Source organism: Halomonas sp. SpR8 (assembly GCF_031010195.1).
GTDB lineage: Bacteria > Pseudomonadota > Gammaproteobacteria > Pseudomonadales > Halomonadaceae > Vreelandella.
The window spans coordinates 223,306-336,423 of record NZ_JAUAMC010000005.1 but is presented as its reverse complement, the minus strand read 5'-3'; the positions used below and the strand labels follow the sequence as shown (position 1 = coordinate 336,423).

At 54.6% G+C, this 113,118-nt stretch carries 115 protein-coding genes (2 of these 115 cut by a window edge); 67 read left to right on the top strand and 48 right to left on the bottom strand.

Going from position 1 to position 113,118, the window contains the following annotated elements; all coding sequences use genetic code 11:
* The 4 genes from QT230_RS12730 to QT230_RS12715 form a co-directional block, all read left to right on the top strand.
* Positions 1-172 carry the final stretch of a type I secretion system permease/ATPase gene (locus QT230_RS12730; protein ID WP_308322208.1) on the top strand. The gene continues 1,583 nt to the left of window position 1, outside the view, so 172 of the gene's 1,755 nt are visible here — the last part of the coding sequence; its start codon lies off the left edge, out of view; its stop codon occupies positions 170-172.
* A 199-nt stretch (positions 173-371) separates the two neighbouring features.
* A complete protein-coding gene (locus tag QT230_RS12725; protein ID WP_308322207.1) occupies positions 372-1,628 on the top strand; it encodes an HlyD family type I secretion periplasmic adaptor subunit in 1,257 nt (418 codons plus the stop codon).
* A gap of 9 nt (positions 1,629-1,637) precedes the next feature.
* Positions 1,638-3,167: a TolC family protein gene (locus QT230_RS12720; protein ID WP_308322206.1), complete on the top strand. Its 1,530-nt coding sequence runs from the start codon at positions 1,638-1,640 to the stop codon at positions 3,165-3,167.
* A 226-nt stretch (positions 3,168-3,393) separates the two neighbouring features.
* Positions 3,394-3,609 (top strand): PA3496 family putative envelope integrity protein, encoded by a 216-nt coding sequence (locus QT230_RS12715; RefSeq protein WP_308322205.1) that lies wholly within the window; start codon positions 3,394-3,396, stop codon positions 3,607-3,609.
* 101 nt (positions 3,610-3,710) lie between these two features.
* On the opposite strand, the gene QT230_RS12710 is transcribed toward QT230_RS12715, so the two are convergent.
* Positions 3,711-5,054: a sodium-dependent transporter gene (locus QT230_RS12710; RefSeq protein WP_308322204.1), complete on the bottom strand. Its 1,344-nt coding sequence runs from the start codon at positions 5,052-5,054 to the stop codon at positions 3,711-3,713.
* A 154-nt stretch (positions 5,055-5,208) separates the two neighbouring features.
* Positions 5,209-6,063, bottom strand: coding sequence for a DUF72 domain-containing protein (locus tag QT230_RS12705; RefSeq protein WP_308322202.1), 855 nt, complete (start codon positions 6,061-6,063; stop codon positions 5,209-5,211).
* A 214-nt stretch (positions 6,064-6,277) separates the two neighbouring features.
* Between QT230_RS12705 and QT230_RS12700 the strand changes: the two genes are divergently transcribed.
* Both QT230_RS12700 and aroQ read left to right on the top strand, forming a co-directional pair.
* Positions 6,278-7,639 (top strand): VOC family protein, encoded by a 1,362-nt coding sequence (locus QT230_RS12700; protein WP_308322201.1) that lies wholly within the window; start codon positions 6,278-6,280, stop codon positions 7,637-7,639.
* Positions 7,640-7,696: 57 nt separating this feature from the next.
* Entirely contained in the window at positions 7,697-8,140 is a 444-nt protein-coding gene (gene aroQ, locus QT230_RS12695) for a type II 3-dehydroquinate dehydratase (RefSeq protein ID WP_308322199.1), read from the top strand.
* Here the strand turns inward: aroQ and QT230_RS12690 are convergent.
* Positions 8,133-8,912 (bottom strand): IclR family transcriptional regulator C-terminal domain-containing protein, encoded by a 780-nt coding sequence (locus QT230_RS12690; RefSeq protein WP_308322198.1) that lies wholly within the window; start codon positions 8,910-8,912, stop codon positions 8,133-8,135. The two genes, aroQ and QT230_RS12690, sit on opposite strands and share 8 nt — an antisense overlap.
* 259 nt (positions 8,913-9,171) lie before the next feature.
* Between QT230_RS12690 and QT230_RS12685 the strand changes: the two genes are divergently transcribed.
* The 4 genes from QT230_RS12685 (at position 9,172) to QT230_RS12670 (ending at position 13,521) form a co-directional block, all read left to right on the top strand.
* Positions 9,172-10,158, top strand: coding sequence for a tripartite tricarboxylate transporter substrate binding protein (locus QT230_RS12685; protein WP_308322197.1), 987 nt, complete (start codon positions 9,172-9,174; stop codon positions 10,156-10,158).
* Between the two features lie 76 nt (positions 10,159-10,234).
* Positions 10,235-10,741, top strand: a complete 507-nt coding sequence (locus tag QT230_RS12680) for a tripartite tricarboxylate transporter TctB family protein (RefSeq protein ID WP_308322195.1) — start codon at positions 10,235-10,237, stop codon at positions 10,739-10,741.
* 28 nt (positions 10,742-10,769) lie between these two features.
* The gene (locus QT230_RS12675) at positions 10,770-12,275 is read left to right on the top strand and encodes a tripartite tricarboxylate transporter permease (RefSeq protein ID WP_308322194.1); all 1,506 of its coding nucleotides are present in this window, start codon (positions 10,770-10,772) and stop codon (positions 12,273-12,275) included.
* 19 nt (positions 12,276-12,294) lie between these two features.
* Positions 12,295-13,521, top strand: coding sequence for a CaiB/BaiF CoA-transferase family protein (locus QT230_RS12670; protein WP_308322193.1), 1,227 nt, complete (start codon positions 12,295-12,297; stop codon positions 13,519-13,521).
* A 17-nt stretch (positions 13,522-13,538) separates the two neighbouring features.
* Here the strand turns inward: QT230_RS12670 and QT230_RS12665 are convergent, their stop codons facing one another.
* The 4 genes from QT230_RS12665 to QT230_RS12650 form a co-directional block, all read right to left on the bottom strand.
* A complete protein-coding gene (locus tag QT230_RS12665) occupies positions 13,539-14,282 on the bottom strand; it encodes an SDR family oxidoreductase (RefSeq protein WP_308322191.1) in 744 nt (247 codons plus the stop codon).
* Positions 14,283-14,379: 97 nt separating this feature from the next.
* A complete protein-coding gene (gene catC / locus QT230_RS12660; RefSeq protein ID WP_308322190.1) occupies positions 14,380-14,670 on the bottom strand; it encodes a muconolactone Delta-isomerase in 291 nt (96 codons plus the stop codon).
* 23 nt (positions 14,671-14,693) lie between these two features.
* Positions 14,694-14,990: a YciI family protein gene (locus QT230_RS12655; RefSeq protein ID WP_308322189.1), complete on the bottom strand. Its 297-nt coding sequence runs from the start codon at positions 14,988-14,990 to the stop codon at positions 14,694-14,696.
* Positions 14,991-15,017: 27 nt separating this feature from the next.
* Positions 15,018-16,352, bottom strand: a complete 1,335-nt coding sequence (locus QT230_RS12650) for a TIGR00366 family protein (protein WP_308322188.1) — start codon at positions 16,350-16,352, stop codon at positions 15,018-15,020.
* Positions 16,353-16,526: 174 nt separating this feature from the next.
* Between QT230_RS12650 and QT230_RS12645 the strand changes: the two genes are divergently transcribed.
* Together QT230_RS12645 and QT230_RS12640 are read left to right on the top strand one after the other, a co-directional pair.
* Positions 16,527-17,432, top strand: coding sequence for a 3-hydroxyacyl-CoA dehydrogenase NAD-binding domain-containing protein (locus QT230_RS12645; protein ID WP_308322187.1), 906 nt, complete (start codon positions 16,527-16,529; stop codon positions 17,430-17,432).
* Entirely contained in the window at positions 17,429-18,457 is a 1,029-nt protein-coding gene (locus QT230_RS12640; protein WP_308322186.1) for a cyclase family protein, read from the top strand. Before QT230_RS12645 ends, QT230_RS12640 begins: the two co-directional genes overlap by 4 nt.
* Before the next feature lie 105 nt (positions 18,458-18,562).
* Here QT230_RS12640 and QT230_RS12635 read toward each other — a convergent pair whose 3' ends face one another.
* Positions 18,563-18,895 carry an AEC family transporter gene (locus tag QT230_RS12635; RefSeq protein WP_308322185.1) on the bottom strand — a complete coding sequence of 111 codons (333 nt, stop codon included), beginning with the start codon at positions 18,893-18,895 and terminating at the stop codon, positions 18,563-18,565.
* A gap of 138 nt (positions 18,896-19,033) precedes the next feature.
* On the opposite strand from QT230_RS12635, the gene QT230_RS12630 reads away from it, so the two are divergent.
* The 7 genes from QT230_RS12630 to pcaG all read left to right on the top strand — a co-directional run bounded on the left by QT230_RS12630 (position 19,034) and on the right by pcaG (position 25,926).
* Positions 19,034-20,362, top strand: a complete 1,329-nt coding sequence (locus QT230_RS12630) for an adenylosuccinate lyase family protein (protein WP_308322184.1) — start codon at positions 19,034-19,036, stop codon at positions 20,360-20,362.
* Between the two features lie 174 nt (positions 20,363-20,536).
* Positions 20,537-21,355 carry a CoA transferase subunit A gene (locus QT230_RS12625; RefSeq protein ID WP_308322183.1) on the top strand — a complete coding sequence of 273 codons (819 nt, stop codon included), beginning with the start codon at positions 20,537-20,539 and terminating at the stop codon, positions 21,353-21,355.
* A gap of 5 nt (positions 21,356-21,360) precedes the next feature.
* Complete coding sequence (locus tag QT230_RS12620) at positions 21,361-22,128, top strand: CoA-transferase subunit beta (protein ID WP_308322217.1); 768 nt, start codon at positions 21,361-21,363, stop codon at positions 22,126-22,128.
* Between the two features lie 11 nt (positions 22,129-22,139).
* Complete coding sequence (gene pcaF, locus QT230_RS12615) at positions 22,140-23,342, top strand: 3-oxoadipyl-CoA thiolase (protein ID WP_308322182.1); 1,203 nt, start codon at positions 22,140-22,142, stop codon at positions 23,340-23,342.
* Between the two features lie 11 nt (positions 23,343-23,353).
* Entirely contained in the window at positions 23,354-24,523 is a 1,170-nt protein-coding gene (locus tag QT230_RS12610) for an alpha/beta fold hydrolase (protein WP_308322181.1), read from the top strand.
* 32 nt (positions 24,524-24,555) lie between these two features.
* Positions 24,556-25,278 carry a protocatechuate 3,4-dioxygenase subunit beta gene (gene pcaH / locus QT230_RS12605; protein WP_374694463.1) on the top strand — a complete coding sequence of 241 codons (723 nt, stop codon included), beginning with the start codon at positions 24,556-24,558 and terminating at the stop codon, positions 25,276-25,278.
* Positions 25,279-25,293: 15 nt separating this feature from the next.
* On the top strand, positions 25,294-25,926 hold the full coding sequence (gene pcaG, locus QT230_RS12600; RefSeq protein WP_374694462.1) for a protocatechuate 3,4-dioxygenase subunit alpha: 633 nt from the start codon (positions 25,294-25,296) through the stop codon (positions 25,924-25,926).
* 70 nt (positions 25,927-25,996) lie between these two features.
* Here the strand turns inward: pcaG and QT230_RS12595 are convergent, their stop codons facing one another.
* Together QT230_RS12595 and QT230_RS12590 are read right to left on the bottom strand one after the other, a co-directional pair.
* Positions 25,997-26,938: a 2-dehydropantoate 2-reductase gene (locus QT230_RS12595; RefSeq protein ID WP_308322179.1), complete on the bottom strand. Its 942-nt coding sequence runs from the start codon at positions 26,936-26,938 to the stop codon at positions 25,997-25,999.
* Between the two features lie 419 nt (positions 26,939-27,357).
* Positions 27,358-28,257 (bottom strand): LysR family transcriptional regulator, encoded by a 900-nt coding sequence (locus tag QT230_RS12590; RefSeq protein WP_308322178.1) that lies wholly within the window; start codon positions 28,255-28,257, stop codon positions 27,358-27,360.
* Between the two features lie 99 nt (positions 28,258-28,356).
* Between QT230_RS12590 and mdlC the strand changes: the two genes are divergently transcribed.
* The 6 genes from mdlC (at position 28,357) to QT230_RS12560 (ending at position 35,829) form a co-directional block, all read left to right on the top strand.
* A complete protein-coding gene (gene mdlC / locus QT230_RS12585) occupies positions 28,357-29,943 on the top strand; it encodes a benzoylformate decarboxylase (RefSeq protein WP_308322177.1) in 1,587 nt (528 codons plus the stop codon).
* A 74-nt stretch (positions 29,944-30,017) separates the two neighbouring features.
* Positions 30,018-31,037: a TRAP transporter substrate-binding protein gene (locus QT230_RS12580; RefSeq protein ID WP_308322176.1), complete on the top strand. Its 1,020-nt coding sequence runs from the start codon at positions 30,018-30,020 to the stop codon at positions 31,035-31,037.
* Between the two features lie 51 nt (positions 31,038-31,088).
* Complete coding sequence (locus QT230_RS12575; protein ID WP_308322175.1) at positions 31,089-32,540, top strand: aldehyde dehydrogenase; 1,452 nt, start codon at positions 31,089-31,091, stop codon at positions 32,538-32,540.
* Positions 32,541-32,984: 444 nt separating this feature from the next.
* Positions 32,985-34,010 carry a TRAP transporter substrate-binding protein gene (locus QT230_RS12570; RefSeq protein ID WP_308322174.1) on the top strand — a complete coding sequence of 342 codons (1,026 nt, stop codon included), beginning with the start codon at positions 32,985-32,987 and terminating at the stop codon, positions 34,008-34,010.
* 12 nt (positions 34,011-34,022) lie between these two features.
* Positions 34,023-34,550 (top strand): TRAP transporter small permease subunit, encoded by a 528-nt coding sequence (locus QT230_RS12565; protein ID WP_308322172.1) that lies wholly within the window; start codon positions 34,023-34,025, stop codon positions 34,548-34,550.
* The gene (locus QT230_RS12560; protein WP_308322171.1) at positions 34,540-35,829 is read left to right on the top strand and encodes a TRAP transporter large permease; all 1,290 of its coding nucleotides are present in this window, start codon (positions 34,540-34,542) and stop codon (positions 35,827-35,829) included. Before QT230_RS12565 ends, QT230_RS12560 begins: the two co-directional genes overlap by 11 nt.
* A gap of 6 nt (positions 35,830-35,835) precedes the next feature.
* Here QT230_RS12560 and QT230_RS12555 read toward each other — a convergent pair whose 3' ends face one another.
* Entirely contained in the window at positions 35,836-36,738 is a 903-nt protein-coding gene (locus tag QT230_RS12555; RefSeq protein ID WP_308322170.1) for a helix-turn-helix domain-containing protein, read from the bottom strand.
* Between the two features lie 146 nt (positions 36,739-36,884).
* Here QT230_RS12555 and pobA point away from each other — a divergent pair, with 146 nt between their 5' ends.
* Positions 36,885-38,084 carry a 4-hydroxybenzoate 3-monooxygenase gene (gene pobA, locus QT230_RS12550; RefSeq protein ID WP_308322169.1) on the top strand — a complete coding sequence of 400 codons (1,200 nt, stop codon included), beginning with the start codon at positions 36,885-36,887 and terminating at the stop codon, positions 38,082-38,084.
* Between the two features lie 317 nt (positions 38,085-38,401).
* Here pobA and QT230_RS12545 read toward each other — a convergent pair whose 3' ends face one another.
* On the bottom strand, positions 38,402-38,896 hold the full coding sequence (locus QT230_RS12545) for an Lrp/AsnC family transcriptional regulator (protein ID WP_308322168.1): 495 nt from the start codon (positions 38,894-38,896) through the stop codon (positions 38,402-38,404).
* A 132-nt stretch (positions 38,897-39,028) separates the two neighbouring features.
* Here QT230_RS12545 and kynU point away from each other — a divergent pair, with 132 nt between their 5' ends.
* The 5 genes from kynU to mscL all read left to right on the top strand — a co-directional run bounded on the left by kynU (position 39,029) and on the right by mscL (position 44,079).
* Positions 39,029-40,261: a kynureninase gene (kynU, locus tag QT230_RS12540; RefSeq protein WP_308322167.1), complete on the top strand. Its 1,233-nt coding sequence runs from the start codon at positions 39,029-39,031 to the stop codon at positions 40,259-40,261.
* Between the two features lies 1 nt (position 40,262).
* The gene (locus QT230_RS12535; protein WP_308322166.1) at positions 40,263-41,069 is read left to right on the top strand and encodes an alpha/beta hydrolase; all 807 of its coding nucleotides are present in this window, start codon (positions 40,263-40,265) and stop codon (positions 41,067-41,069) included.
* Between the two features lie 69 nt (positions 41,070-41,138).
* A complete protein-coding gene (gene kynA, locus QT230_RS12530) occupies positions 41,139-41,999 on the top strand; it encodes a tryptophan 2,3-dioxygenase (RefSeq protein WP_308322165.1) in 861 nt (286 codons plus the stop codon).
* A gap of 167 nt (positions 42,000-42,166) precedes the next feature.
* On the top strand, positions 42,167-43,381 hold the full coding sequence (locus QT230_RS12525) for an aromatic amino acid transporter (protein ID WP_308322164.1): 1,215 nt from the start codon (positions 42,167-42,169) through the stop codon (positions 43,379-43,381).
* Positions 43,382-43,551: 170 nt separating this feature from the next.
* A complete protein-coding gene (gene mscL, locus QT230_RS12520) occupies positions 43,552-44,079 on the top strand; it encodes a large-conductance mechanosensitive channel protein MscL (RefSeq protein ID WP_308322163.1) in 528 nt (175 codons plus the stop codon).
* Positions 44,080-44,137: 58 nt separating this feature from the next.
* Here the strand turns inward: mscL and QT230_RS12515 are convergent, their stop codons facing one another.
* Together QT230_RS12515 and QT230_RS12510 are read right to left on the bottom strand one after the other, a co-directional pair.
* Positions 44,138-45,400 carry a heme biosynthesis HemY N-terminal domain-containing protein gene (locus tag QT230_RS12515; protein WP_308322162.1) on the bottom strand — a complete coding sequence of 421 codons (1,263 nt, stop codon included), beginning with the start codon at positions 45,398-45,400 and terminating at the stop codon, positions 44,138-44,140.
* On the bottom strand, positions 45,397-46,503 hold the full coding sequence (locus QT230_RS12510; protein ID WP_308322161.1) for a uroporphyrinogen-III C-methyltransferase: 1,107 nt from the start codon (positions 46,501-46,503) through the stop codon (positions 45,397-45,399). Before QT230_RS12510 ends, QT230_RS12515 begins: the two co-directional genes overlap by 4 nt.
* A 19-nt stretch (positions 46,504-46,522) precedes the next feature.
* Between QT230_RS12510 and QT230_RS12505 the strand changes: the two genes are divergently transcribed.
* Complete coding sequence (locus tag QT230_RS12505; RefSeq protein ID WP_308322160.1) at positions 46,523-46,765, top strand: hypothetical protein; 243 nt, start codon at positions 46,523-46,525, stop codon at positions 46,763-46,765.
* A gap of 249 nt (positions 46,766-47,014) precedes the next feature.
* Here QT230_RS12505 and QT230_RS12500 read toward each other — a convergent pair whose 3' ends face one another.
* The gene (locus QT230_RS12500) at positions 47,015-47,794 is read right to left on the bottom strand and encodes a uroporphyrinogen-III synthase (protein ID WP_308322158.1); all 780 of its coding nucleotides are present in this window, start codon (positions 47,792-47,794) and stop codon (positions 47,015-47,017) included.
* A complete protein-coding gene (gene hemC / locus QT230_RS12495) occupies positions 47,791-48,735 on the bottom strand; it encodes a hydroxymethylbilane synthase (protein WP_308322157.1) in 945 nt (314 codons plus the stop codon). The genes QT230_RS12500 and hemC overlap by 4 nt, the downstream gene beginning before the upstream one ends.
* A gap of 135 nt (positions 48,736-48,870) precedes the next feature.
* Here hemC and QT230_RS12490 point away from each other — a divergent pair, with 135 nt between their 5' ends.
* From QT230_RS12490 to QT230_RS12455, 8 genes are all read left to right on the top strand, one after another.
* Positions 48,871-50,943, top strand: coding sequence for an EAL domain-containing protein (locus QT230_RS12490; protein WP_308322156.1), 2,073 nt, complete (start codon positions 48,871-48,873; stop codon positions 50,941-50,943).
* A gap of 100 nt (positions 50,944-51,043) precedes the next feature.
* Positions 51,044-52,447: an argininosuccinate lyase gene (argH, locus tag QT230_RS12485; RefSeq protein ID WP_308322155.1), complete on the top strand. Its 1,404-nt coding sequence runs from the start codon at positions 51,044-51,046 to the stop codon at positions 52,445-52,447.
* Positions 52,444-52,587 (top strand): lipoprotein, encoded by a 144-nt coding sequence (locus QT230_RS12480; RefSeq protein ID WP_308322154.1) that lies wholly within the window; start codon positions 52,444-52,446, stop codon positions 52,585-52,587. Before argH ends, QT230_RS12480 begins: the two co-directional genes overlap by 4 nt.
* A 27-nt stretch (positions 52,588-52,614) precedes the next feature.
* Complete coding sequence (gene lysA, locus QT230_RS12475; protein WP_308322153.1) at positions 52,615-53,886, top strand: diaminopimelate decarboxylase; 1,272 nt, start codon at positions 52,615-52,617, stop codon at positions 53,884-53,886.
* Positions 53,886-54,719, top strand: a complete 834-nt coding sequence (gene dapF, locus QT230_RS12470; RefSeq protein WP_308322152.1) for a diaminopimelate epimerase — start codon at positions 53,886-53,888, stop codon at positions 54,717-54,719. Before lysA ends, dapF begins: the two co-directional genes overlap by 1 nt.
* Positions 54,720-54,830: 111 nt before the next feature.
* Positions 54,831-55,541 carry a DUF484 family protein gene (locus QT230_RS12465; protein ID WP_308322151.1) on the top strand — a complete coding sequence of 237 codons (711 nt, stop codon included), beginning with the start codon at positions 54,831-54,833 and terminating at the stop codon, positions 55,539-55,541.
* A complete protein-coding gene (locus QT230_RS12460; protein ID WP_308322150.1) occupies positions 55,534-56,460 on the top strand; it encodes a tyrosine recombinase XerC in 927 nt (308 codons plus the stop codon). The genes QT230_RS12465 and QT230_RS12460 overlap by 8 nt, the downstream gene beginning before the upstream one ends.
* Before the next feature lie 16 nt (positions 56,461-56,476).
* Positions 56,477-57,214 carry an HAD family hydrolase gene (locus tag QT230_RS12455; RefSeq protein ID WP_308322149.1) on the top strand — a complete coding sequence of 246 codons (738 nt, stop codon included), beginning with the start codon at positions 56,477-56,479 and terminating at the stop codon, positions 57,212-57,214.
* Here the strand turns inward: QT230_RS12455 and yihA are convergent.
* Entirely contained in the window at positions 57,211-57,858 is a 648-nt protein-coding gene (gene yihA / locus QT230_RS12450) for a ribosome biogenesis GTP-binding protein YihA/YsxC (RefSeq protein ID WP_308322148.1), read from the bottom strand. The two genes, QT230_RS12455 and yihA, sit on opposite strands and share 4 nt — an antisense overlap.
* Before the next feature lie 359 nt (positions 57,859-58,217).
* Between yihA and QT230_RS12445 the strand changes: the two genes are divergently transcribed.
* From QT230_RS12445 to dtd, 9 genes are all read left to right on the top strand, one after another.
* A complete protein-coding gene (locus tag QT230_RS12445; RefSeq protein WP_308322147.1) occupies positions 58,218-58,847 on the top strand; it encodes a c-type cytochrome in 630 nt (209 codons plus the stop codon).
* Between the two features lie 167 nt (positions 58,848-59,014).
* Positions 59,015-59,647 (top strand): thiol:disulfide interchange protein DsbA/DsbL, encoded by a 633-nt coding sequence (locus tag QT230_RS12440; RefSeq protein WP_308322146.1) that lies wholly within the window; start codon positions 59,015-59,017, stop codon positions 59,645-59,647.
* A gap of 38 nt (positions 59,648-59,685) precedes the next feature.
* A complete protein-coding gene (locus QT230_RS12435) occupies positions 59,686-60,486 on the top strand; it encodes an endonuclease/exonuclease/phosphatase family protein (protein WP_308322145.1) in 801 nt (266 codons plus the stop codon).
* A 102-nt stretch (positions 60,487-60,588) separates the two neighbouring features.
* The gene (locus QT230_RS12430; RefSeq protein ID WP_133732177.1) at positions 60,589-61,149 is read left to right on the top strand and encodes a TRAP transporter small permease subunit; all 561 of its coding nucleotides are present in this window, start codon (positions 60,589-60,591) and stop codon (positions 61,147-61,149) included.
* The gene (locus QT230_RS12425) at positions 61,149-62,552 is read left to right on the top strand and encodes a TRAP transporter large permease subunit (RefSeq protein ID WP_308322144.1); all 1,404 of its coding nucleotides are present in this window, start codon (positions 61,149-61,151) and stop codon (positions 62,550-62,552) included. Before QT230_RS12430 ends, QT230_RS12425 begins: the two co-directional genes overlap by 1 nt.
* A gap of 187 nt (positions 62,553-62,739) precedes the next feature.
* A complete protein-coding gene (locus QT230_RS12420) occupies positions 62,740-63,852 on the top strand; it encodes a TRAP transporter substrate-binding protein (RefSeq protein ID WP_308322143.1) in 1,113 nt (370 codons plus the stop codon).
* 162 nt (positions 63,853-64,014) lie between these two features.
* The gene (thiD, locus tag QT230_RS12415) at positions 64,015-64,845 is read left to right on the top strand and encodes a bifunctional hydroxymethylpyrimidine kinase/phosphomethylpyrimidine kinase (protein WP_308322142.1); all 831 of its coding nucleotides are present in this window, start codon (positions 64,015-64,017) and stop codon (positions 64,843-64,845) included.
* Between the two features lie 151 nt (positions 64,846-64,996).
* The gene (locus QT230_RS12410) at positions 64,997-65,842 is read left to right on the top strand and encodes a universal stress protein (RefSeq protein ID WP_308322215.1); all 846 of its coding nucleotides are present in this window, start codon (positions 64,997-64,999) and stop codon (positions 65,840-65,842) included.
* Between the two features lie 91 nt (positions 65,843-65,933).
* Positions 65,934-66,371, top strand: a complete 438-nt coding sequence (dtd, locus tag QT230_RS12405) for a D-aminoacyl-tRNA deacylase (protein ID WP_308322141.1) — start codon at positions 65,934-65,936, stop codon at positions 66,369-66,371.
* A gap of 15 nt (positions 66,372-66,386) precedes the next feature.
* Here dtd and QT230_RS12400 read toward each other — a convergent pair whose 3' ends face one another.
* Positions 66,387-68,357 carry an ATP-binding cassette domain-containing protein gene (locus QT230_RS12400; RefSeq protein WP_308322140.1) on the bottom strand — a complete coding sequence of 657 codons (1,971 nt, stop codon included), beginning with the start codon at positions 68,355-68,357 and terminating at the stop codon, positions 66,387-66,389.
* 29 nt (positions 68,358-68,386) lie between these two features.
* On the opposite strand from QT230_RS12400, the gene QT230_RS12395 reads away from it, so the two are divergent.
* From QT230_RS12395 to QT230_RS12365, 7 genes are all read left to right on the top strand, one after another.
* On the top strand, positions 68,387-68,974 hold the full coding sequence (locus QT230_RS12395; RefSeq protein ID WP_308322139.1) for a TIGR02444 family protein: 588 nt from the start codon (positions 68,387-68,389) through the stop codon (positions 68,972-68,974).
* Positions 68,975-69,155: 181 nt separating this feature from the next.
* Complete coding sequence (gene dctP / locus QT230_RS12390; protein WP_308322138.1) at positions 69,156-70,202, top strand: TRAP transporter substrate-binding protein DctP; 1,047 nt, start codon at positions 69,156-69,158, stop codon at positions 70,200-70,202.
* 231 nt (positions 70,203-70,433) lie between these two features.
* Positions 70,434-71,012, top strand: coding sequence for a TRAP transporter small permease (locus QT230_RS12385; RefSeq protein WP_308322137.1), 579 nt, complete (start codon positions 70,434-70,436; stop codon positions 71,010-71,012).
* Between the two features lie 30 nt (positions 71,013-71,042).
* Positions 71,043-72,326: a TRAP transporter large permease gene (locus QT230_RS12380; RefSeq protein WP_308322135.1), complete on the top strand. Its 1,284-nt coding sequence runs from the start codon at positions 71,043-71,045 to the stop codon at positions 72,324-72,326.
* A 21-nt stretch (positions 72,327-72,347) separates the two neighbouring features.
* Positions 72,348-72,791: a universal stress protein gene (locus tag QT230_RS12375; RefSeq protein WP_308322134.1), complete on the top strand. Its 444-nt coding sequence runs from the start codon at positions 72,348-72,350 to the stop codon at positions 72,789-72,791.
* 139 nt (positions 72,792-72,930) lie between these two features.
* Entirely contained in the window at positions 72,931-73,611 is a 681-nt protein-coding gene (locus QT230_RS12370) for an FKBP-type peptidyl-prolyl cis-trans isomerase (RefSeq protein WP_308322133.1), read from the top strand.
* A 3-nt stretch (positions 73,612-73,614) separates the two neighbouring features.
* The gene (locus QT230_RS12365) at positions 73,615-74,706 is read left to right on the top strand and encodes a PHB depolymerase family esterase (RefSeq protein ID WP_308322132.1); all 1,092 of its coding nucleotides are present in this window, start codon (positions 73,615-73,617) and stop codon (positions 74,704-74,706) included.
* Here QT230_RS12365 and QT230_RS12360 read toward each other — a convergent pair.
* Entirely contained in the window at positions 74,703-75,296 is a 594-nt protein-coding gene (locus tag QT230_RS12360) for an SCO family protein (RefSeq protein WP_308322131.1), read from the bottom strand. The two genes, QT230_RS12365 and QT230_RS12360, sit on opposite strands and share 4 nt — an antisense overlap.
* A 3-nt stretch (positions 75,297-75,299) precedes the next feature.
* A complete protein-coding gene (locus QT230_RS12355; RefSeq protein WP_308322130.1) occupies positions 75,300-75,554 on the bottom strand; it encodes a hypothetical protein in 255 nt (84 codons plus the stop codon).
* Positions 75,555-75,909: 355 nt separating this feature from the next.
* On the opposite strand from QT230_RS12355, the gene QT230_RS12350 reads away from it, so the two are divergent.
* On the top strand, positions 75,910-76,824 hold the full coding sequence (locus QT230_RS12350; protein WP_308322128.1) for an AEC family transporter: 915 nt from the start codon (positions 75,910-75,912) through the stop codon (positions 76,822-76,824).
* Positions 76,825-77,301: 477 nt separating this feature from the next.
* Here the strand turns inward: QT230_RS12350 and argE are convergent, their stop codons facing one another.
* From argE to QT230_RS12330, 4 genes are read right to left on the bottom strand one after another with little or no spacing between them, the layout of a single operon-like run.
* Positions 77,302-78,498 (bottom strand): acetylornithine deacetylase, encoded by a 1,197-nt coding sequence (gene argE / locus QT230_RS12345; protein ID WP_308322127.1) that lies wholly within the window; start codon positions 78,496-78,498, stop codon positions 77,302-77,304.
* Between the two features lie 35 nt (positions 78,499-78,533).
* Positions 78,534-80,006: a tripartite tricarboxylate transporter permease gene (locus tag QT230_RS12340; protein WP_308322126.1), complete on the bottom strand. Its 1,473-nt coding sequence runs from the start codon at positions 80,004-80,006 to the stop codon at positions 78,534-78,536.
* A gap of 25 nt (positions 80,007-80,031) precedes the next feature.
* Positions 80,032-80,535, bottom strand: a complete 504-nt coding sequence (locus QT230_RS12335; protein ID WP_308322124.1) for a tripartite tricarboxylate transporter TctB family protein — start codon at positions 80,533-80,535, stop codon at positions 80,032-80,034.
* Between the two features lie 56 nt (positions 80,536-80,591).
* A complete protein-coding gene (locus QT230_RS12330; protein WP_308322123.1) occupies positions 80,592-81,557 on the bottom strand; it encodes a tripartite tricarboxylate transporter substrate binding protein in 966 nt (321 codons plus the stop codon).
* Between the two features lie 231 nt (positions 81,558-81,788).
* On the opposite strand from QT230_RS12330, the gene QT230_RS12325 reads away from it, so the two are divergent.
* Complete coding sequence (locus QT230_RS12325; protein WP_308322122.1) at positions 81,789-82,709, top strand: LysR family transcriptional regulator; 921 nt, start codon at positions 81,789-81,791, stop codon at positions 82,707-82,709.
* An 82-nt stretch (positions 82,710-82,791) separates the two neighbouring features.
* On the opposite strand, the gene trmB is transcribed toward QT230_RS12325, so the two are convergent.
* From trmB to thiS, 3 genes are read right to left on the bottom strand one after another with little or no spacing between them, the layout of a single operon-like run.
* Entirely contained in the window at positions 82,792-83,562 is a 771-nt protein-coding gene (gene trmB / locus QT230_RS12320) for a tRNA (guanosine(46)-N7)-methyltransferase TrmB (protein WP_308322121.1), read from the bottom strand.
* Positions 83,563-83,577: 15 nt separating this feature from the next.
* Positions 83,578-84,387 (bottom strand): thiazole synthase, encoded by an 810-nt coding sequence (locus QT230_RS12315; protein ID WP_308322120.1) that lies wholly within the window; start codon positions 84,385-84,387, stop codon positions 83,578-83,580.
* A 10-nt stretch (positions 84,388-84,397) separates the two neighbouring features.
* Complete coding sequence (thiS, locus tag QT230_RS12310) at positions 84,398-84,604, bottom strand: sulfur carrier protein ThiS (protein ID WP_022521266.1); 207 nt, start codon at positions 84,602-84,604, stop codon at positions 84,398-84,400.
* A 137-nt stretch (positions 84,605-84,741) separates the two neighbouring features.
* Here thiS and QT230_RS12305 point away from each other — a divergent pair, with 137 nt between their 5' ends.
* Positions 84,742-85,119 carry a DUF423 domain-containing protein gene (locus QT230_RS12305; protein WP_308322119.1) on the top strand — a complete coding sequence of 126 codons (378 nt, stop codon included), beginning with the start codon at positions 84,742-84,744 and terminating at the stop codon, positions 85,117-85,119.
* A gap of 48 nt (positions 85,120-85,167) precedes the next feature.
* On the opposite strand, the gene QT230_RS12300 is transcribed toward QT230_RS12305, so the two are convergent.
* Together QT230_RS12300 and QT230_RS12295 are read right to left on the bottom strand one after the other, a co-directional pair.
* Positions 85,168-85,779 (bottom strand): nucleotidyltransferase family protein, encoded by a 612-nt coding sequence (locus QT230_RS12300; protein WP_308322118.1) that lies wholly within the window; start codon positions 85,777-85,779, stop codon positions 85,168-85,170.
* Positions 85,769-85,876, bottom strand: coding sequence for a hypothetical protein (locus QT230_RS12295; protein ID WP_308322117.1), 108 nt, complete (start codon positions 85,874-85,876; stop codon positions 85,769-85,771). The genes QT230_RS12300 and QT230_RS12295 overlap by 11 nt, the downstream gene beginning before the upstream one ends.
* A 447-nt stretch (positions 85,877-86,323) precedes the next feature.
* On the opposite strand from QT230_RS12295, the gene QT230_RS12290 reads away from it, so the two are divergent.
* Positions 86,324-86,767: a DUF411 domain-containing protein gene (locus QT230_RS12290; protein WP_308322116.1), complete on the top strand. Its 444-nt coding sequence runs from the start codon at positions 86,324-86,326 to the stop codon at positions 86,765-86,767.
* Positions 86,768-86,779: 12 nt separating this feature from the next.
* Here the strand turns inward: QT230_RS12290 and QT230_RS12285 are convergent, their stop codons facing one another.
* Positions 86,780-87,196 carry a PaaI family thioesterase gene (locus tag QT230_RS12285; RefSeq protein WP_308322115.1) on the bottom strand — a complete coding sequence of 139 codons (417 nt, stop codon included), beginning with the start codon at positions 87,194-87,196 and terminating at the stop codon, positions 86,780-86,782.
* A 72-nt stretch (positions 87,197-87,268) separates the two neighbouring features.
* Complete coding sequence (locus QT230_RS12280; RefSeq protein ID WP_308322113.1) at positions 87,269-89,455, bottom strand: malate synthase G; 2,187 nt, start codon at positions 89,453-89,455, stop codon at positions 87,269-87,271.
* Positions 89,456-89,686: 231 nt separating this feature from the next.
* Here QT230_RS12280 and QT230_RS12275 point away from each other — a divergent pair, with 231 nt between their 5' ends.
* Positions 89,687-90,679, top strand: a complete 993-nt coding sequence (locus tag QT230_RS12275) for an alpha/beta hydrolase (protein WP_308322112.1) — start codon at positions 89,687-89,689, stop codon at positions 90,677-90,679.
* A 78-nt stretch (positions 90,680-90,757) separates the two neighbouring features.
* Here the strand turns inward: QT230_RS12275 and QT230_RS12270 are convergent, their stop codons facing one another.
* Positions 90,758-92,068 carry an esterase-like activity of phytase family protein gene (locus tag QT230_RS12270; RefSeq protein WP_308322110.1) on the bottom strand — a complete coding sequence of 437 codons (1,311 nt, stop codon included), beginning with the start codon at positions 92,066-92,068 and terminating at the stop codon, positions 90,758-90,760.
* A 216-nt stretch (positions 92,069-92,284) separates the two neighbouring features.
* Between QT230_RS12270 and QT230_RS12265 the strand changes: the two genes are divergently transcribed.
* The gene (locus QT230_RS12265) at positions 92,285-92,866 is read left to right on the top strand and encodes an NADPH-dependent FMN reductase (RefSeq protein ID WP_308322108.1); all 582 of its coding nucleotides are present in this window, start codon (positions 92,285-92,287) and stop codon (positions 92,864-92,866) included.
* Between the two features lie 85 nt (positions 92,867-92,951).
* On the opposite strand, the gene QT230_RS12260 is transcribed toward QT230_RS12265, so the two are convergent.
* The 8 genes from QT230_RS12260 to QT230_RS12225 all read right to left on the bottom strand — a co-directional run bounded on the left by QT230_RS12260 (position 92,952) and on the right by QT230_RS12225 (position 102,261).
* Entirely contained in the window at positions 92,952-93,212 is a 261-nt protein-coding gene (locus QT230_RS12260) for a HigA family addiction module antitoxin (protein WP_041157294.1), read from the bottom strand.
* A 14-nt stretch (positions 93,213-93,226) separates the two neighbouring features.
* Positions 93,227-93,511, bottom strand: a complete 285-nt coding sequence (locus QT230_RS12255; protein ID WP_308322107.1) for a type II toxin-antitoxin system RelE/ParE family toxin — start codon at positions 93,509-93,511, stop codon at positions 93,227-93,229.
* A gap of 59 nt (positions 93,512-93,570) precedes the next feature.
* Positions 93,571-95,079: a YifB family Mg chelatase-like AAA ATPase gene (locus tag QT230_RS12250; protein WP_308322105.1), complete on the bottom strand. Its 1,509-nt coding sequence runs from the start codon at positions 95,077-95,079 to the stop codon at positions 93,571-93,573.
* A gap of 122 nt (positions 95,080-95,201) precedes the next feature.
* A complete protein-coding gene (locus QT230_RS12245) occupies positions 95,202-96,089 on the bottom strand; it encodes an ABC transporter substrate-binding protein (protein ID WP_308322103.1) in 888 nt (295 codons plus the stop codon).
* 186 nt (positions 96,090-96,275) lie between these two features.
* Entirely contained in the window at positions 96,276-98,396 is a 2,121-nt protein-coding gene (locus QT230_RS12240) for a TonB-dependent siderophore receptor (RefSeq protein ID WP_308322101.1), read from the bottom strand.
* A gap of 158 nt (positions 98,397-98,554) precedes the next feature.
* The gene (locus QT230_RS12235; RefSeq protein ID WP_308322099.1) at positions 98,555-99,538 is read right to left on the bottom strand and encodes an AraC family transcriptional regulator; all 984 of its coding nucleotides are present in this window, start codon (positions 99,536-99,538) and stop codon (positions 98,555-98,557) included.
* A 61-nt stretch (positions 99,539-99,599) separates the two neighbouring features.
* A complete protein-coding gene (locus tag QT230_RS12230; protein WP_308322097.1) occupies positions 99,600-101,750 on the bottom strand; it encodes a TonB-dependent receptor in 2,151 nt (716 codons plus the stop codon).
* A gap of 157 nt (positions 101,751-101,907) precedes the next feature.
* Positions 101,908-102,261, bottom strand: a complete 354-nt coding sequence (locus QT230_RS12225; protein ID WP_308322096.1) for an accessory factor UbiK family protein — start codon at positions 102,259-102,261, stop codon at positions 101,908-101,910.
* A 347-nt stretch (positions 102,262-102,608) separates the two neighbouring features.
* Here QT230_RS12225 and QT230_RS12220 point away from each other — a divergent pair, with 347 nt between their 5' ends.
* The 3 genes from QT230_RS12220 (at position 102,609) to glnK (ending at position 104,761) form a co-directional block, all read left to right on the top strand.
* On the top strand, positions 102,609-102,947 hold the full coding sequence (locus QT230_RS12220; RefSeq protein WP_007112359.1) for a P-II family nitrogen regulator: 339 nt from the start codon (positions 102,609-102,611) through the stop codon (positions 102,945-102,947).
* 45 nt (positions 102,948-102,992) lie between these two features.
* Positions 102,993-104,240, top strand: a complete 1,248-nt coding sequence (locus QT230_RS12215) for an ammonium transporter (RefSeq protein WP_308322092.1) — start codon at positions 102,993-102,995, stop codon at positions 104,238-104,240.
* 182 nt (positions 104,241-104,422) lie between these two features.
* Positions 104,423-104,761 (top strand): P-II family nitrogen regulator, encoded by a 339-nt coding sequence (glnK, locus tag QT230_RS12210; RefSeq protein WP_308322091.1) that lies wholly within the window; start codon positions 104,423-104,425, stop codon positions 104,759-104,761.
* Positions 104,762-104,938: 177 nt separating this feature from the next.
* Here the strand turns inward: glnK and QT230_RS12205 are convergent, their stop codons facing one another.
* Entirely contained in the window at positions 104,939-105,715 is a 777-nt protein-coding gene (locus QT230_RS12205) for a ferredoxin--NADP reductase (RefSeq protein ID WP_308322090.1), read from the bottom strand.
* Between the two features lie 180 nt (positions 105,716-105,895).
* Here QT230_RS12205 and QT230_RS12200 point away from each other — a divergent pair, with 180 nt between their 5' ends.
* Complete coding sequence (locus QT230_RS12200; protein WP_308322089.1) at positions 105,896-106,822, top strand: LysR family transcriptional regulator; 927 nt, start codon at positions 105,896-105,898, stop codon at positions 106,820-106,822.
* A gap of 144 nt (positions 106,823-106,966) precedes the next feature.
* Here the strand turns inward: QT230_RS12200 and QT230_RS12195 are convergent, their stop codons facing one another.
* From QT230_RS12195 to phnD, 5 genes are all read right to left on the bottom strand, one after another.
* Positions 106,967-107,395 carry a host attachment protein gene (locus QT230_RS12195; RefSeq protein WP_308322088.1) on the bottom strand — a complete coding sequence of 143 codons (429 nt, stop codon included), beginning with the start codon at positions 107,393-107,395 and terminating at the stop codon, positions 106,967-106,969.
* Positions 107,396-107,500: 105 nt separating this feature from the next.
* Positions 107,501-108,310 carry a phosphonate ABC transporter, permease protein PhnE gene (phnE, locus tag QT230_RS12190; RefSeq protein WP_308322087.1) on the bottom strand — a complete coding sequence of 270 codons (810 nt, stop codon included), beginning with the start codon at positions 108,308-108,310 and terminating at the stop codon, positions 107,501-107,503.
* A complete protein-coding gene (gene phnE, locus QT230_RS12185) occupies positions 108,304-109,116 on the bottom strand; it encodes a phosphonate ABC transporter, permease protein PhnE (protein WP_308322086.1) in 813 nt (270 codons plus the stop codon). Before phnE (QT230_RS12185) ends, phnE (QT230_RS12190) begins: the two co-directional genes overlap by 7 nt.
* Entirely contained in the window at positions 109,103-109,900 is a 798-nt protein-coding gene (gene phnC / locus QT230_RS12180) for a phosphonate ABC transporter ATP-binding protein (RefSeq protein WP_308322085.1), read from the bottom strand. Before phnC ends, phnE (QT230_RS12185) begins: the two co-directional genes overlap by 14 nt.
* Positions 109,901-109,974: 74 nt before the next feature.
* A complete protein-coding gene (phnD, locus tag QT230_RS12175; protein WP_308322084.1) occupies positions 109,975-110,967 on the bottom strand; it encodes a phosphate/phosphite/phosphonate ABC transporter substrate-binding protein in 993 nt (330 codons plus the stop codon).
* Positions 110,968-111,139: 172 nt separating this feature from the next.
* Between phnD and QT230_RS12170 the strand changes: the two genes are divergently transcribed.
* Positions 111,140-111,733, top strand: coding sequence for a histidine phosphatase family protein (locus QT230_RS12170; protein WP_308322083.1), 594 nt, complete (start codon positions 111,140-111,142; stop codon positions 111,731-111,733).
* Here QT230_RS12170 and QT230_RS12165 read toward each other — a convergent pair.
* On the bottom strand, positions 111,730-112,122 hold the full coding sequence (locus QT230_RS12165) for a Rid family detoxifying hydrolase (protein ID WP_308322082.1): 393 nt from the start codon (positions 112,120-112,122) through the stop codon (positions 111,730-111,732). The genes QT230_RS12170 and QT230_RS12165 overlap by 4 nt on opposite strands.
* 194 nt (positions 112,123-112,316) lie before the next feature.
* Positions 112,317-113,118: the 3' portion of a branched-chain amino acid ABC transporter permease gene (locus QT230_RS12160; RefSeq protein ID WP_308322081.1), read on the bottom strand. Its footprint extends 524 nt past the window's final position; only the last 802 of its 1,326 coding nucleotides appear in the window; its start codon lies beyond the right edge, outside the window; it ends in the stop codon at positions 112,317-112,319.

Here is a 113,118-nt window from a genome sequence, read left to right as displayed (position 1 = left end):
CAGCGTACTGCGCGGTATGGACAAGCTGCTTGTTCTCAAGGATGGCCAAGTAGGCATGTTTGGCCCACGTGAGGAGGTACTCCATCGCTTCGTACAACGGAGTACGACCGGTGCAAAGGTCGAGAAGGCACCCGCTGCGCATAGTCGCAATACGGCGCTTGGCAACGGTTAAACACTCCTCTCCCCATATTTACGCGCCCCGAGGCTTGGTTGGCTTCCGGGGCCTGGAGTTTCAGCTTATGTCGAGCAGTAAAAGAGCCTCGAGTAATAAGACATTACTGCAAGAGAACTCAATTCAGAAAAGTCAGATAACATACAGTAGCGCTAGCTCTGAACTGCCCATCGGTGACCGCGGTGTCACATGGGTGGGCATGATTATTCTACTGGTGGCTTTTGGCGGCTTCGGTACTTGGGCTGCCTTGGCCCAGTTGTCGGTGTCGGTTATTGCCAGCGGTACCGTTTCGGTGGAAAGCTTCAAACGTACCGTGCAACATCTTGAAGGTGGTATCGTGTCACAGATCAACGTCGAAGACGGTGATCATGTTCAGGTTGGAGATGTCTTGCTAGTGCTCGACGGCACCCAGTCTCAGTCGCAGCTCGATATTGCTCGTTCAAATTGGTTCATTGCCAGCGCTCAGGAAGCGCGGCTGCTGGCCGAACAACAGGGTGCCGATAGCATTAGTTTCTATGACGAACTGCAGAACATGGCACAGGGTAATCAGCGCCTGAGCGAGATCCTTGACGTTCAGAGTAGTCTCTTTCTCTCTCGACGCAGCTCACTGCAGAGTGAAATCAGTGCCCTTGACGCACAAATTCAGCAGTTTCGTGAACAGATCGATGGTTTACAGCAGGCCATCGATATTAACCAGCAGCGGATTCAATCACTTAACGGCGAGATCGACGACTACCAATCCCTATTTCGTGAAGGATTGGGCAATAACCAACGCATTCGGGAATTGGAGCGCCAGGTGCTATCTTTCGCATCCGAGCTCGCTAATGCCCGTGCTCAGATCGCCCAGCTTTACTCGCGTATCAGCGAAAATCGTTCGCGCATCGAAGCACAGCGCCAGAATTACCAGCAGGAAATCGGAGAACAATTGCGTCAGGTGCAGTCGCAGATTTCCGAATCTCGCGAGCGTATCGTCGCGCTACATGACTTGGTAGGACGTACCGAACTCATCGCGCCGGTTAGTGGTACGGTGGTTGGGCTCGATATTCATACTGTCGGAGCCGTGATTCGTGGCGGCGAACCCATCATGAGCGTCGTGCCTGACAACGAAGGTTTTATCGTCGAGGCGCGTATTCCTGCTCAAGATATCGATAACATCTACCCTGGGCAGACCTCTGAAATTCGTTTCAGTGCCTTCAACCAGCGTACAGTCCCTGTTTTCGAGGGGGTCATCAACCATGTGAGTGCTGATAGCTTCCAGGATGAGAATACGGGGGTGCGCTACTATCGTGCGCTGCTTCAAGTCTCGGAGAGGAGCCGCGAGAGGATGACCGATAGTATACAGCTACTCTCTGGTATGCCTGCCGAAGTGATGATCCACACTGGCGAAAAAACCCTGTTTGCCTATCTCACCCAGCCGGTGACTGACATGCTCAAGCGTGCTATTCGTCAGGATTAAGGAGGTATCGTGGCCGAATCAATTTCCCCTTCGCGAGCGGCTGGACGGTTGCTGTTGGGCGGCCTTTTTATGGCGGCGTTACCAGCCTGTGCTTGGAGTGCCGATTTTAGCGTGGCATTGCGGCCTGATGTCTTGCCATCCATGCCGCTAGATCAGCCGGATAACGCCACCAACAGCCTGCCTTCGCTGCCGAGAATGTTTGACCGCGCGCTGGAGTACAACGCTGCGCTCGCCAGCCAGCGTTTGCAGGCCGAGGCGCGTGGCCTGGAAGTGCCGCTGGCCTGGTCTCGGTTACAGCCGCAGGTTGACCTCAGTTTTCAGCGTGGCTATAGCGGGAGCGATAACATTTACACTGGTGGTGATATAAGCAGTTGTGTCAACAACCCAGAGACAGGTGAGTTGATCGGCGGCGAAGAGTTTGAGCGTCGCTGTCAGGGTGAGTCTACTGATACGATCGGTCAGATATCGCTCTCGCAGCCGCTCTTTTCCATTGAGCGCTTTCGTCAGGTAGAGAAAGCTAACCGACAGAGTGATACTGCTCAACTGCAGTTAGCGGTAAGTGAGCGCAACTTGGCGCTGCAGACTGCTGAGGCTTGGCTCAATGCTTTCTACCTATCACGCCAGGTAGACTTATTGGATAGTAAACGCCACTCTCTCGATTTGCAGGTCGTCCAGGCGCAGCGGGCATATGATCTCGGTATAGGTGACCGCATCGACCTGCTGGCGGCGCACTCCGAGTTTGATCGGACTTTGGCTGATATTGCCGCCGCTCGCAACGACTACGACAACGCGCTCTCGACATTGGAGCGGTTGACTGGAACTTTTCCCGACTTCAACAGCTTTACTCTGCTGGAGCTGCCCGAAGACGACTTCGACTCCCCGCCCCCACTGTCAACTCTTGAAGATGCTATTGTCAACAACGCCGAAGTACTATTAGCTGTGGCACAGAGGGATGTCGCACGAGCCGATATCGAGGTGCGCCGTGCTGGTTACTATCCAGAAGTAAGTCTTAACCTGTCGTACTCTGACCGTCATAGCAACGATCCTTACCGAGACAGTGAGGATAAACGTGTGGTCCTTCAGGCCAGTATGAACCTTTATGCCGGAGGCCGTACTCGTAATAGCGTTGCTCAAGGTATTCTAGTTCAGAATGCTGCCATGGCCGATATCAATAATGCACGTCGCTTGGCACTGGAGCAACTGCGCCAGTACCACCGGAGTATTCGCGGCGATATTACTCGGTTGCAGGCGTTGGCACAGTCCATCCGCTCAGGTGAGCTTTATCTTGAAGCCGCTGACAAAGGCGCAGCGCTTGGTCTACGTGATTTAGTCGATGTACTCAATGCCCGCGCCGATCTTTACTCCCAACGTATTCAGTACGTTGACGCTTTTCGTCGGTTACTGATGAACCGTCTAAACATGCGGGCAGCTATCGGTGAGCTTGGCACCGATGATTTGGTCGGCATTATGCATCAGGTCAACGCCATCATTGCCCCATCGCACTTAACAAAATATGACTTATCATCAAGCTCAAGCTGACCCTACACGCTGGATAGTGTGACTTAAAACATGAAACTCGCTTTGGTTGGCGAGCGTGGACGTTTGAACCAGTAGCGAGCGTTTGCAGACCGTTGGGATATTTATTCTAGGGTCGTCATCATTTTGTCAAGTAGGGTATAGTAATAATTGAAGTGCCGCACTGCATCATAACAGTCGTCACCGATGCAGGTGGACGCAGGCATATTCATCTGGAGGAACGTCGATTATGAGAAATGTCGAACGAATCACCTCGGTTAAAAGCGAACTGCTCGACATCTTTATGAGTTTGCAAGTAGATGAGCACACTCAGCGTCAGCGTAGCGCTGCTCAGCGCAGCCTAAGAGCGCGTCGGGGTATTGAACTGCATCGGGAGTTTAAGAAGTTATCACGAGATATCGCTCCCTTGCCCGATGAAGATCGGCAAGAGAGCGAGTTGCACTGAAAAAGTTGCCAAACGGCAGTGCCTGATGGCAGGCCTAGCCGTTTTTAAAGCTTGCTGATAGGCGCTTGGCTCTGCGAATCACAGAGCCGAGCAGACCTGTGTTAAAGAATGCCAGCCAGGAACACCACGATAACGCCGATCGGCGCGATAAAGCGTGCAACAACGTTCCACACGCTGAGCCCTGTTGCAGACAGCGCGAGCTCCTCCTCTACGCTCTTGCGATCCAGACACCACGCGACAAATACGACGGCCCCCAGTCCGGTAAGCGGCAGTAGAATTTTCGCCGTGAAGGTATCCAGCAAGTCAAAGATATTCAGCCCGAAGAATAAGACGTCAGACCACAGGTTGAACGACAGCAGCGCTGCAACACCCAACAGCCACACGAAAATACCGCTAACCAGGGTTGCTGGAATGCGCGACAGCGGAGTGCGCTCTTCAAGCATCGCAACGGTGGGTTCCAGCAATGAAATCGCGGAGGTTAGTGCGGCAAAGGTCAGTAGCAGAAAGAACATCAGTCCCAGAATGGCGCCGCCAGTTATATTGCCAAACGCGATAGGCAGGGTGACGAAGATCAGCCCCGGGCCTTCGCCTGCGCTCAAGCCATTGGCAAAGACGATGGGGAAAATAGCCAAACCGGCAAGCAGCGCAATGGCGGTATCAATGATGATAACTGTACGCGCTGTGCTCAGCAGGTTGACGTCTTCGCCCAGGTACGAGCCGTAGGCCATCATGATGCCCATACCAAGAGACAGCGTAAAAAACGCTTGGCCCATGGCCGCAAGCACCACGCCGCCATTCAGCGCGCCCCAGTCAGGGCTGAACATAAACGATAAGGTTTCACCGAAGTGGCCGGTGGTCATTCCGTAACCCACCAAAATCAGCATCAAAATGACCAGCGCAGGCATCAACGAGCGCGCGGCGCTCTCAAGACCCTTGGTCACGCCGCGGGCCACGATGCCGATAACCAATAGCATAAAGGCGCTGTGCCAGAGAAGCAGTGTGCCGGGGCTGGCCAGCATTCCGCTAAAGATCTCGCCAATACTGTCGGCATTTTGGCCGCTGAAGGTGCCAATGACCGAGCTCAGCGTATAGTTGAGTGACCAGCCGCCAATCACACTGTAGAAAGACAGGATCAGAAAGCCAGCGAGTACGCCGCTGATACCGATCAGCGCCCATCCCTTGGACTTACCGCTTTGATGAGCGAGATATTTCATGCTGTCGATGGGGTTTTTCTGCCCACGACGACCGATCATCCACTCTGAAAGCAAAATGGGCACGCCGACCAATGCCACGCAGGCAAGATAGACCAGCACGAATGCAGCGCCTCCGCTTTCCCCGACTAAATAAGAGAAGCGCCAAATATTGCCTAAACCTACCGCAGAGCCTGCAGCAGCTAACACAAAAGCCATTTTTGATGACCACTGCGCATGCGCCAGTTTCGCCATATATCACCCATTAAGTTGATTGTTGTGTAAGTCAAAGCGTGTCTTGAACGCTAGTTCTCGAAAAATAGCCTTATTGTCAGCTTCTTTTCCGAAAGTAAGCGCAATTTATCTGATCAATCGCAAGCATGCCAGTGAGGTCAGCTAAAAAGGCGGGCTAAAACAGCTGGCTTTGCTTTTCACTGGCAAAGGGGCCAAGTAGGGGGAGCGGCGTTATTTCGCTTAATGCGTTATAGAGCAAACGAGCCATGTGCGGAGACTCACGGTTATCCGCTGTATGCACAAATAAGAAAGGGGTTTTCCCCTGACTTATCCACAGCTTTAGGCGTGCCTTCCAAGCGTTGAAGTAGTCGCTGTTAATCGTTTTGTCAATATGACCAATAAAGCGAATCACCGGATAATTTGCCGTGGAAAGCACGTGTAGTGGGAGTTTCGGCTTTTCCTGCTGTGCATGAGCAAGGCCTAAATGATCATTTGCGGGGGTTGAGAAGAGCGGGCGGACATCGAGCATCACCCGATTGGCCGAATAAGTTATCAACAGACGGTTAAGAGCCGTTTCAGCAGCTCCTTTGTGGAAAAACTCAGGGTGGCGTACCTCTACTGCGCAGGGCAAATGGGCAGGCCAAGCAGCGAGTAGCGCTCCAAGCTGGGGAAGCTCTTGGGGACCAAAATCTCGCGGCAGCTGCACCATCGTCGGCCCTAGGCGATCGTGTAATGGTTCAAGCGCGGCTAAAAATGCCCACGCGTCTTCCAAGCGGGTTAGCCGTTGATCATGGGTTACGCTGGCCGGTAATTTAAAACAGAAACGGAAATGAGGCGGCGCCTGACGCGACCAGGCGGCTACTGTTTCCGGCTTGGGGATGCCGCTATAAAAGGTAGTATTGCCCTCAACGCTCGAAAAAACCGCCGCATAATCGCTTAATAGCTCTGTTTTGGCATGACGCGGATAAAGGCTGCCGAGCCAATCTTGATTGGCCCACATGGGCAAGCCGAGGTAAAGAGGAAGCGTCATGGATGCAATGCCTACGTCAACAGAATCAGGCGCTAATGTAACAGGTCCATAGCGCCGCTCGCTAAAGGCACCCGGCTGCATTGATAGGGCCTTATGATGGCTTTTATTTATAGCAAGGCGCGGAAAAAGTGAAATTGTTAAGGCGTCGTTAGCGCTACCATGTAGGTATAACCTTTTACGGACAGGTAGCGCCGTTTACATATAGGACAGTTCAATGAGTTCAGCTTACGTTAGCAGTGATGACATTCGTGACCAGTTTTCCAGCGCAATGTCGGCGATGTATCAGCAGGAAGTGCCGCAATACGGTACTTTGCTGTCGTTGGTAGAGACGGTTAATCAAGAGGTATTAACCGCTAATCCGGCGCTAAACAGCGAGCTGCAGCATAGCGATGAGCTGGCGCGTATCAACGTTGAACGCCATGGCGCGATTCGTGTTGGCAGCGCAGAGGAGCTTGCCATATTGCGGCGTATGTTTGCGGTCATGGGGATGGCGCCAGTAGGCTATTACGACTTGTCGGCAGCCGGCGTACCGGTTCACTCTACGGCTTTTCGCCCGATAGCGGATGAGGCGCTTAAGCGTAATCCCTTTCGTGTGTTTACCTCGCTGCTGCGCCTTGAGCTGATTGAGAAGGCCGAATTTAGAGAGCAGGCGAGCGCTATTTTACGCGCGAGGAACATTTTTACGCCTAACGTCAAAGCACTCATAGAGCGCTTTGAGCAACAGGGTGGGCTCAGCGCCGCTGATGCAGAGCAATTTGTCAATGAAGCGTTGGAAACGTTCCGCTGGCACGATAACGCCACCGTCGACTTGGCGACCTATGAGCGTTTGCATAACGAGCACCGGTTAATCGCCGACGTGGTCTGCTTCCGCGGGCCGCACATTAACCACCTGACCCCGCGTACGCTCGATATCGATGAGGTTCAACGGCGTATGCCCAGCGTGGGCATTGACCCCAAGGCGACTATTGAAGGCCCGCCGCGCCGCGATTGCCCGATACTGTTGCGCCAAACCAGTTTTAAAGCACTGGAAGAGACCATTGCATTTGCGGACGCGGCCGAGGGCAAGCACACCGCCCGCTTTGGCGAAATCGAGCAGCGCGGTATTGCGTTAACCGCTAAAGGACGCGAGCTTTATGACCGCCTGCTAGCCTCCGCCAAGCAAAATGCACCCATGGCGGCGGATAATGACGCCCATCAAGCGCATTTAGCGAAAGTATTTAAGGCTTTCCCCGATGATTACTCAACGCTACGGCGTGAAGCGCTAGCGTTTTTCCACTACCAGGCGGTATCGGGTGCCCGTACCGAGGGGCCAGTGACACCCGAACAAGTGGATAACCTGATCGAACAAGGCGCCATCGCAGTGACGCCGATGATTTATGAAGATTTCTTGCCCGTAAGCGCGGCCGGTATCTTTCAGTCTAATTTAGGTGGAAACAGCCACGATCATTATGCCAGCAACGCCAGCCAAGACCAGTTTGAGCAAGCATTAGGCGTAGCCGTTATCGATGAAATCGAGCTATATACCCAGCGCCAGCAAGCATCACTTGAACGGGCGCTGGTGAAGTTGGCGGGTTAAGTGATAGAAAAGGGTGTGTCTACGATTGACCACTAACGCATAAGGTTGAAGAGAATTATGAGTCAGGGAAAGGTATTGGTCTTACATGGCCCCAATTTAAACTTACTGGGCAGTCGTCAGCCAGATATATACGGTTATGAAACGTTAGACGACGTAAATAACATGTTGCGAGAGAAAGCGATAATGACCGACTGGGACATTAATTGTCTGCAGAGTAACCACGAAGGCGAGCTAATTGATGCCATCCACGCTGCGCGTCTTGATGGCACCCAAGCAATTATTATCAATCCCGCAGCCTATACGCATACCTCCGTGGCCATTCTTGATGCGCTCAATGCTTTTGACGGTAAGGTGATCGAGGTGCATTTATCTAACGTCCACAAGAGGGAGTCATTTCGCCATCACTCCTATGTCTCATTACGCGCCGACGGCGTGATTGCTGGATTAGGTGTTCAAGGGTATAAAGCTGCGCTAGAGGCGGTGATGGTTGCAACTAATTAATATGAGGCTTTATTTGCTCGATTTTGTTTTTTAAAACAGGCAAGTACACATTAATTAACGTATCAAGATCGACCCGAGCAGCATTAGTGCTGATATTGATAGCGCCCATTAAATGCTGCTTGGCGTCATGCACAGGTACAGCGATGGAACGTAAACCAGAGTCCAGTTCTTGGTCAGAGATAGCATAGCCCTGCTGCCGCGCTTTCATTATCTCATTGCGTAGTTTATCGATATCGGTCACTGTTTTTTCGGTGTAAGGCTCTAGTGTCACTGACGAGAGGAAGTTATCAAGATCCGACTCACAGAGCTGAGCGAGTAGTATACGCCCCATAGAAGTATGAGCCGCTGGCAGACGGGTGCCCACAGAAAGCGTGATCGCCATTAAGCGATGTTTTGCTGCCGAGCGAGCTACATAGATAACATCATTGCCATCTAGCACGCCAAGCGATGATGACTCCCCTGTTTCAGCGGTAATGTCTTCTAAATGTTGCTGAATAACGTCCCGATAGTTATTAGCCGATAAAAAGGCATAGCCAAGCTGCAGCACCCGGGGCGCCAGCTCAAAGTAGCGTTGTTGTTTTCGGACGTATCCCAAGGCATGTAGAGTGAGTAAAAAGCGCCTAGCCTTTGCTCTGTTCATTCCCGTCCGCGTAGCAACTTCGCTTAGCGTCATACGCGGGTGCTCATGATCGAATGCTTGTATAACCTCTAAGCCACTAGCAAGTGCGGTTACAAAATCACGGCTATCTTCACTCAGTATCTCATCTTGCATTTTTACCACCCTTATACCTAAAAGCCAGACAGAAAAGAGTAACACAGAAGTTCGCAATGCGAACTTCTGTGTTTGGGAAAAACTAGTCACCGATAGACGGAGGGCTCCGTTATCGATGCATCAGCTTTTACTGCTACTAAAGTCGTGTTTTTTAATCGGTTAACAACAAAGTAATCTCAATGATTAAATTACGAATATGTGTACGCATTGCGAACAATAATTAACATAATAATGACTAAATAACGTATAGGAAGAAAAAATGAACAAAATTCTTAGCTCTGCATACCTAGCTGCCTGTGGCAGCGCCCTGGCTCTTGGTCTCACCGTTTCCTCAGCTAATGCCAACGATTGGCCGACTGACGATGTTCGCTTGGTCGTTCCCTACGCACCGGGCGGTACTACTGATGTTTTGTCCCGCCGTGTTGCTGACCTTCTACAGCAAGAACTCGATGCTAATGTGGTTGTGGAGAACCGTCCAGGCGCTGGTTCCACTGTGGGCACCGGTCGTCTCGCTCGAGGTGGCCGCGGTGTCGATCACACTATTTTGATGGCGTCTCCAGGGCACACCATTGGCGCTGCCATCTATCCTGACCTGGGCTATGATCCGGTTGAGGATTTTGTCTTCCTGCAAAATATGATCGATATCCCCAATGTCATGGTGGTCCCCGCCGATAGCCCTTATGAAAGTGTGATTGAGTTTGTTGAAGCGGCAAAAGAAGAGAACATGACGTTCAGCCACAGTGGCGTGGGCAGCTCCATCCATATGTCCGGTGAGTTATTCAAGACGCTGACTGAAACCAACATGACGGCAGTGCCTTTTGCCGGCAGCGGTGCGGCTCTTCCTGCGCTATTAGGCGGCGATGTCGATGTCTCTTTCGAGAACATGCCGACCGTCCTTTCGCATATTCGCTCGGGTGATTTGCGCGCTCTGGCGGTTACCTCCGCTGAGCGGTCAGAGTACCTGCCGGATGTGCCCACACTGTCGGAAGTGGGCGAGTATAACCTTGACCAGTTCGTCACGACGGCATGGTTTGGCCTGGTGGCACACAGCTCTTTCCCTGAAGAAGCGCAAAGCGTTATGCAGGACGCCCTTTCCAAGGTGATGGAACGTGAGGAGTTTTTGGACTTTGCTGATCAGCTGGGCGCGGAACCGGGTCAGGTGTCTGGCGAAGAGTTCAAGCAGTTCATTGCCGATGAAGTCGAGCGTTGGGAAGGCGTTGCACAGCAGGCTGGCATTAGCCAGTAACTAAGTAGTCTTCCGTCCTAACACTGAGGCGAGGGCTGCTACCCTCGCCTCTCTTGTTTCCCAGGAGAAGGCCGCGATGACACCTTCGGGTTCCAAGCGCAGAGTAAAAGTAAAAGATACTAACGACCTCATCACCGGCATCGTCTTGCTGGGGTTTGCCATTGTGTTGGTCTTTTATCTGGTGCCCAACTATATAAACGAACCGCCGATCCTACAAAACCCAATGATGTCGCCGCGCTGGCTGCCAGCGATCATCGGCTGGTTGATCCTGCTGTTTTCGATTCTGCTCATTCTTCAGGCCTTCATTTTGGAAGGGAAAACCGAGGAGGATGAGAGAGCGATTGAGAAAGGCTCCACGCGGCGTTTCGTGCTAATGGTGCTGTCGCTGGTGATATATGTTGCCTTGTTTGAGGCGATGGGCGCCGTGTTCTGTGGCATTTTGGCAACATTAGTTCTTTTCATAGCGCACCCGGTACGCACCTGGTGGGTATATAGCCTGGCATTTCTGTTTCCTATTATCGTGGCGCTCTTATTCGTAGAAGTAATGAACGTGCCGCTACCGATAATGCCGTTCGGTTTCTGATTCGCTACTTATTTTTTCTGGGTGCCCTATGGAAAACTTTTCGGAAGTCGTTGGTATATTCTTTAGTCTGGACAACTTTCTGGCCATAGCCGTAGGCGTGGTTATCGGCGTGGTGGTTGGTTCCATCCCCGGTTTAACCGCCACCATGGCGGTGGCATTGGCACTCCCCTTCACCTTCTCTATGCAGCCGGTTGCCGCTATCCTGCTGCTAGTAGGTATCTATAAAGGGGGGATGTACGGCGGCTCGATTACCGCGATTCTAATCAGAACCCCGGGCTCACCCGCTTCGGCCTGTACTTTGCTAGACGGCTATCCAATGGCCCAGCAGGGGCATGCCAAAAAAGCACTAAAGGCTGCGCTTTACTCGTCAGTCATTGCCGATTTTATCTCCAATATTGCGTTGATCTTTTTTGCCGCCTACTTGGCCAAAATTGCGCTGAACTTCGGTGCACCAGAATTTTTCTGGCTGATCTGTTTTTCTCTCACCATTATCATCTCTCTGGCCAGCGGCTCCATGATCAAGGGCTTGATGGCAGCGCTGCTAGGTATTTTGTTATCCATGGTAGGGCTGGATGAGGTCTTTGGTTCACAGCGGCTGACCTTCGGCAACTACAACTTGATGGACAGCATCTCCTTTATTCCCCTGTTGATTGGGCTTTTTGCTATTCCAGAGATTATCGAGTTTTATCGTAAGAAAGCCATTCCTCATATTAAGGCTAAGGCGAGTGGTGCTGGTTTGGCCTTCTCTGAGCTCAAGCGTTGTATGAAAAGCATTGTGCGGGGCAGCTTAATTGGCGTCATTATTGGCGCTATTCCCGGCACTGGGGCAACGGCGGCAGCGTTCATTTCCTACAGCGATGCACGCAGGCGCTCTCCCAACAAAGCCAATTTCGGCAAGGGCGAGGTAGAAGGGGTGGCCGCGGCTGAGGCCGGTAACAATGGCGTTGCCGGGGCGACATTAATCCCGCTGTTATCGCTAGGGATTCCTGGGGATGTCATCACCGCCATTATCCTGGGTGCTTTTATGGTGCATGGATTAACCCCTGGCCCGCTTATGTTCCAGGAAAATCTGTCGCTGATCTATGCACTGTTCCTGGGTATTATGTGCAGTTCGGTCATCCTGTTGGTGGTGGGTAACGTTGCCATCAAGTACTTCTCGTTAATTGCTGATATCCCCAAGTCAATCCTCTTTCCCATCGTCTTGATGTTCTGTGTCTACGGCGCTTATGCAGTCAATAACGCCACTTTCGACGTGGGGCTGATGTTGGCTTTTGGGGTTTTGGGATACATCTTCAATCGTACCGCCATACCCGCAGCGCCGTTTCTGATCGGTTTCATTCTGGGGCCGATGTTCGAAGACAACCTGCGTCGTTCTCTGCTCATCGGCTCCAACGACTTGTCGATCTTCGTGCGTGGGCCTATCACCTGGGTCTTCATCGTGCTGACGGTGGGCTCTATTGCCTTGGCACTTTACCGTTTTATTTCATCGCGTCGTGACGTACGCCACGCCACCACTACCCCCCCAGAGCTATGATGATGAATGGAGTGTTGCTATGGCGGGGCCACTAACAGGCTTAAGGGTGCTGGATTTAAGCCGTGTAATGGCGGGCCCCTGGTGTACGCAGATCTTGGCCGATATGGGGGCTGAAGTCATCAAGGTCGAGCATCCGATACTCGGGGATGATACGCGCCACTGGGGGCCTCCATGGCTAAAGGATAGCAAAGGTAAAGATACGACTGAGTCTGCTTACTATCTTTCCGCCAATCGCGGCAAACATTCGCTGACGGTCGATATAGGCCAACCCGAAGGGCAGGCGCTTATTCGCGAGCTGGCGGCTGAAAGCGATATCTTGGTTGAGAACTTTAAGAGCGGCGGCCTAGCACGCAAAGGGCTCGACTACGTCACACTAGAGGCGCTTAATCCTGGGTTGATCTACTGCTCAATCACTGGTTTCGGCCAGACAGGGCCAATGGCCTCTATGGCGGGTTACGACTATCTGATCCAAGCGCAGGCGGGATTAATGAGTATTACTGGCGCGGCAGACGGCGAGCCTGGTGCTGGTCCGCAGCGGGTGGGGATGGCGGTCTCCGACCTGACGACCGGCATGAACGCCACCATTGCCATCCTCGGCGCGCTGCACCACCGGCATCGTACTGGCGAAGGGCAGTATATTGATATGGCGCTACTGGATGTACAGGTCAGTTGGCTTGCCAATCAGGCGCTGAACTACTTTTGTAGCGGCACCCCTCCTAAACGTACCGGTGAATACCATCCCAATCTTGTGCCTTATCAGCCGTTCCCAACAGCGGACGGCGAAAAAGTGATTATCGCCATTGGCAACGATGGGCAGTTCAAGCGTTTCTGTGAGGCGGTGGGGCGTCCAGAGCTGGCAGTTGATCCTCGATTCAGTACTAATCCTGAACGCGTTAAACATCGCCTAGAGCTGATTCCACTGATGGTGGAGATTACACGCAACCGCGCCAGTGATGAATGGATCGAGATGCTGGGGGCCATTAGTGTTCCCTGTGGACCGATTCAGAATATTGCCCAGGTTTTCGACGACCCGCAGGTTCGGGCGCGTGGCATGCAGGTAGAACTGACTTCTGAAACAGGTTCAGTTCCTGGTGTGGCGAGCCCTATCAAGTACTCCAAAACGCCTCTGGAGTACCGTAAGCCACCCCCTCGGTTGGGCGAGGATACGGATAGCGTATTAGAGCGCCTGTTACACAAGCGCCCTTCGGAAATTAGCGCACTACGCCAAAAAGGCGTGGTGAAATAAACCTGCGATCAGTTTGCCTAGCCCACTGTAACGCCGCCGCAAACGAATAGCGTTTGGCCAGTGACGAAACCGCTACGCTCATCACAGAAGAAGCTAACCGCATGGGCCACGTCTTCGGGCTGGCCCATGCGCTGTAGTGGAATGTTGTCGATGATGCGGCGAGCACGCTCAGAGTCAGGCGGGTTATTCTGCCAAAAAGCGCTCGTAGCGATAGGGCCTGGGGCGACGCAGTTGACCGTAATGCCGTGCTCAGCAAGCTCCAGCGCCCAGGTTCTGGCCATGGATTGCAGCGCGCCTTTCGTGGCGCTGTAAATGGTGCGCGCCTCTTTACCGAGTACCACGCGGCTGGCATTCATTACGATGCGCCCCTTGCCCTGTGCCTTCATTGCGGGCAACAGTGCCTGCGTGCAGATCAGCGCCGAGCGCACATTCAGATGCATTAATTTGTCGAAGTCTTCAAGCCGTGCCTCTTCAAGCAGCGCTGGAGCGACAATGCCCACGTTATTGATCAGCCGGGTCACCAAATAACGTGTTCCAATGTCAGTCATCACTAATCGAGTAACATCGGCATCGGCAAGATCGACCTGTCGCGCGTCTGCTTGCAAAGATTTCGCTTCGGGCTTGACGATATCCACCACAATGACTTGATAGCCATCTTGCTGAAGACGTAAGGCGATCGCTTGGCCGATGTTCCTAGCTCCGCCGGTAACAACAGCAACTTGTTTTTGAGTATTGGGGCATTGAGCAGCATCTTGACTCATTCAGTTATCCTTAGCGCGTTTAGGCCGAGTGGGCATTCACTTCGGTAGGGCAGCACTTAGCCAAACAAGTACCGTGAAGCGCTAGCAAGGCCTTCTATTAAGCGTCATTCTTGCGTATTGAAGAGGGGTGATAGCAGAGAGGTTTTACCTGGATATCCATGTAAGGAAATAGAGGTAAGGCGCTAATAAGGTCTTGAAGCTCGGCGTTATCACTGACGTCGAATATGCTGACATTGGCGTAACTGCCAGCGACTCGCCATAGGTGGCGCCATTTGCCCTGCCGCTGTAGTTCCTGAGCGTAGACTTTCTCCTTCGCCTTGATGTCAGTTGCTTGCTCGGTCGGCATATCTGGTGGCAGTTTCACTACCATTTCCACTTGGAACAGCATTGCATTGCTCCTATCTGATGACGTTATAAAGTGTTTTGCCGATTTAGGTAGGCCTGTCGCCAGCGCACAACGTGGACCTCGGCGAATAGCTTTGCCTGATGAAATGGGTCGGCTTGAATAAAGCGTTCGGCCTCTTCGCGGCTCTCAAGGTCGACCAAGTAAATGCCGCCTGACGCCGTGGCGCCGTCGTCGGACAGCTTGGCGCCACAAGCCAATAAGAGATTTGCGTTAGCGTCCAGGTAATCCAGATGAGCGGGGCGTACCTCCTGGCGCAGAGCTTGGTGGTCGGGCTTGTCGAACGTTTCGATCAGAAAAGGCATGCAAAAATCCTGTGTTGATATGCGTGTTTAGGCACCGAGGTAGCCCCAGATCAGCATGGCACTGCCGTAGATAATTCCCAGATATATCAGGATGAGGACCATATAGCCCATCACATCGCGCAACTTCAGGCCGGAGATGGCGAGTACCGGGAGGATCCAGAACGGCTGAACCATGTTGGTCCACTGGTCACCAATCTGCACTGCTAGCGCTGTGGCTGCCTGGGAGGCGCCCAGCTCTGCGGCAGCTTGCACCATGACAGGGCCTTGAACTGCCCACTGGCCGCCACCGGAGGGGGCTAACAGGTTGATGATGCCACCGCTAATGAACGACCAGATTGGTAGCGTTTGCGCGCTGGATATATCAACAAAGATATTGGCGAATGACACCACCAAACCCGAACTCACCAGAATCCCCATGATTCCTGCGTAGAAGGGGTATTGCACGACGATACCGGAAACAATACGAATCCCATCTGCCAAGGCGGCCAAGTAATGGGAGGGCGAGGCAAATAGCAAGATACCCAGGAACAGGAAGGCGAAATTAACGGTATTAAGGTTCAGTGAGCCACCGTCCAACGCGTATAGCACGATGTACAGCATGCCGAGCAAGCCAATAGCGATGCCCACCAACCGGCTACGATTCAAACGCTCGGCAATGGTAATTTTTTCGCCGCTGGAAAGAGGAGCTTCGGTAGGCACCGCTACCAAGGCCGGATCGATTTCGACGATATCCTCGGCTTTCTTAGGGTGAAGCCAAGCATTGAAAAGTGGCAAGGTGAGAAGAATGAGGGCACTGGTGATTAAGAGAATAGGGGAAAAAATGGTGTCACTTAGCGGTATCAGTCCGATCGCATCTTGCAGGAAGTGCCCTTCGGTAGCGATCAATAGCGGCACACTGCCCGACAGGCCAATGCCGTAAAGAGCAAAGCCCGAATATGCAGCGGCGATTACTAGAGGGTAATGCAATCCTTTCACGTTGAGTGCCAGCTTCTGGGCGACGATCCCACCTATGACGAGGCCAAAACCCCAATTTAACCAGCTGCCAATCCCCCCCACTAGGGTAGCAACCACAATAGCGACGAAGGGAGTTTTTACACGTGCAGCGATACGGTTGAGAGCACCATCTACCAAGGGGGTCTTCGCCAGGATGTAGCCCGCCAGAAGGATGACCGTCATCTGCATGCTGAACGCCAACAAGTTCCAGAATCCGTCGCCCCAATAACGTACCGTATTCAGCGGGCTGGTACCCTGCATGAGCACCGCTAAAATCATGGTGAGAATGGTCAGGAAGATGGCAATGACCAATGGGTCGGGCATATAACGATTGACGAGCCGAGTGAAGAAATTTGCCAGCGCATTCATTAGAAGCAGCCTCATATTGTCGGCGGGGTTGCCATTGTCTATTATGTACGCATGGCGCACATAAGTTCGTTTGTTGTAGTGATAGTTAACCCACGAATGATTTTATTCAATGCGACATTTGTCTAGGGCTGACGTAGATACGGCTTGAGGCAGGTGAAATAGGAAGGAAAGCTGATGCAGGACGATGCATTACACGCCGTAGTGGTGGGCGCTGGTACCATGGGCACCACCTTGGCTAAGTTGATGGCGACGCAGGGTGTAAACGTCATCGTGGTCGATACCAACCCGCGCGTGTTGGAAACCAGTCGCCTGAGCATGAGAGAGAGCGCTGCCGCTGTTGGCTTTGTCTCAGAATTAACGGCCGGTAAGAGCCCCGATTTTGTGATCGAGAGCGTGACCGAAGACGTCGCGGTCAAGCAGAAGGTCATAGCTCAAATTGAGACCAGCGTGGCCGATAGCACCATCATCATGACGAATACTTCGGGTATCCCGATCGATGAGCTTGCCGCCAACATGCGCCTACCTCAACGGTTTTTAGGCACTCATTTCTTCAACCCAGCAGACATCGTTCCCACAGTCGAGGTGGTTCCCGGCAGCCATACCAAGGCGTCGGTAGTAGACATGGCATGCCGTTGGCTGAAGCAGTTGGGAAAACGTCCTGCAATTCTAAATACCTGTGTGCCCGGTTTCGTCGCCAACCGAATTCAGCATGCGGTGATGCGTGAGTGTCTCGCCCTGCTAGAGAGAGGTGTTGTAGAGCCCGAGGCACTGGATGACATCGTGCAGTACTCCATCGGTGTACGCATGGCGTTAAACGGCCCACTGTGTCAGCGCGATCTTAACGGGCTAGATACCCACCTCAATATCGCTCGTTACCTCTACCCGGATCTCGATGCGCGCGACAAGCCTGCGGCACTTCTTGAAGACTACGTTGTTCAAGGACGTCTAGGTGCCAAGGCAGGGCGAGGTTTCTACCGCTGGAGCGACGAGTCGCGCGCGCAACAACAAGCCCAGGAACGGGAAAGTCTGCAACGCATCATTGATATTGCCACCCAGCATGCTAAGGGAAACGCGTCATGAATCAGCCACGTTGGAAGAAGCGACCTGAAGGGAGCAACTGGGGAGATTTCGGACCCGACGATCAACTTGGGCGGGTCAATCTTATAGGGCCAGAGCAGGTACTCAAAGGCGTCAAGGAAGTCCACGAAGGCATTACGTTCTGCTTATCACTGCCATTGGATATCCCCGGTGGCAAGGTGTTGAATCCTCGCCGTTCACCACCGAAGCTGTCCCCAACGGCTCTTGGTGATGACCAATACATCAACTTTCCTCTCGCCATCCATAACCCCGCCCTGCAGGATGTTATAAGCGACGATCAGGTTCAGCTCTCGCTGCAGTATTCTACTCAGTGGGACTCCCTTGCCCATGTGGGCGCTCTATTTGATGGTGATGCTGACGGCAAGCCGGAACGCCGCTATTACAATGGCTATTTGGCAGACAAGGATGTGCTTAATTTGAGCCAGGAGCCCACACATCAACACAGCTCTTATGCGCAGCGGTTGGGCATTGAAAATATGGCGGTGCATGGCATGCAGGGGCGGGCCGTATTGGTTGATTTGGTAAGGGCTTTCGGCATAGGAAGAACGCTGGTAGGGCATGCAGAATTAATGGTGGCACTGAAGCAACTGAATGTTGTGGTTGAGCGCGGCGATATGCTGGTGTTGCGTACAGGCTTCGCGGAGACGTTGCTAGAAATGCAGGGATCCCCGCAGCCTGATGTGCTGAAAAACACTGGAGCGGTGCTTGACGGCAGGGATCAAGCTCTTCTGGACTGGATCACTGAGAGTGGAATATCAGCAATCTGTGCTGATAATTACGCGGTAGAGAACCTGGATCAGGAAATAGAACCAGACTGTTGCTCTAAGCTTCCATTACATCATCATTGCTTATTCAAGCTTGGGTTACCGCTGGCCGAGCTTTGGTACCTGAAAGACTTGGCGGAGTGGTTGCATAGTCGCGAGCGCAATCGATTCCTACTTACCGCACCACCTTTGCGCTTGCCGGGCGCAATTGGCTCGCCGGTGACTCCGGTGGCAAGCGTATAGTTAAAGAATAATGTGGTTGGCTTAATATCAAACTTAAATGGCTTTAAAACCCTTTCTTTTAAAGTGGGGGGATCTATTATTCTACTTGCCTATAACTATTAGCGCTTAAAAGGCCAGCAAATCCATCAGCGTCATCAACCCAATAATCAGGCTAAGCGTAAGAGCCTGGCGCTGTCGTTTTAAACAGAGCAGTAACCCCCCCCCACAGAACACGACGATAGATCCCAGGCCGTATGCTACCAGGTAGTTGAGCTTGAGAATTTCTTCCAGAGGCTGCTGGGTTAACGCACGAATCACTAGCGCGGGCAGCGCGCAGTAGAGCACGAATACCCCCACCCCTTGCACCTGCTCGCGCTGGATAATGCCGCTCCATCTAGCCACATACCCAGCACTGATTAGCAGAAAAATTGGGGTCGTAATGGCGAGAATCGCGAGCATAAAGACTCTGTTTGATCGATGATGGGTAGCAGGAATTGCCTCTTATATCAGACCAATTTAGCATGGCGTTCGAATCACGAACAATTGTACGTTTTTTTAGTGCGGTACAGCCACTGCACCAATTATTGAGGTTTATTTATGCCCGCCGCATTTTTAAAACACCCCTTTATGAGCCAGCGCGCCATCGCCGAGTGTGACGATGACGCCATGGTGCGTGCCATGCTGGCCTTTGAGTTGGCCTTGGCTGAAGTTCAGGAAGCCAGCGGCGCGGTGCCTGATGGCATTAGCCAGCAAATGCGCGAACAGTTGGAGAATGCGGAATTCAATAGCGAAGAGATCGCGGCGGGTATTGCCAGCGGTGGCAATGTGGCGATTCCGTTTGTAAAGCAGAGCCGCGCGCTGCTCGCCGATGAGGTCAAGCGCTACTGGCATCAGGGGGCGACGAGCCAGGACGTGGTCGACTCCGCGCTGATGCTGCTGCTGAAACCACGCTTAGCGGCGTTAGATGAATTGCTGATGCGCTGCCGAACGGCGGCGTTAGTGCTTATGGATGCCCATATCGACACGCCGATGGTGGGGCGTACGCTGATGCAGCAGGCGCTGCCGATCACCTTTGGAGTAAAGGTGGCCCACTGGGCAATCGGCTTGGAGCAGAGCCGCCGCCGCTTGGGTGAGGTGGCACTGCCCGTGCAGTTTGGTGGTGCGGTGGGCGTGCACTCGGGCTGGGACGCGCTGGGGCTTGAGTGGATGGATGCTTTGGCCGAGCGACTAGGTTTGGCTACGCCGACCCTGCCCTGGCATACCGACCGCTACCCGATTCATGTTCTTGGCACGGCATTAGATGCGGTAGCCGGAGCCGCTGAAAAAGTCGCCCTGGATGTATCGCTTCTGACCCAGACTGAAGTCGGCGAAGTGGCGGAACCTTCGGCGCCGGGGATGGGCGAGTCCTCCTCCATGCCCCATAAGCGTAACCCGGTACGCAGCGCGCTGATCCGTGGCGCGGCGCGTCAAGTGCATGGCCATACCAGTGTGTTGATCAACGCTGCTGCCCAGCCTCTTGAACGCGGGTTGGGTGAATGGCACGCGGAGTGGGCGCCGTTAATGGAGAGCGCTCTGCTGGTAGAGGGGGCGCTGGAGCAAGTGGCCGTGCTTTTGGAAGGGCTAGAGGTCTACCCCGATAACATGTGGCGAAATCTGGCGGCCACTGGCGGCGGCATTATGGCAGAGCCCGTCGCACGTTTGCTGGCACCTACGCTAGGCGTGGAGAAAGCCAAAACGGTTAGCGCGGAAGCGGCAGAAGTTGCGCGTCACCAATCACGCGCCTATTCAGCCGTGCTTGCCGACCATCCTGATGTGAAAGGGGACGTTGATGACGAGGCGTTGCGCAATGCCTGCGACCCTGCTTTATACCTTGGTAGCAGCGCGGCCCAGGTCATACGCGCCAAAAAATGGTTAGAAGCGCAATAAGCACATTTAAAAACAAAGCGTTATGTTTATCTATGGAGTAACTGGTGGGTTTGGCAGGGCCATTAGGCGGGCGCCGTTGGGTTTGACCCCATTAGCGTTCAGCAGTAGATTGTTCGTATAGAGGATCTATGTTCGCTTAGCGAACACTCTGCTAACCGTTAAGAGGCACCCATCATGGCCGAGTTTCTCAGCTTGCATGACGCGGTAGCGCGCTACGTCCAAGACGGCGCTACCGTGGCCATGGAAGGCTTCACCCACCTGATTCCATTTGCCGCCGGTCACGAAGTGATCCGCCAGAAAAAGCGTGATCTGACGCTGATCCGCATGACCCCGGATATCATCTACGACCAGATGATTGGCGCGGGCTGCGCTAAAAAGGTGATCTTCTCCTGGGGTGGCAACCCCGGCGTGGGCTCCCTGCATCGCCTGCGCGATGCGGTGGAGAAAGGCTGGCCGTGCAAGATCGAGATTCTGGAGCATAGCCACGCGGCCATGGCCTGCGCTTTTGAAGCGGGTGCTGCCGGTCTGCCGCTGGCGGTTTTCCGCGGTTACATCGGTAGCGAACTGCCCAGCGTTAACGATCAAATTAAATTCATCGAGTGCCCGTTTACCGGCGAACGCTTAGCCGCCGTGCCGTCGGTACGCCCGGATGTCTCGATCATCCACGCCCAGCGGGCGGATCGCCAGGGCAACGTGCTGGTAGAAGGCATTGTTGGTGTACAGAAGGAAGCGGTACTCGCCGCCAAACACAGCATCGTCACGGTGGAAGAGATCGTCGATGACCTCAACGCACACCCCAATGCCTGCGTGATTCCCAGTTGGGCCGTCAGCGCTATTGCGGTGGCCGAGAAAGGCGCGCTGCCTTCCTACACCCACGGCTACTACGGCCGCAGCAACCGCTTCTATAAAGAGTGGGATGCCATCGCCCGTGATCGCGACGCCTTCACCCAGTGGCTCGACGACAACGTTTTTAATGCAGGAGGCCAAGCCTGATGAGTCTGGAATATACCTCTTCTGAAATGATGTCGGTCACCGCTGCGCGGGCGCTGGAAAACGGCATGACCTGCTTTGTGGGCATTGGTTTGCCCTCGGAAGCCGCCAACCTGGCGCGGTTGACTCACGCACCAGACGTCGTGCTGATTTACGAGTCCGGCACCCTGCAAACCAAGCCCGATATTCTGCCGCTCTCCATCGGCGATGGCGAACTGTGCGAGTCGGCGTTGACCACTGTGGCGGTGCCAGAGATGTTCCGCTATTGGCTACAGGGCGGCAAAGTTGACGTAGGCTTTTTAGGCACCGCGCAAATCGACCGCTTTGCTAACTTGAATACCACCTTAATCGGCGATTACAAAGCACCCAAGGTGCGCCTGCCGGGCGGCGGCGGGGCGCCGGAAATTGCCACCAACGCGGGTGAGGTGTTTATCACCCTTAAACACTCCAAGCGTGCCTTTGTAAAAGATGTCGACTTCGTCACCACGTTAGGTTTTGGCCGCGACGGCAAAGGCCGCGATAACGTGCCCAATATCGGCAAAGGCCCCACTCGGGTGATTACCGACCTATGCGTGATGAAGCCAGACCCGGAGACCAAAGAGCTGGTGGTGGTTTCGCTACACCCCGGCGTTAGCCGCGAGGACGTGATTGAAGCCACCGGCTGGGAAATCCGCTTTGCCGAACAGCTTGAGAGTACTCCCGAGCCCAGCGAAAACGAGTTAACGATTTTGCGTGAGCTAAAAGCCCGCACCGAGCGAGCCCACGCGGACGCATAAAGGAGTTTGCTATGAGTGACGTTTATCTATGTCATCCCCGCCGCACAGCGGTAGGTCGTTTTGGCGGCACCCTGGCCAGCGTGCGCCCGGACGATTTCGCCGCGACCATCTTCAAAGCCGTGCTGGCGGAAGCACCGGATCTTGACCCTGCCGCCATCGAAGAAGTGTTTATGGGCTGTGCCAACCAGGCCGGTGAAGACAATCGCAACGTGGCGCGCATGTCGTCGCTGCTGGCGGGAATCCCGACCTCGGTACCCGGCACCACCATGAACCGACTGTGTGGCTCGGGTATGGACGCCGTTGGCACGGCGTTTCGCGCCATCAAAGCCGGTGAGATGGAGCTGGCGCTGGCGGGTGGCGTGGAGTCCATGTCCCGGGCGCCCTACGTGATGGGCAAGGCCGATAGCGCCTTCGCTCGTACTCAAAAAATCGAAGACACTACCATCGGTTGGCGCTTGGTCAACCCGCTGATGAAGAAAGCTTATGGCATAGACTCCATGCCGGAAACGGCAGAAAACGTCGCCGAGCAGTTCAACATCTCCCGTGAAGATCAGGACGCCTTTGCGCTACGCTCCCAGCAGAAAGCCGCTGCTGCTCAAAAGGCCGGGCGTTTTGCCCAAGAAATTACCGCCATTGAGATTCCCCGTCGCAAGCAGGAACCGCTGATCTTTGATCAGGATGAACACCTGCGGGAGACCACTCTCGATAAGCTGGCAGGTTTACCTACTCCCTTCCGTGAAGACGGCAGCGTGACCGCTGGCAACGCCTCTGGCGTTAACGATGGTGCGGCGGCGATGCTGGTGGCCAGCGAAGCAGCGGTTAAACAGCATGGCCTGACGCCTATGGCGAAGATTATCGGCATGGCCACGGCGGGTGTAGAGCCGCGCATTATGGGTTATGGCCCGGTACCTGCCGTACAGAAACTGCTCAAGCGCACCGGTATCTCGATGGACGATATCGATGTGTTTGAGTTTAACGAGGCGTTCGCCGCTCAGGCGTTGGCCTGCATGCGCGATCTTGGTCTTAAAGACGACGACCCCCGGGTCAACCCCAACGGCGGCGCGATTGCCCTGGGTCACCCGTTAGGCATGTCCGGTGCGCGCCTGTTAATGACCGCCGCCCATGAGTTGCAAAACAGCGGCAAACGTTATGCGCTGTGCACCATGTGTGTGGGCGTTGGCCAAGGCATCGCCACGTTGATTGAACGGGTTTAACGGAGGTAATCATGGCATTTCATACCATCAACGGTCGCAGCGTGGCGTATCGGCTGCTCGGTGCACAAGTAAACCCACTGGTCGTACTGGCGCACCCTTTGGGCATGAGCCAAGCGGTATGGGATGACGTGATTCCTGCGCTGCTGCCCCGCTACCGGGTGCTGACCTGGGATCTGCCCGGCCACGGTGCCAGTCAGGCAGTCAGCGGCGAGCAAATCACCCCCGCAGACTTAGCTGCAGAGGCTCTCGTGCTTGTAGAGCTGGCGGGCGCGTCGCGCTTTCATTTCGCGGGCACATCGATTGGTGGCGTTGTTGGCCAGCAGCTGATTGCCGCGCATAGCGAGCGCCTGCTCTCCGTCACGTTGACCAATACTGGCGCGGTGATTGGCAATCCGGATCTCTGGAATACTCGCGCGGGTCGCGTACGCCAGGAAGGCTTGGTGGCGATGTCCCAAGAGATCGTACCGCGCTGGTTTGCACCACAGGCCTTTGAGGCAAGCCCGGCGCTGAAAGCGGGCTGGTGCACCCAAATGGGCCGTGGTGACGATGAGTCCTACGCCCAGCTGTGCGAAATGCTTGGCCGCGATACCTTTACTGGCAAGCTCGCAGGTAAGAACACGAAAGTGCAGCTATTCGGCGGCAGCGAAGATCTGGCCACCCCGCCCGAGACGCTGGAAGTGTTGGCAGCAGAACTCGATAACGCACCGCTGGAAATTTTTGATGGTGTAGGACACGTGCCTGCGGTAGAAGCCCCGGCGCACTTTGCTAAGAAACTACTCGCGGTACTGGCTGCTGATCTGGGCGATGTGGCGAACCACGGCGTGGCGTACGCCACCGGCCTTGAGACCCGTAAGCAGGTGTTGGGCGAAGAGCACGTAGCGCGCTCTACTGCCAACGCCAACAGCCTGGACGCCCCCTTCCAGCAGATGATTACCCGCCTGGCCTGGGGCGAGCTGTGGAGTAACGACGACTTAACTCGCCGCGAGCGCAGCATGATCACCACCGGAATTCTCGCCGCGCTTGGCCGCGAAGAGCTAACGCTGCATTTAAAAACCGCCAAACGGATTGGGCTGTCTGAGGCCGAACTGCGCCAGGTGCTGATGCATGTAGCGATTTACGGCGGTGTCCCGGCAGCCAATCACGCCTTTGCCCTCGCTAAAGAGCTGGGCTGGGGCGAGTAGCGAGTCAACATAATCGATGAGAGGTAAGGGTGATGACCCACGATAACAAACGCTTTGTGGCCCGCGACCGTAACTGGCATCCGCCCGCCTATGCCCCGGGCTATAAAACCTCTGTAGCGCGCTCGCCTCAGCAGGCGCTGATGAGCATGCAGCAGCCGACTGTCTCTGAGTTGACCGGCCCGGATTTTAGCCATCTACGCCTAGGCCCCTATGACAACGATCTGCTGATGAATTTTACGCAAGGAGAGGGGCTGCCTCAGGGTGAACGAATCATCATGTTTGGCCGCGTGATGGATCAGTTTGGCAAGCCGGTACCCCATACGCTGGTAGAGATGTGGCAGGCCAATGCGGGCGGACGCTATCGCCACAAAAAAGATGCTTACCTGGCACCGCTGGATCCTCATTTTGGTGGAGTGGGTCGGTGCTTAACCGATGATCAGGGCTTTTACCGTTTTCGTACCATCAAGCCAGGACCCTACCCCTGGCCCAATGATGTGAACAGCTGGCGCCCGGCGCATATTCACGTCTCGGTGACTGGCCCTTCAACCTCTACCCGGCTGATCACCCAGATGTACTTTGAGGGGGACCCGCTGATACCCCTGTGCCCGATCGTGCATACACTGAAAGACCCCGAGGCCGTGGAGACGATGGTCGGCCGTTTAGATATGGCCAATAGTAGGCCGATGGATTGCCTCGCGTATCGTTTCGATATCGTGGTACGAGGTGAGCTACAAACCTATTTCGAAAATCAGTGAGGCAGGGGATTGATCATGAAACAGCCTAACACCCAGCCGATGACTGAGCTGATGCTGCGCGAAACCGCTTCGCAAACCGCCGGGCCTTACGTACACATTGGACTGGCTCCCGCTGCCGCCGGTAACCCGGAACGGGACGAAGAGGTCTGGAACGAGATGGCCAAACCCGAGGCGGAAGGCGAGCATATCGAGATTGTCGGCACCGTGATTGATGGTAATGGTGACTTGGTGCGCGATGCCTTTCTGGAAGCATGGCAGGCCGATGCTAACGGCGATTATCAGGCCGATTATGATCTAAAAAAGCCGTTTAATAGCTTTGGCCGAACCGCTACCACCTTCGATCACGGCAGCGAGTGGTCATTAACCACCATCAAACCCGGCGCAGTGAAGCACCCCAGCGGCCAGCTCATGGCGCCGCATATTAATCTCACGCTGTTTGCCCGGGGAGTGAACATCCATTTGCAAACGCGGCTCTATTTTGACGACGAGGCAGAAGCCAACGCCCAGTGCCCGGTACTATCACGCATCGAATCACCGGCGCGCCGCCAAACCCTGATTGCCAAGCGCGAAGAAGTGGATGGCAAAGTGCGTTATCGTTTGAATATCCGTTTGCAGGGCGAGGGCGAGACGGTGTTTTTTGATTTTTGAAGCTATGCATGCGGGCATTACTACAAGGATAAGGGCGGCCAATTGGCTGCCCTGCAACTAGTGTCGCGATTTATAAATGCCAGTCAATATGCCTGACAAGCCCTAGAATAGTGCGGGTAACAGGCACTGGGATGTTGTGTTCTTCCGCACGACGTACCGCAGCACCACAAATGGCTTCAATTTCGGTAGGCCTTTCTGCAAGCACGTCCTGGAGCATCGAGGGTTTATGAGAAGTGTGTTGTTCCAATGCTTCGCTCACGGTTTTCTCTATACGCTCGCCCTGAACAGCAAACCCGCAGGCATGCGCGGTAGCACAAAGTTCTCCGATAATTTGAAATGCTAGTTCTCTAGTATCCGCATGAGCGCCTATTTGGCCTACGGTTGATCTAGTGACTGCGCAAAGGCCATTTAAAGCCGCGTTAAATATCACTTTTTCCCAAATCGCCACCTCTACCTGTGGATCAATAATCGCTTTTATATCACCACGTGCGAAGAGTTCAGGCATGTAATCAAGTAGGGGTGGTGCAGTCGAGGATGAGGCGGATGCTAGCCTGACAATTCCTTCGCCATGAGATTCCACACACCCTGGCCCCTTCATGTCAGCAGGATAAGTGGTAATACCCACCATAATATTCTCTTGATCTACGAACTCCATAAGAGAAAGTTTGTTATCGAGTCCATTTTGCAGGCTTAAGAGGACAGTATTAGCGTCTATTGCTGAACGTATTGCTGTTATTGCCGACTTTGTGTGCATTGTTTTAGTGAAAACAATAATAAGGTCATAATTTGTACTCACTTCCCAAGGAAAAAGCACCGGGACAGGGATGTATCGCTCACCTTTATCTGTCTTGAGCTTGAGACCACTCTGGCGCAAAGCATCAACATGCTCCGCATTAACGTCAATCAAAGTAACGTTCGCGCCGCCTTCGGAAAGGCTCCCTCCTATTAGTCCACCCATTGCTCCTGCACCAAGGATAGCGATACTAGGTTCTTGCCTGGTTTGATTATTCACTATTTTATCCCCTTAAAAATTCTGCTTTTAAAAATCGATACCATTTAATTTGGCTGAGTTTTTTAAAAGGTGATCGAACATATTAAGTGGTGAAAACCGTGCTAATATTTCCTCATATGCACGTTTCTGATTCATTACTTATACTGGATTGCTTCTCCATGAATCAAATAAATAAAATATAGATTGTTCATAAATAATATCTATATAAATTGATCGTCATCATCTATGGGTTATGCCAAAAAGCTAACCATAAAAAGTGCAAAAAAATTAATATATCAGTGATTCTTTTTTAAAACATTGATTGTGAAAGAAAAATAAATTTATGAGAGATGACCGGACAGCGGTGCCACTTACAGCTGAATGTTCGAGAGTTGGCTTTATGTACCACACGATTTATATCAAAATAGCCTGCCAAAAAATCAATTTTCTGCGCTAATAGCGTTAATGATGCTTTTACAAAACCAACGTTGAGCGGGCGAACGCGAAGTGTGTGCCTGCCAATAAAGTGTCACATCGAATGGAGGCACTTCGAATGGTAATTCAAGTGCTTTTAGTGGTGCTTCATTCACAAAGGCAGAAGCAATTTGCTGAGGCAAAATTACCACCAAATCGCTCCTTTGCAGGACTCTCGGTAAAATAGAGAAGTGGGGCACCACGAGGCTAACCTTGCGCTTCAACCCTAGCCTTGCCAGCACATCTTCAGCCAGGCCATGCCCTGACGAAGCAGCAACCACAGCATGCTTAGCATCCATAAATTGCTCCAAGCTGAGGTGATCATCAATACTTGGATGATGACGACTCAACAGGCAAACGTATCGCTCCTTGAGAATGATTTGGCGCTCTACGCCAGAGGCAGTAATAGGCCTACTACAGATGACCGCATTAACCTTCCCTGCTGCCAACCACTCTTCGACCTTATCGATTTCCAGAGCAATGACTTCAAGCTCAACATTTGGCGCCTCGGTATGCATATGAGAGAGAATGCGTGGCAATAGTGCCAGCTCGCCGAGGTCAGTAAGGGCTAGTCGAAATCGTCTATGTGAAGAGCGCGGGACAAAATCGCGATTTTCCTCCAGCGTACTGTCGATCTGGGCTAGCGAGTCGCGCAGTGTTGGGTAGAGCTGAATCGCAGTGAAGGTCGGTTCCATGCCGTCGCGAGAACGTACAAAAAGGCGGTCATCAAACAGCTCGCGCAATCTCGATAGCGCGTAGCTTACTGACGGCTGAGTGACGTTCAAACGATCTGCTGCCACCGTTACGCTACGGGCATCAAAGAGAGTGACAAATACCCTGACTAGATTTAGATCAATAGCGGACATGTTATAGATACCATTTATATTTTATAGATCATATATTTATTTGATAGATGTTTAAAGGCCAATTAGTGTGAAACAAACGTCTTCACACTAGAGCCAAGCATGCCAACCGTACACTCTATTACTTACCAGCTTCTCCGCCGACAGGGACTCAACACTGTTTTCGGTAACCCCGGCTCCAATGAACTGCCGTTCCTCAAGCGCTTTCCTGAAGATTTCCGTTATGTCCTTGGCCTTCATGAAGGTGTGGTCGTTGGCATGGCTGACGGTTACTCCCTGGCCACCGGCCTGCCGGCGCTGGTCAACTTACATGCAGCCGCGGGTACCGGCAATGCGATGGGAGCACTGACCAATGCTTGGTACTCTCATTCACCGCTGGTCATTACGGCAGGCCAACAGGCGCGTTCGATGATCGGTGTTGAGGCCATGCTGGCTAATGTTGATGCATCAACACTTCCACGCCCGTTGGTTAAATGGAGTTACGAGCCTGCCTGTGCAGAGGATGTGCCGCGTACGTTGAGCCAGGCAATTCACATGGCTAATCTGCCAGCCCGGGGGCCGGTTTATGTCTCGATTCCTTATGACGACTGGGATCATGAACTGGAAGGTGACGCAGCCCAAGTCGTTGAACGCGGCGTTAGCCATGCCGGTTTACCTTCAGCCGCCCAACTGGAAGCTTTGGCAGAAAACCTCAAACAAGCACACAGCCCTGTGTTGGTATTAGGGCCTGAGGTTGATGCTGTGCGTGCCAATTCACTGGCCGTGGAACTGAGCGAACGACTCTGTATGCCGGTGTGGGTGGCACCGTCTGCTTCGCGCTGTCCGTTTCCGACACGCCATGCTTGTTTCCGCGGTGTGTTACCGGCGGCTATTTCGGGAATTTCGGATAAGCTGGATGGCCATGATTTGATACTGGTGATCGGTGCCCCGGTGTTTCGCTATCACCAATATTCGCCGGGCCGTTACTTACCCCAAGGCGCGAAACTGTTGCACTTGACCGGCGACGTGCAGGAGGCCGCACGCGCCCCGGTGGGCGATGCTCTGGTTGGCGACATTCATGCCACTCTGGAGGCTCTGTTGCCACTATTGGCACAAAGTGACCGTGTTCTGCCCAACCCCCTTCCTTTGCCACCACCTCAGGCGGTTTCCTCGGGACGTCTAGCCCCGGAGAGTGTCTTTGACTCCCTTAATGCCCTAGCGCCAGAGGATGCGATCTACGTTAAAGAGTCGACGTCGACAGTGACTGCTTTCTGGCAACGCGTTGAAATGCGCCACCCTGGAAGCTACTTCTTCCCGGCGGCAGGGGGACTCGGGTTTGGCTTGCCTGCTGCAGTGGGCGTGCAACTAGCTCAACCCGATCGGCAGGTGATTGCAGTCATTGGTGACGGTTCAGCGAACTATGCTATCAGCGCTTTGTGGAGCGCCGCTCAGTACAACGTTCCGGTGGTATTTATCATTCTCAAGAACGACACCTATGGAGCGCTACGCTGGTTCTCGCGGCTGCTGGATGCAGAAGACGCTCCGGGGCTCGACGTGCCAGGGCTGGATTTTTGTGAATTGGCTCGGGGGTACGGTGTTGAGGCGGTTCGTACTGAGACGCTTGAGTCCTTTGAGGACGCGCTATGCCGGGCGCTGGATGCTTCCCGCCCGATATTACTGGAGGTGCCGACAACAACGATAGAACCTTGATACGAAGCTACACCCAGAGGGCGTGGTGATCACGCCAAACAATGAAGGTAATAACAATGACAGAGAGAACTCTCATGAAAAAAACACTATCGCCACTGTTACTCAGCCTATCAACTGTAGGTCTTTGTGCTTCGGTTAATGCTGATACAACACTGCGGATGTCTCACCTGTGGCCTGCTGGCTCGACGGTTAACCAGGAGGTTTATCAAGCCTGGGCACAAAAAGTAGAGCAGGAGTCTGACGGCCAGTTAAAAGTAGAAATCTATCCTTCCCAGACTTTGAGCAAGGCTGACCACGCTTACGAATCGGCGGTTAATGGCGTGGCTGACATTGCCATCGCTGTACAAGGCTATACCTCCGGTCGCTTCCCTCTCTCCGAGATCGTGCAACTTCCTGGCGTATCCACTAGCGCATCGCAAGGGGCCTGTATTTTACAAACGCTCTATGATGAAGGTGACATAGCGGAGGAGTACGAAGATGCCCATACGCTATTTTTATTCACCACTGGGCCAGCCTATTTACATACACAAGATTCCGAAATTAAAACGCCCGCTGATTTAGAAGGTCTTAGGATGCGGCACCCCAGCGAGGTAGCAGGAGAAATGCTCACAAGTATGGGCGCGCACCCAGTGGGTATTCCTGCACCAGATATTTATACGTCACTGCAGCGTGGCGTGATAGATGGATTAAGTTTCCCTTGGGAAGCCATGACGGTGTTTCGTATCAATGAGTTAGTGAATCATCACTTGGAGTTGCCATATTATACAGGCACGTTCGTAGCCACTATGAATAAAGCCTCTTATGATCGCCTCTCTCCCGACCTAAAAGCAGTGATTGATAATAATAGTGGTATGACATGGGCTAGTAAGGCCGGTCAAGTATTTGATGGTATTGATAAAACTGGGCGTGAAGAGGCTATGGCTCAAGGTGACACCCTCTATGCAGTGGAAGATCCACTCAATGACCCCGCCTGGGCTCCCCCTCTTAAGCAAGGCACTGAGAACTACCTTGAGCGACTTGAGCAAAGGGGCTTGGATAGCGCTCGTTCTGTCTACGAGAAAGCTCTGACGTTACGCGATCAGTGTGAAAAATAAGTATTGGCGCAACGGTGGTCAGCCTTACCATTTACATTATAGGAATACGCCATGAACACTCTCGATCTGCTTATAGGTGGCCATCCACGCTCAGCTCATGAGTCCGCCACCTTCAAGCACACCAACCCGCTTACCGGTGATGTCGTCACCCAGGCCGCGGCGGCATCTGCTAGCGATGCTCAGGCCGCCGCCGAGGCTGCAGCCCGTGCCTTCCCGGCTTGGTCTGCGACCGGCCCCGGCGAAAAGCGCGCCAAGTTGCTCAAAGCAGCAGAGGTCATGGAAGCGCGGCAAGCCGACTTTATCGAACGCATGGTCGATGAAACCGGCGCTACGCCAGGCTGGGCAGGCTTTAACGTCATGGTCGCCGCCAGCATTCTGCGCGAAGCGGCGTCGCTGACCACCCAGGTAGGCGGCGAGGTAATACCCTCTAACGTGCCCGGCAGTTTGGCGATGGGCGTGCGGGTACCCTGTGGCGTAGTGGTGGGGATTGCCCCCTGGAACGCGCCGATTATTCTCGGCACCCGTGCCATTGCCACGCCGCTGGCGTGTGGCAACACGGTGATTCTGAAGGCCTCGGAACAGTGCCCCGCCACGCATCATCTGATCGGGGAGGTGCTGATTGAGGCTGGCCTGGGCGATGGCATCGTGAACGTGGTGACCAATGCGCCGCCACAGGCCGCCGAGGTCGTCGAGGCGCTGATCGAGCATCAAGCCGTACGGCGTATCAACTTCACCGGCTCTACCCAAGTGGGGCGCATCATTGCCGAAAAAGCGGCGCGTCATCTTAAGCCGGTCTTACTGGAGCTGGGCGGCAAGGCGCCGTTCGTGGTGCTTGACGATGCCGACCTGGACGCCGCCGTTGAGGCCGCCGCCTTTGGCGCCTTCTTCAACCAGGGCCAGATCTGTATGTCCACCGAGCGACTGATTGTGGTGGATGCGGTCGCCGACGCCTTCGTCGAAAAGCTGGCCCGCAAGGCACAAACGCTACGCGCGGGTGATCCCCGCGGCGAAGGCAATGCGCTGGGCACGCTGATCAATCGCGAATCGGGTGAAAAGCTTAACGCCCTGCTTGACGACGCCCAGCAGCATGGCGCTCGCCTAGCCTGTGGTGGTAAGGCCGAAGGCGTCGTCATGCAGCCCACCGTGGTGGATGGGGTTACCCAGGCAATGCGTCTGTATGGCGAAGAGTCGTTCGGCCCGGTAGTCGCAATGATGCGCGTCAAGGATGAAGAAGAAGCCCTGCGCGTGGCGAACGATAGCGAATATGGCCTTTCGGCCGCCGTATTCAGCCGCGACACCGCCCGCGCGATGCAGTTTGCCCAGCGCATTGAGTCGGGTATATGCCATATCAACGCCCCCACCGTGCACGACGAGCCACAAATGCCGTTTGGCGGCGTTAAGTCGAGTGGCTATGGGCGCTTTGGCGGTAAAGCCGGAATTGAGGAGTTCACCGACCTGCGCTGGATGACCATGCAGCTGGGCCCGCGCCATTACCCCATTTAGCTAGTGTAAGCAGGATGTCTGGTAAGAAAGCGACGTCAATAAGAAATCCTTATGGTGGGGCGACTTGCTCGGTAGAGAAGTATACCGAGCTGACAAGGTAATCGTATTTTTCACACTGAAGCCGCCTTGGTGTGTTTGAAGGTGGCTTTTTTTTGGTACTTCAGGCGATCGTTAAGTGCGCTACTGGTCGCTACTTCGACCATAGTGGCGAGCGAATATTGGAAAAGTCCAATTATATAATGCCATTGTACCTTTTATAGCAAGCCTTCTAGCCAGCAGCACTGGAGACTCTAAGCACTCGGCTAGAACGACGCGTTGCTATACCTGAGCATAGACGAATGTCGATTAGCTCTACGCCTCGTAGTGGACTAATGTGATGGCTTAAAGCGAACTAGTATTCGCTATGCGAACTTGAAATAATCCAAGAAAGTCCCGGAGGCTCCCATGAAAATGTCCCTATCCCAATGCATTTTGGCAGCGGCAATTGCTGGCTTGGCCGTTAGCTCTGCACAGGCAGAGACCACCCTGCGTATGGCCCACTTTTGGCCTGGCCCTTCCGGCGTTAATCAAGATGTTTTGCAAGCATGGGCCGATACCATTGCCGAAGAGTCCAATGGCGATCTAACCATTCAAATGTTTCCCGCCGGTACCTTAGCCAAACCAGATTCTATTTATGAGGCAGCCGCCAACGGCATTGCCGATATTGGTGCCACTGCGCAGGGGTATACGGCAGGCCGGTTCCCGCTCTCACAGATCGTTGAACTCCCCGGGGTAGCGGGCACGGCAACGCAAGGTGCTTGCGTACTACAAACGCTTTTTGATGATGGCCATTTGGACAGCGAATACGAAGATACACGCCCGCTGTTTATGTTCACCACCGGGCCTGGCGGTATTCATACCATCGACACCGATGTGCAAACGCCTGCTGATCTCGAAGGGCTGCGCATTCGTCGTCCCACTGCGGTCGCGGGTGAAATGCTGGAAAATATGGGCGCAAGCCCGGTGGGTATGCCAGCGCCCGATATTTATACCTCTATGCAGCGCGGCGTTATTGATGGCCTGAGTTTCCCCTGGGAAGGCCTAAAAGGCTTCCGTATCAACGAACTCGTCAACTATCACACCGAAGTGCCGTTCTACACGTTGATCTTTGTGGCCACCATGAATCAGCGTAGCTATGACAGCCTGACCCCCGAGCAGCAGGCGGTGATCGATAATAACTCCGGTATGAAATGGGCTGAAAACGCCGGTGCGGTGTTTGATCGGCTCGACGTAGAAGGCAAGCAAGAGGCGGCCGACGCTGGCCATACCATTCGTGAAATCGAAAATCCGCTGGCGCATCCAGACTGGCAGGAACCGCTTGAAACAGGCATCGAAAACTACCTGACGCAGTTGGAAGAGCGCGGTTTGGATCAAGCGCGCGATGTCTATCAGGCGGCGTTGGCAGCCAGTGAGTCTTGCAGCACCCAATAGGGGTAATGTGTCATGCAGTCTACTCTTTACCGGGCCAGCCACTGGCTGGCCCTTATTTGTCGCTTGGTGGCCGGGGTCGCTTTGATTGGCCTGCTGGCGGTTACCATTGCTGATGTCAGCACACGCTACCTTTCCCGGTTGACGGAGGGCGCGATTGCGCTGCGCGTATCGGGGAGCGTGGAGTTGGTTAGCTATTTGATGCTGTTCGCGCTATTAGCAGCGATGGCGGCTAATGTCGAAAAAAGCCAAGTGGTGGTGGAAGCGTTCTCACATCGCTTACCACAAGCAATCAAAAATCGCGTGCAAGGCGTCTTTTTGCTCGGTTTTATGGCGCTGGGGCTAATCCTGTTTGTGGGGTTACTGGATTCTGCTGCTGCCGCTACGCGGCACGGGGAAATAACCCAAGACCTGCGATTGCCCATGGGGCCGATTTATCGATTGGCAGCGGTGCTTAGTTTGCTATTGGGGATACGCAGCTTTATTCACGCCTTGCTAGGCATGATTTATGCGGCGGGTGAGGAGGCGGCTCATGGGGAGTGAAGCGATTGGTGCCATGGGGCTAGGGCTTTTATTGGTACTGATGATTCTGCGTGTGCCAGTAGCGCTGACGATGCTGATCGTTGGTGTAGTGGGATTCGCCCAAATCATTAGCTGGGATGCGGCGGTTGCCCAGTTAAAAACCGTTCCTGTCGAAGTGCTCTCTAACTACAGCTTCAGCGCCGTGCCCATGTTTATTTTAATGGGCGTACTGGCTGCCCACTCGGGGATGGCCGGTAAGCTGTTTGATTCTACCCGTATTATTTGCGGTGGCTGGAAGGGCGGCCTGGCAATTGCGGCGGTGGGCTCTTGCGGTATTTTCTCCGCTATCTCCGGTTCTTCTTTAGCAACGGCGAGCACCATGACCCGTGTGGCGTTACCCGAGATGGAGCGTTACGGCTACAACCGTGGTTTAGCCACCGGCGCGCTGGCTGCTGGCGGCACGCTGGGCATTATGATCCCGCCCAGTATCGCGCTGCTTATCTACGCCATTCTTACGGAACAGTCCGTTGGCGATATGTTTATGGCGGGGCTGATTCCCGGCCTGCTAGGGCTGGTAATGTACTCCCTGACCATTACCGTGGTGATGTATCTACGCCCCTCCCTGGCGGTAGCGGGCGAACCCACTGCCTGGAAAGAGAAGCTGCTCTCGCTGACCGGTTTAGTGCCGTTCTTTGGCGTTTTCCTGGTGATGATTTTAGGTATCTATTTTGGTGCCTTTACACCCACCGAGGGGGCCAGTGTCGGTGCATTCGCCACGCTGCTCTATGCTCTGGTAAAAGGCATGCGCGGTGCCCAGTTATGGCACAGCGTACAAGAGACATTGGCGCTTTCCGCGGTAGTGTTCTTTATGCTGGTAGGGGCAGAAACGCTGGGGTATTTCATCTCGGTGTCGCGCATTTCGTTCTCCATCACTGACCTGCTCTACGGTATGGATCTAACGCCCATCGTCGTAGTGCTGTGCATCTTGGCGCTCTACTTTGTGCTGGGTATGTTTATGGACTCCATCGCCATGCTGGTAATCACCGTGCCGGTGGTGTACCCGATTATTCAGGCCATGGGTATCGACCCGGTATGGTTCGGTATTTTGACCGTACTGACTGTTGAGCTGGGGCTGATGACCCCGCCGGTGGGGATGAATGTGTTCGTGATTAAAGCGATGGCGCCGCATGTCGGGCTGGGGGAGATTTTTAAAGGGGTAGCTCCCTTTGTGGTGTCTGACTTAATACGACTGGCGCTGTTAATTCTCTTCCCGATACTATCGACTTTCTTTTTACTCTAAGCGGGGTTAACTCCTTTGTGACTGCCGAAGCCGGAAATCCCGCGGCGAAAGCGCTGTATTACGCTTAAAAAAGCGCGTGAAGTAAGCCGGTTCAGAGAAGCCTAAGCTGTCGGAGACCTGGCCAATGGTCATATTGGTATAGGTGAGCTGGCGCTTGGCTTCTAGCAGCAGGCGTTCGTGTAGCAACTGCAGGGCGCTGCGCCCGGCGAGTTGGCGGCAGAGCAGGTTCAGGTGCGCGCTACTCACCCCAATCTGTTCGGCTAACTTTTCAATACTCGGCTGCTCGCGATATTGCGCTTCAATTAACGCTTGATAGTGTTCTAAATGCTGTCGTCCTTTGTCACTTTGGCGGGGACCATAGCGTTTTGCCGTGCTGCCTGTATAAGCATAAAGACGCGATAGCTCTACCACCAAGGCTTGGATAAGTGCTTCGAGTAGGCGGTTGCGTCCGGGGGCCGGTTGGCGGTACTCCTGGTCGATCTGGGCCACCAGCGTGGCAATTTTGTCGGTCTGGTTTGGCTGGAGCAGCGGATAGAAGTCGGCTTTTTTTAGCGTACTGCTCTCACCCATGAGTGCATGTAAGTGGTCGGCCAGCGGTTTGGCCAGGGTGATAATGTGTCCTTCCACATCCGGTGAAAAGAGAAAGCCGTGAATAGCCATTGCGGGCACAACGATAGCGCTGGGGCTCTGAAGCTGATGGCCTGTTCCCTCCAGTTCCAGCTCAACGCTACCGTGAGAAATAAACAGAATATGCACGAGATCAGCGTGGCGGTGCGGCCGGATACGCCAGTCATGTAGCTGGCTGCGCTCGGGGATGGACTCGCAGTGGAGCAAGTCGGGCGTGGGCCAGTGCTGCGTCTCGCCATACAGCTTAAAGACCGGAACGGACGTTGCCGATGAGGCTGGCATCACCTGCTTCTCCTATACGACTAAGGTGGGGTAATAAAGTGCTAAATGTCCAATAATTGATCTAGATCATGCCTTATTATGCGGCGTGTTTCATTGAAAAATACAAGTCATACGTTTTAGATAATGACAATGATGAGGCATCCCCTATGAAAACACAGGTCGCGATTATTGGCGCAGGGCCTTCAGGCCTATTGCTGGGTCAGCTACTGCATCGCCAAGGCATTGATAACGTGATTGTTGAGCGGCGTAGCGGTGAGTATGTATTGAGCCGTATCCGCGCCGGTGTACTTGAGCAGGGCATGGTGGACTTGCTGCGCGAAGCGGGGGTTGACCAGCGCATGGATGAAGAGGGCCTGCCCCACGACGGTTTTGAGCTGGTTTTTGATAACCGCCGCGTGCGGGTTGCGCTGGACGAGCTGACCGGCGGCAGCAAAGTGATGGTATACGGCCAAACCGAGGTCACGCGGGATCTGATGGAGGCCCGCGCCGCCGCTGGCGCGACAACGCTTTACGAGGCGGAAAACGTTCAGCCCCACGACCTGGAGAGTGACAGCCCCTACCTCACCTTTGAACATAACGGTGAAACGGTCAGGCTTGAGTGCGACTACATCGCCGGATGCGATGGCTATCATGGTGTCTCCCGCCAATCGATCCCTCAAGAGCGCATTAAAGAGTTTGAAAAGGTCTACCCGTTTGGCTGGTTGGGGATGCTCTCGGACACGCCTCCGGTCTCTGATGAGCTGATTTACGCAAGCCACGAGCGCGGCTTCAGTCTGTGCAGCATGCGCTCCGCCACCCGAAGCCGTTACTACCTTCAGGTACCCTTGGATGAAAAGGTAGAAGATTGGTCGGATGAGCGCTTTTGGCAAGAGCTGAAGCGCCGCCTGCCTGACGACGTTGCCGCAAAGCTGGTGACTGGGCCTTCGATTGAGAAGAGCATCGCACCGCTGCGCAGCTATGTGGTCGAACCCATGCAGTACGGGCGGCTGTTCCTGGTCGGTGATGCGGCGCATATTGTTCCGCCCACCGGTGCCAAAGGGCTTAACCTGGCGGCCAGCGACGTCAATACGCTCTATCGGCTAATGGTGAAGGTCTATCAAGAGGGCCGCACGGATTTGATCGAACGCTACTCGCAAACCTGCCTGAAGCGCATCTGGAAGGCGGAGCGTTTCTCTTGGTGGATGACCTCCATGCTGCACAACTTCTCTTTAGACAAGAGCTCTGATGAGGAAGATTTCAACAGCCGCATGCAGTTAGCCGAACTGGACTACGTCACCAGCTCTAAGGCAGGGATGACCACCATCGCGGAAAACTATGTGGGTCTGCCCTACGAATCACTGGAATAGCGCCTACCTCTTCTGCATTTATCCTCCTTGCCCAGGCGTCAGCTTGGGCTTTTATTATCCTGCCATGCCTGAACAGGCTCCAACGTCGGACCTAGCACGGTTGCTGGTGGGCGGTTTCCGTGGTGGGCTTGGTGCAGGAGTACCCAAAGGGTGAATGGCTGGGTCAAGAGGCGATGAAAGCCCTGAAGATGGGACATGACTGGAGTGTCTCTCATGCGTATTTTCCGAGCGCTGCTGCCTTACCTGTTAGCAAGTCTTGGAACATTAGTGTTGCTAGCTTGGCTACTGTGGCTGACGTTAGCGCTGCTATAGATAAGCTATATATGGCATTCACTGGTGGGGGGGCAAGGACTCACCTTGAGAGGCCCTCCCACCTTTAAGCTATTCATGGCTATCTGGCTCGCAATATCCCGGATTCCTTTTATCGGACTGACGGTGGAGGAAAGGAAATGAGATAGCTCGGCGAGGTCTGCGACGACTACCTTCAGAATGAAGTCATAGCTGCCGGTAACTGCGTAGCAGTCAACCACTTCATCTCGGGATAGCAAAGCTGCTACGGCATCTTTCGGCGAGATCAAACGCCCTTTGTCAATCGAGAGAGAAATAAAAGCAGTGACCTTGAGGCCTAATGCCTCTGGGTCGAGGCTCAGGGCATGGCCTTGGATGACACCACTTTCTTCCAGTCGAGCGATACGTCGAGAGCACTGGCTTGGCGATAAGCTTACTGTCTCCGCAAGGGCAGCCAATGTTAGGCGAGCATCTCGCTGCAGCGCATGAAGAATCCAACGGTCAAAGCGGTCAAGTGGTTCCATCTTTAAATATGGCCCTTATATGCAAACTATTTGCATAAAATGCCCCTTTTTCGATTAATAACGCAAGTTTTTCCCGCGCTATCCCTTCTAAAATCACAAGTAGGTTCATTATAAGACTAACTAGAGGCCGCTATGACTTCGACTCTTAAACGCGTGAACGACCTGGATTGCCGCGACCCACTAGCGGCATTTAAGGCTCGCTTTGCTTTGCCCAAAGGGGTGCTTTACCTGGATGGTAACTCCCTAGGGGCTCAACCTTTGGTTGCTCGAGATGCCCTTGACGCAACGCGTGATCAATGGCGAGATGAACTGATTAAGGGATGGAACCAAGGTTGGTTTGATGCACCTGAGCGCCTGGGGGATCTTCTGGCGCCGCTGGTAGGTGCTGGCGCTGGCGAGGTGATCGTCACCGATAACATCACACTTAATATTTTTAAACTTTTAGGCTATATCACTGAATCGCAAGGCCGTTCGCGCTCAGTCATTTTGAGCGAAGGCGGCAACTTTCCCACTGATGGTTACATCGCTCAAGGGCTGTGCCGCTTTGCAGGATTTGAGCATCGAGTACTTCCAGAAGGGGCAGTGCTAGCTGACCATCTCAGTGATGACGTGGCCGCTGTCGTGTTAAGCCAAGTTAATTACCGCACTGGGCGACTACGGGATATGTCTGAGACGACTGCCCTGGTACATGCGCAGGGTGCAGAGGTGGTTTGGGATCTGGCGCACTCTGCTGGCGCACTTCCGGTGAATCTGCATGATTGCGGCGCCCGCTATGCGGTCGGTTGTACCTATAAATACCTCAACGGTGGCCCCGGGGCACCCGCATTTCTTTATGTGCATAAAGATTATCAGGACAAAGGTTGGCAGCCGCTTTCGGGCTGGCATGGTCATGCAACTCCCTTTGCTTTCAACTGCGACTACGCTCCCGCTTCCGGCATCACTCGTTTTCGCACGGGCACTCATTCGGCGCTGATTTATGCTCCCTTGGAAGCCACTCTGCGGCTTTGGCAGGAAGTGGATATGGTCGCGTTAAGAGAAAAAAGTCTAGCGCTGAGTGAGCTGTTCCGCGACTGTCTGGCTGACTTGCTGAAATCTGAGGGTATTGAGGACATTACTCTGCCTCAGGCGGAGCGTGGCAGCCAAGTAGCATTTACTCATCGCAAGCATGGTTATGCCATTGTGCAGGCACTGATTGAACGTGGCGTGATAGGTGACTATCGGGAGCCTGGGCTAATGCGTTTTGGTTTCACACCTCTTTATCTTAGCTATGAGGATGTATGGCAGGCAGCCCAACACTTCCGGGAGGTGATAGAAAATCGCGAATACTTGGAAGCTCGTTTCCAGACTCGCTCAGAGGTGACCTGAGATGTTACGCGATGCGGAGTTTGCAGCGCGTGAACACGCTTATTCCCCAAGTCGTTGGGCGCGAAATCATGAAGCAACGCTTGCTCGTCAAGCAAGATTGGGTGAGCAATTAAGAACATCCCATTCGCCTGAACGACTTGCTTATGGTTCGGCGCCATCAGAGGGAGTTAATCTTTTTCTCCCGGAAGGAGAAGGGCCCTGGCCCCTCATGGCATTTCTACATGGTGGTTATTGGCAGGAGTTAACTGCCTCGGCGACGGACTTTATGGCACTTCATTGGTTGAAACAGGGGTGGGCTTTTGCATCTTTGGATTACCCGCTGGCACCGGAAGCTTCCATTGAGACGATGGTGGCTTCTTGCCAGCAGGGGGTAGATGTCTTGCGCCGGAAAGCGAGTGGTTACGGGTTAAGTGGCCGTATTCATTTAGGTGGCCACAGTGCCGGGGCTCAGTTAGCACTAATGAGCTGTTTGGGAAAGACAGCATTATGTGACATCGAGTCACTTTTACTGGCCAGCGGTATTTATGACCTTCGGCCTCTAGTAGGCACTTACATTGATGCTCCACTGGGGTTGGATGCCGAGCAAGCTGAGCATCTTAGCCCATTGTGCCAGGCATTGCAGGGGCTGCCGCCATTACAGTTGGTGCATGGTGAGCTTGACCCTCCAGCTTTCCGCACCCAAGGCGAAGCAATGAAAGTATTAGCGCAGGCCTCAGGAGTAGAAGTAGGGCTATCTAGTCGAGCAGGCTGTGATCACTTCGACATTATTGAGTCACTACATCAGGAGTTCATGTTTTTTAATGGCTAGTGGTGTGATGTCTTTAACAAACCCTGCGGTGATTAGATAAGAGCTATATATATCTTAAATGGAGTAACTATGAACAATTATGATAAGAAAAGTGCTAGCCAAAGCACGTTAAACTTGAAAGATGAAAAAAATGTTCATTGGGACCAGGATATCAGTTATGGGCAGTACCTAGAACTAGAGCCCCTCCTGTCGTGTCAGCGGCCGCGCTCAGATGTGCACGATGAAATGCTATTTGTAATCATTCATCAAGTTTCAGAGCTATGGCTTAAACAGTGTCTTCATGAAGCTCATGCAGCTGCTAATCATGTAATGGCTGATGAACTTCAACCTGCTTTAAAAATGCTAACGCGGGTCGCGCGGATACAGGAGCAAATGATTCAGGCCTGGGAGGTGCTGGTTACTATGACACCAGCAGATTATATTTCCTTCCGCGACAGTCTTGGGCAAAGCTCTGGATTCCAGTCATACCAATATCGGGAGTTGGAGTTCCTTCTAGGAAATAAACACCCAGGATTGATTGAAGCGCACCGTTCGCATCCTAAGAATTATCAACATTTGATTAATGTGTTAAATGCTCCAAGTCTTTATGATTCATGCCTTAAGTTGTTGAGTCAGCGTGGCTTCTCTCTTCCTGAAGATGTGACTGATCGAGACTTCTCGGAGCCGTATGTTGCTTCCTCTGAAGTTGAAGCCGTTTGGGCTGATATCTATCGAGATACTACCAAGTATTGGGATCTTTATGAGTTGGCTGAGAAATTGATTGATACAGAGTATAATTTTCAAAAATGGCGCTTTAGTCATATGAAAACGGTGGAAAGAATTATTGGATTTAAAGCAGGTACCGGAGGAACCGCTGGTGTTAGCTATCTTAAAAAAGCGCTTGACTTGAAATTCTTTCCAGAGCTTTGGTCTGTTCGTACATTGATGTAGATACAAGCTTCAAGTCTCAAGAGATTTTCCATATTGTCTGTGAAGGCGGCCAGAATGCCGTCTTTATACCCACTTTCGTGTGTTGAGAAACACCATCCTATTAACAAGCGCCTTGATAATAAAATTTAAAAAATTGGTGAATTTTACCTTCTTTAAGGGTGAATACTATGACAAAAAAACCATCTGTTTTCGGCGGCGTCTGTATCGTCGCGTGTGTCTGCGTTGGTGCTGGAATGCTTGGTTTGCCTACGGCGGGGGCAGGTGCTTGGATGATGTGGTCTACGCTTGCACTGCTTGCCACCATGCTTATCATGACGCTGTCTGGTTGGATGCTGCTGGAGGCGCTAAAGCACTACGATCATCGAGCGTCATTCAGTACCGTTACTAAAGATTTATTAGGAAAAAAGGCTAGTTATTTTAATAACTTGATGGCCTACTTTGTTGGAGGGATTTTGCTGTATGCCTATATAACATCAGCAGGTCTTATGATTTCAGGCGTTGTTAGTATTAGCAATGAGGTGGCTGCAGTAATCTTTGTAGCTATATTTTCATCATTTGTGCTTTATTCTACTAAAGCGGTTGATAAAATTTCTGTTGTTTTGATTTTGTTCATGGTGTTGAGCTTTGTTTTTGGCGTTTTTGGTCTGACTTTCAATGTTAAACCATTTAATATTTTTAGTAACCTATCTCAAGAGTTCCGCTATTTTCCATATGTGCTGGCAATGTTTCCTGCTGCGCTAACATCTTTCGGGTACCATCACACTGTGGCTTCGTTAAGGTCGTACTATAAAAGCGAGGCGTTAGCAAAGAAAGCCATATTGGGAGGCACCCTAATAGCGTTATGCTTATATCTGGTATGGATTTTCAGTGTGTATGGGAATTTGCCGCGTTATCAGTTTGGAGCAGTGATTGCTAAAGGGGGCAATGTTGATGTGCTTTTAGCGAGCTTGGGTGGTGCGATAGAGTCTGAGCGAGTTGCTAATGTTATTAGTATTTTTTCTGCAGCAGCAATTTTCTCATCATTTGTCGGTGTTGGTCTGGGGGTGTTTGACTTTCTAGCCGATTTGTGTGGTTTTGAAAATAATCGAAAGGGGCGGATGAAAACGTGGATACTTACGTTTTTTCCGCCTCTTGTTTTATCTCTTTTCTTCCCTTTTGGTTTTTTGATAGCGATTGGTTATGCTGGAGCGGCGGCTACGGTTTGGACATGCATTGTTCCCGCATTGTTGGCGAGAAAATCGCGATCTCTCCCCAAGCGTGAAAGTGACTTTGTAGCCCCAGGTGGGAATAAGATGATTTACTTGGTCGTATTTTATGTTGCTGCTGTAGCAGTAATACATTTTATGGGCGTTCTAGATTTATTGCCTAGCCCAGGCCTATGAAATAGCAATTTGCAAGTAATGCTTGGCGCATGATGAGTGAAAGTATCGATGAAAATCTACAGCCGCGCGATATACTCTTAATAAAGACGTTTGCGATACGGCGTTTATTGTTTAATCACACGGCACGGCCTTGTTTCAGTATTGGCTTGCTGCATTGTAGCGGAGGCTATATGGCTAAATTCTTTCAGGAATTTCGTGAGTTTGCGGTAAAAGGCAATGTTGTCGATATGGCAGTGGGTATCATTATTGGCGGAGCGTTCACGCTGATTGTACAAAGCCTGGTAGCCGATGTGATGAACCCGTTAATTGGCTTGCTGGTCGGCGGGGTCGACTTTTCGAATCTGTTTGTCGTGTTGCGCCAAGGGGCGGTTGAAGGGCCTTATGCAACGCTGGCGGATGCTCAGGCGGCCGGGGCGGTAACGCTGAACGTGGGGCTGTTTATCAATGCGGTGGTGAGCTTTACGATTGTCGCCTTTGTGGTGTTTCTTTTGGTGCGCACGATCAATCGGTTAAAGCGGGAAGAAGCGGTGGCGCCGACAAGCCCCACTGAGCAGCCTTGCCCTTACTGTTTGATGGTCGTGCCTATTAAAGCGACACGGTGTGGCCACTGCACGGCGACGTTACCGTCATCAGCGGTAGCAGAGCCGCTGCCTGAAGCCACCGCTACAGCCCCGCCCCACACGCCTCCCGCCAAGTAATCACTCAATGCAATAAGGTGCCCATTCAGGCACCTTATTACGTCTTTTAAAACAGAAACTACGCTCGTTTCTTGAGTGTTTTGCTGTCTGGTTTTTGACTATCACTAGCATCGCTGGGTTGTGGCAGCGAGGGTAGCGATTTAGCCAGCATTTCGACACTGTGACGGTAATAGAGCTGGCTCTTGTTATGTTCGCCTAGGCTTGCATAAAGGCGGGCAAGCTCAGCGCATACTTCACCGTTGGGGCGCTGGCGCTGGCTGGCTTCAAAGTATTCCAACGCTTTTTCCCATTTGCCGGTGCGCAGCGAGAGACGACCGCAGGCTAACAGCAGCTCGGGGTCGTTGGGGCGTTCTTGCAGCCACTTTTCGGCTTTCACCAGTTGGCGTCCTGCGTCTACATTCAGCAGGCCGTAGCGTTTCACTAGCCGTGCGTCCCAGTGATGATCCAGCGAGTGGTTAAGCAAGCGTTCGGCGATCGGCTCTTCGTTGGCTTGAATCAGCGCTTCGGTGTAAAGCACGATCAGTTCCGTATTGCCCCGCAAGTAGTCAGGCATGTCGGCCCACAGCCCACGCACACGCTCGATATTGGTGGGATTTTGCGATTCAAATACGATGAGTTCGCGGTAGGCTTTAAACTCGAGCTGCTCGCGTTCCTGCTGAGTAATCAGCTTCTGGGCTGCCAAGCGGGGAATCAAGCGCCGTAGGCCTTCCCAGTCGTTAACGCTCAGGTGCACCTGTTTAAGCAGCTTGAGCACCTGGGGATGGTTCGAGAGCTTTTTATCCAGACGATTGAGGATCGCCAATGCTTCTTCCGGCTGCTGGCGCTCAATCATCATTTGCGCTTGCATCAAGCCTACGGCCGTATCGGCGCCTTCAGTCGTTAGCTGCGCCTGATTAAGGTGCTCCTGGGACTTGGTGTGATTGCCCTGGTAGTGGGCTGCCAGTGCCGCCGATAGGTAGTTAACCAGCGGTGTGCTGGAGTCATCGGCGGCGTTAACCAGGGTTCTTTCGGCTTTTTTCCAGCGACCTTCTGTGAGCGCTACCAGCCCCCGTACGGTGCGCTGCATGGCGCGCCGGTTACGGGCGCGGCTGTTCCAGCTACGAAAGCGTCCCATGGGACGAATAATGCCGCTCAGCAGGCGGAGTACGAAGTGCAGCACAATAAACGCGGCGAACAGCAGCACCAAGCCAAACCAAAACGAGGTTTGCATGGAGGTGTCACCAACGCGGATCAGCCAGTAGCCAGGCACCGACATCATCAGATGCCCAAACAGGGCCCCGACGGCAAGGCCTGCGACGATCAGGAGAATAAGCTTTCTCATGCATCACCTCCGCTTTCACCGCGCGACTCGTAGCGGTTTTCAATAAAGCGAGCAAGCTCCTGCTGTGAGGCGCTTATATCGGGCAGTTCCGGTTTTACCTCAGCCTGCTTAAGCTCTTCAAGGCGCGCAATAACGCTTTGTGTTGCTTCGCGAGTCGTATCGTAATAGCCGTTCAGCAGCTCTAGCGCTTTATCGATACTCGCGTCATAAAGCTCTTTCTCTTCGTTGAGCAGGGCCAGTTGAGTCTGCTCAAGTACCAGGCGCAGGCTTTGACGCAGGTACGACTCTTGCTCCGGTGTTACCAGGGCTTCCAGCGCTTCGTCGTGATGGCGAATCGCCACTAGGTCTTTTAGCTCTTCACCGAAGCGAGCCAACTGGCGCTGGAACGTGCCGGTGGGTGGCTGTTCGATGCTAGAGGTCACCGCGCGCTCTTCGATTTCTTGCGAAAGGCGCAAGCTTGAAATGCGCTCCTGCTGGGCATTTAACGCTAAGTAGAGGCCGGTGCGGTCAACCTGGGGCACTGCATCGAGTGCCGCTAGCTCATTGGCAATTTCACGGCGAACGGTGGTTAGCGCGGGGTTGTCAGCATCGACCAGGCGGGCGTCGGCGGTGCGCAGCAGCGCGGCCGCGCCTTCAACATCGCCTTCTAACTGCAGGCGCTGATTGGCTAGGCGGAGAAGGTAAGCAGCTTCGGCATGTAGCCAGTCTCGGTCATCGGTCTCTTGCTCTTGAGACAGCTGGTCAAGCACTTGGCCCAGGGTTTCGTCGACGTCGCTGCGGTAGCTGTCAAACTCCTCGCGCAGCTCGCCCATGGTGCCTTGCAGCGCTTCATCGCGCTCAGCTTCGCCGCTATCTATGCGTGACTCTAGGTCGCTTACCGCCTGTTGCGAGGCGCTGCTCTCAGCCTGTTGCGCCAGCTCGTTGAGTCGTTGCTGTTGGCTTTCCAGGCGCTGCCAGCCTTGCCAAGCAACCAACGCCAAGGCGATTGCCAGAATAATGACTAGGGCAATAGCAAAGCCACTGCCTTTGCCGCCACCGCTACCATTACGGCTGCTCGGTGGTGGTGTGGTGCCGGTTGTTCCACCGTTAGCTGGTTTTGCCACATCTGCATTGGAGCTTGAGGTGGAGCCAGAGCTGGAAGAAGGCGAGTTCGAAGACGAAGAGGGCGCAGACTTAGTCTCTGAAGGTTTAGTCTCTGAAGATTTAGTCTCTGAAGATTTAGTATCGGAAGGCTTAGTGCTTGAAGGCGTCGATGCAGCGGCGCTCGGCGTCGAGGAAACTACACTGCTATTTGCGTTACTTGCGTTGTCGCTAGGCTTATCTGCGCTAGTGGAGGCGGTATCCGCAGGGGAAGTACTCGTCTGAGGAGACACAGCCTCTGCACCGCTGGGCGAGGTGGTACTGGCAGTCGACGATCCTTTGCCGCGCCGCTGCGAACGACTATTTTTAGCACCACTTTGAGGCGATGCTGTTGAGCTGGGTGGCGTGGCCGGCACGCTCGTGTCGGAAGTGGCAGCCTGGTCACTTGTTTTAGAGACGCCTTGAGAGGCATCAGTGGACGTCGGTTTTACATCGCCCTGATCGTTTACTTGTTTGCTCATCTGTCGCTAGCCCTTAGTAAGTTCCTTGATCGACATCGGCACCCTGTGGGTCGCAGGTCTCCAACGCCGCTATCAACGCAGCTGGCGTTGCTCCCGACGCCACCTTGAGGTCACTAAAACCCAGTATGCCTGCCAGTGTAGCCAAACGGCGACTGGAAACGATTAGCGGTTGGTTCAAGGCCGCCTGATTACACCATTTTGCCAGATGTTCCAGTAGTTCGCTGCTGGTGACGATCAACGCCCGGTAATTAGCTGAAAAAATGCGCGTTTGCAGAGCAGGGGAAAGAGGTTGCAGCGTGCGCCGGTAGACGGCTGCGCGCGTTACCTGAGCCCCTCGCTGAGCAAGCGTTTCTGCGAGTAGTGGGCGGCCCCCTTCGCCCGCCACCAGTAGAACTCGCTGATGGTCTAACTGCTGCAGCGAGGCAAGCGCAAGCAGTGCTTCACTGGTATCTTCGCCCGCCGCAGGTAACGGTAAATGTACGCGGACACCCAACTGCTCATAAAGTGTGCTCGCGGTGGCGCTGCCAACGCTGTAATAGTCAATGCCGATGGGGAGTTGTGGCCAGTAGCGATCCAGCGCTTCGCTTAAGCACATGGCGGCAAAGGGGCTGATGACGATTATCTTATGGTACTGATCAATATCCAGCCAGATTCGACGTAACTCGGGGGCTTCTGGCAACGCTTCAAGTTGCATTACGTTTAGCGATTCAACGCTTTCGCCTTGGGCGCGTAAGGCAGCGGCTAATGCTTCACCGCGCTCACCGGGGCGGCAGATCAGTACCGGTTGGCTCATAGTTCTCGGCCGTAAACCTCTGCCAAAATATCGCCTGCACCTTGATCGAGTAGATCTTCAGCAATGCGAATGCCCAACGCTTCAGGTTCGTGCATTGAACCTCGGCCTTCGGCACGAATAACGTCGGTACCTTCTGGGTTGCCGACAAGGCCGCGTAACCAAATGGTTTCATTATCAATGTCGAGTACTGCATGGCCAGCGATGGGGACTTGGCAGCCGCCTTCCAGGCGGGTGTTCATGGCCCGCTCGGCGCGCACCCGCGTGGCGGTATCCGCATCATCAAGCGGGGTTAATAGGGCGATAAGCTCGGGGTCGTGCAGGCGGCACTCAATGCCAAGCGCTCCTTGGCCACAGGCGGGCAGGCACACTTCAGGCGGTAGCGCTTGGGCAATTCGCGCATCCAAGCCCAAGCGTTTGAGTCCAGAGGTGGCAAGGATGATGGCGTCGAACTCGCCAGCGTCGAGTTTGGCGAGACGTGTTTGCACGTTACCGCGCAGGTTAAGAATTTGCAGGTCGGGACGGGCTTCGCGCATTTGCAGGCCGCGGCGCAAACTGGCGGTGCCAATGCAAGCACCTTCTGGAAGCTCCTCCAAGCTAGAATAGTGGTTAGACACAAAAGCATCGGTAGGGTCAGCGCCCTCCAAGATGACCGAAAGACCTAGCCCCTCAGGAAAGTGCATCGGCACATCCTTCATGGAATGAACTGCTATATCGGCTCGGCCGTCTAGCATGGCGTCTTCCAATTCTTTAACGAATAGTCCTTTACCGCCAATCTTGGAAAGAGGCGTATCGAGAATTTTGTCACCCTTGGTAGAAAGTGCCACAAGCTCGACCTCGAGCCCGCTGTGTTCCGCCATCAAACGGTCACGAACGTACTCGGCCTGCCACATGGCCAGTTGGCTTTTACGTGTGGCAATGCGCAGTTTTGTGATAGATAGCACGTTGTTCTCCCTATACCGCAGACACGGCGAGTCAAACTATGATAAACCTCATCATAAAGCACCGAGCGACACAGTAAAAATAACAGCGCTAATTATCGCCTCCGTAACGGTTTTTTACCCATCCTAGGATTTCTCATGTCCTCAGTTGTGACCAATGGTCAGCTTGATCAGTTTTTCCTGCTTTCGCGGGATCTGTTCTGCTGTATCGACTTTGAAGGCACATTGTTGCAAGTCAATCCTGCCTTCGAGACGCTGTTGGGGTATCCGTCTGAAAAATTGATTGGTCGTGCCTGTAGCGTCGTTATAGATCCCCTTGATCATCCTGTCATTGAGCGGGGGTTAAAGCGTATGCATCAAGGTGAAAAGGCGCTTCCCTTTGAAGTGCGCGCCGTTTCCGCAACCGGCAAGCAGCACTGGTTAGAAGTTGCCGCTTCATTGGGGGAGGGCGTGATTTACGTTATCGCCCGGGTGGCTGCGCGGCGTAAGGCTAGCGAGCATCATCTGAAGCTATTAGAGCGTGGCGTTGAGTCGAGTACCAACGGGATTATTATTACGGACGCCCAGTGCAGCGACCTGCCTATTGTTTATGTAAATGCGGCTTTTGAGCGCATTACTGGCTATTCACGTCACGAAGTATTAGGGCATAACTGTCGCTTTTTGCAGGGTGAAGAGTCGGTCCCTGCCACCATCAAGCAACTGCGGGATGGGATTGCCGCACAACGTGAAGTACACGTAGTCATCCGTAACTATCGGCGGGATGGCACGGTTTTTTGGAACGATCTGTACATTTCGCCCGTTCTTGATGAGAACGGCCAAGTAACCCACTTTATTGGTGTTCAAAACGATATTTCTGAACAGCGCGAATATCAGGCCCAGCTAGCTCATAACGCCCACCATGATTCCCTGACGGGATTGCCCAACCAACTGCTACTGGGGCGGCGTTTAGAGCAAGGATGCGTGGTGGCGCGCCGCCACCAGCGCTACATAGCTGTGCTGTTTATTGATTTGGATGATTTCAAACCGATCAACGATACGCTTGGCCATGAGGTGGGCGACTTTATTCTGGTCGAGGTTGCCAAGCGGCTGGAAAATGAACTGCGTCCCTGGGATACCGTTGCGCGTTTTGGCAGCGACGAATTTGTCGTACTACTGTCGGACCTGGCCCACCAAGATGATGTGATACAAGTGGTCGAGCGGGTTCTCCAGGGGCTTTCGCCACCTTACTGGTATCGCGGCAGCGAGCTGCGCATTACCGCTAGTATTGGCATTGCGATCAACGATGGCAGCATAAAAAAACCACGCCAGCTTATCCAGCAGGCGGATTTGGCGATGTACAAGGCAAAGCGGCGCGGACGCAATACCTATCACTGGTATACCGAAGACTTAAATCGCAAGGTTAGCGAGCGGGTCAGCTTACGCAGTGCACTACAGCAAGCCATTGAGCAGCAGCAGTTTGAACTTCATTATCAGCCGCAAATCCACGCACCTAGCGGTCGCGTGGTAGGCGTTGAAGCGCTGATCCGCTGGCAGCACCCTGAGCGCGGTAATATTCCACCGTCGGATTTTATTAGCCTTGCCGAGGATACCGGCCAGATCATTCCCATCAGCGAATGGGTGCTGGCCACCGCCTGCCGTAATGCCCAGCAGCTTAACGGCCTGGGGCTGGGTGAGATCTCCATGGCGGTCAATATCTCGCCTATGCAGTTTCAACGCCCCGGTTTTATCGCCTCAATTGAGCAGGTGCTGACTAGCAGCGGCCTTATGTCATCGCTGTTAGAGCTTGAACTGACCGAGAGCGTTCTGATGGACAGCGCCGAGCAAGCGATCCAGGCGTTAACGAACTTGCGTGCGCTGGGGGTTCAGATTGCGCTAGATGACTTTGGCACTGGATTCTCTAGCCTAAGCTACTTAAAACGCCTGCCGATTAACCGCATCAAGATAGACCGCTCGTTTGTACGCGATGTTATCTCCGACCGCCGCGACGCGGCTATTATCGACGGCGTGGTCGCTATGGCGGGGAAGATGGGGCTAGAGGTATTGGTCGAAGGGATCGAGACGTCAGAGCAGTTTAGCTATCTGCGGCAGCGCCACTGCGACTATTTCCAGGGCTACTACTTTGCCCGCCCTATGCCCCTCGACGCCCTCCTTAGGTTTTTGCGCAGGCCTCCCGCAGTCATCGCGTCGGGCACTCTGCTAGCGCAGAAATAAAAACGGCGTGCCGCTGACCGGGGCGACTCTGGTACACTTTCCGTAACGACTCCCACTTTCCGTAACGACTTTTACGTTTTGTCAGCAGGATATACCTTCGATGAGCCAAGCTACGAATCAGTCATGGGGCGGTCGCTTTAGCGAGCCCACCGATGCCTTTGTTGCACGCTTCACCGCGTCTGTTAATTTCGATCAGCGCCTGGCCCCCCAGGACATCCAGGGCTCCATCGCCCACGCCACCATGCTGGCCAGAGTGGGCGTACTGACCGATGACGAGCGTGATGCGATTATTAACGGTCTGAACGAGATTCAGGGCGAGATCGAGCGCGGCGAATTTAACTGGTCTGTGCCGCTTGAAGACGTGCATATGAACATCGAAGCGCGGCTAACTGAAAAGATCGGTATTACCGGCAAAAAGCTCCACACCGGGCGTTCGCGTAACGACCAGGTCGCCACCGATATCCGCCTGTTTATGCGCGATGAGATCGATGTGATCGAAGTGGAGTTGAAGCGCCTGCGCGAAGGCATGATCGAACTGGCGGATCGTGAAGCCGAGACCATTATGCCGGGCTTTACCCACCTGCAGACTGCCCAGCCGGTCACCTTTGGTCACCATATTCTAGCCTGGCAAGAGATGCTGGCCCGGGACCACGAGCGCCTGTTGGACTGCCGCAAGCGCGTCAACGTAATGCCGCTGGGCGCCGCTGCACTGGCTGGCACTACTTATCCCATCGACCGCCACGTGACGGCGGAACTGTTAGGCTTTGACCGCCCGACGGAAAACTCCCTGGACGCGGTCTCGGATCGTGACTTCGCCATTGAATTCACCAGCTTTGCCAGCATCCTGTTAATGCACCTGTCGCGCATGAGCGAAGAGCTGGTGCTGTGGACCAGCGCGCAGTTCAACTTTATCGACCTGCCCGACCGCTTCTGCACCGGCTCATCCATCATGCCGCAGAAGAAAAACCCCGACGTGCCTGAACTGGTGCGCGGCAAAACCGGCCGAGTATATGGTCACCTGATGTCGCTATTAACGCTGATGAAATCGCAGCCGCTGGCTTACAACAAAGACAACCAGGAAGATAAAGAGCCGCTGTTTGACGCGGTGGATACCGTGCGCGACTGCTTAAAAGCCTTCGCCGATATGGTGCCCGCCATTGAGCCCAAAAAAGCCAGCATGTATGAAGCGGCGCGGCGTGGTTTCTCCACCGCAACCGACTTGGCCGACTATCTGGTGCGCAAAGGCGTGGCCTTCCGTGACGCCCATGAAATTGTCGGCCAATCGGTAGCCTACGGCCTTAAAAGCGAAAAAGATTTGTCTGAAATGAGCCTGGAAGAGCTCCAGCAATTCTCCGCTACCATTGAGCAGGATGTGTTCGAGGTATTAACCCTGGAAGGCTCGGTCGCCGCCCGGAACCATATTGGTGGCACTGCGCCCAATCAGGTGCGGGCAGCCGCGCAGCGAGCGCGTGAGGCGTTGAGTGCGCTCAAGGCGGGCGCATGAAAACGCTAGCAATCATCGCCCTTGCGGCGTTGCTGTTAACCGCGGTTACTGCCTGTGGGCAAAAAGGGCCGTTATATCTACCGGACGATGCGCCTGCTAGCGAGCAGTCTGGCCAGCCATCTGACCAGCCCTCTGAATAAAGAGTCGCAGGAGAAGGGGAGAGTCATATGGATTATTTTAATTACCGTGATGGCGTGCTGTATGCCGAAGATGTGCCGCTGTCACGGATTGCCGACGAGTACGGCACGCCCTGCTACGTCTACTCAAAAGCGACCTTTGAACGTCACTTTCGCGCCTATACCGAAGCGTTGGGTGGCCATCCGCACTTGATTTGTTACGCGGTGAAGTCCAACTCCAATCTGGCCGTGCTGGGGCTACTTGCCCAGTTGGGGGCGGGGTTTGATATCGTCTCCATTGGCGAGCTTGAGCGCGTGCTCAAGGCAGGTGGCGACCCGGCAAAAGTAGTGTTTTCAGGGGTTGCCAAGCAGCCCCATGAAATGACCCGTGCGCTGGAAGTGGGCATTAAGTGCTTTAACGTTGAGTCGCGCCCGGAGCTTGAGCGCTTGAATCGGGTCGCCGGTGAGCTAGGCAAGATTGCCCCGGTTTCGCTGCGGGTAAACCCGGATGTGGATGCGGGTACCCATCCGTATATCTCTACCGGTTTGAAGGATAATAAGTTCGGTATTCCGGTCGATGAAGCGCTGTCGGTTTATGAACTGGCTGCAAGCCTGCCCAATCTGCAGGTAAAAGGCCTTGATTGCCACATTGGTTCACAGCTTACCGAGACGGCACCTTTTTTGGATGCGCTGGATCGTTTGCTGATGCTGATGGAGCGGCTGCGTGAGCGCGGTATCGAAATCGAGCACCTCGATCTAGGCGGTGGTTTAGGCGTGCCTTACCGCGATGAAAAACCGCCCCAGCCGTTTGATTACGCCAGCCAACTGCTGGCGCGACTTTCACGCTGGGAAGGTGGTGAACAGCTGACACTGCTGTTTGAGCCAGGCCGTTCGATTGCTGCCAATGCCGGGGTGATGTTAACCCGGGTGGAGTTTTTAAAGCCCGGAGAGACCAAGAACTTCGCGATTGTCGATGCGGCCATGAACGACTTGATTCGCCCGGCTCTGTACCAAGCGTGGCAGGCGATTGTGCCGGTGGATACTCGCCAACCGAGGGAAAGCGCCCTTTACGATGTGGTCGGCCCCGTTTGCGAAACCGGTGATTTTCTTGGCAAGGAGCGCGAGCTGGCGATTGCCGAAGGTGATCTGCTCGCGGTGCGCTCGGCGGGGGCCTACGGGTTTGTGATGGCGTCGAACTACAACAGCCGCCCGCGCGCCGCCGAACTAATGGTCGATGGCGATAGTTGCCACGTGGTGCGCGCGCGGGAAACTGTGGCTAGCCTATGGGCGGGCGAAGCGCTGTTGCCCGAAGGGGGGCGCTAATGCTGTTACATTTCACCAAAATGCATGGTCTGGGCAATGACTTTGTCATGGTCGATCTCGTCACTCAGCGCGCGCGGTTGGATGAAGCACAGATTCGCGCGCTGGCAGACCGGCGTTTCGGTATTGGCTTTGATCAGTTGTTAGTGGTCGAGCCACCTCGAGATCCGGAGATGGATTTTCGCTACCGCATTTACAATGCCGACGGTAGTGAAGTGGAAAACTGCGGCAACGGCGCGCGCTGCTTTGCCCGCTTTGTGCGCGACCAGCGGCTTACCCATAAACATGAAATCCATGTGGAAACCGCCGGTGGCCCGCTGGTGCTCGCCGTTCAGCACGATGGCATGGTGCGGGTGGATATGGGGCGTCCGCGGTTTAGCCCCTTGGCGCTGCCGTTTGAGGCCCCTGGCGATCAACCGCTGCATCAGCTAGCTGTGGGCGATGAAACGCTGCAGATCGGCGTAGTCTCAATGGGCAACCCCCATGCGGTCATTCAGGTCGATAGCGTGGACGACGCCCCGGTCGAGCGGCTGGGGCCGTTGGTTGAAGCGCACCCGCGTTTTCCAAAGCGTGTTAACGTGGGCTTTATGCAGGTGCTCTCGCCTAGTGAAATACGTCTGCGCGTGTATGAGCGCGGCAGTGGCGAAACGCTGGCCTGCGGTACAGGCGCCTGTGCGGCAGTGGCCAGCGGTATTCGTCAGGGGCTGTTAAAAAGCCCCGTGAAAGTCCACTTACCCGGTGGGGAGCTCAGCATTGAGTGGCCTGACCCTGAAGGGGCATTAACAATGGTGGGTCCGGCCACACGCGTCTTCGATGGCCGCGTAGCGCTTAGTTAAGCAGTACTTAAGTTAATTAGTACTTAAGTTAATTAGTACTTAGGTTAATTAGTACTTAGTTTAAGCAGTACTTAGGTTAAGCAGCACTCAATTAATTCGAGGAGAACGGCGATGTCACAAGCCCCTGAACCCCGCAAAACGCTCGATCCTGATCAAGTGGCGTTCTGGCTGGCGCGTCATCCCGATTTTTTCGTTGGTCGTGAAGGGTTGTTGCAACAACTACAGGTGCCCCACCCGAATATCGACGGGGCGGTATCACTGCTGGAGCGCCTGGTGTTAGACCTGCGTCAGCGTGCTGAAACAGCCGAAGGCCGTCTGGAGCACCTGCTGGAAACCGCTCGTCACAACGAGTCCCAGTACCGTCGGCTGCGCGAAACGTTGATCGCGCTGGTGGAAGCGCCGGATCGCGATGCGTTGGCTCAAGCGTTGGCGACCCAGCTTAGCGAACGCTTTGAAACCCCAGCCATGGCGCTGTGGTGCCCGGCGACGCTAAGCGATAGTGAGCCAACGCCTCCGCAGCCGCCGCGCCACGTACTCGATCAGCACGCCAGCACGCGCTTAGCGGCGCTGCTGGATGGCCGCACCAGCCGCTGCGTTAAGCTTAGCGTCAGCGATTGGAAGTGCCTGCTGCCGCACGTCAAAGCGCCCCGTAAAGCGGGTTCTTGCGCTATTTCGCGCCTCTCGGCGGGTGATCCATTGGGCTATCTGCTGCTGGCTAGCCCCAGCCCTGATGCCTATCGGGCCAGTATGGACACGCTCTTCACCGAGTACCTGGGCGATATCGTCGCGCGCTTGCTGTTGCGCCTGGGCGATTATGGCTGAGACAGCCAAGGCTGAAACGCCAATAGCCAAGCGCGTTGAAGCCTTCCTAATCGTGCTGGCAGCTCACGCCAGCCCTGCTACCGTTGAGGCTTATCGGCATGATCTGGGCGCACTATGCAAATTTACTGAGCGCCGTGAGGTGACCGACCCCGCGGCGCTAGATACTGCGCTGCTGCGGGCATTTCTGGGCGCCGAGCGTAGCCGAGGCCTAGCGCCGAGAAGCCTCGCCCGGCGCCGAGCGGCGCTTTCCAGTTTCGCCGATTATCTGGTCAAGCAGGGTGTGCTGGCCGATAACCCAGTGGGTCTATTGCGTACACCCAAACAGCCCAGCCACCTGCCGCGCCCGGTCGATGTCGACGCGCTGGCACGCTTTCTCGATACTCCCCACGACGATTCGCCATTAGGCATCCGGGATCAAGCCATTCTCGAGCTGTTTTACTCCAGTGGCCTGCGTTTAGCGGAGCTGGCGGCGCTAGACCTAGGAGATTTGCAAAACAGCCGAGTCAGAGTGATAGGCAAAGGCAGTAAGCCGCGCCAGGTACCGGTAGGGCGGCGTGCGCAGCAGGCGTTGGCCGAGTGGCTGGGCTGTCGCTCAGCGCTTGCGCCCATCAATGAGACGGCGCTGTTTGTGGGTCAACGCGGTACCCGCTTGGGCCATCGCGCCATTCAAAAACGCCTAGCGCAGCTATCGCTTGCCCGCGGCTTGCCGGAGCATTTGCACCCGCACCGGTTACGCCACTCTTTTGCCAGCCATATGTTGGAATCGAGCCAAGACCTGCGAGCGGTACAAGAGCTGCTGGGGCACGCTAATCTTTCGACCACGCAAATCTATACCCGGCTGGATTGGCAGCATCTCGCGACCAGCTACGACGCGGCGCATCCCCGGGCTAAAAGAAGTCCCAGTCCAGGAAAAAAATAGCCCAGGAGCACAAACCATGACCACGCTGCAGGCGATTACCTTCGATCTTGATGACACGCTATGGGATAACCACGGGGTGATGGCGCGCACCGAAGAGGGCCATTACCGTTGGCTGTTGGAGGCACTTGAGGCTTGGCGAGCGGCGCGCCAGGAAGAAGCGCTGGGATTAACCCACGAGGGTGGCGGACAGGATTATCTGCAGCGTCGTCAACAGCTGGCTAAACAGGTGCCTGAACGGCGTGGCGACTTCACCTGGCTGCGACTGCGCGCGCTAGAGTCCCAGTTAGAAGCCGAAGGTTTGCCCCGCAGTGCGGCCTTGATGTGGGCGGCAGCGGCGATGAATGAGTTTCACCGTCTGCGCGTACAGGTTACGCCCCACCCAGAAGCGGCCGGTTTGCTAGCCGCCTTGGCGGAGCGCTATCAACTGGCGGCCATCACCAACGGTAATATCCATTTAGCGCGCCAGCCGCTGGCCAGCTACTTTCCGGTGGCGATTGCCGCAGGCGAGCTGCTTACGCCGAAGCCTGATCCAGCGCCGTTTCTCACCGCGCTCTCACGTTTAAACGTAGCGCCTGAATGCGCCATGCACGTAGGCGACTCGTGGCAAGAAGACATACTGCCCGCACAGCAGTTGGGCATGCATGCGGTTTGGATTTCTGACACGGGTGAGCAAGCGCTGCCTCCGCGCGTGCACCGCATTGCCCATATTAAAGAGCTGCCCAGCGTGCTTGAGACGTTAGAAAAAAGTGACTAGATGGCGTCTTCAGGCGGCGTGTGCAACCACTGATCCAGCTTCTGGGACAGCGTATCGACGCCGTCGCGCTTGAGCGACGAGAATAACTGTACGGAGACTAAGTCTTCCCACTCCTTCAAGCGCGAACGTACTTTTTGCAAAGAGGCGCTGGCGGGGCCTTTTTTGAGTTTGTCGGCCTTCGTCAGCAGAATATGCACCGGCATTTCGCGCTGGTCGGCGTAGTCGAGCATCATCTGATCAAACTCGGTAAGCGGGTGGCGCACGTCCATTAGCAGTACTAAACCGCGTAAACTAAAGCGATTGCGCAGGTACTCGGCTAAGTGCTTTTGCCACTCTAGCTTGACCGATTCCGGCACCTTGGCGTAGCCATAACCGGGCAAATCGACCAAGCGTCGCGATTCATCATTCATGACGCTAAAAAAGTTAATAAGCTGGGTGCGGCCCGGCGTACGTGAGGTGCGCGCCAAGGCGTTTTGTTGGGTCAGTGCGTTGATAGCACTTGATTTTCCCGCGTTTGAGCGACCGGCAAAGGCCACTTCAGCGCCAGTATCATCCGGGCACAGTGCCAAGGTGGGGGCGCTGATAATAAAATTTGCCGTCGGGTAGTTCAGCCGAGCGACAGGGCTATCATGGAAGGTAGACATGGACTTGATCCTGAAAAACGAACATAAGAGCGGCCTGCTCAACGCGCAATGACATCACCTCACCATCACGTAAAGTAGCGCCCATGGCGGCGAATCATGATAAAAAGCAGAGAGCAGTACTGCGACGAACCACCCCTAAAGCAGGCCAGGACTTGCATTCCCGCCGCTGGGGTGATTCGTTATAATGCAAGCGGTTTATATCTGCGACCTGGGGCGCTAGTGTACCATCGCGCTCTAGCCGACAGCGACTAATGCAATGCGTTGTTCGTTTTGGCGGAGCTAACCCTGGTAACTTGTGGAGCCTGGGAAGCGCCCAGGGTGCGTACCAGTCAAACATAAAACGGCATAGTGGAATAGCAATGAGAAAGTTACTGGCAAGCCTGGCAATTACCATGGGCGCCGTTGGCACCGCCCACGCTCAAACGGACTACCAAGCCGATGCAGATGCATCTGCTGGCCAGGAAATGGCCCAAACCTGCGCCGCCTGCCATGGGCAGCAGGGCATTAGCCCATCGGGCGCTTTCCCTAACCTAGCGGGCCAGCAGATGTCTTATCTGGCCAAACAGATCATGGATATCCGCGACGGCAATCGTGTGGTTGCCCAAATGGCCGGTCAGGTGGACGACTACTCTGATCAAGACGCTTGGGATGTGGCAGCCCACTTTGCACGCCAGGACGCCAACCTGGGGCAAACCAGCGACGAAGATGCTGAATTATTGGCTCGCGGTGAAGAGCTGTACCGCGCTGGTGATATCTCGAAAGGCATCCCCGCCTGTGCTGCCTGCCACACGCCAACGGGCGTTGGTATCGGTAGCGCCGTATACCCGGGCCTTTCCGGGCAGCACGCTCAGTACACGGTCTCAACGCTGCAGGATTTCGCGGCAGGCGAGCGTAATAACAGCCCCAACAACATCATGGGCGATATCGCTTCAAAAATGAGTGATAGCGATATGGAAGCAGTGGCTAACTATCTCTTAGGCCTGAACTGATTTTATAAATTAATTTTATAAAGTAGTTTACGAATTAAGCTTTGAAAGCTTGCCCGCGTCGCTATGCCGTTTGCGGGTTCTCGTTTGCGATGCCAATGTGCTAGCTAAGGGAACCCGCTAATGTATTCACGGTCATACTCCTCGCTTACCCATGGAGAATTTATACAATGCTTAAAACGCTAATGGTCGCGATGGCCGGTTTGGGACTTTCTGCCGCAGTAAGTGCCCAGGATATAGTTGAAGGCCAAGACTATGAGGTGCTTGAGTCACCGGTAGAGACCCACGTCGAAGACGGCCAAATTGAAGTCACCGAAGTATTCTGGTTTGGTTGCCCACACTGTTACCGGCTGCAAACCCCGGTTAACGAGTGGTACGAGACGCTGGACGACGACGTTAGCGTAGAGCATATGCCTGCCACCATGGGCGGCGATTGGAACACTCACGCCACCGCTTTTTACGCGGCTGAGTCGTTGGGCATTGAAGACGAGCTACATGCCGATTTCTTTAATGCCATCCATCAGGAGAAGCAGTCGCTTACTGAGCCCGATGAAATTGCCGCTTTCTTCGCTAACTATGGCGTCAGTGAAGAGGAAGCCAAACAAGCGCTGACCGATTTTAGCGTGCGCAGCGAAGTGAATAAGGCTAACAGCCGGATGCGCCAAATGAAGCTGATGGGCGTACCGGCACTGGTCATTGATGGCCGTTATGTGGTAACGCCTAGCACTGCTGGTAGTCTGGAAAATATGCCGCAGATAGCTGATGCGCTGGTTGAGCAGGTGCGTGCCGAGCGCGCTGAATAACCGTGTTGCGTGAAGCTAGGGAGCGTGAGGAGACCGCATTGAGCGGCCCTCGCTCTACGCTGCTTGAAGATGGCCACCTGCGCTTGCTGACATTCAACTTGCAGGTGGGCATTCAAACGTCGGCGTATCATCACTATCTTACGCGCAGTTGGCAGCACCTATTGCCGCATCCGCGCCGTCAGCAGCGTTTGGATATGATGGGCGAAGTGTTAAGTAAGTTCGACGTAGTGGGGCTGCAAGAGGTCGATGGCGGCAGCTTTCGTTCAAGCCGTGTCAATCAAGTGGAGTATCTTGCTGCCAAAGCGGGGTTTCCCCACCATGTTCAGCAGCTCAACCGCAATTTGGGGCGCATCGCCCAGCACAGCAACGGTTTGCTTTCGCGTCTGGTGCCTAGCCAAATAGAGGAGCACCGCTTGCCGGGCGCGATGCCGGGGCGCGGAGCCATCCACGCACGCTTTGGAGACGGCCCGGATGCGCTGCACGTATTCGTTGCCCACTTGGCCCTCAGCCATCGTGGTCGGGTGCGCCAACTCAACTATTTAAGTGAGATTATTCAACCGCTGCGCCACGTTGTGGTGATGGGAGATCTCAACTGTACCCCTGACCAGCTGCATGCCCATGAGCGTTTTAGTGCGTCGCTACCACTGCATCCGGTTAAACCCCTGCTAAGTTACCCCTCTTGGCAGCCGCGCCACGCGCTGGATCATATTCTGTTGTCGCAGTCGTTAGAGGTCGCCGAGGTGCACGTGCTTGATCACCTGTTCTCCGATCACCTGCCGATCGCTGTCGATCTCCCCTTGCCCGAGGCCTGTTTAGCGGCAATTCGCCCAAGCATTTAATAATAAGCACGCTGTGCAGCGCGAGGGCGCTGCATTGTAAGCGTATATGCGCTATTGTCTGGAGCGCTGACTCCTCTTAGCCGTTTTACGCGAGACACTCCCATGTCGGACACAACACAACTACCTGCGTTTATTGGTGCGCTGGACCGCGCTTCAGAGTGGTTCGGGCGTACCCTTGCGTGGCTGATCATCATTATGATGTTGATTCAGTTCGCGATTGTACTACTGCGTTACGCCTTCAGTGTGAACAGCATCTTTATGCAAGAGCTCGTGATGTATATGCACGCCAGTGTCTTTATGCTGGCGGCCGCTTATACCTTTCGCCATGACGGCCACGTGCGGGTGGATATCTTCTACCGAGGGATGACGCCGCGCCGCCAGGCATTAATCAATGTCGTAGGTATTATCACGCTGTTGATTCCAGTGATGATCTTCATTATCGCTTCCAGCCTGGGTTACGTTGCCAACTCCTGGCGTATTCTGGAAACCTCCTCCGATTACGGCGGTATTCCGGCCGTCTACGCACTGAAAACCTTAATACCGCTGTTTGCCGTGCTGATGATCGTGCAAGGCGTGATTGAGATTGTGCGCAACGGCTACGTGATGGCCGGGCGGATAGTGCCGTCCGCTGCCGGTGGCAATCACCTTGAGGAGCGTGTTTGATGCTGGAATTCATGCCGATTATTTTATTTGCCGTTATATGCATTGTGCTGATGTTCGGCTTTCCCGTCGCCCTCTCGCTGGCGGGTACGGCGCTGCTGTTTGCCGGTATGGGGCTGGGGCTTGAAGCGATAGGTATCGACGCCAACTTTGATAGTGGCTATCTCGCCGCTTTGCCCAACCGGCTCTACGGCATAATGACCAACCAAACGCTGTTGGCGGTACCGCTGTTTGTGTTGATGGGCGTGTTGCTGGAAAAGTCTAAAGTGGCTGAGACGCTGCTGGATGCCATGGCCCTGCTGTTTGGCTCATTGCGCGGTGGTTTGGGTATTTCGGTGACGCTGGTGGGTATGCTGATGGCGGCCTCAACCGGTATTGTGGGGGCCACCGTGGTCACCATGGGGCTGATGTCGCTGCCGACGATGCTCAAGCGTGGCTACAGCACATCGTTGGCCACCGGCACCATTTGCGCGACCGGCACCTTGGGCCAAATCATTCCACCCTCCATTGCCCTGGTACTGCTGGGTGACGTGCTGTCATCAGCGTATCAGCAAGCGCAGCTGGATATGGGCATTTTTAGCCCTAAAACCGTCTCGGTGGGCGACCTGTTTATGGGCGCGCTAGTGCCTGGGTTGTTGCTGGTCGTGATGTATATGATTTACGTCGCTCTGGTGGCATGGTTGCGCCCGCATATGGCGCCTGCGGCTGATCGTGAAGAGTTAATGGCCGAACTTGGCCATACCTCGGGGATTGGCATGCTGCTGCTCAAAGGGCTGGTGCCCCCTGTGGTGCTGATTGTGGCGGTACTGGGCTCAATCTTAAGCGGTTTTGCCACGCCCACGGAGGCCTCTGCGGTAGGCGCCTTTGGCGCTCTAGTATTGGCGCTGGCTTATCGTCAGCTCGACATGAAGACGCTGAAAGACGTGCTGCGCTCGACGACTCACGTCACCACCATGGTATTTTTGATCTTGATCGGTGCGGCGCTGTTTTCGCTGGTGTTTCGTGCCTACGGCGGCGAACACATGGTGACCGAGCTGTTCGAGGGTATGCCCGGCGGCGTGGTCGGCGCGACACTCATCGTTATGTTGGTGATCTTCCTGCTCGGCTTTATTCTCGACTTTATCGAAATCACCTTTGTGGTGGTGCCGATTGTCGGGCCGATTCTGCTCGCCATGGGGCTTGACCCAATTTGGCTGGGCATCATGATCGCGATCAACCTGCAAACGTCTTTCTTAACGCCACCGTTTGGCTTCGCGCTGTTCTATCTGCGCGGGGTGGCGCCGCCGTCTGTGTCTACATCGGCGATTTACCGTGGGGTTATCCCGTTTATCCTGATGCAGCTGGGGATGTTGCTCATGCTGAGCTTCTTCCCGCAGCTAGCCACGTGGCTGCCTGATCAGTTTTAGTTAATGGGCAAGGAGTTTACATCTGGTTAGTTGAATAACATCGCAGCTATCAACGGATATATGTGGCAACCTAATTAAAAGCAGTCAATAGCTATTGATGGCCTGTAGCAAACCGTCTGGCGTTCTACGCTAGGCGGGGTATTCCCTACTCAATAATAGTAATAATAGACAGTAAGAGGGTTATTGTATGAAAGCCAAAACACTCCCCGTCGCCATTGCCATGACGACCGCGTTTTCCGCCAGTTTGCTGGTGGTCTCAAGCGTTGATAATCACGCCCAGGCACAAGAAGACGAGTTTCGGTGGAAAATGGTCACCTCCTGGCCGAAGAATTTCCCGGGGGTAGGCCAAGGCCCTGAGCGCCTATCGCAGTTGGTCGATGAAATGTCGAATGGTCGTTTGACCATTGAAGTCTTCGGGGCTGGCCAATTGGTGCCAGGTTTTGAGGTGTTTGACGCCGTTTCCGATGGCACCGCTGAACTTGGCCACTCTGCCTCCTATTACTGGAAGGGCAAAGCACCTGCCGCACAGTTCTTTGCCGCTGTGCCGTTTGGGATGAACGCCCAAGAGATGAACGCCTGGCTAAGCTATGGCGGTGGCATGGAGCTGTGGAACGAGCTTTACGATGACTTTGGCGTTGACGTAATGGTCGCGGGTGCCTCAGGCGTGCAGATGGGCGGCTGGTACAACAAAGAGATCAACTCGGTTGACGATCTGAACGGCCTGAAAATGCGCATGCCCGGCCTGGGGGGCGAAGTCATGAGCCGCATGGGCGTGGCCATTGTCAACATGCCGGGCGGCGAGATCTTTACCTCGCTGCAGTCGGGTGCGATTGACGCAACAGAGTGGATTGGTCCCTACAACGACCTGGCGTTTGGTCTGCATCAAGCCGCCGACTATTACTACTATCCAGGTTGGCACGAGCCGACGGTGATGTTCGAGGCGATCGTCAACGAAGAGGCTTACGCGGAGCTGCCCGCGGATCTACAGGCGATCCTGCGTAGCGCGATTAGCGACATCAACCAAAGCGTCCTGGATGAGTACACTGCGCGTAACAACGATGCGTTGGAAACGCTGGTCAACGAGCATGACGTTGAATTGCGCCGTATCCCTGACGACGTACTGGCCCAGGCGCGTGAGCACTCTCAAGATGTGGTCGCTGAACTGGCAGAATCCAGCGAGTTGGCGACACGAATCTACGACTCCTACAGTGCTTTCCAGGACAAGGTTGAGGATTACCACGCCATCTCCGAGCAGGCGTACTACAACGCCCGCAATCCGGAAGGCGACACCGCTCAATAGTTTGCCCCGCTCACGCACGCAATAGCCGCCTTCGGGCGGCTTTTGTGTGGCTGGCAGGTACGTTTTCAGCAGCATAAGGCGCGCAGCTTGGGTATCCTAGTGGATATCTTAAAAGCAGGCGCACAGTGGCGTTTGTTGCCAATTTTGCCGTGAAGGAGCCCCATGTCTATCCATTCCCGTCTTCGCAATGTGCTTACCATCGCGGGTTCCGACCCTTCCGGTGGTGCTGGTCTACAGGGCGATTTGAAAACCTTTTCAGCCCTCGGCGTTTACGGCACCAACGTGATTACCGCGGTGATTGCCCAAAACACCTGCGGCGTGGCCTCGGTGTACCCTGTCGCTCCCCAGGCCATTCGCGAGCAGTTGGAACACCTGCTGGACGATGTGGCGATAGATGCGGTCAAAATTGGCATGGTCACTAGCCGTGAAGTCGCGGAGATCATCGCCGATGTGCTGCGTCAGCGCCGCCCACGCTGGATTGTGCTCGACCCAGTGATGGTCGCTAAGAGTGGCGACATTCTAGTCGACGATGAAGGCATTCGCGCCGTACGCGATATTCTCGTGCCGCTCGCCGATGTGATTACCCCTAACCTGCCGGAGGCCGCGGTACTGCTCGGCACGGCCTCGCCTACCAGTTTAGACGCCATGGAGGCGATGCTGCCGGGCTTGGCGCAGTTGGGCGCACCCTATGTGGTGCTGAAAGGTGGCCATCTGCGTGGTGCCACCTGCCCGGATCTGCTGGCAACCCCCAATACCCATGAGTGGTTGCCCGCCTCGCGTATTGATACCGACAATTTACACGGCACCGGCTGCGCGCTCTCCTCGGCAATTGCTGCCTGCCTGGCGAAGCTACCCGTGGATGCCGGGACGGATGCCCCGATAGCCGCCATCAGCGATGCCAAGCAGTGGCTGCACGCGGCGCTAGAGGCGAGCGTGCGCTTAAGCGTAGGTAAAGGCCGCGGACCGGTGCACCATTTTCACGCCTGGTGGTGATTGGGTGTAGTGCTTTAATCGGTTTTGGTCATAGGTTGCTTGCGAGAAAGCGCATTGCACACCATGCTAAGGAGTGTTTGCTTAACGACTTGTAAGGCTGGGCTGCTCAGCCGAGGAGCGTTTCGCCATGCCTCGTTCGATCTCAAGTACGATCCCAAGTACGATCCTATTCGCTACCGATCTTTCCGCTGACAATCGCGCTGCGTTTGCCCGGGCTTTACGTCTGGCCTATGCCCATGGGGTTCAGCTAGACGTGCTGCATGTGTTGGATCCCTATCTCCCGCGGCGTGTGCTGCTGGATGTCGAGAGCGCGGTGGTAGAAGACATCACCACGACGTTAACCGATCTACGCGAAGACTACGCCCTTGAAGCGCCGAAAACGCTGATCCAAACCGTGACCGGTTCGCCCCACGTCGAGATCGTCCGCGAAGCCCATGAACGTAACGCCGAGCTTATTGTGCTGGGCATGCACCGTAAGCGGGGGCAGAAAGACCTGCTGGCAGGCACGACGGTGATGCGAGTGCTCCGCAGCGCTCCCTGCCCGGTGGTAGTGGCTTCCTACCAGCCAACGCAGCCCTGGCAGCATATTCTGGTACCTATCGATTTTTCTCTTACCGCAAGGCATACCTTAAAAGAGGCGCTGATCCGCTTCCCCGAAGCCACGCTTACCTTGCTTCACGCCTGGTCGTTGCCCGGCGAGCGCGAACTCGGTTCGCAAGCCTATTATGCTCACTGGCGTGATCATGAGTTGCAGCGCCTACGAGAGCAGTTAACCAGCGAAGTGGAGAGCCTGATGCGTGAGTTAGAGGGAGTGCCCGATGTTGAGCTAGTGCTGGAGCAAGGCGCGCCCTGTGATGTGCTGCAAGCGTATATGAAGCGCCACTCGCCAGATTTGGTCATGATCGGCAGCCGTGGGCAGCCCCACCACGTAAGCCAGGTGACGGAAATGCTGTTAAATGAGCCCCACTGTGATCTGATGCTCTGCCGTGCGTGGTAATTGCTGTCTTACTAAAAGTGACAGCAGGGGTAAAGCCTGCGTTAAGCATTTACACTGACGCCTTTGATTAGCCTGATAATGAGGAGTAGGTGTGAAGGCACTGATTCAGCGCGTAAAGCGCGCAAGCGTAGAAGTAGAAGGTGAGATTGTCGGCAGTATCGATCACGGACTGTTGGCGCTGGTGGGGGTGGAGAAGCATGATGATGTGGCCGCTGTAGAAAAGCTGTTGCATAAACTGCTCCACTACCGGGTTTTCAGCGACGCCGAGGGCAAAATGAATCAAAACCTGCAACAGGTGAACGGCGGTTTGCTGCTCGTGTCACAATTCACCCTGGCAGCAGATACCCACAAAGGTCTGCGGCCCAGCTTCTCCAGCGCCGCATCTCCTGCCCAGGGCGAAGCGCTGTTCAATCTGCTGGTTAGCCAAGCGCAAACTGCTTGGCCAAACGTGGCCACCGGTGAATTTGGCGCCGATATGCAGGTAGCGCTCATCAACGATGGCCCGGTAACGTTTTTGCTGGAAAACTAGTTTGGTTTTCTAGCGCTAGCTTTCCGCACCTTCGCTGGCGAGCAGCTCTGCTTCCATCGCCTCCAACGCCTCTTCGGCGCTAAGCCACTGCCGTTCTGACTCATCTAAACGCGCTTTAATCTCCGCTTGCTGGCTAAGCGTCTTGGTTAGTTCGGCTTTGCGAGCGCTGTCGGTGTAAAGCTCTGGGTCTGCCAGGACTTGCTCTACTGTATCGAGCTCCTGCTGGGCTTTTTCCATGGCTTTTTCCGACTGATCGCGCTGTTTTTTCAGCGGGCGCAGCTTTTCGCGTAGCTCGGCGGCCGCTTTGCGCGACGCCTTGCGCGCTTCACGGCTATCGCCGCTGGGCTGCTGGTTCTGGCGCTCGGCTTTTTCACTGCGGGAATCCCGGCGACTCTCTTCCAGGCGCGCTTTGAGCCAAACCCGGTAGTCTTCCAAATCGCCATCGAAGGGCTCGACGCGGTTATCCGCCACCTTCCAAAACTCATCGACCGTGGCACGCAGTAAATGGCGGTCGTGGGAGACCAGAATAACCGTGCCTTCGAAGCTGGCCAGCGCCTGGGTCAGCGCCTCGCGCATCTCTAAATCCAGGTGGTTGGTGGGCTCATCGAGCAGCAGTAGGTTAGGCTTTTGCCAAGCGACGAGCGCCAGCGCCAGGCGGGCTTTCTCACCGCCGGAGTAGTTGGCGACTGTGCCGAAGGCGTCATCGCCTTTAAAGCCAAAGCCGCCCAGGAAGTTGCGAATCTCCTGGTCGCTGGCGGTGGGCGAGAGGCGCTGCACGTGAACGAAGGGCGTCGAGGTGACATCCAGCCCTTCAAGCTGATGCTGAGCGAAGTAACCAATCGCCAAGTGCTCGCCGGGTACACGCTTGCCATTAAGCAGCGCCAGCTCCCCGGTGAGCGACTTAATCAGCGTTGATTTACCCGCGCCGTTGGGGCCAAGCAGGCCAATGCGGCTGCCGGGCAGTAAGGTAACGTTGACCTTATCCAACTGCACATTTCCCTCACCCCCGTTTTCGCCGGGATAACCCAACTGCGCCTGATCCAGCACCAGCAGTGGATGGGAGGTTTTATCGGCAGCGGGTAGCGTAAAGTGGAAGGGGGAATCAACGTGGGCAACGGCGATATCTTCCATCCGCTCGAGCATTTTGACCCGGCTTTGCGCTTGCTTCGCCTTGGTCGCCTGGGCGCGGAAGCGGGCGATAAACCGTTCGATCTCCTCTCGGCGCGCCTGCTGCTTGGCCGCTTCCGCTTGCTGCAGGGCAAGCTTTTCGGCGCGGGTGCGCTCAAACTGGGAGTAATTGCCGCGGTAAAGCTCCAGAGTCTGGTGATGCATATGCACGATGTGGTCGCACACCGCATCCAGGAAGTCGCGGTCGTGGGAAATCAGCAGCAGGGTGCCGGGGTAGCGGGTCAGCCACTGCTCCAGCCACAGCAGGGCATCCAGATCCAGGTGGTTGGTGGGCTCATCCAGCAGCAGCAGGTCGGAAGGCATAAACAGGGTGCGGGCGAGGTTGACCCGCATCCGCCAGCCGCCGGAAAACGCCGAGAGCGGGCGGCTAAGGTCTGACTGGACAAAACCCAGCCCCACCAAGAGCTGCGCCGCGCGAGACTCGGCCCGATAGCCATCCAGGGTTTCAATTAATCCATGCAGTTCAGCTTCCCGGTGCGCCTCCCCGGCTTCCTGAGCGGCCCGTAAGTCAGCTTCTGCTTGGCGTAGCGCCAAGTCGCCATCGAGTACATACTCAATAATCGGGCGGTCGAGGGCGTCTACTTCCTGGGCCATATGCGCGATGCGCTGGCCGCCGCTCATTTCGATCTCGCCTTGATCGGGCGCAAGCTCGCCGAGCAGGAGTTTGAACAGGCTCGATTTACCGGCGCCGTTTGCCCCGATAATCCCGGTCTTTACCCCGTTATGAAGGGTAACGTCCGCGTTGTCGAGTAGCGTTTGCGTGCCGCGTTGCAGGGCGACTTGGCGCAGTGCGATCATGCCTTCTCCCGAAGAAAGTGGGTCATTTGATGCGAAATTCTACTGCGCTTGATTCTACCCGATTGCAACGCTTACAGCAGGCACCGTTATGGGATTTTGCACTGGCGCTGTATGCCAAGCCCGGCGTTGAGGCCGCTTGTCTGACACTTCAAGATGATGCCGGGCTGGACATTTGCGAGGTGCTGTTTCATTGCTGGCTCTATTCGTTCGGTTTAGAAGCCCTACCTGCTGCACTGGAACCAGAACGTGAGCAGCGTCGCTTGTGGCAGTGCGATGTGACGGAGGTTTTGCGTGGATTACGCCGCGATTTAAAAGTCTCGGCAGTCTCTAGCGAATCCATAACAGCGCTGCGAGAAACTGTTAAGCAGGCGGAGCTAATGGCCGAGCGTGAGAACCTTCAACGTTGGCAATCGTGGGTTATTACGGCACCGCTCCATGAGCAGCGTGTCGCGAACATCGCAGAAAAAACGCTAGATGCGGCGCAATGGCTGCGAAAACAGCTTTTAATAGTTGAAATTGACTTCAAGCCTGCTGCGGGCGAAAAACGTCACACAGCGCTGCTTCCAGCGCTACAAACGCTTGCCTGCCAGCTTGACCCTCTACAAGGAGCGCGCTAGCCTGAATTTAAGATGATTTTTAAATACCTAGCGTTATTCGACCGCTAGCACACAATAAAAGCAGCAGCATTGTGGTTGGCAAATACCGAATAACGGAAAAGTGTCGTGTTGAGATACGCGAGGATTAACTAGGTTCTTGCGCACTTTTACAGCGCGCTTACCACTGCAAGGGGAACATCGCATGAAGGCAAGCAAACCAGTATTTAATCGTTCAGTAACGACCAAGTTAGTGACCTCAGCGAGCGTTGCGGCACTGTTGATGGGTATGACAGCTGTCGCCCAAGCAGATAACTGGCGTTATGCCCACGAAGAGTACGAAGGCGACGTTCAAGACGTTTTCGCTTACGCCTTTAAAGAGCATATCGAAGAGAACTCCGACCACACCGTTCAGGTTTACCGCTTTGGTGAGCTGGGTGAGTCTGATGACATCATGGAGCAGACGCAGAATGGTATTCTTCAGTTTGTGAACCAGTCGCCTGGCTTTACCGGTTCACTGATCCCTGAAGCGCAAATTTTCTTCATTCCTTACCTGCTGCCTACCGACGAAGAAACCGTTTTGGAGTTTTTCGACGAAAGTAAGGCTATCAACGAGATGTTTCCTGAGCTTTACGCCGAGCAAGGTTTAGAGCTGCTGAAGATGTATCCAGAAGGCGAAATGGTTGTGACCACCAATGAGCCGTTCTCCTCACCGGAGGGGCTGGATAACAAGAAAATTCGTACCATGACCAACCCGCTGCTGACGGAAACCTACGACGCTTTTGGTGCAACGCCGACGCCGCTGCCGTGGGGCGAAGTTTATGGTGGTCTCCAGACCGGCATTATCGATGGTCAAGAGAATCCGATCTTTTGGATCGAATCCGGTGGCCTATACGAGGTGTCTCCGCACCTAACGTTTACCGGTCACGGTTGGTTCACGACCGCGATGATGGCTAACCAGGACTTCTATGATGGTCTTTCAGAAGAAGACCAGGAACTGGTACAAGAAGCCTCACAGGCGGCTTATGACCACACTATCGAACATATCCAAGGCTTAGCCGAGGAGTCGCTCGAGAAGATTCAGGAAGCGTCGGACGAAGTCACCGTGACGCGTTTGGATGAAGAGCAAATCCAGGCTTTCCGTGACCGTGCCCCGCAGGTTGAAGAAGCCTTTTTGGAAATGACCGGCGATAAAGGTCAAGAGCTGCTTGAGCAGTTTAAAGCTGACCTTGAAGCCGTAAGCAACGAGTAATCATTCTTTAAGCCCTACAGGCTAGATGGGGATTACCCAAGGGGCAGCTAAGGCTGCCCCTTTTTTTATACTGTGGTACTCAAGATCATTTGTTCAAGGCTTTAACACCGTTACTGTTGGGTTACGTACATCTAGCGTTGAAACATCCGCGGCGGCATGCCGTTACGCTACGTTAAACGTTTCTTCAGTGCATATTTGATGCTGTTAGAGCTGCCACAAAGGAGTCCGGCCATGACCGATGAAGAGATGGAAAAGGGTTATCGCTCCGGCTTGCCGGGGATATTAGGTGTGATCGACACTGCAATTAGCAAAATGGAAGCCGTGATCCTCGCGATGGGCGTTTTGCTAATGGCGCTGAATACGGTCACCAACGTGGTTGCTCGTTTTGTATTTGGTAACAGCATTATGTTTTCCGGCGAGCTAAACCGCATTTTGATTATCATGATCACCTTTGCGGGGGTTGGCTATGCCGCGCGCCATGGCCGCCATATACGCATGTCGGCTATCTACGATGCATTGCCGGTAGGCGGGCGCAAAGTGCTGATGATCTGCATTGCACTGTTTACCTCGCTGGTGATGTTTTTCCTCCTCTATTATTCGATTGTTTATATCCTTGATCTGCAGAGCAAAGGCCGCGTGTTGCCCTCCTTGGGTTTACCGGTGTGGATCATCTACCTATGGGTGCCGATGGGGTTTTTAATTACCGGTATTCAATACTTGCTGACCGCCGTTAAAAACTTAACGTCCCGGGATGTCTATCTCTCGACGGGCGTGGTGGATGGTTATAAAGATACGGAAACGGAAGTTTAACGCGGGGCACTGCACCCTAGGGGAACAGCTATGACGACAATAATGGTCACAACCATGATTGCCCTGCTGCTGCTGGGCTTTCCGATGATGATTCCGCTGATTACTGCTGCGGTAATCGGCTTCTATATGATGTTTAACGGCTTCGGCCAGATGGATACGCTGATCCAGCAGATGATGGCGGGCATACGACCAGCCTCGCTAATCGCTGTGCCGATGTTTATTCTTGCCGCTGACATCATGACCCGCGGCCAGTCCGCTAACCGCTTGATAGATATGGTAATGGCGTTTATAGGTCATATTAAAGGCGGTTTGGCGGTAAGTACGGCGGCCTCGTGCACGCTATTTGGTGCTGTATCCGGTTCTACTCAGGCGACCGTGGTTGCCGTTGGGTCGCCATTGCGCCCAAAGATGCTTAAAGCGGGCTACTCGGACTCTTTCACGCTGGCACTGATTATCAATGCCAGCGACATCGCGTTTTTGATCCCTCCCAGTATCGGCATGATTATTTACGGGGTTATATCGGGGACTTCCATCGGTGAGCTATTTATTGCCGGGATTGGGCCAGGGTTAATGATCCTGCTTATGTTTTCGATTTACTGCATTATCTACGCCATCGTTAAAGATGTACCCACAGAAGCAAAATCGAGCTGGAAAGAGCGCGCAGTAGCGGTTCAGCAGGCACTGTGGCCGCTTGGTTTTCCGGTGATTATTGTCGGTGGTATCTACGGCGGTATTTTTAGTCCGACTGAAGCCGCAGCGGCTTGTGTGCTATATGCCATTTTGCTCGAGTTTGTGGTCTTCCGCTCGCTCAAGATGAACGACATTTATGCCATCGCCAAGTCAACCGGTTTGATTACCGCAGTAGTGTTTATACTTGTGGCGGTGGGTAATGGCTTCTCGTGGATCATATCTTTTGCCCAGATCCCACAGATGATCTTGGAGGCGGTGGGGGTTAACGAAGCAGGCCCCACGGGCGTGCTGATTGCCATCTGTATCGCCTTCTTCGTTGCCTGTATGTTTGTCGATCCCATTGTGGTCATTCTGGTATTGACGCCTATCTTTACCCCTGCCATTGAGGCCACTGGACTCGACCCGGTACTGGTGGGTATTTTGATCACGCTGCAGGTGGCAATAGGTTCGGCTACCCCGCCCTTTGGGTGTGATATTTTCACCGCGATTGCGATTTTCAAGCGCCCCTATTGGGATGTGATCAAAGGCACTCCGCCGTTTATTTTCATGCTGATTTTAGCCGCCGCTCTGCTGATCATGTTCCCGCAAATTGCGCTGTTCCTGCGCGATGTTGCCTTCCGTTAAACAGCCACAAGGAGTACGCGAATGTTTAATCGCATTTTAGTCCCGGTGGATGGTTCTAAAGGCGCTTTAAGGGCGCTGGAAAAAGCGGTGGGCTTGCATATGCTGACCGGCGCCGAGCTTTATCTGCTGTGCGTGTTTAAACACCATAGTCTGCTGGAAGCCTCGCTCTCGATGGTGCGGCCTAACCAACTGGATATCCCGGATGATGCGCTAAAAGAGTACGCCACCGAGATTGCCGTTCATGCCAAGTCCCACGCTATTGAGTTGGGCGCGGACAGCACTCGCGTGCGTGCATTTGTAAAAGGCGGCCGACCATCGCGTATCATCGTGCGCTTTGCCCGCAAGCGGGAGTGCGATCTGATTGTGATAGGCGCCCAGGGCACCAACGGCGAGAAAAATCCGCTGTTGGGGAGTGTGTCTCAACGGGTGGCAGGGGCAGCTCATTGCCCCACGCTGGTCGTTTAAATAGCCTAAACCTCTCGCTCATTTTGTGGTCTTATTGGCACCCACCACCCGAAGATGCAGCTTGGGTCGGTGGGTGTTAGTCTTTGCGTAACACCGATTGGCGTTTGGCGCCGCTATATACAAGATAAAAGGATCTTTCATGAAACTACTGCTCTCTACAACGGCTTTGACAGGTTTGCTCTTGGTTGCCCCTTTTGCAGCGGCAGCGCCAGAAACAGATGAACAGCGATTGGCCTATAGCCTGGGTGTTACCCTCGGTGAAAGTATGCAGGCGGACATTGAAGACCTCGATCTAGACGCGTTTAACGACGGTATGAGCGATGTGTTTGAAGACAATGACTTAGCGCTCAGTGAAGAAGAGATGACTGAAGCGCTAATGGCGTTCCAAGAGCAGTCAATGCAAGCGCGCGAAGCGGAAGCCGAAGAGATGGCACAGAACAATCTCGAAGAGGGTGAAGCTTTTCTGGCCGAGAACGCTGAGCGTGATGAGGTCACGGTGACGGACTCTGGTCTTCAATATGAAGTGCTTGAATCGGGCGACGGCGCTACTCCTGGCCCTGAAGATACCGTCGAAGTGAACTATGAAGGCATGTTGCTAGACGGCACTGTATTTGACAGCTCATTTGAGCGCGGCGAATCCGTCAGCTTCCAAACCAATCAGGTGATCGAAGGCTGGCAGGAAGCGCTGCAGATGATGAGCGTCGGCGATAGCTGGATGCTGTATATCCCTGCCGATATTGCTTACGGCGAGAATGGCCAAGGGCCGATTGGACCCAACGAAGTGCTGACCTTCCGCGTTGAACTGTTAGGCGTCGAATAAGCGATGCTCTCAGCCCCTCTCGTCACGCCGCACCCGATCGCTTACGTGCTGCTTTGTATCGGCCTGGGGTTGCCACTCATCGCCGAGGCCGAGACAGTGAACGAGCCGGATGATTTGTCCGCCTTAGGTGCTGCTGCCGATCAAGCAAGCGTGGTGGGGGTGTCATCGGGCGGCTATATGGCGACCCAGCTAGCGGTCGCTTGGCCGGAGCGGTTTAGTGGCCTGGGTGTGCTGGCGGCGGGACCCTGGAGCTGTGCGCAGGGCTCGCTGAGTTTGGCGTTAAATCAGTGCATGATGACCCGCCGCGGCGCCCCTTCATTAGATGAACTGGAGAGCCGTTACCAACGCTACCTCGAGCTTGAGCAAGTAGGTAGTGCCGAAGAGCTTAGCCAGCTTCGCGCCTATTTATGGCATGGCGAAGAGGATGAGGTGGTAGAGCCTGCACTAGGTGATTTGCTGGCTGAGCAATGGGAGCAGTGGCTTGCCTCTTCTGATCAGTTGCGCGTTGCGCGCAGTGAAGATGCGGGCCACGGTTGGCCGGTGCGTTTGCCTAACAACTCATCACCCGGCCCCTATGAGTGGGGTGATTGTCGGCAAGGGGGCGGTAGTTATGTTTTATCCTGCGATGAAGATATTGCCGGTGACATGCTCGATTGGCTTTACCCCGAACGAGAAGCTTTTGTCACTGATAATCAGGGCGAGCAGGGTGGTGAATTAGTCACATTCGACCAATCGGAGTTTGCCGTAAAAGGCTTCGCCGATACTGGCTATGTATTTATCCCCGAAGGCTGTGACGGCGGTAACTGCCCGGTAACGCTGGCGCTGCACGGTTGTCAAATGAACGCAGATTCGATTGGCGATACGTTCGTTCGCTACACCGGGCTAAACGCCTGGGCGGCAACACATCAGCAAATCGTCCTCTATCCTCAAACAGAGAGCAGTATGGCCAATCCGCAGGGCTGCTGGGACTGGTGGGGGTTTGCCGAAAGTACCTGGCAGCTAAGCCCGCAGCACGATACCCGTAGCGGCACCCAAATTGGCGCCTTAATGGCTATGCTTGATCGTTTACAAGCCACACCTGAACAAACCGATTAACCGTTTAGTTCGCGCTCTAATGCTGAGACTAAGCCTTGTGGAGTTGGTGAGTAGAGTACTCGCTGAAGAATATCGCCATCACGGTTGACTAAAAAAAGCGAGGCGCTGTGATCGATGGTGTAAGCCATTGCTGAATCCGGCGCCTCGACTTTTCGCCATATCACGCCATAGCGTGACGCCACATCCTCAAGTTGTTCCTGGCTGCCTACCGCGCCAATAAAATCCTCGCCGAAAAAACCCATGTACTCCTGCATGCGCTCAATCGTGTCGCGTTCGGGATCGACGGTAATCATTACGGGCACCACGCGCTCGCGCTGCGCTTCAGTGAGTTGGGCTAACGCTTGGCGCTTTACCGACTGCGTCATCGGGCATATATCAGGGCAGTAAGTGTAGCCAAACGAAAGGATGGCCAACTGATCGTCGTCCATCTGGGACAATGAAAAATCACCCTGGGTGGACGGCATTTCTACCGGCCCTCCCACAGGTTCATCACTGTTAGGGGCGAAAGCGTATTGGTAAAGACCGATGCTGCTAGCGACGATTAATACTGCGGCTACCCCGGCGCCAATCCATAATGGTTTACTTGCCATGTGTTAACTCCGTATCACGTCAAAATCGAACCAACTGCCCACTTTGCCTTCTGCGGTTTCCAGTATGACACGTGCACGCCAGGGCATAACGGCTTGGGTACAAATCCCCACTTGGCCTTGACCCTGAAAGTGGCCGGGTGAACGGGCATTAAGGGTAAACCGGTGTAGCCCCAAATCCATATCACGGCCGACAAAGTCGACGTCTACCTGAGTAGCTTTGACGCCATCTACCTCGACTTCCAATGGTAGTATTTCCAATGCATCTATCCGCCCACTAGCCTGAACATGAAGCGTTACACGTCCTATATCGCCTAACGTGGCGGAACAGGGGGATGCATGCAAGTTACAGCTTGAGGACGGCGGGAACCATGTCACATCGTTGTCTCGATGCAGCCAATACGTAAAGGCATACCACGCGCACGCCGCAAGCGCCAAGCCAGTGACCAGTATCAGTACCCTTAAGACGGGCGAGCCCGTCGGGGGGGCAGGTTTTGATATCATCTTCATGGCAAAATAATCGCTACGCGAGCCGTGAGGCGGGGAATTGTCGCCATGGTAACAGTAATTGTGCCGATATCGCTGTGCTGGGATGTCGCAGGCAAAAGGGATGTAAATGGAGAGCATCACGGGTGCTTTAGGCCCACTGTTTTTATTGATTTTACTGGGCACTGTGCTTGGCTATTGGCGTTGGCCTAGCGACACTTTTTGGCCGCAGATGGAGCGGCTGATCTATTTTGTGCTGTTTCCCGCCATGTTAGTTAGCACCTTGGCGACGGCCGATGTGAGCCAAGTCCCGGTAGGCCGCCTCGCCATGGTATTACTCGGCGCGATGGCGCTGTTTGGCTTGCTACTATGGCGTTTGCGCGGCTGGCTAAGGCTAACACCTGCGGCGTTTACCTCGGTTTTTCAAGGCGCGGTGCGCTTTAACACTTATGTGGGTGTGGCAGGGGCTGCCGCCTTACACGGTAACCTAGGAGCGACCACTGCGGCGGTGGCGGTAGCGTTGATGGTACCAGTGGTGAACGTGATGTGTGTGGCAAGCTTTGTCAGCGCGGGTACCTTGGGCGGGGCAAGCGTGGGTAAAAGCGCCATGGCGCTGATTAAAAATCCGCTGATTCTAGCCTGCCTGGCGGGCATTGGTCTGAATCTTTCGGGCATTGGTTTGCCAGGCTGGAGTCAAGATACGGTGGCGCTGCTGGGGCGAGCGGCGTTGCCATTGGGCCTGGTGGCCGTCGGCGTAGCGCTGCGCCCGGCGGCGTTGCTGCGCCTTGATCGCGGCGTACTGGCCACCAATAGCGTTAAACTGCTGCTTATGCCCGCGCTGGTATTAGCGTTAACCTGGATACTACAGCTGGATCCGGTCAGCCGCGATGTAGCGCTGCTGTTTGCAGCTCTCCCCACCGCCACCTCTGCGTATATCCTAGCCCGCCAACTGGGCGGCGATGCCGAACTCATGGCCGCGATCATTACCGGGCAAACCCTGTTAGCCATGCTCACCCTGCCGTTTTGGCTGCAGCTTGTTAGCTGACGGGGAAAAGCTAAATAAAAAAGATTCGTATTTTTGTTGACGTGGTAAATGAGAACTATTACATTGTGATTGTGGCGTTTGATGAGACGCCACAGACCAAGACAGAAACCGCCAGTTTCCTGTCATGGTTTCTCCCTCTCATTGCTAGTCACGGTCTTTTGCCGCTCCATTGGAGCGGCTTTCTTTTTTTATGCGTGCCAATTTTTTATTCATCTTCTGTGGGGGCGATTGCAATCTTCGCCGTCGACAAGTGGTAATAAAAAATATTCGTATTTGTATTGACGGGGTAAATGAGAACTATTACAGTGTGATTGTCAGCGTTTGATGAGACGCTGGCAACCACGACAGTTGTTGATTTAAGAATCAGCGCCAGTTTCCTGTCATGGTTTCTCCCTCTCATTGCTAGTCACGGTCTTTTTGCCGCTCCACTGGAGCGGCTTTCTTTTTTCTGCGTAGGCCAACTTGCCAGAACATCATTCATTGAACGCAGAACTTCATCCATGCGCTCAATTTATCGAAGAACGCTAGACACTGATTGAGCTGATCAGTCTCAATAAACTCATCGGGCTTGTGGGCTTGGCGAATAGAGCCGGGCCCAATAATCACCGAGGGTATGCCGCCATCGATCTCGAACACGCCGCCTTCAGACCCATAAGAGACCTTACCACCACGCTCGGGAAGAAAGGGTTCAAGCTTTTTGAACATATCGCTGTTGGTAGCGTCCCCCATGGCGGGGTAGGCGAATAACTGTTGCCACTCAATGGCGGCATCGGCTGATTGGCGCTGCATTTCGGGGAGCAGGGCAGCCTCAATGTCGCTGATCAGCGCTTGAATATCCGTGGCGGCTGCTTCCTGATCAATACTGCGTAGCTCAAAGATAAAGCTGCAGGTGTCGGGGGTAACGTTGGTTGCCACACCTCCTTCTATCATGGTGGTCAGCGTTGTAGCGTGGGGAACGGTAAAGTCGTGGTCGAAGGGGCCGTCTTGCTCATATCGTCGTGATCGTTCGGCGATCATGGTGATAATACGCGAGGCATACTCCACCGCGTTGACATGCTGGGGGGAAAACGATGAGTGGCCCCCTTCACCGCGCACCGTTACCCGCATAGCGATCTTGCCTTTCTGACCGTTAATCAGCTTCATTTCGCTGGGTTCGCCGATAATCGCCAGAGCCGGTGGCACCTTGAGCTCTGCCAAGTAGCGGGCGATGGCGGGCGCTCCCAGGCAGCCCACTTCTTCATCGTGAGAGAAGCAGAAATAGAACGGGCGCTGCAGATCGCCACTGGCAAAAGCCGGCGCCGCCGCCATAACGCACGCTGCAAAACCTTTCATATCACAAGTGCCTCGCCCAAATAAGCGACTGCCGCGCTGCTCCAGTTTGAATGGGGCGCTTTGCCAATTTTTTGGGTTGGCCGGCACCACATCCGTATGACCAGAGAGAACGATGCCAGCCACGTCGGCCGGGCCCAGGCGGGCGACCAAATTGGCTTTTTCACCGCTCTCATGGGGTAACACCTTCACCTCCGCGCCCAGACGGGCGAAGAACTCCTCCATGTGATGAATAAGTTCGAGATTGGAGTAAGCACTGGTTGTGTCGTAAGCGATCAGGTCAGCGAGGTGTGATACCGCGGCTTCCAACTGCGGGTGAGCGTTAGGCGTAGCACTAGCTTGCATAGCGTTAAATCCTTGGCAATAAGGGAAACTTTGGCTCAGGTCTTGGCTTTTTTAAGCTGCTGGCGAATCGTCACGACCACCACAAATATCGCCAGCGAGGCGAATAGCCAGGTGATAGGCGACGAGACCAGAATGCTTGGATCACCACGAGAGAGCGCAAGGGCACGACGCAGGTTCTCTTCCAGCATCGGGCCGAGAATGAAGGCGATTAAAAAGGGAGCGGCGGGTATGGCGAACAGGAACATGAAGAAGCCAAATATGCCCATCGCCAGCAGTACGATGACGTCATACATACTGTTAGAGATCGAAAAAATACCGAAGACGCACAGCGCTAGTACGATCGGTGCCATCAACCCCGGTGGAATCCGCGAGATATGCGAGAAAAAGCGCATGGTTGCTTTACCCGCACCAAACAGCAACACTGACGAGAACAGCATGCCAATAAACAGCATGTAAACCTCATTAAGGTTGTTCTCAAACAGCATGGGGCCTGGGGTCATGCCGTGAATCATAAAGGCGCCCAGCATCACGCCCGTGATCACATCGCCCGGCACGCCCAGCGCTAACAGTGGGATCATGGTGGAGCCACAGCATCCATTGTTAGCGGACTCGGATGCTGCGATCCCTTCTAGTTCGCCCTTACCAAAGTTCTCGCGGTTCTTTGAGCTGCGCTGTGCTTCGCCGTAGGAAGAGAACGCCGCTGCCGAGGGGCCAATACCGGGAATGGCCCCCATCACGACGCCAATCATGCTGCCTTTAAGCATTGCCTTTAAGGATCGGCGCAGCTCAACTCGCGTTACCCGGTTATCGCCCAACTGCATGGGTTTATGGCTTTGGTTGTGACGAAAAACAATAATCTTAAGCAGCTCAGGGATCGCAAACAGACCGATGAGCACGGGTGCCACGGCAAGCCCGCTCTGCATATCCACGGTGAGATCAAAGCGGAACGAGCCGTACATATCTTCGCCCACGGTGGCTAACAGTAGCCCTAAGCACGCCGACACTAGTCCAAGCAGCAACGAACGCCCTGACACCCCAGCCACGGTGGTGAGCGCGAAAATCATCAGCATAAAGTATTCGGGTGGCCCAATTCGCAGCGCGAGGAGCGCCAGTGGTGCGGCAATAAAAATCAGCGACAGGTTGGAAATAAAATCCCCGGTACAGGACGAGTAGAGCGCCATGTTAAGGGCTTTGCCTGCCTTGCCCTGTTGGGCCAGTGGGTAGCCGTCAAGGGTGGTACAGGCGGCCGAAGCAGTACCTGGCGTCTTGATTAATATCGCCGAGACCGACCCGCCATAGGTGGAGCCTTTGTAGAGCGCAACGAGCAATAAAATACTCGGGATCGGCTGCATATAAAACGTAAAGGGTAGCGCCAGCGTCACCGCCATGGTGCCGGTCATGCCGGGAATAGCGCCGATAATCACACCACCCCATATACCGGCGGCCATAATCAAAAAATTCTCAAGAGTGGCAACCGCCTGGAAGGCAACCAGCAGGTCGTTGAGCATAGTGGTCACTCCTATACGCGGTAAGTTAAATACCGATAGCCTTGAAAAGGCTGCCGACAGGGAAACGCGTATTGAGTGCGCTGGAGAAAAACAGGTAGAGCACCAGTGGGAGTGCGATGGCCACGATGGCTGCCACCACTTTATGGCGCCAATAACCCGTCAGTATCAGCATCGCCATTAACAGTAGGATGCTCGATAGCAAAAAACCGAGCAGCATCACTGAGCCAATAAACAGCGCAAAGGCAAGCACCGTCCAACCGAAGCGAGCGAGTAGTGTGACAAGTGGCGTGTCGCCGCGAATGGTGCTGGCATCTTCAGGGGCGGCGATGGCTTCGGTTTTACGTGAAAAAGACAGCCCAACAAGCAGTATGCCCAGCGCCATGCCTAGCATGGAAATTGTTCGTGGCCACATATCAGGCGGTGGTGCAAACCCGGGAATAAAGCGTGGGCGGGGCACATAGGCGGGTATCAGTACGAACAGAACGATACCGAACAGCACTGTAATAACTAAGCCGCGTGTTATACCCATGTCCCCTCCAGTGTTTAGCTGTTGTATGCAGTGATAATGAAGTGTTTAACGCTGGTTTATTCCAGATAGCCAAACTGTTCAGCTAAGGTGCGGTAAAACTCGTACTGTTCCTTGGCGTAGGTCTCCATATCGACGCTGCCAATAGTGGAAATTGAGCCACGATCATCAGCACGGCTGAGCCACATTTCATCTTCAGCGACCTGTTCCATCACCTCTGCCCAGGCATTCATGACGTCTTCAGGTAAGTCGGGCGGGCCATATAGAGCGCTCCAACCAATCACTTGCCCTGCTAGCTCATAACCCAGCTCTTCAGCAGTCGGCACGTCCGGCAGTGCTTCCATGCGCTCGGGTGAGAACACCATTAACGGGCGCATATCACCGCTCTCGATATGCGGCATCAGCGATGCTGCTGCGATGGCGAGAAAATCAACATGCCCGCCCAGTAGCGCCGTTGCGAGTTCACCACCCCCTCGGTAGGGAATCAGCGTTGCCGCTGTCAGCGGATCCATTTCCACGTCAGCCAGTAGTGACTGCACCGTAAAACCATCAATGGCAGTGGCACCGGAAGCGGCGTAGCTCATCGCACCAGGGTCGTTTTTGATGCCTTCCAGCAAATCCTCAACGCTTTCATAAGGAGAGTCGTCAGCCACGGCGAGGATCATTGGTGTGGCTTCAAGCGGGCTGATAAAGGTGTACTCATCCCAATCAACACTGCTGTTTTCGTTGACCGCCGGTGACAGCGCCATGCCTACGCGGGCTAAAAGCAGGGTGTAACCATCGGGGTCAGCCTGTGTCACATCGCGAGCGCCGGTCATTCCCCCAGCGCCGGCTTGATTGACGACCGTGACAGGCTGGCCTAAATATTCGCGAGCCGACTCCGCTAGCGCCCTTCCTGCTAGATCGGAGGCGCCGCCGGGTCCATAAGGGACTACCAGCGTCATGGGTTCTGAGGGGTAGCTCTGAGCATAAGCGGTGGAGGCAGCGAGCAGCGTTGCTGCCGCTAAGCTTAAGGTGAGTTTCATACTTATCTCCGCAATCGTTCGTTGTTGCATAGCTTTCATGGAGTGGATTTGTTAATAGCATTTTTGAACCCAGCGCTTTTAACATAGACAGGTATGAAATTTGTTGCAACAATTCGATTTAGTATTCGATTTTGTTCTAGTGGTGAGCCAAAGTTGCAAGCTTATTGTTTATAAACATTGTTTTTATTCGCTGCTTATTGAGTAAAAGACTTCTTGAGTGGGACTAACACCATGAAAATAAAAGAAATTGAAGCGTTTGATGCCTTTATGAAACACGGCACGACGAAGGCTGCCGCAGAAACGTTAGGTATTAGTCAGTCAATGGTAAGCCGCTTGCTAATCGGCCTGGAGGACGAGCTAGGCTTTGCGTTGTTCAAACGTGCCCGTAATCAGCTTTCGCCTACGTCGGAAGCCTTTATATATCACGCGTCCGTTTTACGACTGATGGCGAGTATTCGAGACACTCAAAAAGACGCGGATGCCATTGCTAATAACCAGTTGGGCAGCGTTGTAGTCGCTGCCCAACCCATTTTTTGCGATACCTTTTTACTCGATGTCATTAAGCGCTTTAAACAAAATCACCCTAATGTAGGCGTTCGAGTTATCGATGCAGGGTTACAAGAGTTGCTTAAAATGATCGACAACAATACCTGTGATGTGGCGCTGGGAATAACGCTTGAAGCCGACACTTATGGGGCAACGGTCAGTAGTCTTGCGCGCTGTTCTGCGCGCTGCATCATGCATCGCTCGCACCCCCTCGCTAAGCAAGACGTTGTATCGATCGCTAGCTTACAAAATCAGACATTTGTAGAGCTGATGGCGGATAGCCCTCTGCGTGCAAGGGTGGACTACATCATGCAGACCATTGATATAAAAAGGCATATTGCCGCTGAAATGCGCCATATGCGTGGGGTGTGCGCATTAGTTGATCGTGGATTGGGCGTTGCAGTGATTGACCCCATTGCAGAACTACTACTTCAGGGAACAGCCGTTGTATCAAAGCCAATGAAGCCGACCATTGAGTGGGAAATTGCCTTACTGAAATCTAAACACAGGCCGTTAAGTAACGTGGCTGAATCTTTCTGCGAAGAGATATACGCTGAAATCGACAGCTTGCATCAAATGGGTATTTTAATATCGCTTAATAATTAACAGACGCCCGCTCAGAATTGATTCCGACCGTAGCGTCTAACACTGCAATACCCTCTCACTGTCAATCTAGTTGGCAGAACGTTTACCCTTCCCGCTGATAAATCAAATCCCACACACCATGACCAAGTTTTTCGCCGCGGGCTTCAAACTTGGTTAGCGGACGGAACGCCGGGCGCGGCACGTAGGGAGCGGTTTCCGCGCTGGCGGTGTTGGCATAGCCGGGGGCCGCTTCCATTACCTCGGCCATCCACTCCGCGTAGGCTTCCCAGTCGGTGGCCATATGGAAAGTACCGCCGGGCATCAAACGGGTACGGATCAACTCAACAAAGGCGGGCTGCACGATACGCCGCTTGTGGTGCTTCTTCTTAGGCCAGGGGTCGGGGAAGAACAGCTGTAGCGTGGTCAGCGAGCCTTCGGGCAGGCACTGCTCAAGCACTGCTAGAGCATCCTCGCGGTAAACGCGTAGGTTGGTGAGACCGCGTTTATCGACTTCATCCAACAGCTTGCCAACGCCGGGAGCGTGCACTTCAATGCCGATAAAGTCGGTATCCGGGTGGGTCTCGGCCTGTTCGATCAACGAGTTGCCCATGCCAAAGCCGATTTCCACTACCCGCGGCGCCTGACGGCCGAACAGGGCGTCCAAGTCTTGACGGCCGTCGGCGATGGTCAGTCCAAAGCGTGGCCAGATATCTTCTAGTCCACGGTTTTGCGCCTGGGTCATACGACCCGCGCGAATTACGTAGCTTTTAATGCCGCGGCGATGCAGCGGTGTATCCGTACCTTCCGGCCCTGTGGTGGCGTTATTTTCGGGCGCGGCGTGACTTTCGGGTACGCTATCGTTGGTGTCAGTCATGGGGTCTCGAATCAATTAACCGTTAATACGGCCAGCGAAGGGTGAAGAAGGATCGGCGGACTGGCGGCGTGGCATACGGCCGGCTAAGAACGCATCGCGTCCGGCTTCCACGGCCAGCTTCATGGCGTTGGCCATGCGCAGCGGGTCGCGGGCGTGGGCAATGGCGGAGTTAAGTAGTACGCCATCGCAACCTAGTTCCATGGCCATGGCCGCATCGGACGCCGTACCAATGCCCGCATCCACCAGTACCGGTACGCTGCTCTGCTCGACGATCAAACGCACGTTATGCGGGTTTTGAATACCGTGGCCTGAGCCAATCAGTGAGCCCAGCGGCATGATGGCGCAGCTGCCCATGGCTTCCAGTTCGCGTGCCACAATAGGATCGTCGCTGGTGTACACCATGACGTCGAAGCCATCGGCGAGCAGCGTTTCGGCGGCTTTTAGCGTCTCGACCACGTTGGGGTAGAGCGTGTGGTCGTCGCCGAGGACTTCCAGCTTGACCAGATTATGGCCATCGAGCAGCTCCCGGGCCAAACGGCAGGTGCGCACGGCATCTTTGGCGTTGTAGCACCCGGCGGTATTGGGCAGCAGGGTATAGCGCTCTGGAGAGATAACGTCCAGCAGGTTGGGCGCATCGGCGTCCTGGCCTAAGTTAGTACGACGTACGGCAAAGGTGACGATTTCAGCGCCGCTTTGGGCGATGGCGGCGCCGGTTTCGGTAAAGTCTTTGTACTTGCCTGTGCCAACCAGTAGGCGCGAGTGAAAATCGCGTCCGGCAATAGTGAACGGGGTATCGGCTAGCGGTTCATGAGTTAACTGGGTCATAGTGTTTCCTTTAGCCGCCGCCAATGGCATGCACAACTTCTACATGGTCGCCATCGACCAGACGGGTGTCGGCGTGTTGGCTGCGGGGGACGATCTCTTCGTTAATTTCGACGGCGATACGACGACCGCTAAGGCCCAGCTGTTCAACTAAGTCGGCAGCGGTGAGGCCGGTGGACAGCGTATGGGGTTCACCGTTTAGACGTATCTGGATAGACATAAATAGGCGCGTCTCATTCGTCGTGGCAGTTCGTGCTCTAAGGTATTCTCTATTGTAGCGGTTTCGCGCCGCGCAAGGTAAGCCGTAAGTGCAATCAGCGTGATGCATGTGAACCATAACCGGAGCAGGAGAGCAGCGTGCAACGGATAGATAAAGTGTGGTGGTGTATTGCGGCGCTTTCGGGCGCCATGATGGTAATGCTCGGCGCCTACGCGGCCCACGGCCTGGCGGCGCGTACTACCGAAATTATGGTGAGTGCTGTGGAAACCGGCGTACGTTACCAAGCGTGGCACACGCTTGCCATGATGATCGTACTGGTATGGCGTCAAATACACCCGCTAGCCGGTCAGCGTTGGGTGATGGCGCTATGGACGCTTGGCGTGGCGTGCTTTTCAGGCTCGCTCTACTTAATGGCCTTGGTGGGGCTAAGCCTGGGTATTGTGACGCCGATTGGCGGCGTGTTGCTTATGCTCGGGTGGGTGGCGCTGGCCGTGGTGGTAGTGAAAACCCGCTAAAACGTTGGATAACTCCTTTGTTTCTAGCGCTTAACGCTAGAGGCTTGTTCACTGTTGCTGTTCGTTCTCGATATGCACGATATCTGCTGGCGTATCGATATCGATCAGGATGCCTGCATCCTGCACTGCATATTCGCGGTACCGGGCTGCATGACGACGAATAACCTCTTTAGCACCCTCGCTTCCGCTGATTGCCTGTAGGGCAGGCCAGATCGCGCGTCCGAAAATGACCGGATGGCCCTGCTGACCATCAAAACAGGGCCGTACGATGGTGTCTCGGGTGGCTAGCCGCTGTAACGTTAAAAGCGTCTCTAATCCAATGCCGGGCATATCGCCCAATAAAATCGCCACCGCCTCTATATTAGAGAGGCCCGCATCCTGGCTAAGCACCTTTATCGCCTCGGCTAAACTCGCCCCCAGGCCAAGGTGCGCCTGATGCAGTCGAATCAAGGGCGTACTCTCTGCAAGGCCGAGCAAGGTGGTGTCATCCTCATCGCGGATCGCCACGCGCAGCACAGGAAAAGCTTGCTCGGCATTCGTGACCGAGGTTGCTAACAGCGAGCGTCCGTCGATCAAGGGTGCGCAGCGCTTGTCATCCTCACCAAATCGGTGCGAGTAGCCAGCCGCCATTACCAAGGCGACGATAGTATTAGAGCTCATGGAGTGCTTTTCCGTGCTGGCCCCTTACGATATCTGTCATGATCGCGAGGGCAATTTCCGCTGGGGTCATGCTTCCTGGTGCTAAACCCATCGGCATATGCAGTCGGTAGACTTGCTCATTGGTCAGCTCATCTGAACGAATTAGCCGATCAGCGCACGCCCATGACGCCTATATAGAATGCCGCCGCAGGGCAGTACGATACGCCCGTCCTGAGGGTCGTCGCGTAAAGCCTTTGCGTTTGAGTAAATCAACCGTTTTCAAACCGAACCAAGGATAAGCCTAGTACCGGAAGCGTAGTACCTGGGGGTACCTACAAGTCAAGTATTGGTAACCGACGGTGGCGCATGAATGTTTTTTCCCTCAGCACACTGACAACGGGCAAATGATCTACTGCCATCTCCCTGTTCCCTTTGGATGGCAAAGCTTGACCTTAAGGTAGCCCCTGGGTTTTAAACTTAAAGCGTAAAATTTTACTGTTGATAGGCTAAATATCGCCTTGATGGCCAAGTATTTGTCTAGCCACACACCTCAAGGAGACCGCTCATGAGACGTTTTACCGCCACGGTGTTATCTAGTGCCTTACTCCTAGGAACTGCCTCGGCTCAGGCGGCGTTGCCGGATGAAGCCACGCTGTACAAAAATCCCCAGTGCGGCTGCTGTGACGAATATGCGCGCCATCTTGAAGAGCTTGGCGTAGAAGTTACGATTATTGATGACGTCGAGCTGGGCGATATCAAACAGCAGGCAGGCGTCCCCTATGGTTTGGGGTCGTGCCATACCATCGAAATAGGCGAGTACTGGATTGAAGGCCATGTGCCGATGGAGGCCGTCACCAAGCTGTTTGCAGAACAGCCTGACGTCGATGGCATTGGCCTGGCAGGTATGCCCATCGGTACGCCGGGTATGCCGGGGCCACAGAGTGAACCCTATAACGTTTACGCCTTTAGCGACCAGCAAGATGAGCCGTTTATGACGCTGGCACCGTGATTGACGCTCGCCTTAAGTCTGAGCTGGCAGCGCATAGCTGGCGGTGACATGCACCACCGGGCGCGTTTCGTCACTGGCTGAGAATAGCTGTACTTCGCCCACTGCTAGACGGCGGCCAAGCTTGATCAGCTTGGCGTGGGCGATAATGTCGTGATCGCCGGAGGCTGCGCGGAGGAAGTGGCAGTTTAAATCGCTGGTCACGGCCATGGCCTCTGGGCCAATTTGCGCCAAAATAGCCACGTACATGGCCACATCCGCAAAGCCCATCATGGTAGGCCCGGAAACCCGCGGGCCGGGGCGCAAATGCTCGTTGCCGATTTTCAAACGCATGGTGGCCGTCATTTCGCCCACACTCTCTATTTTGCCCATGCGCTGGGGAAACACTTCATCGAGAAAGTGCTCAATCTGCTCGGCGGTCATTACGGTCATTGTTGTTATTCCTTTTATAAAAAAGCCCCGAGGCATAAGCCTCGAGGCTGATTAAACCATAAAACGAATTTGCTACGCCTTATGCACCTTGGCCTTATGCACCTGACGCCACTCGTGCAGTAGCGGCTCGGTGTAACCAGAAGGCTGTACGCGGCCTTTGAAGATCAGGTCGGAGGCGGCTTTGAAAGCGGTGGAGCCTTCAAAATCGGCGCTCATGGCGGTGTAGGTGGGGTCGCCTGCGTTCTGCTCGTCGACCACTTTGGCCATGCGCTTAAGGGTCTCTTCCACTCGTGGCGCATCGACAATGCCGTGGTGCAGCCAGTTGGCAATGTGTTGGCTGGAGATACGCAACGTGGCGCGGTCTTCCATCAATCCCACATTGTGGATATCCGGCACTTTTGAGCAACCTACGCCATGCTCTACCCAGCGTACTACGTAGCCCAGAATGCCCTGGCAGTTGTTATCCAGTTCCTGCTGTTTCTCCTCATCGGACCAGTTGGCATTTTCTGCCACCGGCACGCTGAGGAGCTCATCCAGGTAGTCGGGCTCGCCCAGGCCTTCCAGCTCGCGCTGAACGTCAGTGACATTAACCTGATGATAGTGCAGGGCGTGCAGCGCAGCCGCTGTTGGCGAAGGAACCCAAGCGGTGTTGGCACCGGCTTTCGGGTGGCCGATTTTCTGCTCCAGCATACTGTGCATCAGGTCCGGCATGGCCCACATACCTTTACCGATTTGCGCGCGACCGCGCAGACCGCAGGCAAGGCCCACCTGCACGTTGCTCTTCTCGTAGGCCTGAATCCAAGCGGCACCTTTCATGTCGCCCTTGCGAACCATGGGGCCCGCTTCCATCGCGGTATGCATTTCATCGCCAGTACGGTCGAGGAAGCCGGTATTGATAAACGCCACCCGTGAAGCGGCCTCGGCAATACACGCCTTGAGATTGACGGTAGTGCGGCGCTCTTCGTCCATGATGCCCATTTTTAGGGTGTCACGCTTCATCCCCAGCATATCTTCTACGCGCCCGAACAGTTCATCGGCAAACGCGACTTCTTTGGGGCCGTGCATTTTCGGCTTGACGATATAAACAGAGCCGGTGCGCGAGTTGCGCGGTTGACTAGCGTCTTTTTTGAGGTCGTGCAGTGCCAGCAGCGAGGTAACCACGGCATCTAAGATACCTTCTGGCAGCTCATTACCGTTCTCATCCAAAATCGCCGGTGTGGTCATTAGGTGGCCCACATTGCGCACAAACATCAGCGAACGGCCGGGCAGTGTGACGCTACCGCCGTCGGTGGTTTGCCAGGTGCGGTCAGCGTTGAGCTTACGGGTAAAGGTTTTGTCGCCTTTCTCGATCTTCTCTTCCAGGTCGCCCTTCATCAGGCCGAGCCAGTTGCGGTAAACACCCACCTTATCTTCTGAATCTACGGCTGCCACGGAGTCTTCGCAGTCCATGATCGCCGTCAACGCTGCCTCTACCACGACATCCTTAACGCCAGCCGGGTCGGTTTTACCGATGGAGTCGCTGGGGTCGATCTGGATTTCCAGGTGCAGGCCGTTGTTACCCAGTAAGATCGCGTCTGGTTTGGCTGCTTCACCAGTAAAGCCAATCAGCTTGCCGGAATCCTTAAGGCCTGTTTCACGGCCGCCTTCCAGCGTGACCACCAAGTGCTCATCACGAATGGCATAGTTCACCGCATCACGGTGGGAGCCAGTGGCCAGTGGCGCTGCGCGGTCAAGTACGCCGCGGGCGTAGGCAATCACTTTGGCGCCGCGTTTCGGATTGAAGCTGGAGCCTTTCTCGGCGCCATCGTCTTCGGAAATCGCGTCGGTACCGTAAAGAGCGTCGTACAGGCTGCCCCAGCGTGCGTTGGCCGCATTCAGGGAGTAACGTGCATTGCTCACCGGTACTACGAGCTGAGGTCCTGCCTGAACGGCTACTTCACGGTCAACGTCAGCAGTGGTTGCTTCGACGTTTGCCGGAGCTTCCGCCAGATAACCCACTTCTTTCAAGAAGCGTCGATACCCAGGCATGTCGGTGACGGGACCAGGGTTTCCCCGGTGCCACTCATCGAGTTTCTCTTGCAGGTTGTCGCGTTCTTCGAGCAATTGACGATTTTTCGGGGTCAAATCATGGAACAGCGCATCAACATCGGACCAAAAGGCTTTTTCATCAATGCCTGTTCCAGGTAGCGCCTGCTCATTGATAAAACGATCTAGATCGCTTGCCACCTGTAAACGGTGGCGCGTGATACGCTCATTCATGGGGGTTCTCCTGTGAGGATGCCCGTGGACACTCTGTTTTTTAGAACATGGTTCGCGATGGGCAGAGTAAAAGTATTTATGGAAAATGATTCCACATTTGCTTAAGCATGTAAACAACGTAAGCCCTAATGCGCTAAAATGCTCGACCAAATGACTAGGACTTACGTTTTGGAAGCGCGACTCAACTGCCGCGACTAAGCCAACGGAAAATGGTGTTATGGAGAAACAACGATGCGTGATTTCCAACATCTGGAAGGTTTGTTTCGCCACGCCTTGGGCGAGACCGCCCTGACACGACTACTGCCTGGTGAAACACTTTCAGAGGCTATGCAGGGTTATTTTCACCACTATGGCTTAGAAGCACTGCTATCAGATACTAGCGAAGTGCACGCAGGATTTATCGATACTGGACGCTTTGCGCTGTGGTGCCAAGTGTGGAGTCCGCCGCAGCCAGTGGGCACCGCTTTTGTAGTGCATGGTTACTTTGACCATATGGGCCTTTATCGCCATTTACTTAAGCGTTTGCTGGCAAAAGGCTGGCGGGTAGTGATGTGGGATTTACCAGGCCATGGCCTTTCCAGTGGGGCGCGGGCAGAGATAGAGGATTTTGAAGATTACCAGCACTGCCTTACTCATTTGCAGACGACGTTAAAGAGCCAGGGTATGGCGCCTACGCCTTGGCTGGGAGTGGGCCAAAGCACGGGGGCGGCGATTCTGGCAACCGATGCGCTAACCCGCCGGGAAGCCGCCGAGTGGTCCGGGCTGGTATTGCTAGCGCCTTTGGTGCGCCCGTGGAAGTGGAGTCAAACAAGCTGGCTGCACCTGATTGCCAGCCCGTTCTTAAAAGAGTTGCCGCGTAAATATCGACCTAACTCTACCGACGAGCAGTTCACCGAGTTTCTGCGCGATCAAGACCCTTTGCAGCCTGAGCGCCTAAGCGTTGCCTGGGTTAGTGCCATGCGCCGCTGGATGCCGCGCCTGCTGGCGCAAGAGCCCAACCCACTGCCCGCACTGATACTGCAAGGCGAGCAAGACCTGACAGTCGATTGGGAGTGGAATTTAGCAATTCTGGCGGAAAAATTTCCCAATGCAGATATTCATCGACACCCGGAAGCACGCCATCATTTGGTCAATGAAGCTGAGCCGATCCGACGTGCCTTATTTGAAGCTTTGGATGGGTTTTTGGATAGTTTTGCAGATAACATTGGCGAGAATATTTCCTGAACAGCAGCACCACTGAATAAAACCAGTGACAGATTTATTTCAGTGGCGGCACATTTCTTATGTTCACGCTCACTCGTATTACTGGGCGTTCAAAAATTCTTCCACATCGAGCAGTATCAGCTCATTATCATCGGCTTGCCCCTGTTGGCGGCCAATCGAGAAAGGGTAGTTATTGTCGTTGGCGACCACGATAGTGCGCTCATCGACTCGATCCACGTTCTCAATGGTCACAAAGGGAAAGTTAAAGGTGCCATTGTGTGTGCCACGCGGTGCAATGCCGTCGGGATCCTGGATATCCATAAGGTCGATATAGGCGATTTTCTCAAGTACACCCTGCTCGTTCGTACGCTCGAGGTCGATGAGATAGATGCGTTTGAACTCGGCGGGATTATCTGCCCACTCTTCTCGTGGATCGCCCTGACGGCTATCTCGCTCGATGATCAGGCCGCGGGTACCGCCGATGAGATTAAAATCGCCAATAGCATGGTCTGCTGATTCCAACGGGTAGTAGCGTGTTGTATCGCCCCATTCGCCGGTTTCAGCATTGAGCTCGAACATTCTTAACACGGGGGCGTCATCAATGGTTTCTGGGGCATTGGTGTTGCTGTCCCAGATCGGTTTTTCCAGCAAGGGGTAGAGAGTCGTTTGGTCTTCGGAGAGCGCCATGCCTTCATAACCGCCGGAGCGAAACACCACCACATCATCAGCGAGAGGGGCGCCGGGATTCGGGGTGAGGGCAAAGGCATTGTCGGGGGTGCGCATCGGCGTGCCGCCTGGGTTTGTGGCCAACACTTGCAGCACTTCGCCCTCACTATCGACCTGGATAATCCAGGGGCCAAACTCATCGCCAATCCAGTAGCTATCGCCCACCGGCTGTATCGATTCAATATCGAAATCGGCACCGGTTAAGAATCGGCCAGGGGTAGCTTCATTCATAATCGGGAAGGGCACCTTGCGGTTTGGATCCGAGAGTTGAACGGTCTTTTCGATGGCAACGCGGCCGGTGTCCCAGTTGGGCTGAATGATGTTAAACATCAGTATGACGTCAGAGGAGTTTGCCTTGGAGCCAAAGCCGTTATCGGTCAACACCAGGAAGCGCCCATCGCCCAGCGAGCGAATGCCGGAGAACCCCTGCAGCGGCTGACTGGGAAAGGGTAGCGCTAAGCCAGTGGCTTGCACGTTGGTGTAGAGCTGCTCAACGCGCCCCTCTTTGCCGATAAAACGACCTGAGACGTTGTAGTGCTCAGCGGCACCGGCAGGGGCCGCCACAAAAGTGCCGCCGGGTAACTGGGCATGGCCGGTCAAGGTAGCTGGAAAGAGCTGCTGGGCGTGTGCCGTACCGGTAAGCGCAAAGAGAGTTAGAGCAGTGGCTAGTATTGGTTTTATCATCGCTATTTCACCATTTAAGCAGGGAAGTGATTAGAGCTGATTCAGCTTTCGCTAATTCTCCCCGGCGAAGGTGATAATTGAATGACAATGCGCAGACGTTTTAATGGCAGTCAGTTTTTAGGCCGAGCTTGGCCACTAATGAGCAAAAAACCTTGTTCAACAGGCATAAATGTTAAAAGGTGAAGTTGTTCTAATACGTTATGAGAGGAAAGAGTAATGGCGTCATCGGTAGCAAAAGTGCTTGTGTTGGCAGGCAGCGCCCGTGAAGGCTCGCTTAACAAACAGCTAGCCAAGTTCGCCGCCAAGCGGATTGAAGCGCTTGGTGGGGAAGCAACCTTTATCGATTTAAAGGACTACCCCTGCCCACTGTTCGATGAGGATATCGAAACCCAAGGCATGCCCGATAACGTACTGAAACTGCGCGATCTATTGGCAGATCACCAAGCACTGCTAATCGCCTCGCCGGAGTACAACGGCTTTATTACGCCGTTGCTGAAAAACACCCTGGATTGGCTCTCCAGGCCTTACCAAGAGACGCCAGGACTTGGCCTATTCGCCGGTAAGTGGGCAGCGCTAGTGGCCGCATCACCCGGTGGACTGGGCGGTATCCGCGCACTGCCGCTGGGCCAGCAGTTGCTTGCCAACCTTGGGCTGATTGTATTGCCGCAACCGTTATCGCTACCCAAGGCAGGCAGCGCGTTTAACGATGCAGGCGCGTTAAATGACGCTGCTACCGGCGAGAAGCTCGATGCCCTATGTCAGCGGCTTGTCGATGTAATGGCCAATAACTACCGTTAGGCGCCCTTCAGCAGCCGATCCAGTTGGCGGTAGCCAATTGCTTCAATTAAGTGCGGTTGGTTGAGTCGTCAAAATAGTGACTTGGTCACGCCACTTGGTGGCGGCGGGCCTCTTCTAGGTCGTAGGCATTCTGCAAGCGTAACCAGTAACCTTCGCTTGTGCCGAAGACCTTGGCTAAACGTAAGTCAGTATCTGCGGTAATCGCTCGGCGACCCAGGGTGATTTCACCAATGCGGGTCGCTGGGACGCCCATCTGCTTGGCCAGCGCATTTTTACTCAGCGCCATTGGTTGCATGAAATCTTCATACAAAATTTCACCGGGGTGGATGTTCGGAAGTTTGGCCATTTTGTCACCTCTCTTTATGAGTGGTAATCGACTATTTCGACATCGAAAGCGTCGCCATTGTGGAAGCGAAAACACAGACGCCATTGATCATTAATGCGTATGCTGTGCTGGCCTTCGCGGTCGCCTCGCAACGCTTCCAAACGATTACCTGGCGGAATACGTAAGTCATCGAGTGTGGCGGCGGCATCAAGCTGACGTAATTTCTTGAGCGCATTACGCTGCATATCTTGCGGCAGCTTGCGCGATGAGTTGCCTCCCGAAATCAAAGCGGTTTGTCGATTTTTGAAGCTTTTTATCATGCCCAATACCCTGCTGGCATTTGTATTTAGTATAACGCATCGCGTTATATTTTCCAGCGCTAGGCCCCCTTCAGCATCCGATCCAACTGGCGGTAGCCAATCGCCTCAATTAAGTGCGGTTGGGTGGGCTTGGGTTCACCTTGTAGGTCGGCGAGCGTTAGTGCTACCCGCAGCACACGGTGGTAGGCGCGGGCGGAGAGCTTGAGCTTTTCCAGCACCCCCGCGAGCCAGGTGCGCTCTTCTTCATTAAGCGCGCAGGCGGCTTCCAGGGCTTTGCCGCTTAACTGGCTGTTCAGCGCGCCACGTTCCATTTGCCGCTCCCGGGCAGCCATTACCCGCTCACGCACGGCTTCTGATGATTCGCCCTGGGTTTGCGCGGTCAACTGTTCTGGCGGTAGCGCGGGCACTTCTACCTGAAGATCGATACGGTCTAGCAGCGGCCCTGAGAGCCGCGCCTGATAACGCTGGATTTGGCTGGCGGTGCACTGGCAGCGCTGGCGCGGGTCGCCCAAGTGACCGCAGGGGCAAGGGTTCATGGCGGCTACCAGTTGAAACTGGGCTGGGTAACGGCGTTCATGGCTGGCGCGGGCTAAATGGATTTCTCCCGTCTCTAGTGGTTGTCGAAGTACCTCTAGCACATGGCGGGAAAACTCCGGCAGTTCGTCTAAGAACAGCACGCCGTGGTGCGCGAGGGAAATTTCACCGGGTTTGGGTTTTGAGCCACCGCCCACCAGGGCGGCGCCGCTGGCGCTGTGATGGGGCTGCCTAAACGGCCGTTTCCCCCAGTCGGCTTCCAGCGGTAGCCCGCAGACCGAGCGCACGGCGGCGACTTCCAGGGCATCTTCTTCGGAAAGCGGCGGCAGAATACCGGGTAGCCGACTGGCCAGCATGGTTTTACCCGTGCCGGGTGGGCCTGCAAATAGCAGGTTATGCCCCCCGGCGGCAGCGACTTCCAGCGCGCGGCGAGCCTGCTGCTGACCGCGTACATCGGCAAGATCATCTATCGGAGCGGTGGTTTTTACCGAGGCGCTTAGCTTGTGCGGTGGGATCTTCTCTTGGTCGAGTAGGTGGGCGACGACCTGCCAGAGAGTGTCGGCGGGCAGCACCGGCAAATCGCCTGCCAACGCCGCTTCATCGGCGCAGGCGCGGGGAATAATCAGCGCTTTCTTTGCTCGCCGTGTGGCCAGGGCAAAGGGCAGTATGCCCGGCACGGCACGCAGTTTGCCATCCAGGGCTAACTCGCCTGCACACTCCATGCTTTCTAACGCCTCCACGGGAATTTGGCCGGAGGCGGCGAGAATACCAAGCGCGATGGGAAGGTCGAAGCGGCCGCCCTCTTTGGGCAGATCGGCAGGGGCAAGGTTAAGCGTAATACGTCGCGTATTGGGGAAATCAAAGCCTGCATTGACGAGCGCGCTACGCACCCGTTCGCGGCTCTCTTTCACCGCCGTTTCCGGCAAACCCACCAATGTTAGACCCGGCAAGCCGTTAGCCAGATGCACCTCAACATGCACCGCCGGTGCGTCTAATCCCACGCCTGCGCGCGTGGCAACAATGGCTAGTGTCATCGCATTCCCTCGCTGATGTTTGGTAAGAGTTCTAACCTCTATGTAAGCGAAATCTACTTTATCTTAAGTGCCTAACCTAGCGTAATTAAGAACGCTTTGGTAGCGTCACGATTTCTACCTAGCTAGAGATTAACCGCAGGAGCTTTTTCCAACGCCGTGGTTAGTTCTCGGGCAAAGCGCTGAGAGGAAGGCAGTGCGCCGAAGCTCCAGGCGGGCGGCAGGTGCACCAGCTTGTCCTGTTTAACGCTGGGGAGCTGCTGCCACAGGCCGCTTTTTGCCAGTTGCTCTTCGACCCCGGCGGGCAGCGGGTCGATGATTACTAGCGTTGCCTCGGGGTAGCGTGCCAGCGCTTCAACTCCCACCAGCGCAAACCCCCAGGCATTCGTGGCTTGATCCCAGGCATTGGGCAACTCGAGCTGCTCCAGCACGGCGTTGTACAAGCTGTTTTCCCCAAACACCCGCACGTGGCGGGCATCCATAAACTGGACCATCAGCAGCGGCCCGATGTCGGCCTGTGAGAGAGGGCGGGACTCGCGCAGGTTGGCCATCAAGGCGTGGGTTTCTGCGATCAGCGCTTCTGCCTGGGGTTGGTGCTCGGTTAACTCGCCTAGCTGGCGGGTCAGTTTTTGCATCTCTTGCCAGGTATCGGTACCAGGGGCGTAGAGCGAGAACAGAGTGACTGGCGCAATTTTCTCCAGGCGCGGCGTTAAACCAACAAACATGGGCGAAATCAGCGTTTGCTCTGGCGGCTCCTGGGCTAGCAGTTCCAGGTTGGGTTGAGAGCGTAGCCCCATATCGCTAACGTTATCAGGAATGCGCGGCTCGCCTACCCAATCGTGGTAGTCACTCTGCTGGGCGACGCTGCTAACTGGGGCGTCAATGGCCAGCAAGGTTTCGGCGATCGTCCAGTCCACCGTGGCCCATTGGGCCTGGGCGCTGGAAACGCTCAGTAGGCAAGCGGCGAACAGACCGCAGCGTGCGAGCAAAGACAGTAGGAAGGTGTGGCGCATGGTGGTGAGAGGCCATCCGGAAAAAATAGATGATACATTTAAACGATAATATTTATTGTTTGCAAACTGGCATTGACGTAAAAAATGCCCAGACACGCTGGCCTGGGCAGATGAGATCACGATTACTTAACGATGCTTAGATAAGGAGCTATGTAAAAGCTTGGAACGGGTTCTTGGAATCGGCGCTTAGAAACGGTAGTGAACGCTGGCGGTCACGCCGCGCTCGGCGCCGAAGTAGCAGTATTCAAGCGAGTTACAGGAAGCGACATACTCCTTATCGAGCAGATTGCTCACGTTTAAGCGTGTTTCGACCCCTTCAACGCCGACATGGCTCAGATCGTAGCCAATAGTGGCATCGACCAGGGTGTAGTCGGGCACGGTTTCGGTATTGGCCCGGTCAGCGGCGATATCCGCGTAGTGGCGGACGCCGACCCCCATATCCACGCCGTTTAGCCAGCCGTCGTTGGCCTTGTAGTGGCCCCATAGCTGCACCTGGTGGCGGGGTGAATAAATGGCGTTATTGCCCTGGTTGCCATCGTCGCTTTTGGCGTAGGTGATATCGGTGAAACTGTAGCCCGCCTGAAGTGAGAGGGTATCCGTTAGCTGGGTTTGCGCTTCCAGTTCCAGCCCTTGGGATTCGATCTCCCCCACAGCGCGGTATGGGTCGTTGGGCTGCTCTTTGGTCGCCACGTTCTCCTGGCTGATATGGAACAGTGCCGCGCTGTAATGGCTGGCGCTGCCGTGGGGCTGAACCTTCAAGCCCGCTTCCCACTGTTTGCCTTCCATTGGGGAGAGCAGATCGCCGCTCTCATCCACGAAACTAGTGGGGGTGAAGGCAGTGGAGTAGCTCAGGTAGGGCGCCACGCCATTATCAAATAGGTAAACCACCCCGGCGCGACCGCTGAACTGGGTATCGCTAAGTGAGCTGGTATCGCCGCTATCGCGGTTGGTGTTGTCGATATTCACCCAGTCGTAGCGGCCGCCCAAAGTGAAGCGCCAGTTGTCCATGGCTATCTGGTCTTGCAGGTAGACACCGGTCTGGTCGATCTCATGGCGTTCGCGGATAGGAGCGTAAAATTCAATGGGACCACTGCCATAGATGGGATTAAAGGCATTGAGGGGTTGGAAGTACCCAGAAGGCCATGACACGTCGTTTTCCCGCTGTTGATAATCAACCCCAGCGAGCAAGGTGTGATCCATAAAGCCGCTGCTAATGTTGGCTTCAAGCTGGTTGTCGAGCGTCCAGGCTTCCAGCGATTCATTGCTACCGGAGTAGTAGCGGGTGAGTTCATCAGACGTAGGGGATGTCCAGCCATAGCCGTAGACTTGATTGAGCACGACGTCTGAATTGAGGTAGCGCATCAACTGGCGGCCGGTCACCTGGTCGTTAAAGCGGTGCTCCAGGGTGTAGCCGAACATACGCTGGGTGCGCTCGTAGGTGTCGTAATCCTCTTCACCATCATAAAAGTTATTGCTGATCTTGCGGCCATTGTGGGCAACTACGGCCCCTTCATAGGGGACACCGGAGTGGTAGCCGCCCTCCGGTTCATCCTGCAGATACGCCTCCACGGTGAGGCTGGTGTCGTCGGTCATATCCCAGGTGAGGCGCGGCGCAATGGCGTAGCGTTCTTCCTCCGCCGGGCCGAACTGGGTATCCGCGGCACTGGCAATCCCGGTCAGCCGAAAGGCCACCCGCTGCTCTGCGCCAATCGGCCCGGTGAGGTCAAAAGCGGCGCTGCGCTGATGGTTATTGCCCACCCGGAAGCGCAGCTCACCGCTCTGTTCAAATTCTGGCCGCTTACTGTTCAGAGCGACCACCCCGCCTGGGGAAGCGCGCCCATAAAGTACCGAGGCGGGCCCGCGGACGACTTCTATGCTTTCCAAAAACCACGGATCGATGCGCATACTGCTGTGGGAGTTGGCATCGCCCATGACTTTTAGGCCATCCAGGAAGGTATTGCTCAAGCTGCCGTCAGAAAACCCGCGTAGCACCAGATAATCGAAACGATTGGAGGCGCCGACCTGATTGCTGTACACGCCCGGCGTGTAGTCGGTGGCGCGCTGTACGGTGCTTACACCGCGGTTATCCATCTGCTCCCGGGTAATGGTGGAAACGCTCTGGGGGATTTCGATGGTCGGGGTTTCTACCTTGGTGGCGGCCTGCTGGGCGGTGACCGTGACCGTTTTCAGCTCGGTGCTCTCCTGAGCGTACAGCGGGGAAACGGCCAGGGCGGCGATAACGGCAGCACTGATGGGTGAGCGTAAAAAGTGCGCAGAGCGAAGTAAGCGGTGATGGGGGATGAACATGGGGAGTACCTGCAATAAGAATCAATTAACCAATGTGTTAATGAGAATTATTGCGCTTATTTGCTTGTGAAAGGTATGTGCAATGACAAAAGGCGTATGCGCGCTGCCAAAAAACATCGAACAGAGGAACTTACCGCTAATACAACAACCCAGCCAGCTTAGTGGCGGTTGAGCACTTCATGGGGCGCGATGCCAAAGGCGCGCTTGAAAGCAGTGGCAAAATTGGTGGCATGGCGGTAGCCACAGGCGTGAGCGGTTTGCTGCACGCTATAGCCTTTGCGTAAGTACGCCTGAGCTTGGGCCAGGCGGCAGCGGCGTAGATAGTCGAAGATCGAGCAGCCATAACAGCGCAGAAACTTGCTGCGCAGGCTACTGGGGCTCATGGCGGCGTTGCTGGCCAACTGCTCCAGCCGATAATCCTGATGGGGATACTGCTCGAGCTGCTGGCGCAAACGTTCAAGGCGCTGATGGTCGCTATGGGTAAGACCCGCTGGAAAACTGACGGCTTTCCCTGCATCGCTGGTTTCAAGGCAAGTGGCAGGCAGCCCATACGCTAACAGCTGGAGCGCTAGACCCTGCCATAGCAGGCGCTGCCGTTCTGCTGGCCAATTCGAGGTCAGGGCCGTTTCCAGGCTATGGTGAAGGAGCTGCGGTACTTGCCAGGTATGCAGCACGGGCGTTGCCGGAGGGGCAACGTTGATAGGCAAGGAAGAGAACGGCCCACTGGAAGCGAGCACTGATATGTTCAGGATACGCAAACGTTGTGGCGCGGGCTGGAAGACTTCAAGCCCGGTCTGCTCGTTGAAATGCGCACTAAAGGCATCACCGGCCTGCAACTGAAACGACTGATGACCGAGCCCCACTTGGATACGCCCCTCAAGGACGACACTGAGAAACCACGCAGCGGAACGCCGGGAGGTGGAGGCGTAGGCGTGCAGGACGTCAAGGTCCGAGTGCGTCACCCGCAGTGTGGGCGTTATCTCGACATCCATTACCCGCCCGCGGGCTACGCACGATCCTGACTGGGCGCGCTCGGGCGCTTCGGGAAAGCGGTAGTCGATCCCGAAGCGCTGACCAAGCGCCAGCAGGTCATGGGTGGTGAGTGGCGTGCCAGATGGCGTTATCGAGTCTAGTGCCGCCATTTCCACTTCCATGACCATTATCTCGCCCTTGATCGGTTATCAGCGTTTAGCGAACCAGCGCTCAGTAAGCCATCGACCAGCTCAGAGTGTAAGTGCGCCCACGGCCCTGGTAGTCATAGAGGTACTCTGGGCCGTAGTAGGGCGAATAGAACATCGCGGCGCGCTGACCCCAAACGGTGGAGTACTGGTCATCCAGCAGGTTCTGCACGCCCAGGCTGACGGTGCCTAAGTCGGTGTCCTGGCTAAGCGATAAGTCGAGGGTGGTATTGCCTTCGATCTCGCGGTCGGCAGCGTCCTTCAGGTCGAAGTTATGATTGGCTTGCAGGCGTGCTGAGCGTACATAGTCGGTCCAGCCGATAAAGGCGGTGGCGGAAGAGAGCGATGCATAGCGGGCGTCACGCTTCTCCCAGTCGCCCTGGTCGTTCTCCTGCTCAGAGCGTACCAGGTGGAGCGTGCCCCCGAGCTCTACGCCACTGTCGAAGTAGCGAGTCACGGCGGTTTCCAGGCCGAAGTCGCGTTTCTTTTCGTCCACTACGCTGACGCTTAAATCTTCGGCGTTTTCCACTGCCTTATCTGACCAAGCGTAGTAAAGCGCCGTTTGGGCCGTCCAGTTGCTCCCCTGGTAGCGCCAGCCTAGCTCGACCTGATCCGTCTCAATGGCAGACAGGGGGTTATTAGCGACACTCACGTCGGGGCTCTTGCCGTAGTACTTGGCGGGATCCGGCAGCTCGAAGCCCTGGCTGAACTGCAGCCAGTTTTGATGACCGTTGCGGTAATCATAGAGGGCGCTGGCATTGAACAGGGTCGCTTCGTAGTCATTTTCGCCGCCAGGGATCCCCTGGAACTCATCCACTTCGACGTCCATATGCTGCTGGCGCACACCGGCGGAAAGCTTGAGCGCTTGAGTGGCCTGCCAGTCGCCCTGAACAAAGCCGGACAGCCCATCCACTTGATAACCGGGGTAGCGGGGCTCAACCCCCGAGGCTTGCTGAACCAGACCGCCGGAGGCGTCCGATATATCTTTATCGAACAGCATCTGACTGGCATCGAAGGTTTCTCGATCCATATCGAGGCCGTAGGTCAGCGAAACGTCGTCACCCAGGCGCGACTCGAAGAGCGCCTTGATGCCACTTAAATCAGTATTTTGTTGCGAGGCGCGAAATTGCAGGCCGTCGGCGACAGGGTAGGGGAAGGCCTGGAAGCTGGACTCCTCCTCGCGGTGAAACGCCTGCAGGTAGAAGTTCTGCCCCCACAGGTTCGCGTGGTGATAGTTGACGTTAATCAGCTTGCGGTCGGTTTCCGGATCGCGCTCTGAGCGGTAACCGTCGCGAATCTCGGCATCATTCAAGTTGGGTGTCGCCGCGTCGAGGTTGGGAAAGTAAACGCCGCGATCACCTTCGTAGCCGGAACGATATAGCTGAGCACCCAGCTCCAGGCTCTGTTCATCGCTCAATTGGAAGGAGAGGTTACCCAGTACATCAATGCTGCGATTGTCCTGCAGGTCGGTTTGGGCGATATCCGGGAAGATTTCTTGGCCGCTGCCGTCATAGTGGCGGCCGTTATCTCCAATGGCGGTGCCCAGGTAGCCTTGAACCCGCTCGTTACCGCCGCTAATCGATTGCGACAAGCGCCGATCCATATCGTCACTGTTGTTGAAGCCGGTGGTGATACCTGCTTCTGTGCGCCAGTTGAGGCCTTCCTCACCCTTGCGGGTAATGATGTTGATCAAGCCCCCGGTAGCGCCGCCACCATACAGGCTGCTGGCGCCGGAGAGGACTTCAACACGCTCGATATTAAACGGATCAATGGCGTCGAATTGACGTGAAAGCCCGCGGGAACTGTTTAGCGATACGCCGTCGATAAGCACCTGCACGCCACGGCCGCGCATATTTTGCCCATAATTGGTGCGTCCTTGCGGCGCCAGATCCAGCCCCGGCACCAGACGCCCCAATGCCGTCTTGAGGTCTGCACCATTGCGGGTCTGTTGTTGCAGCATTTGCTGGTCAATTACCCATACTGCACCAGGGATTTGGCTGATCTGAGTAGGCGTACGGGACCCCACGACCACCATGGTGTCGCCTGCGTCCGCCCCAGAGGAGGCGTTTTGGGCGAAGATGCTGTTGGAGAAGCCTAGTAACAGACCGGTGCCAATAAGCGCAGCAGTTGAAGGCGACTTGGGAAAAGGCGATGTTGAAAAGGGCAGCGCGTACATGGTGAACAATCCGCGAACAGTGAGGAGTTAGGAGGCGGAGAGTATCACCAGGAAACACAAAGTCAACGATAGTGATTCGTGTTTATGCGAAGGTCAATGTTTGCTGATAATTGCAGCAATAGGCCATTGCTCTATTGCTGCTTATGTAGCCAAAGCGTTAAGCAGGCTTATTCTTTTGCTCTGTATCTGTATCTGTATCTGTGTCCGGTTCGGGGGTAGGCACCGGCGGTACTTCTGCTTCCACCGGTGTGGCAGTGGAGGCCGTTGACGCTTCAACGGCGGCTTCAAGGTTGGCGACCTGGCGCTCTAACGCCTCTACCCGAGAACGAGTGCGCTGCAGTACGTCCATTAAAATGTCGAAGTCTTCCCGCGACACAAGTTCCAGGCGGTCAAAGGCGCCACGGACGACTTGCTGCACGCCCTTTTGAATATCTTCCGGTGCCTGGGAGGCGTTTTGTAAACGGTCGCCAATCTGTTGGGCCAGTCGGCTAATACGGTCTTGAGGCGCCATTGCTCTCTCCTGAACGAATAAACGTATAAATAAAATGGTTACTGGTAAGGATACGCAACAGTGGGCAAATACGCATGTTTAGCGTGCTTTTACGCAGAAAGACATGCCTTGCATCAAAATAAAGCAGGCAACTTTTACTTACGATCTATTTTGGTGCAATAGCCTCCCTTCGAGAGTGAATTTATCCTGACGGAGCATGGATGCGTCATCTAGGTGTTGTTTAATAGATTGACTTATAAGTAAAAAAACCAAGCTGGCACAGTATGCGCATTATCGGTTCAGGTGCTTATTCTGGCGGCTGTGCCGCTACCAATCTAGCAGGACTTATCCAGCAGGGGAGATCCGGGATGAAACTCATCACCGCTATCATCAAGCCATTTAAGCTCGACGACGTTCGTGAAGCGCTAGCCGATAACGGCGTTCAGGGCATTACGGTCACCGAAGTAAAAGGTTTTGGCCGCCAGAAAGGCCATACCGAACTGTATCGCGGCGCAGAGTACGTCGTTGATTTTCTGCCCAAGGTGAAGGTTGAAGTGGCCGTGGACGATGCTCGCCTAGAGAGCGTGCTAGATGCTATTTGCAGTGCGGCTAATAGCGGCAAGATCGGTGACGGCAAGGTGTTTGTGACACCGCTTGAAGACGTTATTCGGATTCGGACAGGCGAACGCGGTGCAGACGCCGTTTAAAGCTGTTTTTTCGGATCATTTCTATAGTTCAACGGGGAACTTACAATGAATGAGTTGACTGATCTGAGCTACGCGCTCGATACGTTCTACTTTCTAATATGTGGTGTGCTCGTCATGTGGATGGCCGCTGGCTTCTCCATGCTAGAAGCGGGCTTAGTACGCTCCAAGAACACCGCTGAAATCCTCACCAAAAACGTCGCGCTGTTTGCGATTGCCTGCACCATGTATCTATTGGTGGGCTACTACATCATGTACTCCAGCAGCGCGGGCGGCTTCCTGCCCAATCTTGGCTTCCTGATTGGCGCTGAAAACAGTGTGGATGCGGTGACTGCTGGCGGTGATGACGCGCCCTACTACTCCATGCGCTCTGACTTCTTCTTCCAAGTTGTGTTCGTTGCGACCGCCATGTCGATTGTATCGGGTGCTGTCGCCGAGCGTATGAAGCTGTGGGCCTTCCTGGCTTTCGCTGTGGTCATGACCGCGGTTATCTATCCGGTGTCTGGCTACTGGACCTGGGGCGGCGGCTGGTTGTCTGAAGTTGGTTACTCTGATTACGCGGGGTCAGGCATCGTTCATATGGCCGGTGCGGCTGCAGCGCTAGCCGGTGTAATCGTGCTGGGTCCACGTAAAGGCAAATACGGTAAAGATGGCTCTATCCATGCGATTCCGGGTGCCAACATGCCGCTGGCGACGTTGGGTACGTTCATTCTATGGATGGGCTGGTTCGGCTTTAACGGTGGCTCTGAATTAAAACTTGCGGCAATTGACTCAGCCAACAACGTAGCGCAAGTATTTGTGAACACAAACGCGGCGGCGGCCGGTGGTGTTATTACAGCACTGATTCTGGCCAAACTGTGGTTCCGTAAAGCGGACCTGACTATGGCGCTAAACGGCGCGCTGGCCGGTCTGGTAGCTATTACCGCTGATCCACTCTCTCCGTCTGCTCTGGGCGCTACCATTATTGGCGCGATTGGCGGCATTATCGTAGTCGCTGCCATCGTGACTCTCGATAAAGCGAAGCTGGATGATCCAGTGGGTGCGATCTCGGTACACGGTGTGGTGGGTATCTGGGGTGTGTTGGCGGTGCCATTGAACAACGACGGCGCGTCATTCGGCGCTCAAATCATCGGTATCGTAGGCATCTTCGCTTGGGTCTTCCTGGCCAGCCTGGTGGTATGGCTGATCTTGAAAGCCATCATGGGTATCCGCGTTAGCGAAGAAGAAGAGTATGAAGGCGTTGATATTGCTGAGTGCGGCCTTGAGGCCTATCCCGAATTCGGTATCAAAAAGTAATGTAGAACGTAATTTGATGCTGAATTAGTGAGCTGGTGTGCTCCTTGTAGCCTTCCCTTAGGGGGAGGCTTTTTTATTCTCTGACGGTAGCGGTGTATGCTTGTTACTAGCAGGTTACTGGTGCCCATCGGGTTGCCAGGGATACCCGTCATTCAATGGCCACCAAGCTAGAGGATATCGCAATGAAATTGATCACAGCTATTATCAAGCCGTTTAAGCTGGACGACGTGCGCGAGTCGCTTTCTGATATCGGCGTGCAGGGCATTACGGTAACAGAAGTGAAGGGCTTTGGCCGCCAGAAAGGGCATACCGAGCTATATCGCGGCGCTGAGTATGTCGTGGACTTCTTACCCAAGGTCAAGCTGGAAGTTGCCGTAGACGACGACATGACTGAGCAGGTGATTGATGCCATCACCCAGGTCGCTAATACGGGTAAAATCGGCGATGGGAAAATCTTTGTCATGCCGCTGGAGCAAGTGATTCGTATCCGTACCGGCGAAACGGGCAAAGATGCCGTTTAGGTTTGTGAATGGTGAATGGTAAGAAAAAAACAGTAAGTTGTTGAATTGTAGGTAGTCAGCAGCACAAAGCCCCTGTGGAGTATCTCCAGCAGGGGCTTTGTATGAGTGATACGAACATTCTAGCGGCTAAAGTTTTTTCTATTCACCACTCACTCATTACGATTCACTATTTATGCCTCACTTCTCAACAAACGCACGCTCAATGACATAGTCGCCAGGTTCACCCATACGCGGCGAAATGTTCAGGCCCAGCTCATCCAGCAAGGCGCTGGTGTCGTCCAGCATAGCAGGGCTGCCACAGATCATGGCGCGATCCTGACGCGGGTCGATAGGCGGCAGGCCGGTGTCTTCAAACAATTTGCCCGTACGAATATGGTCGGTCAGGCGTCCCATGGTGTGGAACTCTTCCCGGGTAACGGTGGGGTAGTAGACCAGCTTTTCAGCGATATCGTCACCCAGGTACTCATGGGCCGGCAGCTCTTTGGTGATAAAGTCGGCGTAGGCCAACTCGGAGACTTCGCGCACGCCGTGTACCAGCACGATTTTCTCGTAGCGCTCGTAAACGTCAGGATCCTGGATCAGGCTCATAAAGGGGGCTAAGCCAGTACCGGTTGAGAGCATGTACAGGTTGCGGCCCGGCAGCAGGTCGTCGGTTACCAGCGTGCCTGTCGGCTTGCGGCTGACCATAATCTGATCGCCCACTTTTAAATGCTGAAGGCGCGAGGTGAGCGGGCCGTCTGGCACCTTAATGCTGAAGAACTCAAGGTGATCTTCGTAATTAGGGCTAGCGATTGAGTAAGCACGCATCAACGGTTTGCCATTGACTTCCAAACCAATCATCACAAACTGACCGGTTTTGAAGCGCAGACTACGCTCGCGGGTGGTGCGGAAGCTGAATAGGGTATCGTTCCAGTGGTGAACGCTGAGCACTTCTTCCAGAGCAAACTTACTCATACCGTTTTCTCCATTAGTCGATGCTGGCGCTAGTCCGCATCGATCATATTCTTAAAAAGAATAAAAATGATTAAATATGTTGCCAGCAAGTCTAAGCAAAGGGTGGTATATCTGTTAAGCGAATTATATTGATAACGGTTATCTTAAAAATAGATATAGATCAAATAAAGGTCAGACTCTATGCATTACACTCTGCGGCAGTTGGAAGTCTTTGTGGCGGTTGCCCAGCATGAGAGCGTCTCCCATGCGGCGCGGGCGCTGGCAATGTCGCAATCGGCGACCAGCACGGCGCTTGCGGAGCTAGAGCGGCAGTTCGACTGCCAACTGCTGGATCGGATCGGCAAACGCTTGAAACTCAACGCGCTGGGCTTTCAGCTGTTGCCCAAAGCGGTAGCGCTGCTTGATCGGGGTGAAGAGATCGAAGAGCTTCTACGGGGGCAGAAGGGGGTTGGGTCGCTGGATGTGGGGGCCACGCTGACCATTGGTAACTACCTGGCCACGCTGCTTATCAGTGACTTTATGCAGCGTCACCCCGGCAGCCGGGTGCGTTTAGCGGTGCGCAATACGCGGCATATTATTGAAGGCGTGCGTCAGCACTCGCTGGATTTAGGGCTGATCGAAGGGCAGTGCGATGACGACATGATCATCAGCCAGCCTTGGGTCGAAGATGAGCTGTGCGTGTTTTGCTCGCCGCGCCACCCACTGGCAGGCCGTGAACATCTGGAGCTTGAACAGTTGCTGCGCGAGGACTGGATAATGCGCGAAGAGGGATCCGGTACGCGCATGACCCTGGAGCACGCCGCCCGCCACCGTCGCAGCCGATTTAATACCCTGCTGGAGCTAGAGCATACCGAAGGCATTAAGCGCGCCGTGGAGTCAGGCCTGGGGATTGGCTGCGTCTCGCGCTTGGCGCTACGCGATGCCTTCCGGCGCGGCAGCTTGGTACCGCTGCCCACACCTGAGTTGGATCTAAAGCGTCAATTCACGTTTATCTGGCACCGGCATAAATATCTCACCACCGGCGTGCGCGAATTCCTACGCCTATGCCGTGAGATGACTGCCGGCGCCAAACGCAGCGACGATATTCCGCTGCCACCGATTCCTTAACTGTTTTTCAAGTGCTGTTGTTCAAGAACTGTTGTTCAAGAACTGTTGTTCAAGAACTGCTGTTCAAGAACTGTTGCTCAAGAACTGTTGCTCAAGAACTGTTGCTCAAGAAAATTTCTGGATTCGGTAACAAACTGCCTGTCGTTAACGTAAATCGCTTACGGCAGTCTGAATATCTGCCAGCGAAGCTTTACTGAGGTCTTTTGAAAGGGAGTGAATGACTAACTTTTGTGTGGGGCCGTCGAGTTTATCGCGTAGCAGGCCCAAAAACTTGGGCGGTGCGACCATGATGAGCTTTTCCATGCTGTTACCGACTCGGGCGCTATATAGACGTTGAGCGACCTCTTTCGCGAACAGCTCATTTTCGTGTTTAGTGGCCGTTCCTTCTTCGCCTGCCGAGCGTGCTGTGCTGGACATCGACTCGTGCACATCGCCTCGGCCGTCGGTGACCAAGTCACCTTCATGGAGACGTCCTTCCGCGTGAACCAAGCTTTCCTGCTCCGCTAGCGTTAGAGCATCACGGGTAAAAATACGCGCGCGAGCGGCGTCGGCGACCACGATATAAGTTGTCATCGCTGTGCATACTCCATGTCGTTGATGGTCATCTAACCATGGCAAGCGTTTGGCATTAGGTCAAACGCTTACCTGGCTTAAGCAACCGGGTCTAAACAACTGGGCTTACAGCACCTTGCTGCGCAGCAGGCTGGTAATGGCTTCGCCAATCAGCACCAGCACGATAATGGCAATCAAAATGGTCGCCACGGTCGGCCACGCGAAGGTGTCAATCGCGCCTTGCAAGATGACCCCAATACCGCCCGCACCGACTAAGCCAAGCACCGTCGACTCGCGGATATTGATGTCCCAGCGGAGGATCACGATGGCAAAAAAGGCCGGCATCACTTGGGGCACAATGGCGTAGGCGACCACCTTGGCCTTGGAGGCACCGGTGGCTTCCATGGCTTCTACTGGGTTGCGGTCAATCTCCTCAATGGCCTCACCCATCAACTTGCCGATAAAGCCGATAGAGCGAAATACGATAGCGAGAATGCCAGCGAGAACCCCTGGGCCAAAAATCGCCACGAAAAGCAGCGCCCAGATAATCGTGTTCACCGAACGGCTAGAGACCAGAATAAAGCGTCCCAACCACAAGCACGCACGGTTTGGTGTGGTGTTCTGAGCGGCAATGTAGGCGACCGGTAGCGCCAAGAAAATCGTCAGGAAGGTGGCCAGAGTGGCGATATGCACGGTCTCAATCAGGGCGGCGATAATGCCGTTGAGCCCTGCCGCACTAGGCGGCCACATGCGGCCCCCAAGCCCTGAGATTTGATTGGGTGCATCCCACACCCAGGGCCAGAAGATATCAATATCGCGCACCGCCCAAAACACCACCATTAGGGTGGCGAAGAGCACGGCGTAGCGGATGAGCCGCTGTTTGCGGTCGTAGCGTTGCCAGACCCGATCGGCAAGCTGCTGTGCGTGATCTACCATATTTTTTTCCTTACCCAGCCGCTGACACCTTCGCTGAGCAAAATGACCGCGATGATAATAAGCAGAATCGCAAAGGCGAAATCGTAGTCGTAGCGGCCAAAGGCGTTCATCAGCGTGCCGCCAATGCCGCCCGCGCCGACAATCCCGACCACTGCGGAAGCGCGCAGGTTGCTGTCCAGTTGGTACATGGAAAGCCCCACTTGGCGCGGCAGGATCTGCGGAAACACTGCGTAGTAGAGAATAGCCACATAACCTGCGCCTGCGGCTTTCATGGCTTCTACTTGCCCCCAGTTGATCTCTTCAATCTCTTCGGCAAGCAGTTTGCCGACGAAGCCGATCGAGTAAAGCGTCAGGGTAAGAATGCCGGCTAGCGGGCCAAACCCCACGGCAGCCACAAACAGAATCGCCACGATCACCGGGTGGAAGCTACGCGATATAATAATTACCGCTCGGCCAATAATATAAATCGGCATCGGCGCAATATTACGCGCAGCCATCACGGCAAACGGAATCGACAGAAAGACGCCCAGTAGCGTTGCCAAAATGGCGATTTGAAAGCTCTCTTTAAACCCGGTTAGCAGTAGCTCATAGCGCTCAAGGTTAGGCGGGAAGCCGCCGCCAAAAATGCGCGCTGCGCGGGGCAAGCCTTCAGAGATACGTGCCCAGTTGAACGGCAATGAACCAAAGGCCCAGACGAGATAAACCACGGCAATCACGATTAACCCGTAGCGCACCAGGGGGTTGGCGATAAACGGTGGTTTTTTCCAGGTTCTTGGCACAGAGGAAAGGGCGTCAGGCGGAGTCATGGGAGCGCTCCTCCGCAGGCGTATCGGTAATGGCATCGTCCGGTGCATCAATGCCGCCGTAAATAGCGTCTAACGCGTCTTTATTAAAGTCGGCAGGCACACCATCAAAGATCATCTTGCCGTGGCGTAGGCCCACAATGCGCTCGGTATAGGTTTTGGCCTGAGCGACGTTGTGGATATTAATCAGCACCGGCAGTGAAAGCTCGCTGGCCAGGCTTTGCAGCAGAATCATGATCTGCTCAGACGTTCGCGGGTCAAGCGAGGCGGTGGGCTCATCGGCGAGCAGCACTTCCGGCTCCTGCATCAAGGCGCGCACCACGCCTACTCGCTGGCGCTCGCCACCGGAGAGCTCATCGGCACGCTTGTTGGCGTAATGAGCAATGCCGACACGCTCCATCAGCACGAACGCACGCTCTATATCGGCCTGAGGGTAGCGACGCGAAATCGCCTGATAGAGATTCACATAGCCTAAACGTCCAGCCAGTACGTTTTCCATCACCGTTAAGCGATCCAGCAGATTAAAGCCTTGGAATACCATGCCGATTTTGCGCCGCGCGCGGCGTAACTCTGCGCCTTTCAGGTTGACCAGCTCATTGCCATTGAGTTTGATAGAGCCGGACGTTGGCTCGACCAAGCGGTTAATACACCTCAGCATGGTGCTTTTGCCGGCGCCTGAAGCGCCTACGATAGACACAACGCTGTTTCCCTCTACCCTGAGATCAAGCCCTTTTAGCACGGCTTCATCGTGGCCATAGCGTTTGACCAGATTGGTAATTTCCAGCATGTGTTCGCTTCCATCGTCGAGAAAATAGCCGCACCGCCGGTAGCGGTGCTGCACTTATTACTTGAGCTCAGGTTTTACTCTTCCAGGTTTTCGGGCGTATAGCTCACGTTATTGGCCGCCTGGATGGTACGAATCACCTGCCAGTTGTCTTTGTAATTGATAGGAATGAATTTCTCGACGCCTGCAAACTCTTCACCTAGCTCAGTGCCAACAAAATCGAAGCTGAAGAAGGCTTCTTCGATTTTCTCGACTAAGTCGGGATGCAGGTTGTGCGCGTAGTTGTAAGAGGTGGTGGGGAAGCGGTCGGATTCGTAGATCAGGCGCACGTCTTCTTCATCGTAAAGACCGCGTGCAGCCATCCGCTCAACGACTTCAGAAGCTACCGGAGCGGCGTCATAGTCTTGAGCCACGACGCCGAGCATGGATTGGTCATGGCTACCTGAGTAGACCACTTCGTAATCTTCGTCGGGGGTGATGCCCAGTTCTGGTAGCAGTGCGCGAGGTGCTAAGTTGCCCGAGTTAGAGGTAGGGGAAGTGTGGGCAACGCGTTTGTCTTTGAGATCTTCGACCTCGTGAATATTAGAATCGACGTGGGTGAACAGCTGCAGAGTATAGCCAAACTGACCGTCGTCCGAACCCATCAAGGCAAACGGCACCGCCCCGGCGAGGTTCACTGCGAAAGGCGTGGGGCCAGTGGAGAACCCGGCGATATGCAGCCGCCCGCTGCGCATAGCTTCGACTTGGGCCGCGTTGGACTGCACCGCAAAGAAGCGAACATCGCGCTCGGTTACTGCGGACAAGTGATCGATAAAGGGTTGCCAGATATCTGAATAGATCGCCGGATCTTCAACCGGGGTATAAGCAAAGATAAGCGTATCGGGGTTGTCCCACTCGGATTCATCCGCGGGGCGGTCAGCGACCATGTCGCCATCTTCGTCACAGTAGATATCTGCCAGGTCGCCGCGCTCACATTCTGCGTAGGCGTGTGTCGATAGCAGAGCGAACGGTAACAGGGATGCAGCAGTAAGCATTGCAAGCGGGCGCTTGCGAAAGAGCGAAGTTGTCATGTTGAGCCTCATGTGTGCGTTATTTTTGTGGTGTTGCTATGAATAAAGCTTTGTTCTCTTTATCGCGCTTTGCCATTGCTGGAAAGGGGCAATGTTTCGGAAGTGGACATTCCGCGCGAAGAATGGTTATTTTCGAAAGCAGACACTTCAATCTAGGGTTTATGACGAACATATGTCAAATACTTTACAGGCACTCTCAGACCATTGGCGCAATCGCTATCTACTAATGCGCCACGGCCATAGTCAGGCCAATCAGCAAGGAGTGATCGTTAGTTCACCGGAGCGGGGGGTGGAAAACTTCGGCCTTTCGGAAGTGGGGGAGCAACAACTTGCTCGACTCGTTGCTGACTGGCAGTGGCCAGCACCCATCCACGTGGTGCATTCGGATTTTTTGCGAACTACTCAGACCGCTGCTCACGTGTCTGCCAGATTTAATTTGTTGCCGAGGGTGGATACGCGCCTGCGCGAGCGCTACTTTGGCGAGCTGGAGGGGCAGGGTGATGATCGCTATCCAATCATCTGGGCGTTAGACGCTGAAGATGCCGAACACACTCAGCATCAGGTCGAAGCAGTAAGCGCGGTGGCAAACCGCATGCGGGCGGTGATCGAAGAGTGGGAGCGAAAGGCCAGCGGTGAAACGATTGTGCTGGTTAGTCATGGTGATCCACTGCAAATCCTGCTGACAGCGCTGGCTAACAAGCCGCTCACCCAACACCGCGAACAGTCGGCGTTACTGCCGGCCAGTATTACCCAGGTGGGCGCTTAGTCCTTGCTAGGCGGTATCCAGGCAATCATATCGACTTCCACATCGGCACCGCCCGCTAGGCCAGTCACGCCAATGCAGGTGCGGGTAGGCAGTGGCTGAGGGAAGTAGCTGGCGTAGACCTTATTCACTTCGTCGAAGTGGCCCATATTGGTAATAAATACCCGCGACTGCACTACGTACTCAAAGGCACTGCCGACTTCTTCCAATACAATCGCCAGGTTCTGCATCACCCGGTGGGTCTGCTCGGTGAAGGTGCCCAGTAGCATTTCATTGGTCTCGGGCACTGTTGGCATTTGCCCGGTGATAAACACCAGGTCACCAACGCGGCAGGCGTGGGAAAAGGGCGCAATAGGCTGGGGTGCGCGGTCAATAAACAGTTTTTCAATCATGCTGTTATCCTTCTTTAACTGTTTTAATAACTGTCCTATCGAGCGTTCTTTAGCCAACCCAAGGACATTCCACGTGATACTAGGAATAGACTAGCTAGCGCGTACAGCAGACATTAGCCGATAGTGGCTCTAAACATGACAATGCCCGACTATTCCCAGCCGGGCATTTTTTATAGGTCAACGCTTTTCGCGCATCAGCTGTGGCTTTTGATCTTCTCGGGCAGCAGGCCTTTAGGGGCAAAGCGCAGCACCATGGTGATCAGCAGGCCGATGACCAGCACACGGGCCTGCAGGGCGCGGCTATCCATATTGCCCGGGACGTCCCAACCGAAAACGCCTTCGCCAAACGCCACGGCTAATTGCATCAAAAACAGCGCCAGCGGCTCAGACATAATCCAGATGATATACACCGCCACGGCGCCGAAAATGGTGCCCAGGTTGTTGCCCGGCCCGCCCAGAATGACCATCACCAGCACCAGAAAGGTATGGTTGAGGGGCAAGTAGCCTTGAGGATCGAAGAGGCTGTTGAAAGTACCCAGGATGCCGCCGCCCAAGCCCATCAAAATGCAGCCGAGCACGAAGATCTCCAGGCGCCGTTTGTTGATATCTTTACCCATTGCGGCAGCGGAGACTTCGTTATCGCGAATCGCCCGTATCATCCGTCCCCAGGGGGCGTTGTAGGCACGGTTGAGCAGAAAGAAGATCATCGCAATGATCACCGCGGTAAACGAGAGGTAGATGGCGCGGGAGAGGGTGAATCCCAGTTCGGCAGGCCCCGGTGTTGGCCAGGGTAATGGGGAAACCGTGGCGGTGCCGCGGGTAAGCCAGTCAGAATTTTTCAAGAACGCTTTGATGATTTCGGCAATGCCCAGGGTGGCAATGGCTAGGTAGTCGCTGCGTAAACCGAGGCAGATATGACCGATAAAGTAGCCCACGCCCCCCGCCAACGCGCCCCCGACAATCCAGCCCGTCCAGGGCGGTAAGCCTAGCCCACCG

Bases quoted from the DNA above. Each gene is read 5' to 3' on its own strand.
- QT230_RS12465 (WP_308322151.1), top strand. From the start codon at position 54,831: ATGTCACAAGCCCCTGAACCCCGCAAAACGCTCGATCCTGATCAAGTG.
- QT230_RS12295 (WP_308322117.1), bottom strand. From the start codon at position 85,876: ATGCCGATGGGTTTAGCACCAGGAAGCATGACCCCAGCGGAAATTGCC.
- QT230_RS12675 (WP_308322194.1), top strand. From the start codon at position 10,770: ATGGAAAACTTTTCGGAAGTCGTTGGTATATTCTTTAGTCTGGACAAC.
- QT230_RS12230 (WP_308322097.1), bottom strand. From the start codon at position 101,750: ATGTACGCGCTGCCCTTTTCAACATCGCCTTTTCCCAAGTCGCCTTCA.
- dctP (WP_308322138.1), top strand. From the start codon at position 69,156: ATGAAGGCAAGCAAACCAGTATTTAATCGTTCAGTAACGACCAAGTTA.
- QT230_RS12425 (WP_308322144.1), top strand. From the start codon at position 61,149: ATGCTGGAATTCATGCCGATTATTTTATTTGCCGTTATATGCATTGTG.
- phnC (WP_308322085.1), bottom strand. From the start codon at position 109,900: ATGCTGGAAATTACCAATCTGGTCAAACGCTATGGCCACGATGAAGCC.
- yihA (WP_308322148.1), bottom strand. From the start codon at position 57,858: ATGTCTACCTTCCATGATAGCCCTGTCGCTCGGCTGAACTACCCGACG.
- argH (WP_308322155.1), top strand. From the start codon at position 51,044: ATGAGCCAAGCTACGAATCAGTCATGGGGCGGTCGCTTTAGCGAGCCC.
- QT230_RS12195 (WP_308322088.1), bottom strand. From the start codon at position 107,395: ATGACAACTTATATCGTGGTCGCCGACGCCGCTCGCGCGCGTATTTTT.
- QT230_RS12715 (WP_308322205.1), top strand. From the start codon at position 3,394: ATGAGAAATGTCGAACGAATCACCTCGGTTAAAAGCGAACTGCTCGAC.
- pcaH (WP_374694463.1), top strand. From the start codon at position 24,556: ATGACCCACGATAACAAACGCTTTGTGGCCCGCGACCGTAACTGGCAT.
- pobA (WP_308322169.1), top strand. From the start codon at position 36,885: ATGAAAACACAGGTCGCGATTATTGGCGCAGGGCCTTCAGGCCTATTG.
- QT230_RS12275 (WP_308322112.1), top strand. From the start codon at position 89,687: ATGCGTGATTTCCAACATCTGGAAGGTTTGTTTCGCCACGCCTTGGGC.
- QT230_RS12365 (WP_308322132.1), top strand. From the start codon at position 73,615: ATGCTCTCAGCCCCTCTCGTCACGCCGCACCCGATCGCTTACGTGCTG.
- dapF (WP_308322152.1), top strand. From the start codon at position 53,886: ATGCTGTTACATTTCACCAAAATGCATGGTCTGGGCAATGACTTTGTC.
- catC (WP_308322190.1), bottom strand. From the start codon at position 14,670: ATGCTGTTCCAAGTGGAAATGGTAGTGAAACTGCCACCAGATATGCCG.
- QT230_RS12300 (WP_308322118.1), bottom strand. From the start codon at position 85,779: ATGAGCTCTAATACTATCGTCGCCTTGGTAATGGCGGCTGGCTACTCG.
- QT230_RS12335 (WP_308322124.1), bottom strand. From the start codon at position 80,535: ATGGGTATAACACGCGGCTTAGTTATTACAGTGCTGTTCGGTATCGTT.
- phnD (WP_308322084.1), bottom strand. From the start codon at position 110,967: ATGACAACTTCGCTCTTTCGCAAGCGCCCGCTTGCAATGCTTACTGCT.
- QT230_RS12395 (WP_308322139.1), top strand. From the start codon at position 68,387: ATGCGAAATTCTACTGCGCTTGATTCTACCCGATTGCAACGCTTACAG.
- QT230_RS12580 (WP_308322176.1), top strand. From the start codon at position 30,018: ATGAAAAAAACACTATCGCCACTGTTACTCAGCCTATCAACTGTAGGT.
- QT230_RS12590 (WP_308322178.1), bottom strand. From the start codon at position 28,257: ATGTCCGCTATTGATCTAAATCTAGTCAGGGTATTTGTCACTCTCTTT.
- QT230_RS12260 (WP_041157294.1), bottom strand. From the start codon at position 93,212: ATGGCCAAACTTCCGAACATCCACCCCGGTGAAATTTTGTATGAAGAT.
- QT230_RS12700 (WP_308322201.1), top strand. From the start codon at position 6,278: ATGAGTTCAGCTTACGTTAGCAGTGATGACATTCGTGACCAGTTTTCC.
- QT230_RS12525 (WP_308322164.1), top strand. From the start codon at position 42,167: ATGACAAAAAAACCATCTGTTTTCGGCGGCGTCTGTATCGTCGCGTGT.
- QT230_RS12385 (WP_308322137.1), top strand. From the start codon at position 70,434: ATGACCGATGAAGAGATGGAAAAGGGTTATCGCTCCGGCTTGCCGGGG.
- QT230_RS12690 (WP_308322198.1), bottom strand. From the start codon at position 8,912: ATGCAAGATGAGATACTGAGTGAAGATAGCCGTGATTTTGTAACCGCA.
- QT230_RS12375 (WP_308322134.1), top strand. From the start codon at position 72,348: ATGTTTAATCGCATTTTAGTCCCGGTGGATGGTTCTAAAGGCGCTTTA.
- phnE (WP_308322087.1), bottom strand. From the start codon at position 108,310: ATGGTAGATCACGCACAGCAGCTTGCCGATCGGGTCTGGCAACGCTAC.
- QT230_RS12500 (WP_308322158.1), bottom strand. From the start codon at position 47,794: ATGAGCCAACCGGTACTGATCTGCCGCCCCGGTGAGCGCGGTGAAGCA.
- mscL (WP_308322163.1), top strand. From the start codon at position 43,552: ATGGCTAAATTCTTTCAGGAATTTCGTGAGTTTGCGGTAAAAGGCAAT.
- QT230_RS12725 (WP_308322207.1), top strand. From the start codon at position 372: ATGATTATTCTACTGGTGGCTTTTGGCGGCTTCGGTACTTGGGCTGCC.
- QT230_RS12370 (WP_308322133.1), top strand. From the start codon at position 72,931: ATGAAACTACTGCTCTCTACAACGGCTTTGACAGGTTTGCTCTTGGTT.
- lysA (WP_308322153.1), top strand. From the start codon at position 52,615: ATGGATTATTTTAATTACCGTGATGGCGTGCTGTATGCCGAAGATGTG.
- QT230_RS12630 (WP_308322184.1), top strand. From the start codon at position 19,034: ATGCCCGCCGCATTTTTAAAACACCCCTTTATGAGCCAGCGCGCCATC.
- argE (WP_308322127.1), bottom strand. From the start codon at position 78,498: ATGCAAGCTAGTGCTACGCCTAACGCTCACCCGCAGTTGGAAGCCGCG.
- QT230_RS12650 (WP_308322188.1), bottom strand. From the start codon at position 16,352: ATGAATGCGCTGGCAAATTTCTTCACTCGGCTCGTCAATCGTTATATG.
- QT230_RS12545 (WP_308322168.1), bottom strand. From the start codon at position 38,896: ATGGAACCACTTGACCGCTTTGACCGTTGGATTCTTCATGCGCTGCAG.
- QT230_RS12490 (WP_308322156.1), top strand. From the start codon at position 48,871: ATGTCCTCAGTTGTGACCAATGGTCAGCTTGATCAGTTTTTCCTGCTT.
- QT230_RS12635 (WP_308322185.1), bottom strand. From the start codon at position 18,895: ATGCTCGCGATTCTCGCCATTACGACCCCAATTTTTCTGCTAATCAGT.
- QT230_RS12340 (WP_308322126.1), bottom strand. From the start codon at position 80,006: ATGCTCAACGACCTGCTGGTTGCCTTCCAGGCGGTTGCCACTCTTGAG.
- QT230_RS12250 (WP_308322105.1), bottom strand. From the start codon at position 95,079: ATGACACTAGCCATTGTTGCCACGCGCGCAGGCGTGGGATTAGACGCA.
- QT230_RS12685 (WP_308322197.1), top strand. From the start codon at position 9,172: ATGAACAAAATTCTTAGCTCTGCATACCTAGCTGCCTGTGGCAGCGCC.
- kynU (WP_308322167.1), top strand. From the start codon at position 39,029: ATGACTTCGACTCTTAAACGCGTGAACGACCTGGATTGCCGCGACCCA.
- QT230_RS12575 (WP_308322175.1), top strand. From the start codon at position 31,089: ATGAACACTCTCGATCTGCTTATAGGTGGCCATCCACGCTCAGCTCAT.
- QT230_RS12430 (WP_133732177.1), top strand. From the start codon at position 60,589: ATGTCGGACACAACACAACTACCTGCGTTTATTGGTGCGCTGGACCGC.
- trmB (WP_308322121.1), bottom strand. From the start codon at position 83,562: ATGACTGACACCAACGATAGCGTACCCGAAAGTCACGCCGCGCCCGAA.
- QT230_RS12380 (WP_308322135.1), top strand. From the start codon at position 71,043: ATGACGACAATAATGGTCACAACCATGATTGCCCTGCTGCTGCTGGGC.
- QT230_RS12220 (WP_007112359.1), top strand. From the start codon at position 102,609: ATGAAACTCATCACCGCTATCATCAAGCCATTTAAGCTCGACGACGTT.
- QT230_RS12420 (WP_308322143.1), top strand. From the start codon at position 62,740: ATGAAAGCCAAAACACTCCCCGTCGCCATTGCCATGACGACCGCGTTT.
- QT230_RS12200 (WP_308322089.1), top strand. From the start codon at position 105,896: ATGCATTACACTCTGCGGCAGTTGGAAGTCTTTGTGGCGGTTGCCCAG.
- QT230_RS12555 (WP_308322170.1), bottom strand. From the start codon at position 36,738: ATGCCAGCCTCATCGGCAACGTCCGTTCCGGTCTTTAAGCTGTATGGC.
- QT230_RS12625 (WP_308322183.1), top strand. From the start codon at position 20,537: ATGGCCGAGTTTCTCAGCTTGCATGACGCGGTAGCGCGCTACGTCCAA.
- QT230_RS12205 (WP_308322090.1), bottom strand. From the start codon at position 105,715: ATGAGTAAGTTTGCTCTGGAAGAAGTGCTCAGCGTTCACCACTGGAAC.
- QT230_RS12665 (WP_308322191.1), bottom strand. From the start codon at position 14,282: ATGAGTCAAGATGCTGCTCAATGCCCCAATACTCAAAAACAAGTTGCT.
- thiS (WP_022521266.1), bottom strand. From the start codon at position 84,604: ATGTCTATCCAGATACGTCTAAACGGTGAACCCCATACGCTGTCCACC.
- QT230_RS12480 (WP_308322154.1), top strand. From the start codon at position 52,444: ATGAAAACGCTAGCAATCATCGCCCTTGCGGCGTTGCTGTTAACCGCG.
- QT230_RS12215 (WP_308322092.1), top strand. From the start codon at position 102,993: ATGAATGAGTTGACTGATCTGAGCTACGCGCTCGATACGTTCTACTTT.
- QT230_RS12640 (WP_308322186.1), top strand. From the start codon at position 17,429: ATGAATCAGCCACGTTGGAAGAAGCGACCTGAAGGGAGCAACTGGGGA.
- QT230_RS12670 (WP_308322193.1), top strand. From the start codon at position 12,295: ATGGCGGGGCCACTAACAGGCTTAAGGGTGCTGGATTTAAGCCGTGTA.
- QT230_RS12330 (WP_308322123.1), bottom strand. From the start codon at position 81,557: ATGAAACTCACCTTAAGCTTAGCGGCAGCAACGCTGCTCGCTGCCTCC.
- QT230_RS12240 (WP_308322101.1), bottom strand. From the start codon at position 98,396: ATGTTCATCCCCCATCACCGCTTACTTCGCTCTGCGCACTTTTTACGC.
- QT230_RS12270 (WP_308322110.1), bottom strand. From the start codon at position 92,068: ATGATAAAACCAATACTAGCCACTGCTCTAACTCTCTTTGCGCTTACC.
- QT230_RS12560 (WP_308322171.1), top strand. From the start codon at position 34,540: ATGGGGAGTGAAGCGATTGGTGCCATGGGGCTAGGGCTTTTATTGGTA.
- pcaG (WP_374694462.1), top strand. From the start codon at position 25,294: ATGAAACAGCCTAACACCCAGCCGATGACTGAGCTGATGCTGCGCGAA.
- QT230_RS12325 (WP_308322122.1), top strand. From the start codon at position 81,789: ATGAAAATAAAAGAAATTGAAGCGTTTGATGCCTTTATGAAACACGGC.
- QT230_RS12645 (WP_308322187.1), top strand. From the start codon at position 16,527: ATGCAGGACGATGCATTACACGCCGTAGTGGTGGGCGCTGGTACCATG.
- QT230_RS12165 (WP_308322082.1), bottom strand. From the start codon at position 112,122: ATGATTGAAAAACTGTTTATTGACCGCGCACCCCAGCCTATTGCGCCC.
- aroQ (WP_308322199.1), top strand. From the start codon at position 7,697: ATGAGTCAGGGAAAGGTATTGGTCTTACATGGCCCCAATTTAAACTTA.
- QT230_RS12515 (WP_308322162.1), bottom strand. From the start codon at position 45,400: ATGAGAAAGCTTATTCTCCTGATCGTCGCAGGCCTTGCCGTCGGGGCC.
- QT230_RS12445 (WP_308322147.1), top strand. From the start codon at position 58,218: ATGAGAAAGTTACTGGCAAGCCTGGCAATTACCATGGGCGCCGTTGGC.
- QT230_RS12170 (WP_308322083.1), top strand. From the start codon at position 111,140: ATGTCAAATACTTTACAGGCACTCTCAGACCATTGGCGCAATCGCTAT.
- QT230_RS12235 (WP_308322099.1), bottom strand. From the start codon at position 99,538: ATGGCGGCACTAGACTCGATAACGCCATCTGGCACGCCACTCACCACC.
- QT230_RS12265 (WP_308322108.1), top strand. From the start codon at position 92,285: ATGGCGTCATCGGTAGCAAAAGTGCTTGTGTTGGCAGGCAGCGCCCGT.
- QT230_RS12225 (WP_308322096.1), bottom strand. From the start codon at position 102,261: ATGGCGCCTCAAGACCGTATTAGCCGACTGGCCCAACAGATTGGCGAC.
- QT230_RS12680 (WP_308322195.1), top strand. From the start codon at position 10,235: ATGACACCTTCGGGTTCCAAGCGCAGAGTAAAAGTAAAAGATACTAAC.
- mdlC (WP_308322177.1), top strand. From the start codon at position 28,357: ATGCCAACCGTACACTCTATTACTTACCAGCTTCTCCGCCGACAGGGA.
- QT230_RS12460 (WP_308322150.1), top strand. From the start codon at position 55,534: ATGGCTGAGACAGCCAAGGCTGAAACGCCAATAGCCAAGCGCGTTGAA.
- QT230_RS12455 (WP_308322149.1), top strand. From the start codon at position 56,477: ATGACCACGCTGCAGGCGATTACCTTCGATCTTGATGACACGCTATGG.
- QT230_RS12535 (WP_308322166.1), top strand. From the start codon at position 40,263: ATGTTACGCGATGCGGAGTTTGCAGCGCGTGAACACGCTTATTCCCCA.
- QT230_RS12705 (WP_308322202.1), bottom strand. From the start codon at position 6,063: ATGACGCTTCCTCTTTACCTCGGCTTGCCCATGTGGGCCAATCAAGAT.
- kynA (WP_308322165.1), top strand. From the start codon at position 41,139: ATGAACAATTATGATAAGAAAAGTGCTAGCCAAAGCACGTTAAACTTG.
- QT230_RS12255 (WP_308322107.1), bottom strand. From the start codon at position 93,511: ATGATAAAAAGCTTCAAAAATCGACAAACCGCTTTGATTTCGGGAGGC.
- QT230_RS12285 (WP_308322115.1), bottom strand. From the start codon at position 87,196: ATGACCGTAATGACCGCCGAGCAGATTGAGCACTTTCTCGATGAAGTG.
- QT230_RS12570 (WP_308322174.1), top strand. From the start codon at position 32,985: ATGAAAATGTCCCTATCCCAATGCATTTTGGCAGCGGCAATTGCTGGC.
- QT230_RS12440 (WP_308322146.1), top strand. From the start codon at position 59,015: ATGCTTAAAACGCTAATGGTCGCGATGGCCGGTTTGGGACTTTCTGCC.
- QT230_RS12280 (WP_308322113.1), bottom strand. From the start codon at position 89,455: ATGAATGAGCGTATCACGCGCCACCGTTTACAGGTGGCAAGCGATCTA.
- QT230_RS12710 (WP_308322204.1), bottom strand. From the start codon at position 5,054: ATGGCGAAACTGGCGCATGCGCAGTGGTCATCAAAAATGGCTTTTGTG.
- QT230_RS12290 (WP_308322116.1), top strand. From the start codon at position 86,324: ATGAGACGTTTTACCGCCACGGTGTTATCTAGTGCCTTACTCCTAGGA.
- QT230_RS12610 (WP_308322181.1), top strand. From the start codon at position 23,354: ATGGCATTTCATACCATCAACGGTCGCAGCGTGGCGTATCGGCTGCTC.
- QT230_RS12360 (WP_308322131.1), bottom strand. From the start codon at position 75,296: ATGGCAAGTAAACCATTATGGATTGGCGCCGGGGTAGCCGCAGTATTA.
- QT230_RS12315 (WP_308322120.1), bottom strand. From the start codon at position 84,387: ATGACCCAGTTAACTCATGAACCGCTAGCCGATACCCCGTTCACTATT.
- QT230_RS12565 (WP_308322172.1), top strand. From the start codon at position 34,023: ATGCAGTCTACTCTTTACCGGGCCAGCCACTGGCTGGCCCTTATTTGT.
- phnE (WP_308322086.1), bottom strand. From the start codon at position 109,116: ATGACTCCGCCTGACGCCCTTTCCTCTGTGCCAAGAACCTGGAAAAAA.
- pcaF (WP_308322182.1), top strand. From the start codon at position 22,140: ATGAGTGACGTTTATCTATGTCATCCCCGCCGCACAGCGGTAGGTCGT.
- QT230_RS12655 (WP_308322189.1), bottom strand. From the start codon at position 14,990: ATGCCTTTTCTGATCGAAACGTTCGACAAGCCCGACCACCAAGCTCTG.
- thiD (WP_308322142.1), top strand. From the start codon at position 64,015: ATGTCTATCCATTCCCGTCTTCGCAATGTGCTTACCATCGCGGGTTCC.
- QT230_RS12245 (WP_308322103.1), bottom strand. From the start codon at position 96,089: ATGCGCCACACCTTCCTACTGTCTTTGCTCGCACGCTGCGGTCTGTTC.
- glnK (WP_308322091.1), top strand. From the start codon at position 104,423: ATGAAATTGATCACAGCTATTATCAAGCCGTTTAAGCTGGACGACGTG.
- QT230_RS12400 (WP_308322140.1), bottom strand. From the start codon at position 68,357: ATGATCGCACTGCGCCAAGTCGCCCTGCAACGCGGCACGCAAACGCTA.
- QT230_RS12350 (WP_308322128.1), top strand. From the start codon at position 75,910: ATGGAGAGCATCACGGGTGCTTTAGGCCCACTGTTTTTATTGATTTTA.